The sequence below is a fragment of the Haloactinospora alba genome (assembly GCF_006717075.1).
GTDB lineage: Bacteria > Actinomycetota > Actinomycetes > Streptosporangiales > Streptosporangiaceae > Haloactinospora > Haloactinospora alba.
Genome location: NZ_VFQC01000001.1, coordinates 2,436,176 through 2,551,518 on the forward strand (window position 1 = coordinate 2,436,176; position 115,343 = coordinate 2,551,518).

The window sequence follows — 115,343 nt, forward strand, 5'->3', positions numbered from 1 at the left end:
ACCAGGGAGGAGACGGCCACCGCAGCGGTGGCCAGCACGATGACCTCCCCGAACGTGTCCAACGCCCGGAACTCCGCGAGGATCATGTTCACGAGGTTGTGGCCTCCGGCCTCCTTCGCCTGTTCGGCGAGCCCCCGGGACACGGGAGGGTCGGTACGCGCCGCGGTCATCAGCCACAGTAGGGCCGCGATGAGCGTTCCCACCGCAGCGCACAGCAGCACGGTGAGGCGTTTCATCCAGCCGTTGGGGCGGGTGCTGAACGTCGCGGGCAGCCGGCGCAGCACGAAGACCAGGATGATCGTGGTCAGCGTCTCCACGAGCAGCAGGGTCAGGGCGAGGTCGGGGGCGCCGTGCAGCACGAACAGTCCGGTGAGCGCGAACCCTGTCGCGCTGAGCAGGATGAGGGCGGGGAAACGCCGGTGCTCGCGTACCGTGGCCACGGCCGTGACGGCGATGACGACCGCGACGAGGCCCTCCAGCGGGCTGTCCCACAGCCGCAGGCCCTGGCCCGGCTCCGGAAGGTCCACGTCACCGTTCACCAGGGCCACCACCAGCCGTACTCCGGGGAGCGCGAGCAGCGTCGCCAGGATTATGCCGAGGTAGACCGGCAGCGAACCGCTCTGCGCACGCCGGGTGACCCCCAGCGCGAACGTGTACACCGCGTGGGTGAACATGTGGTAGGAGACCTCGGCGTTCGCACTCACCGCCATCGCCCGCTGCGCGCGCGCCACGGCCCGACGTTTCCAGAACAGCACCGCCCCGCCGGCGATGATGAGGGCGGATATACCCAGCGCGGGCGTCGCCCCGTGCCACAGGGCCAGGTGGTAGCTCCCCTCGCGGAACCCGGAGGCGTACCCCTGCGCGAGGGGGTCGGCCAGCAGCGCGGGAGACACGCCGCACACGATCCCCGCCGCGGCCAGTAGCAACGGTGGCAGGACGAACCCCCGGGACGGGGCCTCGGGGGCGCGGTCGCCGTCCCGGGCCTCCCCCGCGAACGCCCCCCAGAGGAACCGCGCACTGTAACCGAACGTCAGCACGGAAGCGCCCGCTATCCCGAGGAGAACCGCGACGGAGGCCCACCCGGGAAGTTGCGGGGTGTGCCCGGGGACGAACGCTTCCAGCGCCGCCTCCTTGCCGACGAACCCCAGCATCGGCGGCACCCCCGCCATCGACGCCGCGGCCGCGGCCGCTCCCGCCGCCAGGAGGGGCATCCTCCGCCCGAGCCCGGCGAGTTCCCCGATGGTGCGGGTTCCGGTCTGCTTGTCGATGACCCCCACCGTGAGGAAGAGCGCCCCCTTGAAGAAACCGTGCGCGAGAAGGGCGCCGACCGCGGCGATGGCTGCCAGCCGGGACCCCGTCCCGGCCAGCAGGGTGAGAAAACCGAGCTGGCTCACGGTCCCGTGGGCGAGGAGCAGTTTCAGGTCGCTCTGGCGCAGCGCTCTCCACCCGCCCAGAAGCATGGTGGCCAGCCCGATGGTGATGACCAGGACGCGCCACGGTTCCACGTCGGCGAACCCCGGGGCCAGGCGCGCCACCAGGTAGACCCCGCCCTTCACCATCGCCGCGGCGTGGAGGTAGGCACTCACCGGGGTCGGGGCGACCATCGCCCCCGGTAGCCAGAAGTGCAACGGCACCTGCGCGGACTTGGCGAACGCCCCGGCCAGGACGAGCACCACGGCCACCGGAAGCCAGGGATCGCCGGTGGGGGGAGCGCTCACCAGCTCGGAGATGCGGTACGTGCCGCCGATTTCGCCCAGCAGCACGAAGCCGACGAGCATGAGCAGGCCCGACCCGGACGTGACTATCAGCGCCTGGACGGCGGCGCGGCGCGCTCCCACGTTCCGGTCCTCGTTCCCGATCAGCAGGAAGGAGGTGACCGAGGTCAGTTCCCAGAAAACGAACAGGACGAAGAGGTTGTCCGTGGTGACGACGCCCAGCATCGCCCCCGCGAACAGCAGCAGTACGGCGCACAGTCGGCCGAGCGCCACCGCACCGGAACGGAAGTAGCTGGCGCTGTAGCAGAAGATGACAGCGCCGACTCCGCTCACCAGGAGCGTCATGGTCAGTGCGAGAGCGTCGATCCGGAAGGCGATCTCGATGCCCAGGGCGGGCACCCAGGCGAAGGAGGCCTCCACCGGGCTGCCCGCGAGGATGCCGGGGGCGTGGGAAAGCACCCACACCGCGGCGGCGGCCGGCGGCAGGCTCGCCGCGTAGAAGGCGCGGGATCCATGGGCACGCACCAGGCTCGGCAGAAGAACGGCGACAGCGAGGTGCAGGAGGAGGATCAGGAGCAGCGGCATGGGACCCATGGATGTCTGTCAGCGGCCAGTACGTGCGCTTGGTTCCCTAAGGTTAGCCCGTGTCCCACTCGTTACCTTGACTACGACGCGATCGGGTGTATCATCTGTCCCGTTTTTCCCGCGCCACACAGTGGACACTTTCCGTAACAGCCACTGTCACCAGGAAATACGCTTCCCTCTCCGCCGGCCGAGTTCCGCGTGTTCCCGCTGGCGGCGTGCCCTATCTCACGGTGCGCTGGCACACGTGGCGCCCGGCGCCGCCGGCGCGGCAACCACCCGGAACTCCCGTCCCTCCCGCCCCACTGTCCAGCCCTCCCATCTTCCGACGGCGGGGCCTGATTCGCACTGACGTGCGAACCGGGCCAGAATTGCCACCATGGCCAGTACTACGTCCGAACCAACCGAAGAACTCGCTGACAAGATCGTCGATATCGACGTCTCCGAGGAGATGCGTAGCAGTTTCCTGGAGTACGCCTACTCGGTGATCTACCAGCGGGCACTCCCCGACGCCCGCGACGGGATGAAACCCGTCCAGAGGCGCATCCTCTACCAGATGAACCAGATGGGGCTGCGCCCCGACCGGGCCCACGTCAAGTCCGCCCGTGTCGTCGGCGAGGTGATGGGTAAGCTCCACCCGCACGGCGACAGCCCGATCTACGACGCTCTGGTGCGCATGAGCCAGGGCTTCGCCATGCGGGTCCCGCTCGTGGACGGGCACGGGAACTTCGGGTCCCTGGGCGGCGACGACGCCCCGGCCGCGATGCGGTACACCGAGGCCCGGCTCGACCGCGCCTCGCAGCTGCTCGTGGACTCCATCGACGAGAACGTCGTCGACTTCCAGGCCAACTACGACGGCCAGGAGACCGAACCCGAGGTTCTTCCCGCCGCGTTCCCCAACCTGCTGGTGAACGGCGCCTCCGGGATCGCGGTGGGCATGGCGACGAACATGGCTCCGCACAACCTCGGGGAGGTCATCGCCGCGGCCCGGCACCTCGTCACCAACCCCGAGGCCGGGCTGGACGAGCTCATGGAGTTCGTTCCCGGCCCTGACCTGCCGACCGGTGGAACCATCGTCGGCCTCGACGGTGTCCGGGAGGCCTACCGCAGCGGGCGCGGCTCCTTCCGCACCCGCGCCACCGTCTCCATCGAGAAGGTCTCACCGCGCCGCACGGGGCTGATCGTCACCGAACTGCCGCACAGTGTCGGCCCGGAGAAGGTCATCAGCCGCATCAAGGACCTGGTGCAGTCCAAGAAGCTGCAGGGTATCGCGGACCTGAAGGACCTCACCGACCGCTCGCAGGGGCTGCGGCTGGTCATCGAGCTGAAGAACGGTTTCAACCCGGAGGCGGTGCTGGAGGAGCTCTACCGGCTCACGCCGATGGAGGAGTCCTTCGGCATCAACAACGTGGCCCTCGTCGACGGCCAGCCGCAGACGATGGGGCTGCGTGAACTGCTCCAGGTGTACGTGGACCACCGTCTGGACGTCGTGCGGCGGCGTTGCGAGTTCCGCCGCGGGAAGCGCGAGGAACGCCTGCACCTGGTGGCCGGACTCATCACCGCGCTGACCAGCATAGACGAGGTCATCGCGCTGATCCGCGACTCGGAGGACTCCGCCCAGGCACGGCGGCGGCTGATGGTCACGTTCGACCTGTCCGACACCCAGGCCCGCTACATCCTGGAGACCCCGCTGCGCCGGCTCACCAAGTACGACCGGCAGGAGCTGGAGAACGAGCGCGACCGCCTGAACTCCGAGATCGCGGAACTCACCGCCATCCTGGAGTCCGAAACCAGGCTGCGTTCCCTCGTCGCCGAGGAGATGGGCGAGATCGCCAGGGAGTACACCACTCCCCGGCGCACCCTCCTGATGGAGAGCTCGGGCGTCACCCGCAGCGCCGCCGTACCGCTGGAGCTGGGGGACGAACCGTGCCACGCGCTGCTGAGCACCAGCGGGATGGTGGGACGCAGCAGAACGGAGACCGCACCCCACATGTTCGAGGGTCTGCGTACGCGGCACGACGCGACGGCCGCCTCGGTCCCCACGAGCTCCCGTTCCGACGTCGGGCTGGTGACCAGCCTCGGCCGGGTGATCCGGGTGCCGGTGCTGGAACTACCGGAACTGCCGGACCAGGGGACGGAGGCTCCCCCCTTGGCGTCCGGTGTCCCCGTCAGCGACTTCGCCGAACTCACCGAGGGGGAGGAGGTCGTGTCGCTCGTGTCGCTCGGTAGCGACCCGCCCGACCTCGCCGTCGGAACCCGCTCGGGTGTGGTGAAACGGATCGCGGCGGACTATCCGCAGAACAAGGACGACTTCGAGATCATCAACCTCAGGGAGGCGGACCGGGTGATCGGCGCCGTCCAGCTCAGCAGCGGTTCGGAGGAGCTCGTGTTCGTCACGTCCGACGCCCGGCTGCTGCGTTTCTCCGCGGAGTCGGTCCGCGCGCAGGGTCGCGCGGCGTCCGGAGTCACCGGCATAAAGCTGGCCGAGGACGCGCATGCCGTGTGGTTCGGCGGCGTCGCCCAGCCGGAGGACTCGGTCCTGGTGACGGTCGCCGGGGATTCCACGGCCCTGCCCGACACCCAGACAGGGGCGGCGAAGGTCACCCCGTTCGACGCCTACCCCGCCAAGGGCCGCGCCACGGGCGGGGTGCGCTGCCACCGCTTCCTCAAGGGAGAGGACATGCTCCTGCTCGGATGGGCCGGCCGTGCCCCGGCACGCGCCAGCCGCGCTGACGGCGGTCCTATCCGGCTGCCCGACACCGACAGCCGCCGGGACGGCTCCGGAGAGGCGCTGCCGCGCGCTGTCGCCGCCGTCGGCAGCGGGCAGCACGCTCCGGCCGAAGCATAGGCTCCGGAGCACACGGTGGCGGCCCCTCGCCGGGCGCGCTCCCGACGGCGGTCGCGCTTTCCCGGGGCACTCCGCATCCGGGAATGCCACCCACAGCACCGCTGTTGTACCCCGCGGACGCAGGCACCGAAGGGAGGGTGTGTCCTTGACCGACGCGGCACCGGAAACAACGTTCAACGCGTTCACCCTCGCCCGCCACTGCTTCGAACTCGGCGATCCGATCGAGGCGGCCAACATCCTCGCTCCCGTGGCGGAACGGGAACCGTGGAGCCGTTCGATCCTGGAACTGCTGGGGCGCGCCTATTTCCACTCGGCCCAGCTGACCAGGGCGGAGCAGACATTCCGCCGGATCGTCGAACTCGACCCGTGCGACAGTTGGGCCCACATCGCACTCGCCCGGTCATTGGAACGGCAGAGCCGCGACTCCGAGGCCGCCCCGCACCGGAGGATGCACGCAGCCATGTCCGGAGGCTCCCTCGATTAGGCGCGGCCGGTACGACTAACCTACCGGCATGACCGTACCGTCCGAGAACTCCGGCCACGCCTGGGTGGACCGCACCTGTGCGCGTACCCGCTCCTGGGTGGACGAGGCCGTCCGACTCGTGACCGCTGACGCGAACCGGTCAGCGGACACGCACCTGCACACGTTCCCGTTGCCGGCGCAGTGGGGCATCGACCTGTACCTCAAGGACGAGTCGGTGCACCCCACGGGCAGTCTCAAGCACCGTCTCGCGCGTTCCCTGTTCCTCTACGGACTGGCCAACGGGTGGATCACCGAGGGGACGACCGTCGTCGAGGCGAGTTCCGGTTCCACCGCCGTCTCCGAGGCGTACTTCGCCCGACTCATCGGACTGGACTTCATCACCGTCGTCCCGCGTTCGACCAGTCCGGAGAAGATCGCGCTGATCGAGCGTTACGGCGGCCGGTGCCACTTCGTCGACGTTCCCGCGGAGATGTACAGCGAGGCGGCCCGGCTCGCCGCCGACACCAACGGCCACTACATGGACCAGTTCACCTACGCGGAGCGGGCGACCGACTGGCGCGGCAACAACAACATCGCCGAGTCCATCTTCGAGCAGCTCAGCCTGGAACGCTATCCGGTGCCGGAGTGGGTCGTGGTGGGCGCGGGTACCGGCGGGACCTCCGCCACCATCGGCCGCTACCTGCGCTACCGGCGCCACCACACCAGGCTCGCCGTGGTCGATCCGGAGAACTCCGCGTTCTTTCCGGGATGGGTGAGCGACGTTCCCGACTACGCGACCGGGATGCCCTCCCGGATCGAGGGAATCGGCCGGCCGCGGATAGAGCCGAGCTTCCTGCCCAACGTCATAGACCTGATGGTCCCCGTTCCCGACGCCGCCAGCATCGCCGCCATGCGCCACCTCAACGACGTCACCGGACTCCTGGCGGGCGGTTCCACCGGCACCAACCTGTGGGGCGTGTGGCAGCTCATCGCGCGGATGCTGCGCGAGGGACGCAGCGGAAGCGTGGTCACCCTGATCTGTGACGGTGGGGAACGCTACCGGCACAACTACTACGACGACGGCTGGGTGGCGGAGCAGGGCATGGACCTGGGGCCCTACACCGCGACGCTCGAACGCTTCATGGACACGGGCCAGTGGGTTCCGCCTCAGGGGAAGTGACGGTAACGGTGGTCTGACGCGCCGCCCGCAGGGGGCGGCGCCACCCGGACCACCAGGGTGCGGGCCGCCAGGTCCCCGACCCGCTGCCGCCGCTCGGTCGCCAGCATCACCAGGAGACCGGCCAGCCCGCCCGCGAACCCGTCGACGGCCAGCAACAGCCAGCGAAGGAACATCTGGCCGACCGTCGCCTCGCTACCGTCGTCCGTGATCACACGGACGCCGAACAGCCTCATCCCCGGCGTCTGGCCGCGGAAGAGGGCTGGGAGAACCGCCCAGTACCCCACGTACACCACGACGAAGACCGTCACGGCCAACGAACCGAGCGCCAGAGCGAGCCCGGGCTCGGGGATGGTGCCGTCCGGTTCGACCGGAACCAGTATGAGCAGGGCGAGGGAGCACCACGGCAGGACCGAGGACAGCGCGGCGTCGGTGAGGAACTGCGCGATCCGGCGGAGGACCACCCGCGTGTCGTCCGGGCGCTCCGGCCGCCCGCGCGCAGCGGTTCGGGAAAGCAGCTCCCCGTTCGGGGGGCGCTGATCGGTCATCACGCACCACCGGTCACGTACCGACCCTCCGCCGGAGAGTCACTCACCGCGAAAATCCAAACACTTTCGGTGATTAAACCATGGGGGCACTCACTTTCCGCGTTACCGCGCCGACGGTCGCCGACTCCTGACCGGTGCTCCCCGTGTCCGCCGTGAACAGCTCCCCCGGCACCGCGCGGCGGGCTCCGGCGAGGAGGGGAGGGAGCCGCCCCGAGGCCCCGGCGAGCGCAACGCCGGCGCGGCCGGGAGGAGTCCCGCACGAAGCAACGGAGCTCCCGGCCGGTTACGTGTCGATCCGGTTGACGTCGAGTTCCTGGGCCCCCTGCGCGATGAACTCCCGGCGGGGTGCCACCTCGTTGCCCATCAGCAGCCCGAACATGCTGGCCGCCTCCTCGGCGTGCTCCACCTTGATCCGGCGCAGGGTCCGGTGCCGCGGGTCCATCGTCGTCTCGGCGAGCTGGTCAGCGTCCATCTCGCCCAGTCCCTTGTACCGCTGGACCGGCTCCTTCCAGCTCAGTCCCTTCTTCTCCAGCTCCAGCAGGTTCCGCTGCAGTTCCGCGTCGGTGTAGGTGTAGATGTAACGGTCCTGGGGCTTGGCCCCCCGCTTCTTCTTGCCGACGTTGGTGAGCTCGATCCGGTGCAGCGGCGGAACCGCGGCGTACACCCGGCCGGCTTCCAGCATCGGCCGCATGTACCGGTAGATCAGGGTCAGCAGCAGGCACCGGATGTGCGCACCGTCGACATCGGCGTCCGCCATCAGGATGACCCGCCCGTACCGGGCGGAGTCCAGGTCGAACGACTTCCCGGAGCCGGCACCGATCACCTGCAGGATCGCCGCGCACTCCGCGTTCTTCAGCATGTCGGCGACGGAGGACTTCTGCACGTTGAGGATCTTGCCGCGGATCGGCAGCAGCGCCTGGAACTCCGAGTCGCGCGCGAGTTTGGCGGTGCCGAGCGCGGAGTCCCCCTCGACGATGAACAGCTCGCTGCGCTCAAACCCCTCGTTCCGGCAGTCCACCAGTTTGGACGGCAGCGCGGAGCTTTCCAGTGCGTTCTTCCGACGCTGGGTCTCCCGCTGCTGGCGGGCGGCCAACCGCGCCTTGGCGGCGTCCCGCACCTTCTCCAGGACGGTCCGGGCCTGCTGCTTCTCCCGGCGCTTGGTCGAGGTGAGGAACTCACGCAGCTCTTTGCTGACGACCTGGGAGACGATCCGGGAGACGGGGGACGTTCCCAGGATCTCCTTGGTCTGGCCCTCGAACTGCGGTTCGGCCAGGCGGACCGTGACGACGGCCGTGATCCCCTCGAGGACGTCCTCCTTGGTGACCGCATCGTCGTTGGCCTTCAGCAGCTTCGCGTTGCGTAGCTGTTCGTTGACCGTGCGCACGAGGGCCCGTTCGAAGCCGGTGATGTGCGTACCCCCCTTGGGGGTGGCGATCACGTTGACGAAGGAGCGCACTGTGGAGTCGTAGCCGTTCCCCCAGCGCAGGGCGATGTCCACGTCGAGCTGGCGTTCGACGTCGGTGGGCGTCATGTGCCCGTCCTCGTCGAGCACGGGCACGGTCTCGGTGAAGTTCCCCGCCCCCTGGATCCGCAGTACGTCGCTGACCGGCTCGTCCGAGGCGAGGTAGCCGCAGAACTCGCTGATGCCACCGTCGAAGCGGAACTCCTCCTCGTAGACCTCCTCGCTGTCCGAGCGTTCGTCCCGCACGGCGATGGTCAGGCCGGGAACCAGGAAGGCGGTCTGCCGGGCCCGGTCCAGCAGGGACTCCCGCGTGATGTCCGCTTCCTTCAGGAAGATCTCCCGGTCGGCCCAGAACCGGATCCGCGTTCCCGTCGCGTCGCCGCCGACCCGTCCGAGCCGCTCCACACCGGCCTGGGCGGTGAACTCCGCGTCCGGGCCCTCGGCGAGGAAACGGCCCGCGATCCCGCGCCGGAAGCTGATGGCGTGTGTGTAGCCCTGCCGGTCGACCTCCACGTCGAACCGGGAGGACAGGGCGTTGACGACGGAAGCGCCGACACCATGCAAGCCCCCGGAGGCGTTGTAGGACCCGGAACCGAACTTCCCGCCGGCGTGCAGCTTGGTCATGACCAGTTCGATACCGGACAGGCCCGACTTCGGTTCGATGTCGACCGGGATACCCCGACCGTTGTCCTGCACCTCGACCGACCCGTCGCTGTGGAGGACCACGTCGATCCGGGTGCAGTGCCCTCCCAGAGCCTCGTCCACCGCGTTGTCGATGATCTCCCACATGCAGTGGGTGAGCCCGCGACTGTCCGTCGACCCGACATACATACCGGGCCGTTTACGAACCGCCTCGAGTCCTTCCAGTACCGAAAGGTTGCGTGCGGAGTAGTCCTCCGGATCGTGAACGGCAGTGAGGGCGGTCACGTGGGCATCTCCTGCGTTGGTTGAACAGGGTGCGCACGCTCCGGGCGGAGTGTGCGCCGGACGCGTGTGGGCAGGGCCGACGCCGGGGGTACGGGTGTACGACTGACACACCACACGTAAAACGCGCGGCCGTCCAGCAGCCCCGCCGCACCCGTGTGGAACTCGCTTGACGGGAGGCAACGGGTAACCCGCTCCCAACGGGCCCAAACGTCTCTACCAGACAGACCCTAGCTGTATCGACATGCAGCCCCATTGTGGGGGTGACTGTTCGCGACGGTCAGTGGCGCGGAACCCGCAGCCGTGGCACGCCCCGCGCCCGTGCGGGTCCTTCCGCACCCGGAACCGGAGGTTCGGGCCCGGCCCAGCCGCTCAGTCGGCGCTTCCCACCCCACGGCCGTCTCCGGTTCCGCGATCCGGCCGGTCCAGGACTCCCACGGGCTGGTACGGCTTCCCACTCGCACCCGCGTGACTGTCGCGGGCGGGGCAGAATCTACCAGACGCCGGGAACAGGGGGCCGGGTGTGAACGGTGTGGGAAACACGCACCCGGGGTGTTCCGAGCGCTGGGCAGCCACGGGCTCCTCGACGGTGGTTCGCGCGGAACCGCTGCCACTGGTTCCCGGTTCTCCCGGGGAGCCTCCGCGTGCCCCGTGGCCCGCGAGCGGACGGCCCGGGCACCGGCCACCCGAACCTCTTCACTCGGGCGGGACCGTGGCCCGGCTTCCCCGGAGGACAGCGGCCTGCCGGAGGTCCGACCACCCCCGCGCCGCAGGTGGATTCCGCCGAACCGGGAGACGCACTTCCGGTCGTTGTCGATATCCTGGCGATCCGCCGGGTACAACCGCGACACGAGAACCCAACGGTCCGGAGGGGCTGAGCTGCACATCACGTCGATTCCGCTGTCAGCGTACACCGGGGTTGATTAGGAAGTTCCGCCTCCGGATAGATGTTGTCCCGAGTGACTGACGCCGAGCATTGAGGAAGGCGAAGTGACTGGAACGCTTGCCCCCACCCAGCCGTTGACGGCTGCTGACCGTTGCGACCGTTGCGGTGCGCAGGCCTACGTCCGAGTGGTTCTCAACTCTGGCGGCGAGCTGTTGTTCTGCGCACACCACATGCGTGAGCATGACGATTCGATCCGAAAGATCGCCGCTGAGATTCAGGACGAGACGAATCGACTCCACGAGGAGACACCAGGCGCAGCCGCTGACGATTGAGCGTTAAGTCCCATAGCGAACAGGCGTGAACAACACCAGCGGCAGCGGTCCGGTCGGACCGCTGCCGCTGGTTTCGGTTCGAGCCCCCAACCGGTACGACCCCAACTCACCAGCACGCGCGGCGGCCGCGACCGGCGAAACGCCCGGCCGGTACCGGTTGGTAGGCGACGAGCTCGTCACCGACGCCCGGGGCGGCTCCGCCATCTCCATGGAAGACTTCGCCGTCGCGCTGCTCGACGAGGCGCAACACCCCAGGCACCACCGCAGCCGCTTCACCGTCGGGTACTGACGTTTCCCCGAGCGTAGCGACGCGGCCGCGTGCCCGACCTCGGAGGCACTCCCGAGGCTCCGAGGGCATCCGGGTGACACGGAGGGCTCCGTCGCGGGAGGCCGGGAGCGCTTTCCACCCGGGCCGTGGAAGACCGGCCGGGCGGCGACCTCCCGTACGACGGGCGGATCCTCAGCCCGACACGCGCTTCGCGACGTGGGCGAACAGCTCCTCCTCGTCGGAGAGGAACGCGGGAAGCTTCACCTCGCTGCCGTTGGCCATGTGGAGATAGCGGTCCTCCCTGTCCTTACGCATCCTGTACACCTGCCCGAAGTGCACGGGGAAGGGACGGCCGGACTCGGTCTTCACCAGCCCGTGGGTGAAGAGGTGCACCGCTGTGCCGGTCCGGAAGAACGTCTTGAACATGTAGACGAACGCGTAGATCACCCCGAAGAACAGGATGCCGCCCACGACGTACACGCCAGCGAAGACGACCAGCGCGATCTCGATGAGGACCACGGCGGCGAGCGTTCCGAAGGCTGTCAGCACACCCGCGAGGGGCCCGGCGGGAACGTGGCTCCGCACGAAGCCACCGAGCTGGTACTGCGCGGCGAGCTGGGCCACGTCGGCCGGCGGCGTCCCGCCGTCGCCGTTGGAGGGTGGTTGCGGCGGAGCATGGCCCTGTGGGGGGTGGTTCTGCTGTTGCACGGGAGCGTAGCCGGGCTGCCCCCACTGCGGCTGCCCCTGCCACTGCCCCCATCCCGGAGCGGGCGGATGAGGGCCATGGTGCTGCGGAGGGCCGTAGTGCTGTGGAGGTCCAGCGGGCGGTTGCTGTGCGTAGGGAGGGTAGGACACGGGGGGGTACCCTCTCGTCGAACTGGACTGCGTCTCGCGCCACTGGCGGAATCCGCTGGCACGGCGAACCGGACGCGCGACGGCCCCGTCCTCGTGGACACGGAGGGGTGGCCGGCCCGCCCGCCTGGCTCGGCCGGCGGCCGAGCCCCGGGGCCAAGCGGAGTGCGGCGCTCCGGGACGGGAAACACGCACCGGCCCGGTTTCTGACGGGAGTGTACGTCGCGTTTCCCGCCGTGGGAAACGGAAACCGTGGCGCCGGAGAGCGCCAATCCCCACTCGAGCGTTCGGCACCGCTCTCCGGCGAATACGATTGGGGCCGTTCCCGTCCCCGAGCCAGGTGAGAACCATGCTCTTTCTGCTGCCGCCGTCGGAGGGTAAGGCAACCGCGGGGTCCGGTCCTCGGCTGGACCCCGCGGCGCTGAGTCTTCCGGAGACCGCGAGTGCCCGCGAGACAGTGTTGGAAGCGCTGGAGACCCTGTGTGCGGGACCGGAGGAGGACGCCCGGCAGGTGTTGGGCCTGTCGGCGGGGCAGGCCGCGAAGATAGCGCACAACCGGGAGCTCCGCACCGCCCCCACTCTGCGCGCCGCCGACCTGTACACCGGTGTGCTGTACGACAGGCTCGGCCTCGGTGACCTTCTCACCGGCGGGAACGCCGAACGCGTCCGCGGCTCCGTGCTGATCTTCTCGGGACTGTGGGGAGTGGTCGGTGTCACCGACCAGCTACCGCCCTACCGGCTCTCCATGGGGGTGAAGCTCCCGCCGCTGGGAGCTCTCGGTGCGTTCTGGCGCAAGCACCTCACCACTCCGCTTCTCGAACACGCCGGGGACCGGTTGCTGGTGGACTGCCGCTCCTCGGCCTACGCGGCCGCTTTCAAACCCTCGGGAGAGACGGCGGAGCGTACGGTGTCGGTGCGTGTACTGCGGGATACGGGAAGCGGGGAGCACGCACAACGGTCCGTGGTCAGCCACATGGCCAAAGCCACGCGGGGGGAGATCGCCCGGGACATGCTGGCCAAGGGCGAGGACGCGCGGACGCCGGCCGAGTTCGTCACGGCGCTCAACGACCTCGGCTACCCCACGGAGCTCACCGCCCCCTCCCGCAAGGGCCGCCCGTACACGGCGGACATCGTCCTGCGGGACGGGACCGCTCCTGTCAGCTCATCCTGAGGTCCACCAGCGCCTCGGCGAGTTCCTCCCGCTCGTCGCCCATGCAGTCCCACGGTGTACCCACGACGAGGTTCCCCACCTGTGCGAGGTGCCACCGGGCCGCGTCGGGAACGTCCGCCCGGTACATGGACCAACCGAACAGGTGGTGGCCCTCCAGGTCGTCGGGATGGGGCCGGGGGTCCGCCGCGCACCACTTGGCCGCGGCGGATTTGAGTTCCGCGACGAGTCCCGCCTCCCAGTAGTCCGTCTCCAACGTCGCGAACGCGAACGTCTTCCCCTGTTCGAGAACCATCTCGATGAACACGGCACTGAGATACTCGTAGTGCGCCATGGGCAGCATCGCACTCGCCGGATGCCCCGGAGGCAGAGCGTCCACCGTCTGCCGGGCGAACGCGAACATCTCCTCGTGCGACCCGCCCCACTTCAGGCACAGTGCCTGAAGCCGGAGCCAGTTCGCCCGGTAGAGGGAGCGGCACCGTCGGGCGACACTGTCCCAGACAGCGTCCTCCTGCTGCCGGTCGAGCTGCATGCCCATCGCATACGCCAACATTTCGGACCAGGGGACAGGATCGTCCGGGCGCCGTCGGGCAGCTTCCAGGAGAGGTTCCTCGGCCGCTCCCAGACTCGCGAAGAACAGCTTGTACCGGCCCTCGCCCACGGTATCGGCGAAGCCGCCTCCACGGATCTCCCACGCCTCCCGGACCAGGGTGGCGCCCACCCACAGCAGGACATCCGACGCTTCCTCGGCGGGCATGCCGTCGGTGAACAGGTCATAGATCTCGCCGCTGCGTCCGAGGGCGGAGTCGCTGAGAGCACCCAGCCGGTAGGAGCGCTGTTCGTAGTCGTAGCGCGACTCTCGCAGCAGCGCGAGGCCAGCCTGCAGGTACCCCTGCTCCACAGCGGATGCCCCCGCGTTGAGGGCCGGGTCGTGCCAGAGCTCACCGGTGGCCAGCGTCTGCGCCACCGAGGCGATTCTCGTCTGTCGTTTGCCGCGCCCGAACAGTCCCATAGCCACGGCACTTTAGCGCCCCTGCCGCGCCGCCGGAACAGCGCCTCACGGTTTCCGGGGCCCGAACGTGGGACCAACCGGACCGCGGCACGGTCCCTCGGTCTTTATCTCGCTCATACTCCGCGCACGCAACAATCGGGAGTATCGGATGCGAGATGCTGGTGAACGGCACGTCCGGGTGTGGGGCGGGGCGGTGACACCCCAACCACACCCGGACCATGCGTGGCGGACGCTTCCGCGGTTCCGGCCTCGGGCCCCATCCCGGTGAGCCGGAGCGAAAGGTCCGCAACGGTGGGTCAGTCCAGGTAGTCCCGCAGCACCTGGGAACGGGAGGGGTGGCGGAGTTTGGACATGGTCTTGCTCTCGATCTGCCGGATCCGCTCGCGGGTGACCCCGTAGACCTTGCCGATCTCGTCGAGGGTCTTGGGCTGGCCGTCAGTGAGACCGAACCGCATGGACACCACTCCGGCCTCACGCTCGGAGAGGGTGTCCAGCACCGAGTGCAGCTGCTCCTGCAGCAGGGTGAAGCTGACCGCCTCTCCCGGCTGGATCGCCTCGGAGTCCTCGATGAGGTCCCCGAACTCGCTGTCGCCGTCCTCCCCCAGCGGGGTGTGCAGCGAGATCGGCTCACGGCCGTACTTCTGCACCTCGACGACCTTCTCCGGGGTCATGTCGAGCTCCTTGGCGAGCTCCTCCGGGGTGGGCTCGCGGCCGAGGTCCTGCAGCATCTGGCGCTGGACCCGCGCGAGCTTGTTGATGACCTCCACCATGTGGACCGGGATACGGATCGTGCGCGCCTGGTCGGCCATCGCACGGGTGATCGCCTGCCGGATCCACCAGGTGGCGTAGGTGGAGAACTTGAAGCCCTTGGTGTAGTCGAACTTCTCCACGGCCCGGATCAGGCCGAGGTTCCCCTCCTGGATCAGGTCCAGGAACAGCATCCCCCGTCCGGTGTAGCGTTTCGCCAGCGAGACGACGAGCCGGAGGTTCGCCTCGAGAAGGTGTTTCTTCGCCCGGCCACCGTCGTCGGCGATCCACTCCAGTTCCTCACGGAACTCGGAGGAGAGGCTGTGCCGCTCCTCGGAGAGCTTCTCCTCCGCGAACAGGCCCGCCTCGATCCGTTTGGCGAGCTCCACCTCCTGCTCGGCGTTCAGCAGCGAGACGTTGCCGATCTGCTTGAGGTAGTCCTTGACCGGATCCGCCGTCGCCCCGGCCGCAGCCACCTGCGCGGCAGGAGCGTCGTCGTCGTCCTGGTAGAGGATGAAAGCCTCATCCTCGGAGGTGTTCGCTGCCGCCTTCTCAGGTATCCCGGCCACCTCGGGGGTGAGGCCGGAACCGGCCACCGGGCCGTCAGCGGGCTCGGACCTGTCCATCGGGTCCTCGACGAGCTCCAGCTCAACGCCGGTGTCCTCGAGTTCACCCGCCTCTTCGAGCTCGAAGTCCTGGTCCTCGGCGGGCTCCAGACCGCTCTCCTGCGTGGCGGCCTTGTCGCCCTGCTCCTCCTGCGGGGCGTCACCGGACTGCTCTGCGCTTCCGGACTTCTCGCTCTTGGCGGAGGAAGCGGCCTTCCCGGAGCTCTTCGACTTCTTCGCAGTGCTCTTCTTCGCCGAGCTCTTCGCCGAACCACCGCTGGCAGACGACTTCTCCTCGGACGCCTGTTCGGAGGCCTGCTCGGAGGCCGCCTCCTCGTCCGCGGAGGCCTTCGCCTGCGTATCGGCACCGGAATCGACGACCGCTGTCACGGTCTCGGACTGTTCCTGCGCCGCCGCGGCACGCTTGGACTTGCCGGAACTCTTCTGCTGGTTGTTCGAACTCTTCTGCTGGCTGGCCGACTGCTGGCTGGCCGACTTCCGGCGGGCAGACTTACGGCGCGTGGGTGCGGATTCCTCGGCCCCCACGACGAGAGTCACGCCTTCTTGGGTCAGACCGCGGAGAATGGTCTGGGCCTGCGACATCGGAATGTCGGCCTCCTCGAAGGCACGGCGCACGTCCTCGGGCTCAAGGTACCCCTGGGACCGCCCACGCTCGATCAGCTGCTGGATGACAGGCTCTTGCAGCGATTCTTGCTGTTTAGAGCGGGTCGAACTGGCAGGTGACACAAACACCTCTCGAACGGACGTGTGGCGAGATTGCTGGACCCGGCGGCCCAAAGAGCCGCGAGGGAGAGCGAGCACCCTCTCCTCGCTGTTGACCGGGATCCTCCCCCGCCGGGGACGGGGAAGCCGGTTTTTTTCAGCGTATGCGCCCTCTCTGGCGTTTGGGCACATCCGCCCAGTAGGATTTTTCTCCGCAACCGCGCGGATCGAATCCCACCGTCGGGTCCCCTACATCACCCCCCGCTTCAGCGGGGTTGACGGTTCCTCCACCTTAGGCAAAGTGTCGGACTTCTTCGTACGGTTCACTTATCAAGCTCCGGTTGGAGCACCGGGAGGTGCACGGCGAGCAGTGTGACGTCATCGTCCTGCTCATACCCTGTGAGCATGCCCTCAACAAGGTAGTTGAGTACTTCCTGTGGATCACCCACCACCCCCGGCGGCGCCTGGGACGCCATGCTGACAAGTTCGTCGAGACCGGCGGCGACGGAACGCTTCCGGTTCTCAACAAGTCCATCGGAGTAGAGCACGACAGTGTTACCGGGTTGTACGAAAAAATTGTGGTGCCCCCGTTGCGAACTCACTCCGAGTGGTGTTCCTGGTTCAGCGCGCAGCAACCAGGGCTCCGTGTTCTCCGCCACCACCAGCGGCGGCAGGTGCCCCGCGTTACTGAGATCGATCTGACCTGTTTCCGGGTCAAGCACGAAGTAAACCAACGTTGTCACTTGGTCCACTTCCTCGGTGGCGTCGAACATGCGGTCAAGCCCGGTCATCACCTCGGCGGGTTCGGGCATGCTGAACGCCAGGGCCCGCAACGCGTTCCGGACCCGGCTCATTCCGGTGGCGGCCTTGATCCCCTTGCCCATGACGTCGCCGAGCACCCCCGCGACCCGGCCGTCCGGCAGCGGGAACGCGTCGTACCAGTCCCCGCCCACCTGGACGTGCTGTGTCCCCGGACTGTACGAGGACTGCATCCGAACGCCCTTGACCTCGGGAAGCTCCTCCGGAAGCAGACTCTTCTGCAGCGCTTCGGCCGTGCGGTGCTCCCGCTCGAAGAGCGTCGCCCGCTCCAGCGCCAGAGCGCACTGCCCCGCCAGCGCTTCCAGGAAAACGCGCTCCTCCTCGGATATCTCACGCTGACTGGTGAACGCGAACCGCAGCGCTCCGATCGGCAGCCCGGCACTGACCAGCGGGAGCGCCACCCACGCCTGTTCGTCGGTACCGGCCAGGAACTCGGTGACCGAGGGGGCGTCGTGCAGGAGGGCACGCAACTCCAGCGGGTTTCCCGCGATGAACGGCTTCCGCTCCCGGGCCGCTTGCGACATGGTTCCCGGATACTCCAGCCCGGCCTCCTCCGGCTGGTCACCCGGGACGTCGTCCTCCCGCTGACTCAGTACCCGTAGCCGCAACCGCTCCCGGTCCAACTGCGCCACGGCGGTACGGTCCGCTCCCACCGCTGTCCAGCCGATCTCCGCGATCGCCCGCACAACCTGGTCCACGGTCAGCGCCTCGGCGAGATCGGACGTGGCCTTCTGCAGCCGGACGGTCCGCAACGCCGCCTCACCGAGCTGTTGGGTGAGGCGCTGGCGCATGTCGTCGGCCTCGTGTTGTGTCGTGACGTCGATGTTGGCACCGACCCACTCGATGACGGCGCCGCCGCGCATGATGGGGACCGCCCGGGAACGGAAGTTCCGGAAGTCGCCGGACTGCGAGCGCACCCGGAACGTCGTGTCGAAACCGGTGGAGTCGGCGACGGCCTCCTGCCAGAGGTGCTCCACCCGCTGACGGTCGTCGGGGTGGATCGTCTCCAGCCACCCCTGGCCGAGGTACTGTTCGACGCTCTGCCCGGTGATGGCCCGCCACTCCGGGCAGTCCTCGGCGATGTTGCCGTCGGGACGGGCGGACCACACGATCTGGTTCGTCGCTCTGAGCAGCGAACGGTACCGCTCCTCGCCCCGGCGCAGCGCCGCTTCCACCGCCTGCTCGTCGCTCAGGTCGAGCGTGATGAGCACGACGCCCGCTATCCCACCGTCCTGCTGGTGGGCGGGGAACCACGACATCGCCCACGGCTGCGCGTCGTGGTTGCCGGAACGCGGAGCGGAGAGTATCCGCTGGTCGCTGTAGACCGTCGGCTCCCCTGCAAGCACCGCAGCAAGCGCCCGCTCGTGCTCGGCCACGTCTCCCGCGCACTCCAGCACCTCCGCTGGTGTCCGCCCCTGGCAGTCCGCCGCGGACTTCCCGTAGACAGCAGCGAGGGTGCGGTTGACCCGCTGGAACCTGTACTGGGTGTCGAAGAAGGCGAAACCGAGCGGGGCTTCCTTGAGCAGGACCTCCAACAGCGCGGAGTCCAGCGTCCCAAGACTGGGCACGCGAGGGAGCGGAACGGACGTTTCGGTGCTCAACTATGACACCTCCAGGGCCCTTCCCAACTCGAGGCGCGCTTCCGACCACCGGAAGCGCGGCTCATACTCGGCAAGCGAGGCTACGCACCGTGCTCAGAGTGCGACGTCCCCGCGCCGCACCCGGCGTTACACCCGCTAACCGCTACCACTGCCTCAGCATAAGCGACGAACGCGCGGCCACGGTGGTGGAGGTGACATGGAAGACCGGTGGTGGCGACGGAAAGTGAATGCCGCACGGCAACCGCCACCCCACGGTCACGGCCCGCGCGCCCCGCCGCCGCGTGCTCCCGCACCGCCACGCACACGACCTCCCCGCCGCGGAGGACACCCACACACCCGGAAACACGCCGCCGCGGAATCCGCTGCGCACACCCCTTCCACGTGACAGACTGGCCCGGGAAGAGGTCACTGTTACGGACACCACCAGCGAGGGACGTGACCCGCTATGCTCCATACCCACCTGACAGGGGATTCACAGCAGGTAACCGTCAGACTCCACGACGAGTTCAACGCCCTGTCACGGCTGTGTATCGAACGCTGTGTCCACGACGCGTGGAGGTGCGCGGAACACCTCGGGTTCCGCGTCACCACGGGGCTCGTGGAGCGCCTCGCTCGGGAGCGCCTACACGCCGTGCTCAACTCCGAGCCCTCCCCGAGGGCACGCGTCGGCGCCTCCGCTTCCGCGGCCGCGGTACCGGAGTCCCGCCGGGAGTCCTCGCCCGGAGATTCCCGGAATCAGCCATGGAACGGACCATACGTGCAATAGGCTCGGAGGGGTGTCCGTACCGTCCCACTCTTCCCAGCCAGATTCCGGGCCAGTGCCCAGCGCCGTTTTCGCTGAGATGCTGCGTGCCGCGCACACCCTGCTGTCAGTGCGCGAGCCCCTCGACGCCGAGGTGGGTGTCAGCGAGATGCTCGGGGCATGGTGGGCGCGGAAGATGCCCGGCGTCGACGTGGAACGCCGGCTCGGCGAGGGACTGGTCGCCCACGCTGCCGACTCCGGCACACCCGCCGGGTTGGCACTGCTCAGCGGGATCTCGGTACTCGGCACCTCCCAGCGTCAGCGCCGGCTCGCCGCGGAATCCGCGCGGAGCCTGCGGGCCCAGGGGGTTTCCGGCCCGTCCTGGACAACGTCCGTGGGAGAGGTACTGCCGCAGAGCGCCTACATATCGGGCACGAGGTACGGCGACACGGACGAGGTCATCTGCGTCTTCCGTTACGCTCCCACAGCCGGTACCGACGCGGCGCACCACGCTCTGATCGCGGCGATCGACCACAACAGTGGCGGCGTGCTCCGCGACGCCTGGGTGACCGCCAAACCCCAGCAGCTGATCGAACGCTGCGAGGAGCAGAAGAACCGCGACCCCATGTCCGTGTTCGCCGCGACCCGGCCGGAGCGCGCCCGCACCCTGTTGGAGAACGCCATCCAGCGCACCGACCAGGTACTGGGCGGGAAACCGGAGAACCCCGTCCGCAGTGTGGGTATCAGCGAGCAGGACCTGGCCGGCGGCTCCCTCGCAGCCCACCACGCGCTGACCCGGGCACGGGTGCGCTCCCTGCCGCGCGAGGCCGAGCCTCCGGCAGAGCCGGTGTGGCGCCCCGACCACCGGGCCGTTCTCGCGGCGCGCTTCCTGGCGTCCGAGGAGGCGGCCGAGCTCTCCGACTCCTATGCCGCCAGCCGGTGCGTCGACCACATCATCGGTTACGGCTGCGACATCGACGCCGGGCGTCCCACGCGTGTCAGCCCGAGCAAGGTGGAAACGTTCCTGCTGAGCTGGCTACCGCGCCGTACGGTCCTGCTTCCCGAGGAGCAGGAGGCCATGCCGCACGTGCTGGCGGCATGGATCCGGTGGGCCGGAGCACGCAACGAGCTCCCGGAGTCCGCGGTCGGTGCCACACTCGACGCCCTGTGGAACTCCACCGCCGTCTTCACCAACACCTATCCGGACCCCGCCTCCTCGTTCGGCCTACGCCAGGAGGTGATCCGGCGGCTGCTCCCCGACGGGGACCTGGCGGCCCTCCCGCGGCGGATGTTCGCGTTCCCGCTGCTCACCAGTGACCTGCTCGCCGACTCGGCGCACGAGTTCGACCCGACCACGCGGGAGGGGCGCCGGGCGCTGCTGAAGCTGGACCATTTCGGCCACTACGAGTCCCCGACGGAACACCGGGGCAAACACTCGGCGGGAGGCCGGACACCCAGCAGCGGGGAGACCCCTTCGGAGGAGGACCTGGCAGCGCACGAACGGCTGGCCGAACGCTTGTGGCACGGCGATCCCCCCGCCCTGTGGAACGCTGCCCAGCGGCTGCTCGACCGGGGCTGCGGTCGCTCCGTGGTGCTGCAGGAACTGCTCGCGGTCCTCGCGGACACCGACGGTCACGACGAGGAGGAGCTGCGGGAGCGGTTGGAGAACTTATGACCGGGGTTCCAGCATGCGTTCCCGCAGCTCCCGCACGGTGCGTTGGGAGATTCCCAGACCGTCGCGGACGTAGGCGTCGAACGAGCCGTGCAGGCGGTCCGCCTCCGCGAACGCCGTCTCCAGGTACTCCCGGCGCACTTCCACCAGCGGGAGGAAGGCTTCCGGGGCGAAGCCATAGTTCCGGACCAGCAGGTGCGCCCAGTCCTCGAGCCCGCCCAGCCGCGCGTTGCTGGCGAGGTAGTCGGCGACGACCGTCTCCGTGGGGACGCCGAGCAGGCGCAGCAGGACCGCCGCCCCCCACCCGGTACGGTCCTTTCCCGCGCTGCAGTGGAACACGAGCGCCCCGGGCCCGGCCGCGGCCCGCTGGATGAGCTCCCGGTAACCGGAGCACGCCTCGTCGCTGGCGACGAGCATCCGGTTCACCCCGTGCATGAACCGCTCCGCCCCGTTGTCCGCCAGCAGTGCGTGGGCGCGCTCGGCGTCGGCGAGGAGGGTGACGAGGTCGGCGTTGGGGGAGGGAGCTTCCGGGGTGCCGCTGCTGCCCGGCGCGGGGGAACCGTGGGAGCGGGGCTCACGCTCTCCCGCCGGCGCGGACGGCGGGCTTTTGGTGGGCGTGACGTCCAGGGGCACGTACTCGGCTCCGTCCGGAATCCGGTCCGCCTCCCGCGCACGCTCCGTCTCCGTGCGGAGGTCGACCACCTGGCGCAGTCCCAGGGAACGCAGCGCCGCGAGGTCGGACTCCTCCAGCCTGTGCAGGGTACCCGCGCGGTAGAGCACCCCGCTACGCACACGCTCCCCGTTATGTGTGGCATAGCCCCCGACGTCGCGAAAGTTGGGGGCCGCGGCAAGTATGGGTGAATTGTTCGTCACGCCGGTGACAGTACACGCACTCCCCTACCGCGCGGGAGTCGCGTCCCCTCACGTTCCGCTCCGCAGGGCGGGGATCTGCTCGCTGGCCTCCTTGACGTCCTTGACCGTGTCGACCCCCCGCCAGAACGCGTTGATCCGGTACCCGAAGAGACGCCCCTCGGCCGCGAGATCCGGGAAGGTGGTGGCCTCGTGGTCTCCCTCCTCCGGAAGCAGCGCCAGGGCTTCCCGCTCGAAGACGTACACCCCCGCGTTGATCCAGAACGGCAGCAACGGGCTCTGCGTGAACCCCTCGATCGTGCCGTCCTCCGTCACGTCCACGATTCCCCAGTTCGTCCGGTACTGGGCGAGCGCCAACGTCGCCAGCCCGCCCTTCTCGCGGTGGTAGTCGGTGAACTCCTCCAGCGAGAACCACGTGAGAACGTCGCCGTTCAGGGCGTAGCAGGCTCCCTGGCCCTCCCGCAGACCGGAGGAGGCGTAACGCAGCGCCCCGCCGCGTCCCAACGGCTCCTCCTCGACCAGCAGTGTGATCTCGGGGCCACCGCGGCGGGTGTTGAGGTGCTCCCGCAGGACGTCGGCCTTGTACCCGCAGGAGACGACCACGTGTTCCACGCCGTACTCGGCGAGCCACTCCAGCTGGTAGTCGATGATCGGCCGGTCGGCCACCTCCACCATGGCTTTGGGGCGGGTGTCGGTGTAGGGACGCAGCCGGGTCGCCTGACCGCCGGCGAGGATGATGGCCTGGTTGATGGGAGTGGTGGATCGGTTCATGCCAGCGGAGGTTAACAGGACGTGCCGTCGTGTCACGCCCAGCTCCTTGTCCGGTGGACGCTGGCCGCCACGAGCGGCGCGCCCAGCACCGCGCCGACGGGCCGGTCGGGAATGCGCAGCGGATCCTCCGCCGGGAGGCCGGGAAACACCGCCGGGCCGCGCTGGGGCGCCGCGCACGCGTCCATCGGAGGGCTTACACAGGACCTACCCTTGGGTGACCTCGGCGTAAGCGTTGCGGACGTCCTCGCGGGTGACCACGGTGAGTTCCGCGGCGGTGGCGGAGTTCCCGTAGTCCTGGGAGACACGCAGGTCCCGGTGAGCGCACGCTTTCTCGAACAGCGAGCGGACGAACCGGCCGTTACCGAGTTCGTCGATCCAGCCGGCGGAACAGACGTAGTCGAAGATCCGCCGGAGGTCCGCGCGCGCCGCCTCCTCGAAAACGTCGCCGGCGCTCTCCGCCACACCGTCGGCGATCTCGGTCAGCTCGCCGGGAGTGTAGCTGGGGAAACCCACGCGGATGTTGAAGCGGGAGGAGAGGCCGGAGTTGCTCGCGAGGAACCGCTCCATCTCCGCGGGGTAGCCGGCGAGCACGACCACGAGTCTGGAACGGTCGTCCTCGGCGCGTTTCAGCAGGGTCTGCACCGCCTCGGCCCCGAACGCGTCGCCGCCGCTGTATCCGGGGTTGTCCAGGGAGTAGGCCTCGTCCACGAACAGCACGCCCCCCAGTGCCCGGTCGACGAGCTTCCCGGTCTTGATCGCGGTCGCTCCCAGGTGCTCGCCGACCAGGTCCAGACGCTGCGCCTCGACGACATCCGGGCGGCTGAGCAGTCCCAGGGCGGCGAAGACCCGTCCGAGGATGCGTGCCACCGAGGTCTTGCCGGTGCCGGGCGGTCCGGTGAAGACGAAGTGCCGCATCGGCGGCTGGTTCCGCAGCCCCTGCTCCTCGCGCAGCTTGGCCACCTGCAGCTGTGCCACGATCGAGCGGACCTGGCGTTTGACCGGTTCCAGACCGATCATGTCGTCCAGCTCGGCCAGTGCCTCCTCCACGTCCGGAGGCTCCGCGAAACCGGAGAGCCGTCCGGTCAGTTCGGTGAAAGCGCTCGTGATGTCCGTGGCGCGCACCGTGACCAGCTCTCCGGTGTCCGGTCGGTTCCTGCCCTGCTGCGCGGTGACGACGCGCACGTCGCGGGCCTCGGTCGCCTTCTCGACGAGCGAGCGGGCGAACCGTCCGTTGCCCAGTTCGTCGACGACCTCCCGTTGCTGGACCTGCTCGAACCTCCGTTGCAGCGCGGGCCGCGCCTCCTCCGCGATGGCCTCGCCGCGCTGTTCCAGCAGTGATTCCGCGATGCGCTGCAGCTCCGCCGCGGAGAAGCTGGGAAACGTGACACGGGTGTCGAACCGGGACGCCAGACCCGGGTTGGAGGCCAGGAAACGCTCCATCTCGTCCCGGTAGCCCGCCAGGATGATCACCAACCCGTTGCGGTCGTCCTCGGCGCGTTTCAGCAGGGTCTGCACCGCCTCGTTCCCGAAGCGGTCGGGTTGCCCGTCCCCGTCGTTCACCAGGGAGTACGCCTCGTCGACGAACAGCACCCCGCCCAGGGCACTGTCGATGAGCTGGTTGGTCTTGATCGCGGTCGCTCCCAGGTACTCCCCCACCAGGTCGGCGCGTTGCGCCTCGACGACGCGGGAGGAGGGCAGGAGTCCGAAGGCGTGGAAAACCCGCGCCAGTGTGCGCGCCACGCTGGTTTTCCCCGTTCCGGGAGGCCCGGAGAACACCAGGTGGCGTAACGGCCGTTCCACGCTGTAGCCCGCATCGGCACGCAGCCGGGCCGCTTCGATGGAGGCGGCGAGCGCGCGCACCTCCTGCTTCACCGGCTCGAGCCCGATCATGTTCTCGAGTTCGGCCAGGGCCTCGTCCGCCGAGACGGCCGGGGGATCGTCCCCGTCACCCGGCGCGTTCGCGGCGGACGGCCCGCTGGCACCGCGTGCCGGCACGGTCGAACCGGGGCGGAACCGGGGGCGCCGGTTGGCGTCGTCCGGTCGTCGGGTGGCGGTGCCGTCCCGGTTGTGCATGCCGCGGCGCAACCGGTAGGCGGCCACGAACCGCCATCCCAGCGCCGCGCCGGACGCCGCCGCCGTGAGGACGAGCCCCAGCGCTGGTGGGAACGCCGAGGTGAGCATCCCGGCCAGCGCCACCGCCAGTCCCACGATGAGCCCGACGAGCAGAGCGAGCAGGGTCGTGTGCCACACCGGGAACTCGGGGATCCGGGTGGCCACCACCGAAACCGACAGCGGTAACAGCGGTAACAGCAGCAGGACCGCCGAGTCGGCGGTGGGGATCGGGACCTGGAACAGCACGAAGGCGAGCCCCAGCCACACCAGGCTCACCGACGTCGTCGCCACGGCCTCCGTGGAGCGCATCAACGCCGCGAACACCAGGAGGGACGCGAGTGTCACACCGACGGCTGCCGGGACCGGGACTCCGAGGAGGAACGCCAGAACGGCGACAGCCACAATGACAGCAGCGCCCGCGAGCAGGCGGTTGCGTGGCGGATGCCGGTAGTAGCGGGCGCGGAGGCGTTCCACCGGGGACGTCTGTCGTGGCTCCCGACCCGTTCGGGAGTGGTCCGCACTCGGCATTCCCCTGACCCTCTCCCTCCTCGTCTCGTACTCGGTCGGTGCGGCGCTGCCGCCCCGTCCGCGTTCCCGGAAACCGGGTTACCTGCCGGTGGTGGGAGGCGGAGCCGTGCACCGGTTCAGAGCAGCGGAAGCTGGGCGCCACGGTTGGGCTTGGGTTTGCGCAGGTGTCGCCACCGCGGCAGCCGGTCCATGTACGACCAGCTCACCCGGTGGTGGGGAGTGGGCCCGTGCTCCCCCAGAGCCGCGCGGTGCACGGGTGAGGGGTAGCCGACGGCGGTGGCGAACCCGTAGCCCGGGTAGTGCCCGTCCAGGCCCGCCATGAACGTGTCGCGTTCCACCTTGGCCAGGACGGACGCCGCGGCGACCGACACGCAGGAGAGGTCGGCCGCCACTTCGGTACGTACCCGCCAGGGCGGCCCGAGGTAGTCGTGCCTGCCGTCCAGGAGGACCGTGTCGGGCCGCTCGCGCAGCCCTTCCAGCGCGCGGTTAGCTGCCACGCGCAGGGATTCGGTGAGCCCGAGCTCGTCGATCTCGGCCGGCTCCGCCCGCCCGAACGCGTAGTCTCCGACCCAGGTGCGGAGGAGGTCGTCGACCTCCGCGCGGCGTTTGGGGGTGAGCTTCTTGGAGTCGGTCAGCCCTGCGGGAGGCGCGGTTCCGTCGGTGACGGCGGCGCACACGAGCACCGGACCCGCCCAGGCTCCCCGTCCCACTTCGTCGACTCCGGCGATGACGCCGGCGCCGTTCTCGGACAGTTCGTGTTCCAACGCGTAACTGGGCGTTGGGTTCGAGGAGGTGTCGGCCACTTCGCCGAGGATAGTGGCAGCGTACCTGTTCCCAAAGCGCGGTCGGTGGCAGGTCCGGGATCCGTCGCGGCCGGGCGGGGTGGAACGCGCCGCTCGGACTCCGCGGCACGCTCCCTGACGGGATGTGCCGGTACCGACAACAGCTCCGGAAAATCGCGTTGGGCGCGGAAGAGCGGCCCCCGTTCCCCTATGCTGAGAACAGCCCGCACAGAGCCTGCTGGGCAGGGGAAGCCGACGCACTTAAGGAACAGCCGCATGTCCGCCGCCTCCAGTGACGAGGATTCGGTCGCCAAACTCATCGAGATCTCGCACCGGCCCACGGTCGGGCAACGACTCATCTCGTGGGCGTCCCGCCCACCCGGTCGTCTCTACATACCGGCCTGCGTCGTCGTGGCTCTCGTCCTGCTGCACGAGGACAGCGTTCCCGGCGGCCACCTGACCAGCTTCGTCCTGGGCATGGGCGGCGGTGCGTTCCTGGCGGGAATGGGCGCGCTACGGCTGGGTATCGCGTTGACGGTGGCCCGGCCGATGATCCGTTACTACTGGTTGCGCTGGATCTCCGCTCCGGCCATCGCTCTGCTCACCCTGGGTCTCTCCGTCGCCGACGTCCCCCTCACCTCACGGGTCGAGGCCTCCAGCGCGCAGCTCACCGAGGTGCGCGCTACGGCGGACTCCTCGACCACCCTTCCGATGGGCGGGGAGTGGGCCGGGTGGTACCCGCTGCGGGCGGTATCGGTCTCGGACGGGATCACCAGGTACACGATCCGGGGAGCGGGGCTCCTCCACACGTCGGGCCTGGCCTACAGCACCGAGGCGCTCCCGACCGGAACCTTCATAGACGGGCAGGACAGCGTGGTTTACGAACACGTCTCCGGCAACTGGTACTCCTGGACCGAATACTGAGTTCCCCGGATTCCGGGTGGCGTTTCTCACTACCAGACTTCACCCATCACAGGCGTATCTCTCACTTTCCTTTTATCCGGTATCGGTAATCCTGGGCGCAGCTTTTGATTCAGAGCCGAATCGAGGGGCGGATACGCCATGAACGAATTCATGATGACCCTGCATCTGCGCGTCTACGACGCTGTCATGGCACTGCGCCGCGCCCGCCTGCGGGGCGACGCGGAACTGTGCGAAGCCCAGGCCGGGGAGATCGAGGACCTCGTGGAGATCGCCGCCCGGCACGGGATCGACATCGACGGAGGCTACGACGCACTGGCCCACGCCGGAGTGTGACCCACCCCACCACTTCCGGTGCACCCTCGCCCGAGACCGCGGACCCACCGAACGGAGGGAAGGCCACTGTCGGGGCGGCCGGCCGGCCCCCTGGCAGTTCAATTCCACGCAATACCGCAGGAAATTGTCTCTTTCGGCAAGACAAACGGCCGGGGAATCCTGTATGGATTCTCCCGGCCGCGCTCGTTTCCACGGGAAAAGCACCACGGCTCTTCCCGCTCGTCTAATCCTGCTGGGACCCCGCGTTACGGCGTTCGGCCGCCGCCGCTACCGACCCCTGCACCTGTTGGAACGCGTCGGAACCCGAGCCCTCCTCCGCGGCGGATTTCCGCTTCTCCCCGGAGGGGCGTTTGGACGACCGCTCTCCGAGCTCGGGCAGCATCCTGGCCAACACCATCGTGGACAGCGTCGAGGCCTCACTGCTCTCGCCCTGCGTTCGCACCACCAACGGCTCCGGCGCGTGCTCCGCCAGAGTCGCGCCCACGTCGATCCGGCGCCGGGCGAGCTCGTACTGCAGCATGGCGCGGTTGTCCCGGTAGGAGGTGGCCAGCCGCCGCTGGGCTTTCGCCTCGTTCTGCGCCGCGACCAGATCCGCCCGGCCCCGGGTCTCGATCTCGTCCCGCACCCGCTGCGCTTCGGTCTCCTGCTCCTCCAACGTCTGGGCGACGTCCTTGCGGGCCTTGTTCACCGCCGCGTTGACCTCGACGATCTTGGCGTCCCGGGTCTTCTTGGAGCGTTCGATGTCCATCAGCAGCGTGTCGATCCGGCGCTTACGCGTGAGCTCCCACTCCTGCTCGTAGGCGGTGAGCTCCTTGGCCACCCGTTCCCGGGTCGCCAGGTGCTGCTGGTACTGGCTGGGGAGCTGCACGTCGGGGATGTTGCACCCCATGATCTGCACGCCGTAGCGGCTCAGCTGCCGGTTGAGCAGGTCCTGCATGTCGGCGACGTCGGAGCCGCGCAGGTCGTAGGCGCTCTCGGTGAGCACCCGCCGGCTGCGCTGGCGGATCGCGTCCTGCACCGCGTTGGACAGCACGAGGTCGAAGTTACTGGCCCCGATCGTCCGGACGAACGCCACCGCGTCGGTGATGCGGAACTTCAGGAAGAACTCGATCGACTTCAGCGGGACGTTCTCGTGCGTGGGGCACGCCAGGACCGGTGCGGTGTAGGGAACCTCGGTGGAGATGTCCACCACGAAGTCCACGCGCGACCACGGGTGCCACAGGTAGTGCCGCCCCGGGTCGAGCTGGCCCACCACGGCCCCGTATTTCGTCAGGATCCCGATCGTTCCCTGCTCGATCTCCACGACCGCGGAACGCCACCACCACAGCAGGCCCAGTGCCATGGCGATCAGCGCGACCACCGCCACGGGCGTCGCGGTCCAGCCCACGAACGCCTGGGCCCCGACCGTGAGCAGCATCAGGGTGGTCAGCAGCATGTACACCGCGAACCAGACCAGCATCGTCCACGTCAGTCCGCGGCTGTCCCGGGGGATCACGACCGGGACGAGCGCTCCCTGGTCTCCGCCGCGTAGCAGGCGGGCGATGTCGCCCCAGGAGGCGAGCGCCTCCTTGATGCTGGACCCGTTGTGCTTCGGCGGGGATGTCTCAGTGGCCTGGCTCATTCGGTGCCCTCCTGGTCCGGAGCGGTGCGCGGCACGCCGGTGGAGTCCGCACCCTCCGGCGGTGCGTCGGTGACCGCGCTCAGCTTCTCGTCGAGGTCCTCATCGGTCACGGAGTCGCGGATCTCCGCGACCTGGTCCTCACCGGTGTCGGAGTCGGCGCTGTCCTCCGCGTCCGGCACCACCGAACGCTCCTCGGCCTCCAGCAGCTCGTTGATCTCGGCCTCCCGTTCGGAGATCCGATCCGAGATCTCCGACAGCCGCTCCCGGATAGCTGCCATGTCCTCCTCGGAGAACAGGGAGGCGTCGGTCTCGCCGATGATGCTGCGCGCGATACTCAGGAAGTTCACGCTGTCGGTGTCGCCGTCCCCAATGTGCAGTACCTGCGGGAGGCTGTCAGCGACGGACTCCAGCTTGTCCAACAGCTCCTTCTGGTAGCGGTAGTCGAGGATCTCCGGTGCCTCGGCGGCGCTGACCGCGCGGATGTCCAGGGCCTGGGCCTCCAGCAGGGCCGCGTTGGCGTTAGCGGTGCTCTCCGCCTCGACGAAACGCTTCCGCGCCACGGCCCGGGCCCGGTTGGACTCGCGCTCCAGCGCCGTGTCCATCTGCGCCTGGTACTGGGCGATCTCGGCCTGGATGGAGGAGAGCCGCTCGTTGAGCGAGGCGAGTTCCTTGTTCAGGTCCCCCTCGTTCTGCTCCTTGCGGAGCTGCAGCTCGTACTCGTAGGTGTAGGCCTCCTTCTCCACCCGGACCATCTCCGGAGCGGCCAGGTCCATCCGGTACTCCTGGTTGGAGGGTTCGGCGTGGGTGATGTTGGCGTTGGTCAGCCGCACCGCCGGCAGGAACTGCTGGTTGAGCTGCTCCAGGAGGTCCGCGGTGTTCTCCCCGACCATGTCGTAGATCCCGGAGGCCTCCTGACCGTAGATCAGGCTCCGCGTGGTCTCGCTGACCGCGTTGTTCAGCTTCTCCTCGAACCCCTGGACCGCGCCGAGCACGAAGATGAACTGTTCCGGGTCCTCGATCCGGAACTGCACGAACAGGTCGATCGAGGCCTGGACCCCGCTCTTGGTCGGCGCCTCGCGTATCGGGGCGTTGAACGGGTACTCCCGTGTGGTGTTCACGATGTAGGAGACGCGTTTCCACGGGTTGAAGAGGGTGACGCGCCCCGGGCCGACGACCTCTTCGAGCTTGCCGAACTTCGTGATGAGCGCCTGGCAGCCGTCCGGCACCATGACCATCCCCCGACGCCACCACACGAACGCGGCGAACCCGATCAGGACGACCCAGTAGTGCACCCCGAACCAGGGGTTCAGCAGCGCCGGGACACCGATCACCAGGGTGAAGTAGGGGTAGGTGGCCAGCTGTCCGATCACCCCCGCCACCGCCAGGAGGATCACGGGCAGTAGGGCGGTGAAGGTCCGGCCACGCGGGATCACCATCGGGCAGATGACGTGCACCGACCCGTTGTTGTCCCGGTCGAAAGAACTGCGGTTGAGGGCCTCGCCCGCGTTGTCCAGCGAGGTGCTCTGCTGCTCGATCCTGGTGCCGACCGAGGCGCCCTGTTCTCGGGCGGCCAGGAAGTCTCCGGGATCGAGTCCGCTTCCCTCAGCTGCCTCGCCGACCGCGTTGGTGACCGCCTCCTTCGCGTCGCCGCCCTGGGCGATCGTGGTAGCGGCCCCACGCACATTCTCCGCGAAGGACATAGGTTCCGACTCCTTGCCAAGTTTCCGAATGGCGGATCCGACGCGGTCGCCGCCGACACGGTTCCGATACTCGTCGAACGGCGGACCGCGCTGTCGCGCCAGCAGGTAGGTCGCCCCTCCTCCCCGACTCTGGGCCGGGGGGTGGCGGGAACGGTTCCACCGGACGCTACCGTCGGTTCCGGAAGACACCGACGGCCCTGGTCACCAGCCAGCGCAACCGGACTGTGTGTTTCGACTGCTCCGGCGCCCTGCTGGTTCCAACCATGACGAGGAGATTTCGATGCGACGCGTTCCCGGGACGGTATTCAGCACGGTCGGACTCATCGGCGGCTACGCCGTCGCGCGCGGGACCCGCAGGCGCGCACTCGGTGGTGCGGTGATGGCCGCCTGCGGGGTGCCGGCGTTCGAGAGTTGGCGGCGCAGGAGTGGTGTGGCGGCAGCGGCAGCGGTCACGGGCGGCTACGTGGGCGCGGCGGCCGTCTCCCACCCGCTGGCGAAGAAGCTGGGAGCCTGGCCGTCCGTGTTCGCCGTGACCGCGCTGGTTGCCGCCACGGGGTCCGTGTTCGGGGACGGGTGTCGTCGTTCGGCGGAGACCTGACCCGCTACCGGTACGGGCGCATGGGGCTGCCTCCGCACGGTGGGGGGAGCCCTATCCCTGGGTGATGTAGGCCTCCAGTTGTTGACGGTCGCGTTCGAGCTGGCTGATACGGCTTTTCACCACATCACCGATGCTCACGATCCCGACGAGTACGCCGCGGGAGAGGACGGGAACATGGCGGACACGGTTCTCCGTCATCAGCACCGTGAGTTCGTCCACCGTGTCCTGTTTCGTGCAGGTGATGACGGCTGCGGTCATAATCGTTGACACGGGCTCGTGGAGCAGTTCCGCCCCCCGTTCGTCCAGACGGCGGACGACGTCGCGCTCGGAGGCGATACCCGCGAGACGCCCGCCCTCGGTCACCACCGCGGCGCCGATGTTGTGCCTGGCCAGTTCGGTCAGGAGACGGGCCACGGTGGTCTCCGGACCAACCGTCACCACGGTCGACCCTGTTGCGCGCAGTATCTCCGCGATCAGCATGGCGGCCACCTTTCGCTCGGTGACCGTTGGTTACCCGGTCCCGGCCCGCCCCTAACCGGAGGACAGTGCGGCGAACCGCCCGGAGCGCGGGAGCCGCGGCGGCAGCGGTGCTCCCGGGGAGAGCGTCCGGGATGCCGCGGCCACGGGGCCGGGAGGAGTACCGCCCCGGGCGCTCGTGGCGACCGGGGCCTGTTCGGTGGACGCTCGTCCCACTACGCGGCGCCGCCGGTGCCGCGCCGGCGCGGCACCGGCGGCGCGCGGGAGAAACACGCCCCGACCGGGGTCCGACCTACTGGCGCAGACCACTTATTCCGAACGTGCGGTATGCGCCGATACAGCTCCGGAGGAACGCGCCTTTTGGGCCGCGATGAAGCTCGTCCAATCCCGCCGGACCAGGTGGGTCCAACGAACCGCCGTGCTGATGTGGAGCCGAAGCAGGTCGGCAAGGACAGGAGCGGGAAGGTCCGCAGCGAGAGCGCACAGAGCCGAGTTGCGGGCTGTTCGCACCCTGATGCCGAGCTTCTGGTTCAGTTCAGCGGTCAGACGACCGTGGTCCATGTGGATCCCGGGCTGGAATCCGGGGAAGAGCCACTTGCCCTGGCTTGCGGCGTTTTCAACAATAGGGCGACGACTGAAGGAAGGGCTGTCGGCGAGTCGCGCAAGGAGTTCGGCAAGCCGGGGTGGGAGCAAAACCGGATGGGAGTCCAACAGTAGGTAGGTCCGTTCTTCCACCTGCGAAATGTCCTCGGTTGTCAGCCTGACGATCTGGGTTGGTATGAAGCCGTAGAGCAATAGCAGGGCAGCGGCGACACGCAGGTGAAGATCGATGCCTTCCTCGTCGAGGCAGCGCTTGAGCAGCGCCCAGCGCTGGTCCTCGTCGAGGAACTCGGTCGGGTCCTCGCCCCCGACCCAAGGAACCTCCAGCGGGTGTGTGGTGAGGCTGCGCGCGTTGGCCCAGTTGATGAATCCGCGCAACCGGTAGTGGTTGACGCTGCCGCTGTCGATCCAGGTGTCGAGTTCGTGCTGGGTGAGGGTCTCCAGGCTGAGCCCATTGGTGTCGAGCCACTTCAGGAAGCGGATAACCAACAGGATCCGGGAGCGGATGTACTTGCGGACGCTGCGGGTGGGGCTCCGCCTCCGGGCCCGGCTGCGTGCCTGGCGCAGCACCGACCACATCGCGTAGGGGCGGACGATCCTGACGGTCGTCTCGGGCAGGTCGGCCAGCACTTCGTTCAGCCATGGTGTGGTGCTGTCGACATGTTCGTCACGCTGTGGGAGCACGCCGGAATTGACCAGGACAGTCCGCAGGTACTGGACGTGTCGCCGCGGGGGCAGGGCGTCCAGGACGGTGTGGGTGATGTGGTCGTGCTCATCGGCGAGCCTGCCGAGCAGTTTGGCCCATTCCGCCCTGTACAGCCATGCCAGGATCGGGTAGGGGTCGGCCTCGGTCTCGGTGGCCAACAGAGAGCGTAAGGGGGCGAGCTGTGGGTGCGGCAGCCCGGACCGGGTAGAGAGCAGACGGTCGACGCGTTCGTGGACGACGCACGCCGCGCAGTTGCCGTCGGCGATGCGAAGCGCGACATTCTGGCACGTCCGGCAGCTCCAGTCACGGTCATTGTCCGTGCACGGTCCGCAGATGAGTCGCTGCTGGTCGTCTCGGCCGAGGAGAGGACGCCGCTGCCCGCAGTTGGCGCACTGGGCAGGTCGGCGGCCGATGTTGGTGTAGCAGGGGCTGCACACATTCCCCAGCGGAAGGCGACAATGGATGACCTTGTCCTTGTGGCAGCGGGCACAGGTCCTCCGAGGACGGGTCTTGCGGTAGCAGCTTGTGCACCGGGGCCATCGGCCTCGGGTACCTTGCCGACACGGCTTCTTCTCACCACAGACGGAGCAGTCGAGCATCGGTATGATCCAGCAGCGACCGCAGACGCGAGTCCCATCGGGATTAAAGCGACGGTCCGAGACTTCACGACCGCACTTCTCACAGGGACGGGCGTGTGCCTTCTGGTAGCAGATACCGCACTGGGGTACCTCATCGACCATAGCGTGAGCGGGGGCCTCGCGACCGCAGAAGCCGCATCGGTGGGTAGGGCGCGGCGCGCACACCTGGCACAACGGCTGTCCTGCGATTCGTGCTACGACTAGTTTGGGCTGATCGCAGAGGAAGCATGGCTCCCAGTTGGCCGGATCGGCACGCCAGCACCGGTCGCAGACGGGCCGTTCTCCCTTTTCTCGTGTGTAGGTGCGCCGTGTCTTTCCACACCGTCCGCACGGCTCGACGTTGCGTCGGGCGTAGCAGTTGACGCACCTCCGTCCGTCGGGGCTGCGGTGGCGCAGCGTCCGCTGCTGTCCGCAATCGGTGCAACGGGCACGCACCACCTGGGGGTGGTCGGCGGCCAAGGCATCGAGTAATCGCAGATGCGGCGCTGGCCCATCGCTGTCGCCGGAGGTGAGGGCATCGTCGTGGGTGGATAGGTAGTCGCGCAGCTCTCGGGCTTGTCCCAGGCGGCGAAGCTTCAGCGCTTCCACGGTCTGGGCCAGCGAGTCCGGTGCGGCTTGCGGAAGCAGGGCTTCCAGCCGGTCAGTGATCGCGGCCAGGATGAGGGCCATATTCTCTTTCCCGGGCATAGTCACAGCCCTTCGGGGCGGCGGATCGTGGTTCGCTGCGCCCCTGGTGCGGGGGGCCGTGCGCCTGTCGTTGCGTCCTTGCTGACCTGCTGGTTGACGGCTTCGACCTCGATGAGGTCGTTGGGGGTGCAGTCGAGGATGTCGCACAGGGCGGCGAGCACGTCCATCGAGAGCCGCTGCGGGGGCTGGGTGACCAGGCGGAAGACCTGCTCCCGGGAGAGGTTGATGCCGCGTTCGGCCAGCAGGGGGATCAGGTCGGTGGTCTGGAACATCTCCTTGGCGGCCATGAGCTGGCGCAGGTGCCAGCGGTATCCCATCTTCTTGTTCATATCGATGCTCCCCACAGCTCGCCGTGCCGCTCCTTGAGGGAGCGTTCCAGCAGGCGGTTGCGGTAGGCGTCGGAAACGCCGGTGTAGATCGCGGTCGTGCTGGCGTAGGAGTGTCCCACCTGCTCGGAGACGAACCTTTCGGGGTAGTCGAACTCGACCAGATGGGTCACGTAGCTGTGGCGCAGCGCGTGCAGATCGAGTTCACCGGGAAGGCCGGCCAGTTGCCGTGCGGTCTCGAAGGCATCGCTGGCCGAGCGGCGGGAGAGCCGGCTGCGGCGCTCGGTGACCCACAGGGCCGGGATCTTCCCCGGGCCGAACAGCGGGCGGACTTCGTGGACGTAGTGGTCCAGGACATCGACGATCCAGTCCATCTCGGGGACGGTGAGCACGGTCCGGCGTTTGGGGACCCCACCGCGGGAGGACTTGCCATAGCGGACATAGAGTCCGCCGAACTTCCCGTACTCCCGGCACTGGGGATTGGAGCGCAGGTCGGCCAGGTCCAGGCCGCGCGCCTCCTGGCGGCGCAGCCCGAAGGCGTAGACCACCTTGAGCAGGGCTGCATCGCGGATCGCCGCCAGACCGCCTTTGCGGCCGCGGGAGCGGATCTGCTCGGCCCTGCCGTCGGCCGCGTCGAACAGGGCTTGGACCTCGTCGTAGGTCAGCGGCCGCCGACCAGGGCGGCCTTCGTAGTCGCCGGTGTGGGCGATGGTGTTCCACTCGTGCAGGATCTGCTGCGGGCGGCGGCCGAACTTAGCCTCGCAGATGTCCGGCCAGCCGTAGCGCGGGTCGGTGATGTAGTCCATGAACAGCCGCAAGGAGTTCTCATAGCCGCGGGCCGTGGACACGGTAATCGGGTGCCGACGGCCGGGCGACCGCAGGTCCGCGATGAACTCCTCGACCTCGGCCGGGCCCCACTCCCAGGGGTACTGGCCGGAGAAGCGCTCCAGGCGCTGCACCGCCGCGGTCCGTGTCTCGACGGTGCTGTCCTTCAGGTACCGCGTGCGCTGCTGGCGGGCCCATCCGGCCAGCATCGCCTTGTAGACCGCCGGCGCAGGATCCAGGTGCACCACACCCTCGACCAGCTCCATGCGCGCCGAACCCGGCAGATCAGCCGATATCCCCACCAGAAACCCCCGTTGCATCTATTGCATCAATGTTGCAAGGGATTACGGAGGGCCGCAAGCGCTTTGGGAACAATGACGAAGGAGGATCCGACTGCAGTCGGATCCTCCTTCTGAGCTGCTATTACGCAGTCCCTCTGCTAGGACGAATGCTGCATTGAATGCAACTCTGCCTAGTTTCAGCTGCAGCCGCTGGTGGAGCCGCATCCCTCGCAGACGTAGCAGCTGCCCGACGGGCGCATCTTGGTGCCGCAGGTGACACACAGCGGGGCGTCGGCGACGAATCCCTGCTGGCGTTCCACGAACTCAGCGGTGCTGTGCGCCTCGGAGGGGCCGTCCTGCTTCTGCTGCACGGGGGCCGGCTTCTCCGTCTCCTCCTCACCCGTGGTGACCGGGGCCGACTGGGCGTAGGACTCCACCTGCGCCGCGACCTGGGAGGGGTCCTCCCCCGCTGCCTGGGCGCGCCGCTCCTCCGCCGAGAGCACTCCCAGCGCGGAGCGGTCCTCGTAGGGCAGGTGGTCCAGCGCCAGACGACGGAAGATGTAGTCCACCACCGACTGGGCCATGCGGATGTCCGGGTCGTCGGTCACCCCGGCGGGATCGAACCGCATGTTGGTGAACTTCTCCACGTAGGTCTCCAGCGGGACCCCGTACTGCAGCGCGATGGACACGGCGATCGAGAAGGCGTCCATCACGCCGGCCAGGGTGGAGCCCTGCTTCCCGAGCTTCATGAAGACCTCGCCGAGGCCGTCGTCCGGGTAGGATCCGGCGGTGATGTAGCCCTCGGCGCCACCCACCGTGAACGACACGGTCTCGCTGGGCCGCTTCTTCGGCAGCCGGCGCCGTACCGGCCGGTTCACCTCCACGACCTCGGGTTCGGCGCTCTCCGCTGTCTTCTCCGTGTCCTGGGTCCCGCCCGAGGACAGCGGCTGTCCCACCTTGCAGTTGTCCCGGTAGACGGCGAGTGCCTTCAGGCCGAGCTTCCACCCCTCGAAGTAGATCTGCTCGAAGTCCTCGACGGTGGCCGACTCCGGAACGTTCACGGTCTTGGAGATGGAACCGCTGAGGAACGGTTGGGTGGCGGCCATCATCCGCACGTGGCCCATGGGCTCGATGTAGCGCCGCCCCATGGCGCAGTCGAACACCTCGTAGTGTTCCGGGCGCAGCCCCGGAGCGTCGACCACGTGGCCGTGCTGGGAGATGTACTCGACGATCGCCTCGATCTGCTCCTGGGGGTAGCCGAGGCTCGCCAGGGCGCGCGGGATCGCCTGGTTGACGATCTGCATGGACCCGCCGCCGACCAGCTTCTTGAACTTCACCAGCGAGAAGTCCGGCTCGACCCCCGTAGTGTCGCAGTCCATCATGAAGCCGATGGTTCCCGTCGGGGCGAGCAGCGAGGCCTGCGCGTTACGCCACCCGTTCTTCTCCCCGATCTTCAGGCAGTCCTGCCATGCCTTGGTCGCCGCCGTGTGGATGGGCTTCTCCAGGTCGCCGACCAAGCGGAGGTCGTCGTTGGCCGCGGAGTGCTTGCGCATCACGCGTTTGTGCGACTCGGCGTTGCGGGCGTAGCCCTCGTAGGTCCCCACGATCCCGGCGAGTTCGGCGCTGCGCTTGTAGGCGGTACCGGTCATCAACGACGTGATACTCGCGGCCACGGCACGTCCCCCGTCGGAGTCGTAGGCGTGGCCGGTCGCCATGAGCAGCGCGCCGAGGTTGGCGTAGCCGATGCCGAGCTGCCGGTAGGCGCGGGTGGTCTCGCCGATCTTCTCCGTCGGGAAGTCGGCGAACGTGATGGAGATGTCCATCGCGGTGATGACCAGCTCGGTGAGCTTGGCGAACCTCTCCGTGTCGAAGGAGTTGTCGTCCCGGAGGAACTTCAGCAGGTTCAGCGACGCCAGGTTGCAGGAGGAGTCGTCCAGTGACATGTACTCACTGCAGGGGTTGCTCGCACTGATCCGGCCCGTCTCCGGGTTGGTGTGCCAGTCCTGGATCGTCCCGTCGTACTGCAGGCCCGGGTCGGCGCACTCCCAGGCGGCCTGGGCCATACCGCGGAACAGTTCGCGGGCGTCCACCGTGGTCAGCACCTCGCCGGTGGTACGCGAGGTCAGGCCGAAGTCCGACCCGGTCTCGACCGCGCGCATGAACGCGTCCGACACCCGGACCGAGTTGTTGGCGTTCTGGTACTGCACGCTGACGATGTCCGAGCCGCCCAGGTCGACGTCGAAGCCGGCGTCGCGGAGGGCGCGGATCTTGTGCTCCTCACGCGACTTGGTGTGGACGAACTCGCTGATGTCGGGGTGGTCGACGTCCAGCACCACCATCTTGGCCGCGCGCCGGGTGGCGCCACCGGACTTGATGGTTCCGGCGGAGGCGTCGGCGCCGCGCATGAAGGAGACGGGGCCGGAGGCGGTACCGCCGGAGGACAGCAGCTCGCTGCTGGAACGGATCCGGGAGAGGTTCACTCCGGCTCCGGAACCACCCTTGAAGATGGTTCCCTCCTCCTTGTACCAGTCGAGGATCGACTCCATGGTGTCGTCCACCGACAGGATGAAGCACGCTGACACCTGCTGCTTCGAGGTGGTGCCGACGTTGAACCAGACGGGAGAGTTGAAGCTGAACAGCTGGTGGACCAGGGCGTACTTGAGCTCGTGGTCGAACGCCTCGGCGTCCTCCTCGGAGGCGAAGTACCCGTTGTCCCGGCCGGTCTCGGTGTACACACCGGCGACACGGTCCACCAGCTGTTTGAGGCTCCACTCACGTTCCGGACTGCCGACAGCGCCACGGAAGTACTTGCTGGCCACGATCTGGGTGGCGTTCATCGACCACTCGGCCGGGAACTCCACGCCACGCTGTTCGAAGTTGATCGAGCCGTCCCGCCAGTTCGTCATCACAACGTCGCGGCGCTCCCACTCGACCTCGTCGTAGGGGTGCACACCCGGTGTGGTGAAGACGCGCTCCACCTTCAGTCCTTTGCGCTTGCCTTTACCGCCGCGTCCCGCTGTGCCGCTGGTGGTTTCCGTCATCGTCTCCGCTCCCCCTGCAAAATCACCCGTACACGCCACCCGGCGGCCGGGCGGCGCGGTGTCAGCTTCTGGACCGCTCGTCAGGAGTGCTCGCCCGGATCGTCCCGGTCACCGCGTAGTTTGGCGATCTCCTCCTCGAAGTCCGCGACCGACTCGAAGCCCCGGTAGACCGAGGCGAAGTGGAGGTACACCACCTCGTCGAGCTCGCGCAACGGTTCGAGGATCGCCAGACCGATCTCCTGGGCCGGAACCTCGGCGACACCCTTGTCTCTGATCTCCTCCTCGACCTGCTGGCCGAGTTTCGCCAGGGCATCCTCTGTCACGGGCCGGCCCTGGCAGGCCCGCCGGACACCAGCGATGATCTTGTTCCGCGAAAACGGCTCGGTGACCCCCGAGCGCTTGACGACCATGAGCAGCACGGCCTCCTGCGTCGTGAAGCGGCGTTCACACTCCGGGCAGGCCCGCCGCCGCCGTATCGCGGAGCCGTCCTCGGTTGAGCGGCTGTCAATCACCCGGGTGTCAGGATGCCGGCAGAACGGACAGTGCATGCCGGTACGCCTCCCCTGGGGTGGATCAGAGTCTCCACACGCCAACTAACTGGAACAACACAATTCTTGGACGCTTGCTTCCAAGATCATCACTAGATGTTGTGGTTAACTTATGACCACAGGCCGATGTTCGCAACTCCTGACACCGGCGATGCGCGAGGAGAGCTTGCCCACCATGGCAGCGCGGCCCCGTCTTCCGGCGGGCTCCCGGAACATCGGTCTCCACCGCGCCGACCGCGGCGCGGGAGCGGAGGGGGTCGGCGCTACCGGGGGCTCTCCGCGGTGGGGAGGACGAGGGTCTGGCCGGGAACCAGCGTGGAGTCGGAGAGGTCGTTGAGCTCCACGATCTCGTGCACCGTGCGGCGCGGATCCTCACCCGGGCGGATCTGCTCGGCGATCCCCCACAGCGTATCGCCGTCCCGCACGGTGATCGTGGTCGTCGCCGAGCCCGGGAGCATCGCGTTCGGGGTAGGCCCGGACGCGGACGCCCCGGCTGCCACGGCGGTCATGACCACCATCGCCACCCCGACCGTGGCCGCGAAGCACAGCACCGAGACAAGAGCCACACGGCCGCGCCGCGTGAGCCGCATGCCACGACCGCCCACCGCCGCGGCGCGGAGGTCCGTCAACCCCGCGACGGGACTCGTCCCGCAGCTGTCCTGGCGATCCTCAGTGTCCGCCCGCCACTCGGGGATCTCCACCGTCCAGTCGAAAAGAGCCGGTTCAGACATGGTTCCCACCTGAGAACGCAATTCGTTAGAACTAACGTTCGATTAAAACTGTATATCGGCGCGGTTTCATCGCCGATTCGAACCTTTGTTTGATATCCTTTATCGCAGGAATCAGCGCTAGACACGTTCCGCTGCGGTACCCGCGCCGCTCACTGACGCGCACCGGATACCGTCGCCAGACGGCCGACCGTGAGATTCCGCCGATAGCCCTTACACCGACCGCCGAGGAGGCCGGCTGTGCCGGAGGAAAACCACCCGACGCAGGAACCTCGTCCGGACGGGGTCTCCATCACTGCGTTCCGGCCTGCGGTTTCGGGTAGCGACAGCGGCCGGAACTCCTCCGCCCAGCCGAGCAGCGCACCCAGCCTCACAACCCGGCAGCAGAGCGTCCTGAACTGCATACACCGCTACGTGCGGCAGCGCGGATACCCGCCGTCCATCCGGGAGATCGGCGACACGGTCGGGCTGTCGAGTCCGTCCAGTGTCGCGCATCAACTGAAGGTCTTGCAACGTAAGGGCTATCTCTACCGTGATCAGAATCGCCCACGTGCGGTAGAGATTCGCATTCCGGGACAGCCTCCGGTCCGTTCGTGGGAGCACGCGGCGGAGGACCCGGCCTCCGACAGCGCGAGTTCCACCGACGTCCCGGTCGTGGGGCGGATCGCCGCGGGTGGCCCCATCCTGGCCGAGGAGTCGGTCGAGAACACTCTCACCCTCCCCAAACAGCTCGTCGGCGAAGGCCGGCTGTTCATCCTCACCGTGATCGGAGAATCCATGGTGGACGCCGCGATCACCGACGGGGACCTCGTCGTGGTACGGCAGCAGCCCGACGCCGACAACGGTGACATCGTGGCCGCGCTGCTCGACGAGGAGGCCACCGTCAAAGAGCTGAAACGGGAGAAGGGGCACGTGTGGCTCATGCCGCGCAACGCGTCCTTCGAGCCCATCAACGGCGACGAGGCGACGATCCTGGGCAAGGTCGTCGCGGTCATGCGCCGGGTCTGAGCCGAACGCTCCCCTGGGCGCGCCGCACCGTCCGCTCCCCCGCGCCGGCGAACGGGTCTCAGGCACCGTCCGCGGCACGCCGTACCGCGGCCTCGGCCAGTTCCTCAGCCTCGGACAGGACTTCCTCATCGGGGATGGACGAGCTGGCCTGGAAGTCGACCGACGCCGTGTAGCACGTCGCGGTGTACAGGTTGGACACCTGCACCCCCACGCACCCCCATGTGAAACCCGAGTCGAATTCGTACCAGGAGCGGGCCTCGTCCCCGATCCCCGAGAGCTCCTCCGGTGCGTGCTCCTCGGACTCGGCCCGGAGCATCTCGGCCGCGTCCGCGCTACCGTCGTCGCTCCAACCGCCGGTACTGCTCACCATCACCAGCCGCGCGGCGGCGGGGACGACGGAACCGTCCTCGGAGGTGGTCCACTTGCACTGCCGGCCGTCCCGACGCTGGCCCAGTCCGGATATCGGCTCGGCCGTCTCGGTGTCGTAGTCGGCCACCAGCCGTTCCAGGACCTCGCCCTCGGCGACGGTGCATTCCGGAGCGCCGCCGAACTCGCTCCTGGTGGTGGTGAGGGTGACGATCGCCCACACGCCTCCCGCCACCAGCAGCAACGCCAGCACGGCCAGGACGGCGACCATGGCCACCGCGCACCCCCGGCTCCGCTTGGAGGCCAACGTCGCGGCGGAAGACGCTCCCGCCGCGGACTGGCTCTCCGGTGCCGAACCCGCATGGGGGTGAGCCGGCCGCTGCGGCAGCGGCCCGGGCCTCTGGTCGGGACCGCCGGAAGGTGGCTGGCCCATGGGGCGCCTCCCCTTCGTGGAACGTCTCCGAATGTCCTCGTGCTCCGCCGCTGTGCCGGACCACGCCCGCACCAACTATGCCAGGAGCCCCGGCGGGGCTCCGCCCTCCCCGGAGCACCTCGCGGCGTCCCGCCTCCGCCGGACGGGCCAGGCGTGCGGTCGCGGACACACGCGCTTCCCGCCGCGGCCGTGCAGGAACGTGGAAGCTACAGGGCGGAGGCGATCCGGTCGGCGACCGAGGAGACGCCATCCCGCGCCTCGCCGTAGGAGAGCGCGTCCCCGCCGTCGGCCTCCTCGCCGCTGTAGAAGACGCGTACCACCAGGTTGTCGCGTCGGAACGCCACCTCGGCCGAACCCGCCCCCGGTGTACTCGACCAGACCACCGCCTCCGGGCCCACTGACGGTACGGGTTCACTCCTGTCGATCCCGGTGGTGGAGGTGAGACGGGCGAGTTCCTCGCGCGCCGCGTCCGCCCCGCTGACGCCCCCGGCCTTGTCCGTGAAGTGGGCCTCGTAGTCGACGTGCAGGACCCGCGCGGGCGCCTGTGCGGAGTCCACGGAGGTCCACTCGCACGTGGCGCTGTCCGACCCCGCCAACAGCCCGTGCTCGTTGGTCTCCAGCAGCGCCCGCGGCACCACGGACTCCACGGTGTCCGAAGCGAGGGCACCGCAGGCCGGGGCGCTCGCGTACGCGTCGTCGGGGCTGGCCTGGGTCGCCGGTTCCTGACGCTGCCAGACCAGCCCCACGGCGGTCGCGAGCGCGGCGATGACGACCGCCGCCGCGCCCGCCCACAGCCAGTGTCGGGGCCGGGGCCGCTCCACCATCCGCCGCGTCTCCCGGAACAGCGGGGAGAGCCACGTACGGCGGGCGTTGTCGAGCCGCTGCCTCATCGGGAGTCAGCCGACCACGATATTGACGAGCTTCGGAGGGCGTACCACGATCTTGCGAATCTCCCGGTCTCCGACGAAACCCTGCACCTTCGGGGAAGCCAGCGCGCGCCGCTCCAACTCCTCCTCGGAGACGTCGGGGGCGACCTCCAGCTTGTCCCGGACCTTGTTGGCCACCTGTACCACACAGGTGACGGATTCCTGAACCAGCAGCTCCGGCTCGGCGGTACGCCAGTTTCCGATGGCGACCGATCCGGTGTGGCCCAGCCGTTCCCAGCCCTCCTCCGAGACGTAGGGAGCGACGAGGGACAGGGTGACGGCGATGACCTCGGCCGCCTCCCGCACCGCGGGGTCGGCCGCCCCGCAGCCGGTGTCGATGGCTTTGCGGGTCGCCGTGACCAGTTCCATGACCCGGGCGATGGCGACGTTGAAACGCTGCATCTCGACCGAGCTGGTGACCTTGTCGATGATCTGGTGCGTGGTCCTGCGCAGCTCGGTGTCACCGCCCGCGGGATCCGTTCCCGGTGCCGACGCGGCTCCGGCCTCGGTCATGACCCGCAGCGCCCGGTTCAGGAACCGCAGGGAGGCGGCCGGGGAGACGTCGGCCCAGTCGACGTCGTCCTCGGGCGGACTGGCGAAGACCATGGTCAGACGGACCGCGTCCACACCGTAGTTGTCGATCTCCTCCCCGAGGTCGATCCCGTTTCCCAGGGACTTGGACATCGCGCGGCCGCCGTTGATCACCTGCCCCTGGTTCAGCAGCCGGGTGAACGGCTCGACGAAGCCGACCATGCCCATGTCGTGGAGCACCTTGGTGAAGAACCGGGCGTACAGCAGGTGCAGGGTCGCGTGCTCGACCCCTCCCACGTACTGGTCGACCGGCCCCCACTTCGCCACGCTCTCCGGGTCGAAGGGGGCGGTGTCCAGGTTCGGTGAGCAGTACCGCAGCGGGTACCACGAGGAGTCCACGAACGTGTCCATGGTGTCCGTGTCGCGCTGCGCGGCCCCGCCGCACTGCGGGCAGGCAACGTTCACCCAGTCGGTGGCGGCCGCCAGCGGGGACACACCCTTCGGGTCCAGGTCCGAGCCCCGCAGGTCGTCCGGGAGCTTCACCGGGAGCTCCTCGTCGGGGACGGGGACCTCACCGCAGTCCGGGCAGTGGATGATCGGAATGGGGGTTCCCCAGAACCGCTGCCGGGACAGCAGCCAGTCGCGCAGCCGGTAGTTCACCGCGCCCCTGCCGGTGCCCTGTTCCTCGAGGATGCCGACCATGCGCCGGATGGCCTCCTCCTTGGCCAACCCGTCCAGCGGACCGGAGTTGACCATCGTGCCCTCGCCCGTCGTGGCGACACCCGTCTCGGCCGGGTTCCCCTCCCCGGTGTCCAGGACTTCCCGCACGGGGAGGCCGAGCTGGAAGGCGAAGTCGAGGTCGCGCTGGTCGTGGGCGGGCACCGCCATGATCGCGCCGTGCCCGTACTCCGCGAGCACGTAGTCGGCCGCCCACACGGGAATGCGCTCCTGGCTCGCGGGATTGACCGCGTACCGGCCCAGGAACACGCCGGTCTTGGTCCGTTCGGTCGACTGCCGCTGGATGTCGGTGAGCTTCGCGGCCTGCTCCCGGTAGGCCTCGAACTCGGCCCGCTGTTCGGGGGAGCACAGCTCGTCCGCGAGGGCGGCGTCGGCGGCGACCACGAAGAACGTGGACCCGTACAGGGTGTCCGGCCGGGTGGTGTACACCGTGACGGGCTCGTCCCGACCCTCGATGGTGAAGTCGATGTCGGCGCCGTAGGACCGGCCGATCCAGTTGCGCTGCATGGTGAGTACGCGTTCCGGCCAGCCCTCTTCCAGCTGGGACATGTCGTCCAGCAGCCGGTCAGCGTAGTCGGTGATGCGGAAGTACCACTGGTTGAGGCTGCGGCGCACCACCTCGCTGTGGCAGCGTTCGCAACGCCCCTGGACCACCTGCTCGTTGGCGAGCACGGTCTGGTCCTGCGGACACCAGTTGACCAGGCCCTCCTTCCGGTAGGCGAGGTCGCGCTCGTAGAAGCGCAGGAAGAACCACTGGTTCCACTGGTAGTACTCCGGGTCGCTGGTGTGCAGACGGCGTGTCCAGTCGAAGGAGACACCGTACTGCCGGAAGGACTCGGCCTGCTTCTCGATGTTGGCGTAGGTCCACTCCGCGGGGTGCGTGCCGTTCTTGATCGCGGCGTTCTCCGCCGGGAGGCCGAACGAGTCCCAGCCGATCGGATGCAGGACGTTCTCGCCGCGCTGGAAACGGTAGCGCGCCACGACGTCGCCCATGGCGAACGCTTCGGCATGCCCCATGTGGAGGTCGCCGGAGGGGTAGGGAAACATGTCGAGGACATAGCTGCGCGGCCGTTCGTCGGCCGGATCCTCGTTGGCCTCGAAGGGGTTCTCCTTGGCCCACCGTTCCTGCCACTTCTCCTGCAAGGCACGGGCGTCGTAGGAGTCGCTCGCTGCCTTGTCTCCGTTAGCCGCTGTCATTGCTGATCGTCCTCTACGGGTCGCGCTAGGGGCACATCGCTCTGGGGAGGTTTCCGCTCGTCCCGCAATCGCAGCCCCACGGCCGAGCCTGCGGTGATGTCTCCACCAGTCGATTGACTGTTCCTCAAGGTTAGCGCGAGACCGGCCACCCCTTCGACGAAGCGGCGCGTGGGGGACGCGGGGACAGGGAGACCGTCCGGCTGGCGGGATGACGCCCGCGACCGCAACCACCCGGTCTCGTCCGGTCGGCCGCGGTCGGGGAGGGAGAGCGCGGAGGCGGCGGGAGGGGTGCGGGCTCGGGGAGGACGGGACGCGTCCGCCCCGGACACCACAACTATTGTTACTGTACAGTAAAAAGTGTGGTCCGGAACACGTGAACCGTTGGAGACGCGATGCTCAACCTGTCGGTACTGCTGGAAGACGGCGCCCGGAAGAACCCGGAACGGGACTGCCTCGTCTTCGGTGACCTCCGGCTGAATTACACCACGGTCGACACCATCACCAACCAGGTGGCCAACCTCCTGGTCTCCCGCGGCGTCCGCCCCGGTGACCGGGTGGCGCTGGTGTGCCCGAACGCCCCCTACTTCCCGTTCGTCTATTTCGGTGCGCTCAAAGCGGGGGCGGTCGTGGTACCGCTCAACATCCTGCTCACCAGCCGGGAGATCGCCTTCCACCTGGAGGACTCGGGTGCCTCGGCCCTGTTCGCCTTCACCGGAACCGAGGACCTGCCGACCGGGGAACGGGCGTTCGCCGCCTACAACGAGGTCGACACGTGCACGACCTACATCGACCTGCCTCCCACCCCGGGCGCCACCGAGTCCACCGTGGACGGCGCGGAAACCCTCTGGGCGGCCCTGGCACAACAACCGGGGCACTTCGAGGCGGTCCAGACCGGCGCTGAGGACACCGCCGTACTCATCTACACCAGCGGCACGACGGGCCAGCCCAAGGGGGCCAAGCTCAGCCACGGCAACCTGCTGTTCAACGCCGTGGCCTCGGACGCCCTGTTCGAGGGCGCGGACAACGGCCACGACGTCTTCCTCAGCGTGCTTCCGCTGTTCCACATCTTCGGCCAGACGACGATGATGAACTGCCCGCTGTACCGGCACGGAACGATGGTCCTACAGGCGCGTTTCGACGGTGACGAGGCGCTGTCCCTGATGGAACGGGAGGGCGTGACCATATTCGCCGGTGTTCCCACCATGTACTGGGGGCTGCTCGGCGCCACCGGCGAGCACGACATGGAGCGGATCACCAGCACCCTGCGCACCGCGGTCTCCGGCGGCGCCGCCCTTCCCTCCGAGGTCGTCAAGAACGCCAAGGAGAAACTGGGCGTGGAGATCCTGGAGGGCTACGGTCTCTCCGAGACGTCACCGGTCGTGTCCTTCAACAACCCCAAGGTCAAGGCCAAACCCGGGTCGATCGGCCGACCGATCTGGGGTGTGGAGATGAAGCTGGTCGACTCGGAGTTCAACGACGTCGAGGGCGAGGGGCCGGGCGAGATCGCGGTCCGCGGCCACTGCGTCATGCAGGGCTACCACAACCGGCCGGACGCCACCGCCCAGGTGATGCACAACGGATGGTTCCGTACCGGAGACATCGCCCGCAGGGACGACGAGGGCTTCTACTTCATCGTCGACCGGTCCAAGGACATGATCATCCGGGGCGGGTACAACGTGTACCCGCGCGAACTGGAAGAGGTCCTCATGGCCCACCCCGGGGTCAGCCTCGCCGCGGTCGTGGGCGTCCCGCACGAGACCCACGGCGAGGAGATCAAGGCCTACATCATCCCCGAGGAGGGCACCGACATCTCGGAGCAGGGCCTGATCGACTGGGCCAAGGACCAGTTGGCCAGCTACAAGTACCCGCGACTGGTGGAGTTCCGGGACACGCTCCCCATGACCGCCACCGGCAAGATCCTGAAACGCGAGCTCCGCTGAACGGCGCCGTGGCGGTCGTTCAGGAGAGCGGCCGCCACACGGAGTCGCACACGGTGCACCGGAACTCGATCCGGACACCGCACGTGGCGCAGTGCGGTCCCGGGTTGTAGTCCTCGGTGTGTTCCACGTGCCGGTCGGCGAAGAACCGCAGCTCCCCGCACGTGTTACAGCGGATCCGCACGTTGGTCGGACTCTTGGGCCAGGGTTGGTCGGGTTCGACCGGGTGCCCGTCCAGATGCGCGTTCATCGGGGCCGGGGCCGTTGGCCGGAGACGACAGCCCCTGTCCTCCTTTCCTCACCGGACTCTCAGCCCGCGCACCCGCTGCGTGGTGGCGGACAGCGGCCTACTCCTCCAGTCCCGCCGCGATACGCAGTGTGGACACCAGCTCGGCCTCCTTGTACACCGCGAGTCCGATCGCGGAGGAGAAAGCGGCGAGCATGTGCATGTAGATCGTGGGATCACCGTTGGTGAAACGTTCGGCCGTCTCCTCCTCTCCCACGGAGTAGGCCTCCCACGCCGTCACCACGGCGAACTCCACCTCCGGGGGCAGCATGTCCGCGACCGCCCCCGCCACGGCCTCCCGGGAGTCCGCGGGTTTGAACACGACCCCCGTCTCCTGGACCCGCCGGGTGAGCAGGGAGGCGAAGACCTTGAGCTCGGAGGTGACGTCAGCGACGTCGTCCGCGGCTCCCGCAGCCGCCTGTTGCAGCCCTTCACGGTCCTTACGCGTGTAGCAGTCGATAAGCGTTATGGCGAGTCGTTTGGTCCGTTCGGTGCTGGCACCGGATCCGTCGTTGTCTGGCATGTCTCCATGATGCCCGTCCTGCCCCGCGCGTCGGGGCAGGACGGGCCCGATCCGGCCATTCTCCGGCCTACACGAAATTCGGCCGCAGCGGCATGTTCGCGTCCGTTCCCGCCAGTTTGACCCCGAGTATCTGGTGGAGCTGGACCACGTTGCGTTCGAACCCGAGGATGCAGCCGGCCATGTAGAGCCGCCACACCCGGGCGGTGCCCTCACCGACCTCCTTCACCGCGGTTTCCCAGTTGCGGTCGAGGTTGGCGCACCACTGGCGCAGCGTCAGCGCGTAGTGCTCGCGCAGGTTCTCCTGGTGCCGGATCTCGAACCCGGTGTCGTTCATCATGGTCTGCAGCTCGCCCGGACCCTCGAGCTCCCCGTCCGGGAAGACGTACCGGTTGATCACCCCGTCGGGCTTCATCGCCGGCTGGTCGTTACGCGGGCGGGTGATGCAGTGGTTGAGCAGCCTGCCGCCCGGTTTGAGCTTGGTGTACAGCCCGGCGAAGTAGTCGGGGACGTTCCCCTTCCCGATGTGTTCGGTGAGGCCGATGGAGCTGATCCGGTCGTAGATGCCGTCCGGCACGTCCCGGTAGTCCATGTGGCGCACCTGCGCGAGGTGGGACAGCCCTTCCTCCTCGATCCGCGCGCTGGCCCAGTCCGCCTGTTCCTTGGACAGGGTCACTCCCAGGCCGTGCACGCCGTACTCCCGGGCGGCGTGCATGACCATACCGCCCCATCCGCAGCCGACGTCCAGCAGCCGCATACCCGGCTGGAGGTCGAGCTTGCGCGCGACCAGGTCGTGTTTGCGGAACTGGGCGCTCTCCAGCGAGGCCTCCGGGGAGTCGAACACGGCGCAGGTGTAGGTCATCGACGGACCCAGTACCAGCTCGTAGAACGCGTTGGAGACGTCGTAGTGGTGCTGGATCACCTCGGCGTCCCGCCCCTTGGAATGCCGGGTCCCCCTGCCGAAGAGGCGGGAGGTGCGCACCTCCTGCGGAGGCGGCGGGACCCGGTTGACGAACTTCACCCACCCGATACTCGTGGCGATCCTCGCCAGCTCCAGCGCGGAGGGCTTGTTCCCGTCCTCCAGGACGACGTCGGACATGCGCCGCATCGCGGTGTACATGTCGCCCTCGACGTCGATGTGCCCTGCCACGTAGGCACGGGTCAGTCCCAGGGCCCCCGGGGCCTGGACCAGGTAGTTCAGCGCCACCGGGGTCCGGATGACGAGCGCGACCTCGCTGTCCGGATCGCCCGACACGCTGCCGTCGTAGGCGCGGAAGCGTATCGGCGCCTCCGGACCGACGACACGTTCGAAGATCTCGGCAAGCCGCATGGGCGTTTCCTCCTCACCACACGCCACCGTCTCGCGGAGGGCGCGTTCACTTGTTGCCGACACACTTGGCGTACAGATCGAGGAGCCGGCCGTGCGGGTCGTAGGTGTCCTTGAGCTTTTGGTACCCGTCGCCGTTGTACGAGCGCCAGAACTCCTCCTCGGAGTAGAAGGCGTCGGAGTACAGCGACTTGTGCCCGCCGAGCCGGGACACCTCCTCCTCAACCCGTCGGTTGTGGTGGGCTCTGCGCTGCCCCGGCCGCATGGGAACCATGCCCCAGAACCCGAAGTTCACGTACAGCCGGTCCCGCTCCAGGGGGTACAGCGGCCACACGTGGGAGTCCCCGGTGACCTCCGCGTCCCGCTCCCGCAGCCGGATGGGGCACATCCAGACGGGGCTCATCCCGATCTCGGAGTGGAAGAAGTCGAGGAACTCGGCCCCACGGTCGGCGGCGACCTCGATGTCCTGGATCAGAGGCTCCTGCTGCGGACGGCCGCGGTAGTGGTTCCACAACCGGCTGGCGTCGGTGCGCCGGTCCAGTGCCACCAGTCTGCGGTAGACGTCGGAGCGCTTCAGTGCCCGCGGCCAGAACCGCCGTACGGCCGGGTGCTGCACGCCGAACGCGCGTGAGCACCAGAACCAGTCGGTGTCCCAGCGCCAGAGGTAGTCGTGGGTGGTCAGATAGTCGCCCAGGGCGGAGTCCGCGTAGCGCGGGATGGACGTGTAGTAGATGTCGGTCCCGGTGTAGTCGCTGGTCCAGGGCGCGGTGTCCACGAAGGAGGCCAGGGTCAGGTACAGCTCGTCGGGCGCGAAGGAGACCCCGTCGACGAAGTCCACCCGTTCCCCCGCGTGTTCGGCGTCGGCGCAGATCCGGGTGAACGCCTCCATCGCGGAGTCGGCGTCACCGAAACGCAGGTGGCGCAGGTGCACGTACGGTTTGACCGGCTCCAGTTCGATACGCAGCCGCAGGCTGTAGCCGAGTGTGCCGTAGGAGTTCGGGAAGCCGTAGAACAGGTCGCGGTGTTCGTTGTCCCGCCGCGCCACCACCGTGTCACCCGAGCCGGTCAGGATCTCGATCTCCTGCACCGACTCGTGCGGCAGCCCGTTCCGGAACGAGGACGCCTCGATCCCCAGTCCGGTGACGGCCCCGCCCAGCGTGATCGTGCGCAGCTGCGGCACGACGAGCGGCATCAGCCCGTAGGGCAGGGTGGCGGCGACCAGGTCCTCGTAGGTGGTCATACCGCCCACCTCGGCGACCCGTTCCCGGGGGTCGACGGACAGCACCGAGGTGAACGCGCTGACGTCCAGGGGACGCGCGGCCGAGGAGTCGCGGAACCGGAACAGGTTAGAGGTCGGTTTGGCCAGCCGCACTGGCGCGTCCTCGGGAAGCTGGGCGAAGTCACGCCGTAGCTGCTGCACGGCTGCGATGTGGTCGGCGAAGTTTCGCTGCGGTGGAGTCACGGGCACCTGCTTCTTCCGGCGCTACAGCGCCATCGGCGTTGCCGGCCAGCGCGCCGGAGCGCGCCTGGGGCCATCAGACACTCTATTCCTACCTTCTGGTAATGCTGGCAGCCGCCGCCTATTCCCCACATCACTCTTCTCGGCCTGCCTCCGGAATCGCCGGGCCGCTGCGGGGAGCCAGCGCCGCGTCGCGGGACCGTTCCCGCCGCTCCGCCGCACCCCTACTGTGTGTCCGCTCGCACCGACCGGCGGTAGAGGTGGCAACGTTCCGGGTAACACGGCGGACGTCGTATGCTCGAGCTGTGCGCATCGCTCTCGTTGACTCCGGGCTCGGGATGCTGTCGACCGCTGCCGCGTTACGCGCCGCACGCCCCGACGCCGACCTCGTGCTGTCCATGGACCCCGATCACATGCCGTGGGGACCGCGCTCCCCCGAGGACGTGATCGGACGCGCACTGGCGGGAGCGCGAGCGGCGATGGATCCGCCTCCCGCCGCCGGCAGCGACGGCTCTCCGGCCCCGCGCCCCGATGCGGTGGTCGTGCCCTGCAACACCGCGTCGGTACACGGACTGTCCGCGCTGCGCGCCGAGTTCGAACCCGACATTCCCGTCGTCGGCACTGTTCCACCGATCAAACCCGCCGCCGAGGCGGGTTCCCCCATCGCCGTGTGGGCTACCGCAGCAACCACGCACAGCCGCTACCAGAACAGCCTGATAGCGTCCTTCGCCCCGGACACGGCGGTAGCCCAGGTGGCGTGCGTGGGGCTCGCCGAGGCCGTCGAGAGCGCGGACCGGCGCGCGGTGGCCGGGGCGGTACGGCGGGCCGCCGAACGCACTCCCGGCGACACCACCAGTGTCGTCCTCGGCTGTACCCACTACGACCTGGTGAGCGCCAGTATCTCCGCCGCGCTGGGGCCTGACGTTCCCCTGTTCACCGCCGCCGACGCGGTCGCGGCACAGACGCTGCGCAGGATCGGAACATTCCCCGACCGGGACGCGTCGCCCACGGGAAGCACCGTGGTCCTCGCCAGCGGGAGGCGCGCCGGGCTTCCCACCGCGGCTCTCCGGTACTCGGCGGGAGCTTCCCTGCTCCGCTCGGGAGGGGCCGTGTCCTCCTGACCCGTCACCCGCCTCAGCGGGTGGGCTCGGGAGAGGCAGCGGCCTCGGTCAGCGTCCGCACCAGCGTACGCACGCCGGCCATGTCGTTGTCGCGGAGCAACGTCTCCAGGAGGGACAGCGCCGCCTTCTGGTCGCCCGGCGCCTGGTGCACGTGCCGCCAGTGCGGCTCCGCCGCCGCGTCGGTCAGCATCAGCGTCCTTCCCACCTGACCGAGCGCGTTGAGCAGGGAACTGTCGTCCGGACGCTGGGCCAGCGCGGCCACCACGACGTCGGCCTGCCGTTCCGGGTCCCGGTGCTGCGAGGCTTGTTGGCGCAGGTGGTCGAGCGCGTCCCCGGCGGGAACCGGCAGCTCGACCGGGGGGATGCGGTCGACCTCCTCCCGGGCTTCGGACAGGTCGGCCGCCATGTCATCGCTGCGGCGCACCGCCGCCAGGGCCCGCCGGGCGCGCTGAAGGGCGCCCTGGGCGGTCCAGCGCGCTCCGCGGGCCGCCGCCAGCCGGGCGGCCGCCAGGGAAAGCTCCAGGCACGGGCGGTACGCGCCCACCCGCTCGCAGTAGCGCGACCACGTCGTGATCCGCACCCCGAGCTGCCAGTCGTTGTCGAGCGCACCCACCGCCACGAGGTGCTCAGCCGCCTCCGCCCATCCGGGACGCAACCGGGGGTGCTGTTCCGCCTCCCCGACGTCGGGAAGCGCCTCCCGGGCCTCCTGCGGGGAACACTGTCCGGTCCGGGCGAGCCAGGCCACCAGCCGCGACCGTTCGAGGCGAAGCCGGCGGTGGGCGTCGGCGTTGGCCGCGCCGCGGGGCCACGTGCTGAGCGCGGCGAGATGGTCCAGGATCTGCAGCGCTTCCGTGTACCGGTCCTGGTGACGCAGCGCACGAAGGTAGCCGAAACCGTAGGCCGGGCTCACGTCGGTACCAGCGGCCCGGGCTTCCTCCGCCCGCACGTCCAGGTTCCGCACGGCCTCGTCGGGCCGCTCGTCGTCAACCAGCATGTCGCAGTGGGCCAGTACCAGCGACTCCCAGGCGGGCTCCCCGGGACGGGTGTGCGCCATCGCCTCGGCCAACAGCGCGGCCCGGTCCGCCGCGTACCCCGGACCGTCGATGTTGGACTGGCAGACCAGTACGTTCTCCGCGGCGCACACGGCCGGGGGGCACCCCTCGTTCCTTTCCGGGGCGTGGGCCGCGCGCACCCGGGACTGCGTTTCCTCCAGCACCGAGGTGCCCTCTCCCCGGTCCCCCACGCGCGCCGCGAGCGGCCAGTGCTCCAGATAGCTCTCCACCCACTCGTGTCCGGCGAGGGAGCGCGCGGAGCGCAGGGCAACCGGCAGCTCGGCGTTGATCTGGGACACGTCGCCCGCCGCGGCGAGCTGCGGCATCCGTTCCACTGCCTCGGCCAGAGCCGTGTTCCCGTGCGCGCGCAGCTCCTGCGCGGCGTTGTCCACCCACGTCCACAGTGTCATCGAACGGTTGGCGCGGAGTTCCCCACCGTCAGGTGGAGGAGGACGCGCCGTCCTCCTTTCTGGTGTAGGCATAGCCGCCCGTACGCGGCAGCGCACGGGTGTGTCCCGTTGGCGAGTGCTCCGGCCCGTGCCGCGGGTGGCGGTGGCGAGCGCCCACCCGCGGCAGCGCGGGCGGGCGGCTGGGAGGGCCGCGCCACGGCGTCCGCCGGCCGAGGGCTGCGGCACGGGTCCCGGAGGGGTCCCGCCGGCCACGCACAGCCCGATGGGCCCGCTGCCCCACGAACGTGGCCACCCGGTCACCTCCCTCCGCGGCGGCTGGTGCCGACGGCGCCGGGCCCCACCGGCAGGGCCGGGGTTTTCCGTATTCCGGCCGGGGGACCCGTTGCCTCCCCCTCCTCAGCACGGGATACGACCGAATGTAGCAGCGCAGTCACACAAAAGCAGGAGATCCGCGAAAACTCCGTATGGTACGACGGATAGAATCGACTCCAGCAGGTTCGAGGCGATCACGAGATACCGAGACGTACCAGCACTGCGGTACCGACGGGAGCGCGACGACCATGGGATGGCGAGACCGGTTCAGGCTGCGCAAGGCGAGACGGCAGAGCAAAGCCCGGTTCGACCGTGCCGCCGAGGACTCCGACATCAAGGCGCTCAAGGAGTTCGCCACGAGCAGGGTGGGCGTGGAGTTCTTCGTCGAGCCCGAGACGTTCGCTACGAGCACCACCGCTGTCGCGGTCGCCACCGACGGGGAGTGGACGCGGCGCCGCGTGGGATCGCCGGAGGTCATTCGGCGGGTCGCGCACGAACTCGCCCTTCCGGTGTACGACGTGCAGGTGGTCGGCTACCCGAACCGGATGCGGGAGTGGACCGCACGCAACAAACGCAACCCCTGAGTACCACGGGGCAACGCCGCGGGGTGCGCCCGAAATGCGCACAACGACCGCGGGCAGCTCATAGCCTCGAGCCATGACTTCCCCGAACAAGGGCGGGATGCCCGCGTGGTTACCGCGGGCCATGATCCTGGCGGTGGGTATCGTCCTCGCCGTCGGTGTGGCCGGCTGGTTGTTCCTGCAGCTTCAGGGGCTCCTGGTCCTCCTGCTGATCTCGCTGTTCCTCGCGCTCGCCCTGGAACCGGCGGTGAACTGGCTGAACCAGCACCGGTGGCCACGAGGGCTGGCGACCGGTGCGGTGATGCTCGTGGCCTTCGGCATCATCTTCTCGTTCTTCACCGTCCTGGGCGCGATGCTGATCGGCCAGATACTGGACTTCGCCGACACGCTGCCCGCGATGACCCGAGAGCTGCTGGCGTGGGTCAACGACACGTTCAACACCGACTTCGCCCCGGACACCCTGTTGCGGGAGGTCGCGGACGCCAGCGGGCGGCTCGACGAGTACGCGTCCAGCCTGGCCGGGAACGCGTGGGGGGCCGGCACCCAGCTCCTCGTCCTGCTGTTCAACGGGCTCACCATCGCGCTGTTCACCTTCTACCTCACCGCGGACGGCCCGCGATTCCGGCGCGCGCTGTGCTCGGTGCTTCCGCCGCGCAGCCAGCGGGAGGTGCTGCGCGCCTGGGAGATCGCGATCAGCAAGACCGGCGGCTACATCTACTCGCGGGCGCTGCTGGCGCTGATCTCCATGGCAGCGCACTATGTCGCCCTGCTGGTCCTCGACGTCCACTACGCGTTCGCGCTGGCGCTGTGGGTGGGGGTGCTGTCGCAGTTCATCCCCACGGTCGGCACGTACATCGGCGGGGCGGTACCGGTCCTGGTCGCGCTGCTCCAGGGGCCGTGGCCGGCACTGTGGATGCTGGTCTTCATCACCCTCTACCAGCAGCTGGAGAACTATCTCCTGCAGCCACGTATCACCGCCAGGACCCTGGACATGCACCCGGCGGTAGCTTTCGGGACGGTTCTCGCCGGAGCCGCGGTCCTCGGAGCGCCGGGGGCGCTGCTGGCGCTTCCCGCGGGGGCGAGCCTGCAGGCTTTCGTGGGCCTGTACATCAAGCGCTACGCGGTCGCCGAGCACCCGTTGCTCACCACTTCCGGTGAGGAGGACAGCGGTACGGACAGGTCCGGGAGGAAGGCGGGCACCGCCGGCACCGCCGCGGCGAAGGAACCCCCCGACGAGGACTCCGGAACCTCCCCTCCCCGGCGGGGCGACGGGCCGGAGAGGGAGTGAGCGTCCCCGGGGATCGCCCACCCGCGTCGGACAGGCAGCACGGCACGACAGGTATACCGAAGTTTGGGGCATCGATACCGACACTTTGCCGGGGCTCCGGGAGAGACCCGGTTCCCTAACGAGGGGGTCGCATCGCATACTCACCGGGGAGGGGAGTTACGGATGAAGCAGGATCTCACAGCTCTGTGCTGCGAATGCGGGGCCAGCCGCCAGGTCAGTTCCTACCGCGGTATCGGGGAGGCCCAGTCCGCCTACGGACTCGCCCGGTGCGTCGTTTGGCGGATGTGCGCCGCCTGCGGGTACCGCACCTACCACGCCTACCTGCGCAACGACGAGGACCGGGACGAGCTGGAGGACGCGCTCCGACTCGACGAGGAGCTCGCCACGGAAGCCCTCGACGAGGAGGTCGAACAGCTCCGGCTGTGCGGCGTCGACATCGGCCACGCCCCCGTTCCCGCGATCTGGGACGGGCAGTCGGTGGGAATGGTCACCCAGCGGTTGACCGACCACTCCTACGCCATCGTGCTCGATCCGCACTCCTCCGTGGCGGCACGGCTCAAACTCGTCGACATGCTGTGGAACGAGCTCACCATCGGTGACCATGAGGACCGCTGGTACATACAACCCTCCGACGACGAGACACCGGGCTATGCCGTACGGCTCTTCGGCTACCGGCTGCGTCGTTGACCGCGAGCCGGCCCGCGCGTCGGACTACCCGACAGCCGTCCGCTCGGCGAGGCGGCGCAGTGCTCCCCGCGGAACCTCCGGGTCGGTTGTCGCCCAGTACGGCGGCAGGGAGGAGCGCAGGAACCCGGAATAGCGGGCGGTGGCCAACCGCGGGTCCAGGACGGCGACCACTCCCCGATCCTCGGCCGACCGCAGCAGTCTGCCGGTGCCCTGGGCCAGCAACAGTGCCGCGTGGGTCGCCGCCACCGCCATGAACCCGTTGCCGCCGCTGGCCGCCACGGCCCGCTGGCGGGCCGAGGCGAGCGGGTCGTCGGGGCGCGGGAAGGGGATACGGTCCACGATCACCAACTGCAACGACGGCCCGGGAACGTCGACCCCCTGCCACAGGGACAGCGTCCCGAACAGGCAGGATTGCTCGTCCTCCGCGAACTTCTCGACCAGCTGACCGGTGGAGTCCTCTCCCTGACACAGGACCGGCACGGACAACCGCTCCCGCAGCTCCTCCGCGGCCTGGTTCGCGCCGCGCGTGGAGGAGAACAACCCGAGGGTGCGCCCGCCGGCCGCCTCGATCAGCTCGGCGATCTCGGTCACGTATCCCGGGTCGAGTCCGTCCCGTCCGGGTTGCGGCAGGTGTTTGGCCACGTAGAGGATCCCGCTGCGGGCGTGGTCGAACGGCGAGCCGACGTCCAGCCCTCGCCAACGGTGCCCGCCGGAGCCGCCCGTGTCCTCACCGGAACCACCGGTATCGCCCTCACCCTCGCCGCTCGCCGGGGCGGCTTCCTGCCGCCCCTCCTGGTCGAGCCCCCACTGTGCCGCCAACGGAGCGAACGACCCGCCGAGGGCCAGCGTGGCCGAGGTCAGTACGGTGGTGCGTTCGTCGAACAGTTTCTCCCGCAGTAGTCCACCCACGCGCAACGGCGCCACGTGCAGGGCCGGGGCGCGCTTCGGCCCCTTGTCGAGCCACACGACGTCGGTGCGCTCCGGCAGCGGCGGCTCCACGGAGGAGAGGATCCGCGCGGCGGCGTCGTGCACCTCCTCGAGCGCCGACAGGGCGAGTCTGCGCTCCTGGGCGGTGTCCGCCTCGTACTCGCTCGCCGGGCCGATGTCGGTGATGCAGCCGTGCGCGGTGTCCCGGACGCGGCTCACCGCCCCGGCGAGCCCCTCGGTGATATGGTCGAGCCTTCCCGCGTCGACCTCGCCGAACATCAGTGCCAGCCCCTCGCCGGCCTCGGTGAGCCGCTCCACGGCTTCGGCGTCGCACAACCGCGCTGCCCGTTTGGCGGCGGCGTTCACCGCGCGTTCCCCCAATACCCCCGTGGCCACCGAGGTCACCCGGTCCACCAGCTCGTGCGCCTCGTCGATCATCAGGACCTGGTGGTCGGGCAGGAGCTGGTATCCCTGCATCGCAGCGATGGCGAGTATCGCGTGGTTGGTGACGACGATGTCGGCGCCGGAGGCGTCAGCGCGCGCTTGTTCGGCGAAGCACTCCTGGCCGAACGGGCACGTGTTCGCGCCCACGCACTCGGCCGAGGAGACGGACACCTGTCGCCACGCCAGGTCGCTGACGCCCGGCACGATCTCGTCCCGGTCACCGGTGACGGTCTCCTCCGCCCACTCGCGCAGCCGCTTGACCTGCCGCCCCAGGGAGGAGAGCTGTTGCGCGTCGAACAGTTCCGCACCGTCGGGGTCAGCCTCACCGGCCGTCTGCAGCCGGCTGCGGCACAGGTAGTTCCCGCGGCCCTTGAGGATGGCGAACGTGGGTTCGCGGTCCAGCAACGGCGTCAACGCCGCGGCGACCCTGGGCAGGTCGCGTTCGACGAGTTGGCGCTGCAGCGCGATGGTAGCGGTCGAGACCACCACGGTGGTCTCCTGCGCCATCGCGAAACGGATCGCGGGAACCAGGTAGGCCAGGGATTTCCCCGTTCCGGTCCCCGCCTGCACCACGAGGTGCTCCTCTTCCGAGATCGCGGTGTCCACCGCGTCCGCCATGGCCACCTGGCCGTCTCGGCGCGTTCCGCCCACAGCGCGCACGGCGGTGTCCAGCATCGTGTCGACGTCGGGAAGTTCAGCCACACACGCGACGTTACCGTGCCACGGCCGACTCCGCGCCGGCGTCCCCGAACCGTCCCGGTCCGACGGGTCACTGCCGCTGTTCGGTGATGCTCAGCCCGTCGTGCAGGAAGCAGAAGTGGTCCCGCACGTCCTGCCCGTCCTTCAACGGGTCCGAGTAGCACCACGCGACGTCGGCGAGCTCGTCGTGTCCGACGCGCAGGTTCCAGTACGAAGCGGGACCCTTGTACGGGCAGTACCGTTTCGTGCGGCTGGGTTCCAGGAACTCCCGCCGAACGTCGCCGGGAGGCAGGTAGTAGCGGTTGGGCAGCCCCGTCTCGGAGAGCACCATCGGGTTCGCGCTCAGCGCGATCACCTCGTCCCCGTAGGCGACGCGCACCAGGGTGGTCGACGGCCGGGCGTCGACACGGTGGAACGGGTCCCGCAGGTGCCCGTGCACCCGTTCCCCCTCGTCGAACCACGCGTCGGCGGCTCCCCAGTACAGGGAACGCAGGCCACGCAGCCACGCGGCTTCGGGGGTCGGGGACGGGTAGGCCCAGACCGCGTTCCGGACGGAACGCCCGCCGGACGTCATGTGCCAGTAGACGGCGTCCCCCTTGTACGGGCAGTGCGTGGTGTGCTCGCTGGCGGTGAGGACGGACGGGTCGATGTCCCCCTCGGGGACGTACAGCACCGGCAGCAGACCGGTCTCGTGCAGCAGCACGCCGTTGCGGGAGTCGAGCACGGTACGCCCGCCCAACTCCGCTCGTACCCGGCGCGGGAAGGTGTTCGCGTAGAGCGCCCGGCCGGGTGAGGTGATCGTGTAGTTGGCGGTGCCGGGACTGTCGTCGGCCAGCGGCCCGCCACCGAGCGTCAGAGACATGGAGCTTCCTTCGGGACGGCGAAAAACCACGGTCGGCGGTGTTATGCCCTGGTACACGCGTTCTCACCGTCGCGCGACGGGACAGGAAACGGCTCGGCCCCGGAACAGCCCTCCCGTGGCCCGTACGCGCACGGTGGGTCCAACGAAAAAAGGGGAACAGCCTGCCGACTGTTCCCCTCACGGGTGGAGCTATGGGGATTCGAACCCCAGACCTCCTCCATGCCATGGAGGCGCGCTACCAACTGCGCCATAGCCCCTGGATACCGGTCTCATCCTACCCTATTCCCAGGACTCTGCGAACCGGCCTCCGGATGCCCCCTCTGGAACCACCACCGACCGCCGATCGCAGCTCGGGATGTCCGCTCCGACCGCGAGCGAACGCCCTGTGGAGCTATGGGGATTCGAACCCCAGACCTCCTCCATGCCATGGAGGCGCGCTACCAACTGCGCCATAGCCCCGTGTCGGCGGGACGACTGCTCCCCGCCAACACTCAGTACAATAACGGAGCACACCGGATTCGTCGAACCAGCCGCCGCAAGCCGAGCTACCGGTCGTCTCCCAGAACCCGTTCCTCGGGCAGGCTGGCGGCGTTGTGCTCCAGCAGCCGCCAGCCTCCCGAGTGCAACGGCCCGAGCAGGGACCAGCAGCAGTTGCCCAACGGCCCGAGGACCTCGCGCTGCTCCGGCGCCAGTCCCAACAGCCGGTTGATGGCGGCCCGCAGGGACGCACCGTGGCTGACAACGGCCAGCAGCCCGCCGTCCGGAACCGTCTCCAGTCCGCGTTCGATCGCGTCGCGCATACGCTCGCCGACCGTTTCCAGGTCCTCGCCCCCGGGGATGGCCATCCGCGTGTACTCCTCCGGCCAGGAGGCGCGGATCTCCGACATCGTCAGCCCTTCCCACGGGCCGCCGTTGCGTTCCCGCAGCCTCTTGTCACGTTCGACCGGTGTCCCCAGCTGCTCGGCGAGCCTCTCCGCCGTGTCCGCCGCGCGCCGCAGGTCCGAGGAGATGATCGCGTCCGGCCTGAGGCGCGCGAGCAGCCGTGCCGCGTGCGCGGCCTGCGCCTGCCCTCGCCCGTCCAACGGGATGTCGGTCTGGCCCTGGAAACGCTTCTCCGCGTTCCAGCTCGTCTGACCGTGCCGCCAGCAGATGATGCGCCGGGTCTCGGACACAGGGGGCCTCCCTCGGGTGCGGACGAATGAAGAGTGACCGGGTAACTGCCGAAAGCGGGAGGCGCCCGTTACGCGTCCTCGGTGTCGGTATCCGTACGCGGCCGCCCCTCGGAACCCTCGGGCAGGGGGATGGTGGGGCAATCCTTCCACAGCCGTTCCAGGCCGTAGCGGCCGCGTTCCTCCTCATGCTGGATGTGTACGACGATCTCGGCGTAGTCCAGCAGTATCCAGCGGCCGTCGCGTTCGCCCTCGCGGCGCACTGGTTTGGCGTCCGTCCGGCGTCGCAGGCGGTCCTCGATCTCGTCGACGACGGAGCGCACCTGGCGGTCGTTGGGGGCAGAGCACAGCAAGAACGCGTCAGTGATGACCAGCTGGTCACTGACGTCGTAAGCGACGATCTCCTGCGCGAGTTTCTCGGCCGCGGCCTCAGCGGCGATATGCACCAGCTCGACGGCCCTGTCCGTGGCGGTCACGATGTAGCAGCAGCCTCCCTGGGACACTACCTCGCGTTCTGCGCGTCGAGGTAGAGTCCGGTCTTGTTGACGTAGCGGACGATACCATCGGGAACCAGGTACCAGATGGGTTCGCCCTTCCGGACGCGTTCCCGGCACTCGGTCGAGGATATGGCCAACGCGGGGATCTCCACGAGGCTGACCTTGCCGTTCGGCAGGTCCGTGTCGCTGAGCCGGTGTCCGGGACGGTTACAGCCTACGAAATGTGCGAGCTCGAACAGTTCGTCAACGTTTTGCCAGCTCAGAATGGAACCCAGCGCGTCGGCGCCGGTGATGAAGAACAGGTCCACGTCCGCGCCGTACATCCGGCGCATTTCGCGCAGGGTGTCGATGGTGTAGGTGGGCCCGTCGCGGTCGACCTCGATCCGGCTCACCCTGAACTGCGGGTTCTCCGCTGTCGCGATCACCGTCATCAGGTAACGGTCCTCTGCCGCGGCCACCTTCGAGAGATCCTTCTGGTACGGCTGACCGGTGGGGACGAAGACGACCTCGTCCAGCCGGTACAAGTGCGCGACCTCACTCGCCGCTACGAGGTGCCCGTGATGGATCGGGTCGAACGTCCCGCCCATGATCCCCACCCGGCGCGGACCCGACTGCCGTACTGGAGCCCCACCCGGAGTGTTCGCTGCGTCGTTCGCCACCGTCGCGCTCCGTTTCGTTCCGGATATCCGGATTCCTTGACCGGTGCCGAGGCTAGTGCACCACCACACGCGTCTCTTCCAGCACCTACCCGACACGCGCGCGGAAATCGCGTCATATCTTGAATCCGGAAACCATGGCGTGCGGCTGTCCACGAGGCATAACATGCGAGCATGTCCACCAACACTCCAGACCGCACCCGGGTACGACTCTCCGACATCAGCTCCCGCGCCTACGAGCATCCGGCCGACCGGGGGGCACTGGTGGCCCTGCGCTCCCTGCGCGGGTTCGACGAGGTGTTCAAGCGACTCTCCGGCCTGTTCAACGAGCGCGCCCTGCGCCTGCTCTTCCTCGCCGGAGCGGTACGGGTCAGCGAACGCCAGTTCTCCGACGTCCACGACTACGTCCGGGACGCCGCCTACGTCCTCGACCTGGACGAGGTGCCCGAGCTCTACATCCAGCAGGACCCCAAACCCAACGCCATGGCCATCGGCAGCCAGAAACCGTTCATGGTCATGACCACGGGTCTGTTCGACCTGCTCGACGCCGAGGAGCAGCGGTTCGTCGTCGGCCACGAGGTCGGCCACATCCTCTCCGGGCACGCCGTCTACCGGACCATGCTGCTCGCGCTCATCCGTCTGGCCTCACGCGTCGCCTGGATCCCGCTGGGGTATATCGGGCTCCGGGCGATCGTCACCGCTCTGGAGGAGTGGCACCGCAAGTCCGAGCTCTCCTGCGACCGTGCGGGGCTGCTCGCCGCGCAGAACCCGGAGTCCGCCAAACGCGCCCTCATGAAGATGGCGGGCGGCTCGCGCCTGGCGGAGATGAACCCGGACGCCTTCCTGGAGCAGGCAGCGGAGTACGACCGCGGAGGCGACGCCCGGGACAGTGTCATCAAGCTGCTCAGCCTGATGGGTCAGACGCACCCGTTCGCCGTCATCCGGATGGCCGAACTCGACCGCTGGATCTCCGACGGTTCCTACGAACAGGTGCTCCAGGGCAACTACCCGCGCCGCGACACCGACCGGGACGCTTCCATCGGTGAGGAGGCCCGCAACGCCGCCAACTCCTACAAGGAGTCCTGGAACCGTTCCGAGGACCCGCTGCTGGGCACCCTGAAGGACGTCGCGGGCAGCGCCGCCAACGCGGGCGGCAGGATCTTCGACACGGTGGCCGAACGGTGGAAGGGCTCCGGCCGCCGCGACGACAGTGACCGCGGCGGCGACGGAGACTCCTCCGCGCGCTAGCTCCCGTCGGGCGCCGGCCCGCTTCAGCGCCCGTGGGAGTCCGGACGGTGGTGGACGTACTCGAGGACGGTCCCGTCGGGGTGGCGCGCGTTGAACGCCCTCCCCGTCGGAACCTCCCGGGGACCGAACAGGATCTCGGCTCCCTCCGCTACGAGCCGCTCGTAGTAGGGGCGGATGTCGGCGACAAGCAGCGTTGCCGACGTCGTTCTGAACGGGCGCAGGTCCCGGGCGCTCCCCGCGATGACCAGGAAGGAACCGACGGCGGCCAGCCGCAGCCCCATCTCCGGGAACGGAAAGCGCATGTCGGCCGTTGTCTCCTGCAACCGTTCGTAGTACCGGACGGTCTCCTCCAGATCGCCGGCGTCGACGAAGACCCGGACCAGCACGCGCGGTTCGGTGAGTTCCGACGAGTCGGCGGCTCGGCGCCACACGCGTTCGTTCGCTTCGTTTCTTCCCATGCCGGACATGCTGGTGCGCCGCGCGCGGCGCACCAGGCAGGGAAACCTACTGTTAGTCCGCCTCATAGGATCGTGCGGCATGGACAACGCCCAGAGTCACGCTCTCGGAGCCTTCCTGCGCGCACCGGGAACGGGTCCCTCCGAAGGAGGCGGGCGTGAACGTCGGCGCCAGGCGGCGCACCCCCGGACTGCGGCGTGAGGAGGTCGCCGCTCTCTCCGGGGTGAGCCTGGCCTGGTACACCTGGTTGGAACAGGGCAGGGTCGCGACCTCGCGCCAGGTGATCGACGCGGTGGCACGCGCGCTGCGCCTGGAGGCGGCACAGCACCGCCACGCGCTGGAACTCGCGGGTTTCCACGCGCACGGCCGGGACGAGACCACCGCGGGGGCCGGCTCCCGCCTCGCCCGCCTCATCGACGGTTGGAACGACGTGCCGGCCGTGCTCCTCGACTGGCGCATGGACATCCTGCACAGCAACCCGGCGTACCGGGAACAGTGGCCCGAGCCCGAGGCGGTTCCCCCGCCCGGCGCAACCTGCTGCTGGCGCTGACGGGCGAGCCCTGGCGGCTGCAGCGCAGTGCCCCTGGGCGTGACTTTGTGGGCGGCCTGTTCGGGCGGTTCCGCGCCGGTTACGACCGCGCCCCGCACGACGGGCGGGCCGCCGAGATCGTCGCGCTTCTCACCGAGGAGCGTCCCTCTCTCACCGGGCAGTGGCGGTGTCGGGCCGTGGGCGAGCCCGCCCCGTGCGTCGTGGAGACCGACGGTGGCGGGCGGCGCCCCCGCACGGTGGCATGCGCGCTCCTCCGGCCCGACGGTACGGACGGCACCGCCGTCCTGACGGTGAGCGGCGCGGCCCCCTCCCCACCGGTGCCGTGGGACGGGTGAGGGCACTCCCCGGCAACACCGTGGGACGGAACCGCCGCTTCCGCCCCACGGCTCGTTCGGAGGGCCCCGCCAGAGCCGGGCCCGGTTGGCGGAGGCCGGTCGCCGAGTGGCTCCTAGGGTTTGCGGCCAACGCCGCCGGTCATGAACCGCGCCGCTACCGACGTGCTGTCGCGCACGATCCCGTCGGGGCGCCACAGCGGCAGCGGAACCAGCCCGGGCAGGAGGATCTCCAGGCCGTCGAAGAACCGTTCCAGCTCCTCCTGGGTGCGGACCCGGCCGCTGCCGAGCTGCTCCAGGAGGACGCGTTCCAGTTCCTGGCTCTCCGGGGCGTCGCCGAGCCGGGTGAAGTTGGTGATGAAGAAGAACGACCCGGACGGCACGGCCGCACGCAGGGTGTCGACGATACCGCCCGGGTCCTCCTCGTCGAGGATGTGGTGCAGTATCCCGCACAGCATCACGCACACCGGCTGTTCGAGGTCGATCAGCGAACGCACGTCGGGATGGTCCAGGACCTCCCGGGGTTCGCGGATGTCGGCGGTGACGACCCTCGTGTTCGGGTTGTCCTCCAGGAGGGCGTGGCCGTGGACCAGCACCAGCGGGTCGTCGTCGACGTAGACCACCCTGGCCTCGGGGTTCGCCTCCTGGGCGACCTCGTGGGTGTTGCGCACCGTCGGCAGGCCCGAGCCCAGGTCGAGGAACTGGGTTATGCCCTCTTCCCTGGCCAGGTACCGGACCACCCGGTCCAGCATGGCGCGGTTGTGCAGCGCGATGTCCTTCAGCTCCGGCATCACGTCCAGGCTGGCCTGGGCTACCTGCCGGTCTACGGCGTAGTTGTCCTTGCCGTTGAGCATCACGTCGTAGACGCGTGCCGCGGTGGGAACACCGAAGTCGTAGTCGTTCCCGCTGCCGCCCGAGGGCGCGGTGGACACGCCGCTGGTGGCGGGAGGCTCCGGTCCGGAGTCAGTCATGGGGGGCTCCTTGTTGTCCGAAAACGCCGCGAACACGGGCATCGTAGCGGTTTCCGCATCAATGCTGCATAAGAAACGACTTCCTGGTTACCGGATTGATGGACGTACCGTTATCCGAGCATTACCGCACGTGCCCGTCCCCGGTGACGACGTACTTCGTGGATGTCATCTCCGGAAGCCCCATCGGGCCGCGGGCGTGCAGCTTCTGGTTCGAGATCCCGATCTCCGCGCCGAAACCGAACTCGCCGCCGTCGGTGAACCGGGTGGAGGCGTTGACCATGACCGCGGCCGCGTCCACCCGGGAGGTGAAGTGGCGCGCCGCCGCCTGCGAGTCGGTCACGATCGCCTCCGTGTGCCGGGTGGAATGGGTGCGGATGTGTCCGAGGGCCTCGTCCATCGAGTCCACCACCCGCACGGCGAGGTCCGCGGACAGGTACTCGGTGGCCCAGTCCTCCTCGGTGGCCGCGACCACCGTCTCGTCCCACTCCTGGACCCGTTCGTCGCCGTGTACGGTGACGTCCAGCTCCCGCAGGGAACGCAGCACCCGGGGTAGGACGCGTTCGGCGATCCCGGCGTGCACCAGCAGCGTCTCCGCGGTGTTGCACGTGGAGTAGCGCTGCGTCTTGGCGTTCACCGCCACCGCCACGGCCTTCTCCGGATCAGCGGCCTCGTCGACGTACACGTGGCAGTTGCCCTCCCCAGTCTCGACCACCGGAACGGCGGACTCCCGCACCACGGTCCGGATCAGGGAGGCGCCCCCGCGCGGGATGAGCACGTCCACCAGACCGCGCTCCCGCATGAGCGCCTGCGCCGACTCCCGGCCGCTTCCCGGTACGAGCTGCACCGCGTCCGCGGGAACCGCCGTTTTCTCCACGGCGCCGCGCAGCACCTCGACGATACGGCTGTTGGACGCGTACGCCGAGGACGATCCGCGGAGCAGCGCCGCGTTCCCGCTCTTCAGGCACAACGCCGCGGCGTCGGCGGTGACGTTGGGCCGCCCCTCGTAGATGATGCCGATCACGCCGAGCGGAACACGGATCTGGCGCAGCTCCAGCCCGTTGGGAAGAACGTTGCCGCGCAGCACCTCGCCCACCGGGTCCGGGAGATCGGCTATGGCACGTACCGCCTCGGCGATACCGCCGACCCGTTCCCGGGAGAGAGCGAGCCGGTCGATAACGGCCTCCGTCTCCCCCGCCTCACGTGCGCGGGAGATGTCCTGGGCGTTGGCGGACACGATCGACTCGGCGTTGTCCACCAGAGCGTCGGCCATGGCGGACAACGCCTCGTCCTTCGCCGCCCGGGTGAGCGGGGCGAGCTCCGCCGCCGCCTCCTGGGAACGCTGGGCTGCGGCATGGACCGCGCGCTCGGTGTCGGTCATTCCCTCGTTCGCCCTTCCGGATTCTCTGGCTGGTGGTCCGACCGTCAGCCTAGTGCCTGTCCGACGGCCCCCGCCCGTCGGACGGGACGCTGCCCCTCGCCGCCTCGGGACCGGGCCGACGCTCGTCTCGTTCCCGCACAGCGGGGTTCTTAGTGTTTTTCCGGACAGCGGATAAACAACGGCGGTACCTTGTCCCCGTTCCGGGAGGCACGTTGCGAGGAGGGGAACCATTGTCGGTGTGCCCCAACGGTGGCGAGCACGATTGGGTGCTGCACAGCGACCGGAGGTTCCGTTGCGCCAAGTGCGGTGCGGAGAGCGCCCGCCGGGTGTGAGCACCGCCCTTCCTCGGGGGCTCCCGGTTCCGGTAGCGCACGACCCTCGCTGGTCAAGCGGGGTGTTCCGTGCCCTCCTGGACGGTGGTGCCGTCGTAGGCGGCCCGCCAGGTGACGGGCGCGTTGAGATAGCGGGCCAGGTGGCGTGCCCAGCCCCGCAACGGGGCGAACGTGTCCGCTCCCGGTGCCAGCACCGTGCGCCCCTGGTAGAGCACACCGTCCAGCTCAAGCACCGCCCCGTCCCGCAGCAGCTCGGTGTCGTACTCGTAGGTGGTGGGCAGCATGGGCGCAGCCTAAACCGCGCGGTTCCCGCACACCACCTCCCCTCCCGCGGTTCCGCGGCGGTACAGCGGCGCGGCGCGCCCCGGGTGCGGTGAGTGGCGTCCCTCATCGCGCCGCCGGGAATCCCGGACCGTCGGCCGCGGTTGCATGTTGTCGCGAGCACGCGGCGCCCTGCCGACGACCGGGTCCCGACTGGCGGAACGGGGCCTCCCTCGACCGACGGGAACATCGCCGGCGCGGTGCCGACCGTGCCGCACAGCAGGACAGGCGTCCATCGGACGGGACCCTAGTGGAAGGCGCAACCATGTACCCCCTGTGGAGCAGTGACCGGTTCGACCTCGAGTCCTACCTGGCGTTCATCGGCTACGACGGTGGACGCGCACCGGACCTGGCCACCCTGCGGGCGCTGCACCGCGCGCACGTGCTGTCGGTGCCGTTCGAGAACCTCGAGGTGATCCTCGGGCGCGGCGTTTCCCTGGACCTCGCCGCGATCCAGGACAAAGTGCTCCCGGGCCGACGCGGCGGGTACTGCTACGAGCACGTCACCCTGTTCGCCGCCGCCCTGGAACGCCTCGGGTTCGGCGTCACCGGTCTCGTCGGGCGCGCCCGCATGGGGCAGGACAGGCTCACCCCCGCCACACACGCGCTACTGCGGGTCGAGACGGCCGAAACCCCAGAGACCGGACAGGTGTGGATCAGCGACGTCGGATTCGGCGCCAGCCCGCTGACCCCCATCGAACTGGCCGACGGCGCGGAGGCCGGGGCCGGGGACTGGCGGTACCGTCTCGAACGCGGTCCCGTCGCCCCCGGAACCGAGGGCTGGATACTGTACGAGTGGCGGTCCAGCGGGTGGTTCGACCGGCACGGGTTCGGACTCACGCCCCAGTTCCCCGTCGACTACACCGTGGGCAACCACTACATCGCCACCCACCCTCGTTCCCCTTTCGCGCAGCGCCCCTTCCTGCAGCGCGTCTTCGACGACCGGCTGCACGTACTGGACGGCCGGACCCTGACCACGGCGCTTCCGGGGCAGGACGCGTCGCGGCAGGAGACGCGGGAGTTGGAGGCCGGCGAGGTTCCCGCCGCTCTGACGGACCTATTCGGAGTCGAGCTTCAGCGCGCGGACGCCGAGGCGCTCGTCTCCCGGCTCACGGGCTGATCCCCGGCCCCGGCCGGGGATCCGGGGTCGTCTCCGGCCTCCCCGGCGAGGAGCAGGACCAGGTCGTCCCGGTGCACGATCTCGCGGTGGTACTCCGGCCCGTGTTCACGTACCAGCCAGCGGGTGGAACGCCCCATCAGCTCGGGGATCTCCGCGGAGCCGTAGTTCACCAGCCCACGCGCCACGATCCTGCCGTCCTCGTCCCGCAGGTCCACCGGGTCGCCCGCCGCGAACTCCCCGTCGACGCTCACCACGCCCGCGGGCAGGAGCGAGGCGTTCTCCCGCACCACGGCGCGCACCGCTCCGGGGTCGAGGACGACACTCCCCCGGCCCGCTGTCGCGTGCGCGAGCCAGAGCCGCCGGACCGACGGGCGCCGCTGGTCGACAGCCGAGAACAGGGTCCCCACCGGCTCCCCCGCGAGCACGGCGCGAAGGTTGGTCGCCGAGGTCAGCACCGTGGGGACTCCGGCTTCCGTGGCGATACGGGCCGACTCCACCTTGGTCGCCATACCGCCGGTTCCCACACCGCGTTTCCCCACACTCCCGATGTCCACGCCCTCCAGGTCCCGGGGGCCCCTCACCTCGGCGATCCGTCGCGTTCCGGGACGGGAGGGGTTCCCGTCGTAGAGGGCGTCCACGTCGGAGAGCAGCAGCAGGGCGTCGGCGTGGATGAGGTGCGCGACCAGCGCGGCGAGCCTGTCGTTGTCCCCGAAACGGATCTCGTGCGTGGCGACCGTGTCGTTCTCGTTGATGATCGGCACCGACCCCATGTCCAGCAGACGACGCAGTGTGCGTCGCGCGTTGAGGTGCTGCACGCGCCGCATGAGGTCCTCCACCGTAAGGAGGACCTGTCCGGCGGTGAGGTCGTGCCGGGACAGCTCGGCCGTGTAGTGCGCCACCAGCAGCCCCTGTCCGACGCTCGCGGCGGCCTGTTGGGTAGCCAGGTCGCGTGGGCGTGCCGCCAGCCCCAGGGGAGTCATGCCGGCGGCCACCGCGCCCGAGGAGACGAGCACCAGCTCGGTCCCGCCGGACCGGCGTTCGGCCAGGACCTCGACCAGTTCGCTGATGCGTTCCCGGTCGATGCGGCCGGCGGGTGTGGTCAGCGACGAGGAGCCCACCTTCACCACGATCCGCTGGGCCCGGGCGATCCTCGACAGCTTTCCCGTTGTTTCGCCTTCTTCCGACTGTTGGTCGTGCACGACCGTTCCTCCCGTCGCAGTGCCGTGACAGGCTGGAAAGAGGACTCCCGCGCGGTGTCAGCCTAGCCGGGGATCACTACCGCGCGGGCCTGCCGGTGACTGGCCCGGCGTCGCGCTCGGGTCCCAGTCGAAGACGACGGAGTCGTCCTCGTCACCGATGTAGACCTCAGCTCCGTCAGCGGCGCCCGCCTCGGCCAGGGCTTCCTCGATACCCAACCGGTTGAGGCGGTCCGAGAGGTAGCCGACAGCCTCGTCGTTGGTGAAGTCGGTCTGGCGCACCCAGCGCGCCGGCTTGTCCCCGCGGATCCGGAAGGTGTTGTCCCCGAGCGGCACCACCTCGAACGGTGTCTCGCCCATCCGGGGCGGGCGCAGCACTGTGCGGCTGGGTTCCGGTTCCGGAGCGGCCGCGCGGGCGGCTTCGACGTGTTCGGCCATGGCGTAGGAAAGCTCACGCAGCCCGGTATGGGTCGCGGCGGACACGCGGATCACGCGCAACCCCCGCTCGTGCAGCATCGGGGTGACGATGTCGGCGAGTTCCTGCGCGTCGGGAACGTCCACCTTGTTGAGTACGACGATCCGCGGACGGTCGGTGAGGTCGATTCCGGTCTGCTCGCCGTAGGCGGCCAGCTCCTCCTCGATCGCGTCCATGTCGCTCACCGGGTCGCGTCCCGGCTCGTAGGTGGCGCAGTCCAGGACGTGGACCAGGGTCGAGCACCGTTCCACGTGCCGCAGGAAGTTCAGCCCGAGCCCCCGTCCGGAGCTCGCCCCCGGGATGAGACCGGGAACGTCGGCTACCACGTACTGCGAGGCGTCGGTTTCGACGACGCCGAGGTTCGGGATCAGGGTGGTGAACGGGTAGTCGGCGATCTTGGGACGGGCCGCGGAGAGCGCGGCGACCAGCGAGGACTTCCCACCACTGGGGAAACCGATGAGTCCGACGTCCGCGATGGTCTTGAGCTCCAGCCGGACGTCGAACTGTTCGCCCGGCTCGCCTTTCAGCGCGAAACCGGGGGCCTTGCGTTTCGGCGACGCCAGTGCGGCGTTTCCCAGGCCGCCGGTTCCGCCCTTGGCCAGAACGAGCTGCGTGCCGTGTCCTACGAGGTCGGCGACCACGTCGCCGTCGCTGCCCCGCACGACCGTCCCGTCGGGAACGGAGAGGACCAGCTTCTCCCCGTTGGCGCCGTGCCGGTTCGCCCCCTGCCCGGGGGTGCCGTTGCGGGCTTTGCGGTGCGGACGGCGCTGGTACTCGAGAAGCGTGGCGGTGTTGCGGTCGACCTCCAGGACGATGTCACCGCCCTTGCCGCCGTTGCCGCCGTCCGGGCCACCGAAAGCCTTGAACTTCTCCCGATGCACAGAGGCACAGCCGTGCCCGCCGTCCCCGGCCTTGACATGCAAGGCCGCCTCGTCGACGAAATCGGGCATGTGTCCCCTCCCCTGCCCTGCTCCGCCGGGTTCACCACGGTCGTACCGCAGCTGCCGGCCCGGAACGGGCCCTGTGTGATCGGAATACGTGTGGGGCGGGCCAACACCCGTGTTGGCCCGCCCCACACGCCACTACGTCGCCGTGCCGCCGGCCTATTCCCGGGCCTCGGCCGGAACGATGCTCACTGCCTTCTCGCGGCCGCGCCAGCTGCCGAACTGCACCTCGCCGGCGACGAGCGCGAACAGCGTGTCGTCGCCGCCCCGGCTCACGTTCTTCCCGGGGTGGAAGCGGGTTCCCCGCTGCCGCACGAGGATCTCGCCAGCCTTCACCTGCTGACCGCCGAAACGCTTCACACCAAGCCGCTTCGCAACGGAATCGCGACCGTTGCGAGTGTTGGAAGCACCCTTCTTGGTCGACATGTCGAGTTCCTCCCCTACTTCGCCCCGATACCGGTGACGCGCACCTGGGTGTATGTCTGCCGATGCCCCTGGCGCTTCATGTAACCGGTCTTGTTCTTGAATTTGACGATGTTGATCTTTGGCCCTTTGACCTCGCGGAGGACCTCGGCCGTGACCTTGTACCCGCCCAGTTCGGTGGAGTCGCTGACAACCTTGCCGTCATCGACGACAAGCAGCGGATCCCATGTCACCGTTGAACCGGCATCGTCGGGAACTCTGTCGATGTCCAGAACGTCATCGACGGACACCTTCTCCTGTCGGCCGCCCGCTCGCACGATCGCGTACACCGGGGAACTCTCTTCCTGCTCGTTCTTCCTAGAATGCGCTCTTAACTGACCGCGGTCTCAACCCACCGGTCTCCCGTCCGGAGGGTGGGGTGGAAAGGTAGGTCTCGGGCGCGCGAACGAAGGGGCGCGCCGACGCACCATCCCTCAGATTACCACCTACCACCCGGCAACCTGCACGCCACGGTTCGGCACCGCAGCTCCGGCACGGATCAGCCCGCTTCCACCACCGTCGGGTCGGATGACGCGTTGGTGTTCTTGGAGCGCCGTGTGCGCCGCCGGCGGGACCGGTCGGAGCCTCCGGAGGCCTCACCGGTCTCCCCGTCGGCCGCGGACGCTTCGGCGTCATCACCGGTGGAGGTGCCCTCCCCGGTGTTCTCGCTGCCGCCGGAGCCGGTGTCCTGCCCGTCAGTGTTCTTTTTGCTCTTGCGCGAACTCCGCTTCGCGGACGCCTGTTTCGCGGCCGAACCGTCGGACCCCGCACCGGAGTCACTCTTCTTGCCCTTGCGCGAGTTCCCCTTGGCGGAGCTCTTCTGCGTCTTCTCCGTCTCCACCGCCGAGGGATCGGCTTCGCCAGGCGTCTCCTCCGCATCGTTGCGGGAGGAGGACTCCTCCTCTCTGGCGTCCTGCTGGTCCGCCTTGTCCGAGCCGGCCTTGCCCTTCTTCTTCCGGCCGCTGCCGTTGCCCTGGCCCTTGCTCTGAGCGGCGGGTTCGGCCGAGAACGTGAGACCGCGTCCGTTGCAATGCTCGCACGTGTGCGAGAAAGCTTCGAGCAGCCCCTGGCCAACCCGCTTACGCGTCATCTGCACCAGTCCCAGGGAGGTGACCTCGGCCACCTGGTGCTTGGTGCGGTCCCGGGAGAGGCACTCCAGCATCCGCCGCAACACCAGTTCCCGGTTGCTTTCCAGCACCATGTCGATGAAATCGATCACGATGATGCCGCCGATGTCGCGCAACCGGAGCTGGCGCACGATCTCCTCGGCCGCTTCCAGGTTGTTCTTGGTCACCGTCTCCTCGAGGTTACCCCCCTGGCCGGTGAACTTCCCCGTGTTCACGTCGACGACCGTCATCGCCTCGGTGCGGTCGAAGACCAGCGATCCCCCGCTGGGCAGCCACACCTTGCGCTCCAGCGCCTTGCTGATCTGCTCCTCGACCCGGTAGGCCTCGAAGATGTCCCGGTCCCCCTCCCAGCGGGACAGCCGCTCGGACAGGTGCGGGGCGACGTAGTCGACGTACTCCTCGACGGTGTTCCACGCCTCCTCGCCCGAGACGACGAGGCTCGAGAAGTCCTCGTTGAACACGTCACGGACCACCCGGACCGTGAGGTCCGGTTCGCTGCTGAGCAGGGACGGTGCCGTGGAGGACTTCGACTTGCGGGTGATCGAGTTCCACTGGTTGGCCAGCCGCGATATGTCGCGCTCCAGCTCCTCCTCGCTGGCGCCCTCCGCGGCGGTACGCACGATGACGCCGGCGTTCTCCGGCATCACCTTCTTCAGGATCTGCTTGAGCCGCTGCCGCTCCTTGTCCGGGAGCTTACGGCTGATCCCGGTCATCGTCCCGTCGGGGACGTACACCAGGTAACGGCCGGGAAGACTCACCTGACTGGTCAACCGCGCGCCCTTGTGCCCCATCGGGTCCTTGGTCACCTGCACCAGTACCGACTGGCCCGACTTCAGGGCGGACTCGATCCGCCGCGGTTGGCCCTCCATGCCGATGGCGTCCCAGTTCACCTCACCGGCGTAGAGCACCGCGTTGCGGCCCTTGCCGATGTCGACGAAGGCCGCCTCCATCGAGGGGAGGACGTTCTGCACCCGCCCCAGATAGACGTTGCCGACATAGGTCTTGTGCGCCGCACGGTCAACGTAGTGCTCGACCAGGACGTCGTCCTCCAGCACGGCGATCTGGGTCCGCTCCCCCGAACGCCGGATGACCAGGTCGCGCTTGACCATCTCACGGCGGGCCAGGAACTCCGACTCGGTGATGATGGGGGCCCGGCGGCGGCCCTGTTCCCGCCCCTCGCGGCGACGCTGCTTCTTCGCCTCCAGTCGGGTCGACCCCTTGACCGCCTGGACCTCTTCCTGGGCGGGTTTCTCAGCGCGGGGCTCCCGCACCCGGACCACCGTGTTGGGAGGGTCGTCCTGGGGCTCGGCTGCGCTGTTGTCACTGCTGTCGCTGTTGTCACTCGCGGAACGGCGCCTCCGACGCCGGCGACGCCTCCCGCTGGCGGACGTCTCCTCGGACTCCGCCCCCTGCGCGGCGTCCCCGGACTCCGCCTGGTCCGCGCTCCCGACCGGAGAGGAGTCCTGCTCCCGGTGCTGGGCGTCGCTCGCCCCAGCCTCGGAGTCGGACTCTCCAGCGGGGTTCTCCTCGTCGCCCTGGACCGACTCGGTCGACTCCGCGGTCGAGCGTGCCCTCCCGCGACCACGGCCGCCGCGCCGGCGCCGGCGCCGCGAGGGGCGTTCCTCCCCGCTCTCCTCGGTCGAGACGCTCTCGTCGCTCCCGTCCTCCGCGGTGTCGTCCTCGGAGACCTCCGCTTCCTGGGTGCCGGAGTCCCCGTTACCGCTGGTGGAATTGCCTGTCCCCCCGGCAGTCGGGGGCTGGAACACCACCATCGGTGGTTGGAAGGTGGTGGAGGACTCGGCTCCGGCCGCGCGCGTGTGCGTGCCACCGTCGGGTTCCTCCCGCGGCTCTTCCGGGGTAACGGGAGCCACGGACGGGCTACTGGCGCGCGCTGGCCGGGACTCCTCCTCCCTCTGGTCGCCCCCTCCCGAGTTGACGGTCACTTCCGGGACGCCTGTCCCGGCGAGAGTCGTCATCGGCCCGGCACCACCGGTGTCGATCGGTGCCGGATCCGGAGGCGGACCGGGAGGACGCACGGCTCCGCTGAGTTCACCCGGCAGGTCCACCTTGACCTCGGTGTCCTGTGGTGGCGCGGATGTCGTGGTCCGGCCTGACTCTGGTGTTTCAGTTGTACCCACGGTGTCGTCAGCACCGCTGTTGGGCTCGTTGTCGAGCATCCGGGCGGTCTCCCGTCAGGGCCCTCGGGCGCGGCTCGCGGTCCCTTGCCGCTGCGCGCGAGGACCGTCGTCGCTATGTTGGCGCCGGCAGTGCTGTTACCACTACCAAGGCGAAGTCCTTGAAAGTCGCCCACGCCCCTCGAGTGAGATCACTCATGGTGTGAACTCCGCGCGAGCTGGGCCGGTCGGTGCGGGTCCCCGGCCGTGTCCACCTCTGCCGTGTCCCTGCCGGGAGCGGCCTCTTCCCGTCCAGTACCCTGGGCGGCCGCGTTCTCCGCAGCGAACGGATCGGTGACCACGGCCGACGCGTCGTCGAGTGGCCCCTGCGCCAGCCTGGTCATACGCGGTGATGACAGCGGCGCGAGGCCGGCCACGTGACGAAGACCGGTCACCACATCATTCGGCCGAACGGCGGGTGTTGTGTGCCGTACGACCATTCGGAGTATTGCACATGTTTTCTGTTGGTCCGTTGTGGCGCGCCTGTCCACCTCCAGATGGACGACGGCCGCACGGGTGTCGAAGCGGCGGCGGCCCTTCTTGGTGAGCCGCTCCACTTCCACGGTGTCAGCCGCGCGGAACGCGGCTACCGCCTCCGTGGCGCCCTCGAGGGTGACGCCCGGCATTTCCACCGTCCATACCGAGGCCTGCAGCCGGTCAGCGAGATTCTCCGCTCCCGCCTGCGCGGCCTCCACCGCGTCCACCCCCTCGGGAAGGGCGCTGTCCAACAGGACGCGCACGTACTGCGGATCGCGGTACTCAGTGAGGCTGAGATCGAAGTACTCCGCCTCGCTGGCCACCCCTGTCGGGGCGGCGCCGTTGTAGGAGATCCTCGGGTGCGGCGTGAACCCCGCTGAGAACGCCACAGGCAGCTCCGCACGGCGGAGCGCCCGTTCCAGCGCCCGGGCGATGTCGCGATGGCTCGCGAACCGCATCCGGTCGCGTTTGGCGTAACGGACGCGCAGCCGTTGGACCGGCTCTCCGGTGGAAGGCGCGATGTTGCCCTCAGATGCGGGGGGCAGCGCAACTCCTTTCTTTGGTAACTCCCTACGCCGGGGTGCCAATTCCCGTTCGGCACCCCACCTGGGAAATCCATCTCTCATTCAGCCTACGGTGCCTGTCGGCGGGCGTGTACCACTACCCCAGGGTAAAAACCGCTATGTGGCTTATAGCAGATACGTCGCCGCATAGCGGAACGCCGTGTGCCGGAGCGCACTCGTGAGTGCTGTTCCCATCACGGTCACTGTTGAAAAGCGTTCCCGGCCCGGGACGTACCGGACGGTCCGGACAGCCGGGTACCCCTGCCATGCGCTGCGGCTCAGCGGAGCACCGGATTTTTTCGACTGATTTTGCCTCGGATGCAAACCCGCGCCCCCCGGTAGCCGTCCAACCGGGTGTGTGGCCCGGCGTGAGCGGGGCGCCGGGCCGCACGTCACAGCACCGTCAGCGGCAGCGACCTGGAAGGGTCCGACGGGCCGATCTGGATCTCCGTCCCCATGGTCGGGCACACTCCGCAGTCGTAGCAGGGACTCCAGCGGCAGTCGTCCACCTCCACCGCGTCCTGGCCATGCAGCGAGTCCTGCCAGTCCTGCCAGAGCCACTCCCGGTCCAGCCCCGCGTCGAGATGGTCCCACGGCAGCACCTCCTCCCGGTCGCGCTCCCGAACCGTGAACCAGTCCATGTCCACCGGTTCCTCGGCGAACTCGGCCGCGGCGCAGTCCCGCCACCGTTCGTAGGAGAAGTGTTCGCTCCAACCGTCGAAGCGGGCACCGTTCCGCCACACGCGTTCGATCACCCGGCCGACACGGCGGTCGCCGCGGGAGAGCAGCCCCTCGATGATGGAGGGGCGCCCCTCGTGGTAGCGCAGTCCCACCGCCTTGGCGTAGCGGCGGTCGCCGCGCAGCGTCTCCTTGAGCTTGTGCAGCCGGGAGTCAACCTCCTCGTGGGGGGTCTGTCCGGCCCACTGGAACGGGGTCTGCGGCTTGGGGACGAAACCGCCGATGGAGACGGTGCAGCGGATGTCCTTCCGGCCGGTGGTCTCGCGTCCCACCCGGATGACCTCGGTGGCGAGGTCGGCGATGGCCAGGACGTCCTCGTCCCTCTCCGTGGGCAGCCCGCACATGAAGTAGAGCTTGACCTGGCGCCACCCGGACGCGTACGCGTCGGTGACGGTACGGATGAGGTCCTGCTCGGTGACCATCTTGTTGATCAGTTTGCGCATCCGCTCGCTTCCCCCCTCGGGAGCGAACGTCAGCCCGGACCTGCGCCCGTTCCTGGTGAGCTCGTTGGCCAGGTCGACGTTGAAGGCGTCCACCCGGGTGGAGGGCAGGGAAAGGCCGGTGTTGGTGCCCTCGTAGCGGTCAGCGAGCCCCTTCGTCATATCACCGATCTCGCTGTGGTCCGCGCTGGAGAGGGACAGCAGCCCGACCTCCTGGAACCCCGAGGAGGCCACCCCCTGTTCCACCATGCGGGTCACGGTCTCCTTGCTCCGTTCCCGGACCGGACGGGTGATCATCCCCGCCTGGCAGAAGCGGCACCCGCGCGTGCAACCGCGAAAGATCTCCACGCTGTAGCGCTCGTGCACCGACTCGGCGATCGGCACCAGCGGGTTCTTCGGGTACGGCCACTGGTCCAGGTCCATCACCGTGTGCTTCTGCACGGTCCGCGGCACACCCGGACGGTTGGGGGTGTACCCGGCGATGCGCCCGTCCTCCAGGTAGGTGACGTCGTAGAAGCGGGGCACGTACACGCCGCCGGTACTGGCCAGACGCAGCAGCAGCCCCTCCCTGCCGTCCGGTTCTCCCTCCTGCTTCCACTCCCGGACGATCTCGGTCATGGCCAACGCGATCTGTTCACCGTCGCCGAGGACGACCGCGTCCAGGAAGTCGGCGAGGGGCTCCGGGTTGAACATGGCGTGGCCGCCTCCCACCACCAGTGGGTGGCTCCCGTCGCGCTCGGCGCTGTGCAGCGGGATCCCGGCCAGGTCCAACGCGGTGAGTGTGTTGGTGTAGCCCATCTCACTGGCGAAACTGATGCCGAGTATGTCGAAGGCGCCCACCGGCCGGTGCGCGTCCACGGTGAACTGGGGGATCCCGTGCTCACGCATGAGCCCCTCCATGTCCGACCACACCGCGTAGGTCCGTTCCGCCAGCACACCGGTGCGCTCGTTCAGCACCTCGTACAGGATCTGCACGCCCTGGTTGGGGACGCCGACCTCGTAGGCGTCCGGGTACATCAGGGCCCAGCGGACCTGTGCCTCGTCCCAGTCCCGGACGACGGAGTTGAGTTCGCCTCCCACGTACTGGACTGGCTTCTGCACCTCGGGCAGCAGCTCCTCCAACCGTGGGTACACGGATTCAACGGGCATCGGACGTGCCTTTCGCTTGGACGGGATACGGATGTCCGGCCTCCGACACCGGACCGGACTCTCCACCCCAGCCTAAGGTCGCTCCCGACCGGGGAATGTACGCAGTCACGGTCCGGGGCACGGGGCGTCCACTCCTCGTGTCCCCCGCGCGTTCGGGGCCGCGGCGGTGGTGTTCCACACCGGGTGGTCACTCGAAACCACGGTGGCGCGCGTTGATACCCAGCACCAGACCCACCGCGAGCAGTTGGGACACGGTCGCCGTCCCCCCGTAGGACACGAACGGCAGCGGCAGACCCGTGATGGGCATGATGCCCAGCGTCATTCCGACGTTGATGAACACCTGGGTGAACAGCCACACGGCGATTCCCACGCAGACAAGCCGCGCGTAGGGCTGCTGGCAGTTCGCCGCTATCCGCAGCACCCGCCACACGACCAGGGCGAACAGGACGATGATGGTCGCGCTCCCGATGAAACCGAACTCCTCGCCGGCGACGGTGAAGATGAAGTCGGTGTGCTGCTCGGGAACGAAACGCCCGCTGGTCTGCTCTCCCTGCAGGTACCCCGTGCCGTTGAGACCCCCCGACCCCACGGAGATCATCGCCTGGGTGGCGTTGTAACCGGTGCCCCGCGGGTCGGCCTGGGGATCCATGAAGCTCGTGAAACGAGCGACCTGGTAGCTCTCCAACAGCCCGAACCACCACACGGCCGCCACGGAGAGCACTCCGCACCCCAGGAGACCCACGATCCAGCGGACGGGTGCTCCCGACATCGTCAGCATTCCCAGGTAGATGGCGCCCAGCACTATCGCCGTGCCGAGGTCGGGTTGCGCGAGGACCAGCCCCAGGGGGGCGGCCAGCGCCGCCAGACTGAACAGCACGTCGCGGCTGGTGGGCGCGGTCTCCCCGTCCCGGGGTTCGCCCAACAGCATCGCGATCGCGACGACGAGCGCGATCTTGGCGAGTTCCGCCGGCTGCATCTGCACCCCGGCGACGACGATCCAGGAACGTGACCCGTTGATGACCTCGCCGAGGGGGGTCAGCACCAGCACCAGGCCGAGGGCGGCGACGACGAATACCACCGGCGCGTACGCCCGCGGGATCCGGTAGTCGAGGGCAGCGGCCACCACGCAGGCGACGGCCCCGCACACGAGGTGCAGCGCGTGGCGTTCCAGGAAGTTCCACGCTCCCTGCGCGTCACCGGGGTTGTACGTGGCCGCGTAGACCAGCAGCATCCCGATCCCGGACAGCGCCGCCACGGCGGCGAGAAGCGTCCAGTCGACCCGTCCCGGTGGCAGGGCCGTAGCGAGCCGCCCCACGGTGCGAGGCCACCAGCGGGATGCTCGCGAGGTGAGCTGGGACGCCATGCGCTCCCCTTTCCTCGGGACGCCTCGTCAGTCGGACTCGGATGCCGCGGGAGAACCCGCCTCGACATCGGGCAGCTTCTCGGGAGGCTCCCCGTCGGGCAGGGCGGGCTCTCCCCCTCCGCCGCCGTCGTCCTCGTCGCCCTCGGAGCCGTCCGGTGCCCCGAACCCGTAGATACCGTCGTAGATCTCCCGGGCGACCGGGGCGGCGTTCGTTCCGCCGGTTCCGCCCTGCGAGATCAGGGCCACGACAGCGAACCTGGGGTCGTCCGAGGGCGCGTAGGAGGCGAACCAGGCCGACTCCTCCTTGTTCCTCCCGGTCGCGGTCCCGGTCTTCCCGGAGATCGAAACCTTGCCCTGGGGGAAGTCACCGAAGGTCCCCCGCGCGGTTCCCTCCTTGGGAACATCCTTCAGGGCACCCTGGATGTACTCGAGGGTCTCCTCCGAGAGCGGCAGTTCACCCGCCTTCTCGGGCTCGATCCTCCTGGTCTGTTCCCCGCCGGGAGAGACGAGGGCCTTTCCGACGCGCGGCTCGTACAGTGTTCCCCCGTTGCCGATCGCCGCGTAGGCGCGTGCGAGCTGCAACGGCGTGACCAGTACGTCCCCCTGGCCGATGGAGAAGTTGACCGCGTCCCCGGCCCGCCACTTGTACCCGGCGGCGCACTGCTCCTTGGCGACCCGTTTCAGGTACGACGCCTGCTGCGGGTCCTCCTCGCGCACCTCGGGGTAGCCCTTCTCGGCGTGCTCGCAGACCTCCTCCCGGTTGGCCTCCCAGCGTTCCCGCTTCCACTCGCGGTCGGGGACGCGTCCGGAGCTCTCGTGGGGCAGGTCGACCCCCGTGGGTTTACCGAACCCGAAGTCGTGGGCCATGGTGCTCATCGCGTCCGTGGGATTGTCGTCGGGTGTGGTTCCCCCGTCCGAGCGCCACATGTCGTGGGCGATCTGGTAGAATACGGTGTTGCAGGAGACCACGATCGCCTCGTGCAGGCTCAACGTGCCGTGTGAGCTGCCCTCGTAGTTCTGGAAGGAGCGGCCTCCCACGGTGATCGCGCTGGGGCACCCGAAGCTGCGGTCCAGCGGGACACCGTTCTCCGCCGCCGCCGCGAGCGAGTTCACCTTGAACGTCGACGCCGGGGGGTACTGGCCCTGGACGGCACGTGAGGTCAGCGGGTCCTTGGCGTTGTCGCTGAGAAGTTCCTCGTAGGCCTCCGCGTCGATACCGCCCTTCCAGAGCTCGGGGTCGTAGCTGGGTTTGCTGGCGAGTGCGATCACCCGACCGTTCGTGGCGTCCAGCACGACGGCGGCACCGGAGTCGGCCGGGTTCCCGTCGGAGCGGGACCGCTCGATCCCGTTGCTCAGCGCCTTCTCCGTGATGGCCTGCACCTTCCTGTCGATGCTGGTCACCAGGTGCTTGCCCGGATCGGGCCGTTCCTCCTTGAGCTTGCCCGTGACCTTGCCGTGGTTGTCGACCGTGAGGCGCTCCACCCCGGAGGTCCCGCGTAGCTGCTGGTCGTAGGCGGCCTCCAGTCCCCCTCGGCCGACCCGGTCCACCCCGCTGAACCGAGTACGCAGCTCGTCACGTTCCTCCAGTTCCTCCTGGGTGACGGGTTGCAGATAGCCCAGGGTCTGGGCGGCGTCCTTACCGCCGGGGTAGTCGCGGATGGCGTGCTGCTGCGCCGTGACCCCGGGGAAGTCCTCCTGGCGCTCCCGGATCTGCAGCGCCTCCCTGGGCTCGACGTCCTCCGCCAGGATGATGGGCTGGTAAGGGGATCCGGGCCAGCACGGCTGGCTCACCTCGGGCCCGCACAACCGGGAGCGCTGGCGGACCTCCTGGTAGGGCTCGCCGATGAGGTCGGCCACCCTGCGCAGTACCCGCTCGCCCCCGTCCTCCTGGCGCTGCAGCGCGTGGTAGTCGGCCATCACCACGAGTTCCGTGCGGTTGCGCACGAGCGCCCGCCCGGAGGAGTCCACGATCTTCCCCCGGGTGGCGGGAATGACCACCTCCTCGCTGTGCGTGGCCAGGGCGCGCTGCTGGTAGTGCTCGTTCATCGGGATCTGCAGGTACCACAGCCGCGCGAGGAGGGCGGCGAACAGCACGAGCACCACGACCTGCGCCAGCACCAGCAACGCTCTGCCGGGCACGTTCCGCGCAGTTCCGTCCGGTTGGTTCCCCAGGCTCAGTCTCATCCCCGTATCCCCCCAACGCGCGGGGAGACGGCCACGTTCAGCACGTCATCGGTGGTGAAGTGGTTCCGGAGCTTCAGCGCCGGAAGCAGCACGAGCGGACTCACCAGCATCGTCGTTCCCGTGGTAAGCGCGACGGTGACAACGGCCGAGGAGAGGGTCGCTCTGGGGTCACCCACCAGCACCGAGATGAGAACCCAGCCGAGCGCTACCCCGAACACCGTGCCGGCGGCCACGATGAAGGGCCATGCCGCTCCCCGGTTCCGGGACTGGCGCAGCGACCCCACCGCGTACCCTGCCACCGACAGCAGCAGCGCGTAGCGTCCGAGCTCGTGGTCGGCCGGCGGCAGAACGTCCACCGCCAGTCCCGCGGCGAACCCGCTGAGAGCCCCCGTCACCGGTGTCGTTCCCAAGGCGACCGCCGTCAGTACGAGCACCACCACATCCGGCGGCACGCCCCACGGCAGTGGCAGGCGGTTCACCACCGCCACCTGCAGTACCACCGCTCCCGCGACGAGGAGGGCGGCAACCAACCGATTCAATGCTCCCCACCTCCGGTCTCGCCCGTCGGGTGCCGCGCGGCGTCGGCCTCGTCCTCGTCCCGGGGGTCGGGAGGCAGCACCGAGTCCCGCGGGTCCTCCTCCGGGCCCGCGACGACGACCCCCACCACGTCGAGGGTGCTCAGGTCCGCTGCGGGAGCGACCCGAGCGGTGCGCTGCAGCGCGTCCGAGGTCTCCTCGACCTCGGCTATCGTCCCGATGGGAACCCCCGGAACGTAGGGTCTGTTCTCGTGGGACCCCAGGGTCACTATCCGGTCCCCCTCGTGCATACGCGCCTTGGTGTCCATCAGCGTGAAGGTCAGCGCGCCGGACCCGTCGACCGCGCGCGCCTGACCGTCGATCGCCCCGATCTCGGAGGAGTCCTCCATCCGGGCTCCCACGGCCGAGGATCCGTCCGTCACGAGCATCACGGTCGACGTGTGCGCCTGCGCCCGGCTCACCCGCCCCACCAGGCCGTCGCCGTTGACGACCGTCATGTCCGCACGCACACCGTCGCGTTTCCCGACGTCGAGGGTGACCACCTCGGCCTCCCCCGACGAGGACATCCGGGTCACCGTGTGGGCGGGTACGATCTCGTAACCTCCCATGCCCGAGAGGCGCAGCAGCTCGTCCAGTTCTCCGGCCTGCTCGTCGTCACGGTCGCGCGCCTCGAGCCGGGAACGCAGCTTCTTGTTCTCCCGTTCGAGTTCGTCGATCCGCTCGCTGGCCGCCGGTGCCGCCCGCAACGCCCGGTAGGAGTCGTCGATCGGCGCCGCGACAGCGGAAACCCCCGCGGAGATTGGGTGGAAAGCCATGTCACCGGCGGCACGGGCACCGCTGGTGACCGGGTCGTTCCCCTCGCGGGAGTCGAGCACCAGCAAAGCGACGGAAACCGCGAGCAGGACCCCGAGGACGAGTCGCCGACGGGAGGCGCCACCCCGCATGTCACCCCCTCCTCATGGTCGATCCGTTCGGCTCGCGCACGGTCACCGGCGTTGTTCCGGCACCAGGACCTGGTTGAGGCGTTCGTAGTTCTCCACGCACGTGCCGGATCCGATCGCCACCGAGTCCAACGCGTTGTCCGCGACGTGGATGGGCATGCCCGTCTCGTGCCGCAACCGTTCCTCCAGCCCGTTGAGCAGCGCGCCACCGCCCGTAACCGCGACCCCCCGGTCCATCACGTCCCCGGAGAGCTCGGGCGGGCACTTGTCCAGGCTGGCGCGCACCGCGTCGATGATGGAGTTCACCGGTTCCTCGATGGCCTGGCGCACTTCGGCCGTCGACACCACGACGGTTTTGGGCAGCCCGCTGATGAGGTCGCGGCCGCGCACCTCGGCGTGGGGTTCCTCGGAACCGAGGGGGTACGCCGATCCGATGGCGACCTTGAGTTCCTCCGCGGTGCGCTCCCCGATCATCAGGGAGTACTGCTTCTTCGCGTAGGCGATGATCGCCTGGTCCAGCTCGTCCCCTCCGACGCGGATCGACTCCGAGGCCACGATGCCGCCCATGGAGATGACCGCCACCTCGGTGGTTCCGCCCCCGACGTCGACCACCATGTTCCCGGTGGGGTCGTAGACGGGGAGCCCCGCACCGATGGCCGCCGCCATCGGCTCCTCGACGATGTAGACCCGACGCGCCCCCGCCTGGTACCCGGACTCCTTGACGGCACGGTGCTCCACGGAGGTGATACCGCTGGGCACGGCGACGATTACCCGGGGCTTGGCGAAGTGCCGTCTGCGGTGGATCTTGCGGATGAAGTAGCGCAGCATCCGTTCGGTGATGTCGAAGTCCGCGATGACCCCGTCCTTCAGCGGGCGGACAGCGGTGATGTTGTTCGGTGTGCGCCCGATCATCTGCTTGGCCTCGGCCCCGACGGCGACGATCTTGGCCGTGGAGGTGTTCAGCGCCACGACGGAGGGTTCGTTCAGCACGATCCCCCGGCCGCGGACGTACACCAGCGTGTTCGCAGTGCCGAGGTCGACCGCCATGTCACGGCCGAGGACGGCGAGATTCTTGACCATGGGGCTCCCTCAACGACAACTCAGCGAATGCGGCATCTCGGACAGGGCACGGCCCACCCGACTGGGATCTAACCCAGCACACGCATAGTAACTCTCAGAAGTCACCTAGTTACATAAACACACCGAATTGCTGCGTTCCCTGGACACGAAAAAAGCGCCGGGAAGCTCCCGGCGCTTGCTCGCGTTGCCCCTGCGGCCAGGGTCCGACGGACGCTCGTCCCGCTACGCGGCACCCCAGTGCCGCTCGGGACGCGCAGCGTCCAAAGAACAGAACCTAGACCGCGAGGTCACCGAAGAACAGCTTGATCTCCCGCTCGGCCGAGTACGTGGAGTCCGAGCCGTGCACGATGTTCTCCTGGACCTCCAGGGCGTAGTCGCCCCGGATGGTTCCCGGCGCGGCCGACACCGGGTCGGTGGCGCCGGCCAGAGCGCGCACCGCCTCGACCGCGCGCTCCCCCTCGACGACCATCGCCACGAGCGGGCCGCCGGTGATGAACTCCACCAGGGAGTTGTAGAACGGGCGTGCGGCGTGCTCCTCGTAGTGCGTCTTCGCCGTCTCGGTGTCCAGGGTCCGCAGGTCCATCGCGATGATGTCCAGCCCCCTGCGCTCGATCCGGGAGATGACCTCACCCACGAGGTTGCGCCGCACGCCGTCAGGCTTGATCAGTACCAGGGTGCGCTCCACGTCGCTCCTTTCTCGATTGTTCACGATGATGACCGGATGCTGCGACGCGACGCGCGAGCGCCATCCCGGCCGCAGGCAACCCTACCGTTCCCGGTGTGGGCCGGGCCCCGTTCCGGCTGGTCGGCCGTCAGGCGGCGGCACCGGCGTCCGCACGGCGTCCCAGCAGCACACCGGTGCACCACAGACCGGCGAAGACGATACCGAGCAACGCCACGCTCGGCACCAGGGCTCCGCTGGCCAGGACGGCCGCCTGCAGCAGCCCCCCGGTGTAGAAGGCCCAGCTGTGCCGCTGCAGCCCTGCCAGTACGAGCGCGGCGGCAGCGAGACCACCCCACAGGCCACCGGCGAACGAGGGTGAGTACTCCCCGAGCTGGATGGCCACCGGAATCGCGAGCCCGAGGACGATCGCCTCGAACACGAGGACGACGGCACAGAGTTTACGCACTGTCGCCGCCCTTCACGAGGTGGCTGGCGTCGCCCGCAGTCACCACCGAACCGGTGATCAGCACGCCCGCCCCGCCCAGTTCGCCGCTCTCGTCGGCTCGCGCGACCGCCTCGTCGATGGCGTCGTCCAGCCGGTCGGCGACACGCACACGCTCCGCCCCGAAGATCGGCCGGGCGAGGTCGGCCAGCTCTTCGGGACCCAACGAACGCGGCGAGGAGTTCCTGGTCACCACGATCTCGCTCAGCACCGGCTCCAGGGGGTCGAGAATGCCCTCGACGTCCTTGTCCGCCATGATCGCCACGACGCCGATGAGACGGGTGAAGGTGAACGCCTCCTGGACCCCCTCCACCGCGGCCGTCATCCCGGCCGGGTTGTGGGCGGCGTCCACGAGCACGGTGGGGCTGGAACGGAGCACCTCCAGCCGTCCGGGTGAGGCGATCTCCGCCAGAGCGTCGGTCACCACCTCGGACTCGAGCGGCTCCTCACTCTCGACCGGGGCGCCGAAGGCCTCCACCGCGGCGAGCGCCACCGCGGCGTTGCCGGCCTGGTGCGCGCCGAACAGGGAGAGGAAAACGTCCTCGTAGGATCCGCGCAGCCCCTGGAACGAAACCTGCTGTCCGCCGACGGCGATATCGCGGTGGGTCACCCCGAATTCCAGGCCCTCACGGGCCACCCGGGCACCCGTCTCGGACACGTGCCGCATCAGGGTCTCCGCGGCGGCCAGCGGCTGTTGGGCCAGGATCGCGATCGAGTTGGGCTTGATGATGCCGGACTTCTCCTCGGCGATCCCCTCGACCGTGTCGGGCAGGTACTCGGTGTGGTCCACAGCGATCGGTGTGACCACCGCGATGTCGGCGTCGACAACGTTGGTGGCGTCCCAGTTACCGCCCATGCCGACCTCGACGACCGCCACGTCCACCGGAGCGTCGGCGAAGGCGGTGAACGCCATGCCGGTGAGTACCTCGAAGAAGGACAACCGCGTCTCGTGGGCGGCGTCGACCATGTCCACGAACGGCCGGATCTCCTCGTAGACCTCGACGAACGTCTCCTCGGACACGGGTTCGCCGTCGATGACGATCCGTTCGCGCATGGTCCGCAGGTGCGGGCTGGTGTAACGCCCCACCCGCAGTCGCCGCTCCCGCATGAGGGCGTCGATCATCCGGGCCGTGGAGGACTTCCCGTTCGTCCCGGTCAGGTGGATGGTCGGGTAGTTGCGTTGCGGATCGGAGAGCAGGTCCATGAGTGCGCTGATCCGGTCGGTCGTCGGGTCGATGTCGGATTCGACACGGCGGGAACCGATCTCGGCCACGACCTCGGTGTAGCGTTCATGGACGCCTGACGCGCTCACAGCGAAGAATGGGTTCGGGTGCACACACGTCCAGCGTACTCGTGCTGCGGGCGGTCCGTGTCCGCCACCGCTGGTGTGGTGCTGTACTACTGGGGGCATGCCGAGTCTCGACGTGTTCTTCCAGGAATGGCACGCGTACAAAACCAGCGGGCAGCGCTCCCTCTCCCGCGCTCAGGCGCTCATGGATGAGCTGGAACTCACACCACAGCGGCCCCCGGTCCTGGGAGTCGTGGGCTCCAAGGGCAAGGGGACCACCGCGACGTACGCCTCAGCCCACCTCGCGGCCGCGGGGTTGCGGGTGGTCACGGTCACCGGCCCCAGTTTCCGCAGCTACCGGGAGCGCATCCGCCTCGACGGGACGGCGGTGGACGAGCGGGAGCTGTCCGGCGTCGCCGCCGAGCTCGCGCGAGCGCAGCAGAGGCTGCCCGAGTCGGACGGTTCCTACCTCGCGCCCAACGGCCTGTTCCTCCTCGGTGGCCTGCTGCACGCGCGCAACAGCGGTGCCGACGTGTGCGTCCTGGAAGCGGGGATGGGCGGCCACGGGGACGAGCTGCGTCTGATCGGGCCGAGCCTGGTGGCGGCCTCGGCCGTGTTCGCCGAACACGTCGGAAAGCTGGGAGACACCGTGGCCGAGATCGCGGCGGAGAAAGCGGCCGTGGCCGGGCCGGCCACACGGGCGGTCGTACGCCTCCCCCAGACCGCCGACGCCGCCGAGAGCTTCGACCGCACGGTGGACGAGGTGAGCGGGGGTCGCGTCAGACCGGAGGTCGTACCCGGGGCTGAGGACGCGGACGTACCGCCGCGGCGCTTCCTTCCGCCGGGGCTGTCCGCGGACTCGGCGCGGCTCGGCTGGCACGGCGCGGGCAGGATGCTGGAGCTGCTCGACCGTCCGGCGGTCTCTCCTTCCCGCCGGGATGAGGTGGCCTCGACGGTGCGCCTGCCGGCGCGGCTCTCCCGGCACCGGTGGCAAGCGACCGAGGTGATGGTGGACTCGGCGATCAACCGGACCGGGGTGCGTACGGCGCTGGAACACGCTCGCGCCCTGTGGCCGCGGATCGACCGGGTGGTGGTCTGCCTCCCGGACCACAAGGACCTCGACGGTGCCGTCCGGGAACTGGGAGAGCTGCCGGCGACGGCCGCCGTACTGCCCGAGTCCCACCTGCGGTTCGAGCGCCCGCTCCCCCAGCACTGGGACCGAGTGCCGGCCGAGGCTCTCACCGCCGACGCGCTGGCTGCTATGGGGGAGTACGTGCTGGTGCTGGGCACGGTCTACTTCACCGGCCGGGTACTGGACGCGATCGGGGCGGACACCGACCGGCTCTTCTCCGCGTGACACGTACCGGTCCGGTCGCGGTGTCGCGACCGGACCGGGTGCTGCTGTCGGATTCGCCCGCCGTTACCGGTTACCGGGCTTGTACCGCGGCTGGCTCTGCGGGTTGAACTCGTCGTAGGTGACCTTCTCCGCGCCCTTGAGGCGCTTGTCGTCCAGTTCCAGGACGTCGAGGCCCTTCACCATGCCGGAGGAGTAGACGTGGCCGTTGTAGTAGTAGGCGGACCAGCTTCCCCCGGTGATCTTCTGCTCCTCGGAGAGGGGACCGCGTTCGAAGTAACCGATCTCCTCGGGGTTGGCGGGGTCGTTGAAGTCGATGACCGAGACGCCGCCCTGGTACCAGGACTGCACGAAGTAGTCCTTGCCCGGGACGGGTATCAGTGACCCGTTGTGCGCGACGCAGTTCTCCGTGTCGGCCTGGTGGCGGGGGTTCTTGAAGTAGCTCTCGAACTCCAGCGTCGGGTCCTTCTTGCCCTTCATGCTGTAGACGGCGTCGGCCCCCCGCTTGGGCCCGACCTCCTCGTTGCAGGTCGCCGCGACTCCGCCGCCGAGTTCGTCGGTGAACAGGACGCCCTTGGCCTTGTTCGTGAACGTCGCCGAGTGCCAGAACGCGAAGTTGTCGTCCTGTACCCGTTCGGTCACCGTCGGATCCACCGGATCGCTGATGTCCATGATGATGCCGTCGCCCATACAGGCGCCCGCGGCGACGTCGCGCTCCGGGTAGGCGGTGATGTCGTGGCAGCCCTCCGTGGGGCGCGCCATTCCGCCGTCGCCCTCGTTCCCGCCCTCGGGGAAGAGCACGGGTTCGGCGGTGACGTCGGCCGCCGCCGGGTCGTCCAGCGGGACCTCGACGATGGAGATCTTGTCGTGCGGGGGCTGGCAGTTGGGGAACTGCTCCGCGGGAGCGTAGGACGACACGTAGATGTAGTCCTTCTTCCCGTCCTTCCCGGGAACGAGCGTGTTGGTGTGCGAACCGCAGTCGGTCGGCACGGCGGACACGTACTCCGGCTGTGTCATGTCGGAGATGTCGAAGATCCGCATCCCTTCGAACGCGTCCGGATCCTCGGGGGAGCTCGCCGGCGCTCCGCACTCCTGCCCTTCGCGGGGGTAGTCGACGGAGAGGTAGAGCAGGTCCCCGCTGACCGTGACGTCGCCCTGTCCTCCCTCACAGAGCACTTGGCTGACGATCCGGGGCTCGGCGGGCTGGGAGATGTCGTAGATGACGAACCCGTTGTAGTTGCCGTCTATCGCGTAGTCACCGGTGAACGCGAGGTCGGTCCCGGTGGAGTCCATGTTGTCGAACGGCGGGGCTTTGGGGACGTTCGCCAGGTGGTTCACATTGTCGCTCGTGACGACTTCGCCCACGTCGGGGATGTCCTCGGTCCCGGCCGCCGCCGGGGCGGACGTCAGCCCCGCCACGAGAGCGGTCGCGCCGAGCAGGGTAAGGCCGAGGTAGGCGGGCCGGTTACGGGGTCGCCGCCGCCGGCTGGGGGATTTCAACATCTCGGGGCTCCTCATTCCGGTACAACCCGAAAACACCAAAAAAGTACATAGGTGACCCCATTGGTGTACAGGCGTTGAATCGGGAAAACGAGCATGCGCAGGGGGAAACGCAAATATTGTCACTTGGGGGAAAGGTGGCTCGCACCCACCAGACACTGGACAAAATCCCCGCGGAACAGTAAAAACCTCGCAAAACGACCCACGGGTCAGCGGCCCCACGGCAGAGGGAGCACATCGTGCAGCGTTGGATACTGGCAGCTACAGCGACCGTACTGCTCGCCGGAACCTCGGCCTGCGCCCAGTCGGACTCCGCTGCCGACCCACCGGTCCTCGACCCCGGCTCCCCCGGGGACTCTCCCTCCTCCGCCTCCGAGGAGCGGCTCGCCGACGCCGAGCGGGACACGGGCCACAACACGGCCGACGTGGACTATCTCCTCATGATGATCGAACACCATTCCCAGGCCGTGGAGATGACCGACCTGGCCGAGGAACGCGGCGCCGACCCGGAACTCGACAGGACCGCGGAACGGATCGCCGACGCCCAGGACGCCGAGATCACCATGATGGAGGAGTGGCTGGAGACCAACGTGTACACGCCCGTACGGGAGGGGTCCAGCGAGCAGGACTACTGTTCGGCCGACGGGGACGGCGAGGTGTCCTGCCCCACTGACCTGGGCCACTCCGACATGCCGGGGATGGCCTCCCCCGAGGAGCTCACCGAGTTGGAGAACAGCGACGGCCAGGAGTTCGACAGGCTCTTCGTGGAGCTCATGTCCACCCACCACGAGGGCGGGATCGACATGGCCGAGGAGGAGGTCACCAACGGCCAGAGCACCAGGGTCACCACCATGGCCAACGACGTCATCGCCGAACAGCGCGCCGACATCGCCCGGATGGAGGACGCCCTGTCATAACCGGGCGGGCGCCCGACGGCGCCGGGACCGCCGGACCCGTCAGGCGCTCTTCTCCCCGTGCCCCGGACCGAGCTGGGTACGCGGGACGATGGTCGGGTTCATGTGCTCCAGCACCGACTCCCGCGTGATGATCACCTGTCCGACGTCCTCCCGGCTGGGCACCTCGTACATCACCGAGAGCAGGATCTCCTCGATGATGGCGCGCAGCCCGCGCGCCCCCGTCCCCCGGACGATGCCCTGTTCGGCGATGGCGTCCAGCGCGTCGTCGCTGAACTCCAGCTGGACGTTGTCCAGTTCGAACAGCCGCTGGTACTGCTTGACCAGGGCATTGCGGGGCTCGGTCAGGATCTGGATCAGCGCGGCGCGGTCCAGGTTGTGCACGCTGGTGACGACGGGCAGCCGCCCCACGAACTCCGGTATCAGACCGAACTTCAACAGGTCCTGGGGCATGACCTCGGAAAGGTGGTTCGAGGACTCCTCGGAGTCCTTCGAGCGCAGCGCGGCGTTGAACCCCATACCCTGCTGACCCGACCGGGACTCCACGATCTGTTCCAGGCCCGCGAAGGCGCCGCCGCAGATGAACAGCACGTTCGTCGTGTCGATCTGGATGAACTCCTGGTGCGGGTGCTTGCGTCCACCCTGCGGAGGGACGCTCGCCGTGGTCCCCTCCATGATCTTCAGCAGGGCCTGCTGCACGCCCTCGCCGGAGACGTCGCGCGTGATCGAGGGGTTCTCGCTCTTGCGCGTGACCTTGTCGACCTCGTCGATGTAGATGATGCCGGTCTCGGCCTTCTTGACGTCGTAGTCAGCGGCCTGGATCAGCTTGAGCAGGATGTTCTCGACATCCTCGCCCACGTAGCCGGCTTCGGTGAGTGCGGTGGCATCGGCGATGGCGAAGGGAACGTTGAGGATCTTGGCCAGAGTCTGGGCGAGCAACGTCTTTCCCGAGCCGGTCGGCCCGAGCAACAGGATGTTGGACTTGGCGATCTCCACGTTCTCGTCGCGCTGACGCTCCCCCTCGGACTGGACCCTCTTGTAGTGGTTGTAGACCGCTACCGAGAGCGCCTTCTTCGCCTGCTCCTGGCCGATGACGTACGAGTCGAGGAACTCGTAGATCTCCCGCGGCTTGGGAAGACTGTCCCACTTGACCTCGGTGGTCTCCGTGAGTTCCTCTTCGATGATCTCGTTGCACAGGTCGATGCACTCGTCACAGATGTAGACACCGGGGCCGGCAATAAGCTTCTTCACCTGCTTCTGGCTCTTGCCGCAGAACGAGCACTTCAGCAGGTCTCCACCGTCGCCGATGCGTGCCACCCAGCTACTCCTTAAAACGTAGGCCACTCCGTTGTCGACCCCCACCGTGGTGGGAACGCTCGCGGCCGCGATGGACGGAGCGATCTGTGCGTCGTTCTTCCGAGCCTAAGCGACGAGGCGGGCCGGCTTCACCACACGGTTGTGAACGGCGTGTGATCCACCAACCCGCCTCAAACCCCGGAATCAGCAGATAAAACTCGCTTACTTCAAGGATTGCTTACGGTACGGAAGCACATAATCAGCGATTCCGTACTCAACGGTTTCCTCCGCGGTGAGGATCTTGTCCCGCTCGATATCCTGCGAGACCTTTTCCTTCGTCTGCCCGGTGTGCTTGGACAGCGTCGACTCGAGCTGCTCACGGATACGCATGATCTCGTTCGCGTGGATCTCGATGTCACTGGCCTGGCCGTACGAGCCCTCCGTGGCGGGCTGGTGGATCATCACCCGCGCGTTGGGCAGGCAGGCCCGCTTGCCCTTGGAGCCGCCCGCCAGCAGCACGGCGGCCGCCGAGGCGGCCTGGCCGACGCAGACCGTCTCGATCTCCGGTCGGATGTACTGCATCGTGTCGTAGATCGCCATCAGCGACGTGAACGAACCGCCGGGCGAGTTGATCATCACCTGGATGCTGCGGTCGGCGTCCAGCTGCTCCAGGGTGAAGAACTGCGAGATCAGGTCGTTGGCGGTGACGTCGTCGATCACCGACCCGACGAAGATGATCCGCTCCTCGAAGAGCTTGTTGTAGGGGTTCATCTCCTTGACGCCGTAGGAGGTGCGCTCCACGTACGACGGGAGGATGTAACGGCCCTGCGGGCTCATCGGCGCCATACCGCCGCCGTAGGGATTGGGGTTGTACTCGGTCATGTTCGGGCCTTCCACACTGCGCCTATCCGCACGGACGGGGGTCGTCGATCAGCTCGGTTCACCGGTCACGTCGAGGGTTCCCTCCAGCACCTCGTCGATGAAGCCGTAGTCCTTGGCTTCCTGCGCCATGAACCACCGGTCCCGGTCGGAGTCCTTCTCGATCTGTTCGACCGTCTGGCCCGTGTGCACCGAGATGCGCTCCAGGAACATCTTCTTTACGTAGAGGAGCTGGTCGGCCAGGATCCGGATGTCGGAGGCGGTACCTCCGATGCCACCCGTCGGCTGGTGCATCATGACGCGGGCGTTCGGCAGCGCGAAGCGCTTGCCCTGCGTACCCGCGCACAGCAGCATCTGCCCCATGGAGGCGGCGAGCCCCATGCCCACGGTGCGGATGTTGTTCGGGATGTACTGCATGACGTCGTAGATCGCCATGCCCGCGGTCACTGACCCGCCCGGCGAGTTGATGTAGAGGGTGATGTCCCGCTGCCGGTCCTCGGCGGACAGCAGCAGCAGTTCTCCCACGATGCGGTTGGCGATCTCGTCGTCCACCTGCTGGCCGAGGAAGATGATGCGCTGGCGCAGCAGGCGTTGAGACGTCTGCTCATACGCCGAGGGCATCGGCGGCTCGGCCGTACGGGCGTCGGTTCCCATGGACTCATTCGTAGTCGGCGGCACTCTCGTCACCTGCTCCGGGTTCGAAACGGTTGCGATGCTTGCGACACTAACGCCCGCAGCTGGGCCGGGCGCACGCTTCGCAGGGATGTTCGCTTTGAGCGCAGGTCCTGTACCTGCGGAATAGGCCCCGCAACACGACTACGGGCCCCGAACCGACTCTCCGGCCGGTTCGGGGCCCGTAGCGGCGTGTCCTGCGGGCGACTCAGGAAGCGGGTTCCTCGTCCTGGTCGCGCTGCTCCGCCGCGGGCTCGCTCGTGCCCTCGGAAGCGTTCTCGGACTCGGCGGCCTCCTCCTGCTCGCCGGTCTCCTCGGCGCTCTTCTGCTCGACCACGTTGCCCGACTCGTCGGTGATGACGGCCTTCTCCAGCACGAGGTCCATGGCCTTGGAACGCACGACCTCGGTGTAGACGACCTGGATCTGCTCGGACTGGACGAGGTGCTGGGCAAGCTGGTCGGGAGAGACGCCCATCCGCTGGGCCTGCTCCACGACGTACTGGCTGAGCTCGTTGTTGTCGGCCGAGAGCTCTTCCTGCATCGCGAGCTGGTCAAGGATGAAGCCGGCCTTCACCGCGGAGCGCGCACCCTTGGTGAGCTCCTCCTCGAACTCCTCCTCGGTCTGCTCCTGGGACTCGAGGTAGGCCTCCTTCGTCAGCCCGCTCTGCTCGAGCTGCTGTTCCAGGCTCTGCTGACGACGGCTGATCTCCTCGTCGACCGCCGAGTCCGGCAGGGACAGCTCGATCGAGTCGACCAGCTTCTCCAGCGCACGGTCCCGGCCCTGCGAAAGCTGCTGGAGACGCCGGGACTCCTCCAACCGGGACCGGGTGTCGGCCCGCAGCTCCTCGATCGTGTCGAACTCGCTCGCCATCTGGGCGAACTCGTCGTCCAGCGCGGGAAGCTCCTTGACCTTGACACTGTGCACCGTGACGGTGACGTCGGCCTCCTGGCCCTGGTACTCACCGCCGACGAGGGTGGTGGAGAAGGTGGCGCTCTCGCCCTCGGACATGCCCTCCAGCGTCTCGTCCAGGCCCTCCAGCACCGTGTTGGTGCCGACCTCGTAGGACAGGCCACTGGTCTGCACGTCCTCCAGCGGTTCGCCGTCCACCGCCGCGGACAGGTCGATGGAGGTGTGGTCGCCGCTCTGGACGGGCCGGTTCGCCCCCACCAGTGTGGAGAAACGCTCCCGCAGGTTGGCGATCTGGTCCTCGACCTGCTCGTCGGTGACCTCGGCATCGTCCACTGTGACCTCGAGGCCCTCGTAGCCGGTCACCTCGAACCTGGGACGGATGTCCACCTCGGCGGTGAACGCGAGCTCCTCGTTGTCCTCGAGCTTGGTGACCTCCACGTCGGGCTGTCCGAGCGTGTAGATCTCCTCTTGCTGCACGGCCTGGTTGTAGAGCTCAGGGACGGCGTGGTTCACCGCTTCGCTGATCACCGCCCCGCGCCCGACGTAGCGGTCGATCAGCCGAGCCGGCGCCTTACCGGGGCGGAAGCCCTTGATTCGGACCTGCTTGGCGAGCGACTTGTATGTCTCGTCGAAGGCGTGCTCGAGTTCCTCGAACGGAACCTCGATGGTCAGCTTGACCCGGGTCGGGCTGAGCTCCTCGACATCGGTCTTCACGGGGCGGTACTCCTAGATTTCCGGCTGTTTTCCGGGACGACCCGGTACAGAGGCACATTCACGGTAACGATACTCACAAGCACCGGCCGCAACGGACTGTGACACCGAGTGCGGAACCTGACGCACGGTGATCGTGGTCTTGTGCTGATCCTGCCAAGTCTAGGGCAGGTGCACCGGGGCTCGTGGCGACCGGGATGCTGGCCGACCTGCCACAAGCCATTTCGTCGGGGAGGCGGGACTCGAACCCGCGGCCTCATGCTCCCAAAGCATGCGCGCTGACCAAGCTGCGCTACTCCCCGTGGATTTCGCGAGATGCACCCGGGACGGTGCACAACTCACTCCGTGAAGACTGTAGTGTTGTCCCCGTCGGCACAGACGAGTCTAGAGGAAACTCAGACGGCTTCGTGCCACGCGGGCGTAGTTCAATGGCAGAACTCCAGCCTTCCAAGCTGGCCATGCGGGTTCGATTCCCGTCGCCCGCTCTACGGAGAAAATCCGTTTCCCCTGGACACACGCCAGGCCCGGCCTCTGCGGGGGAACACACACGTGGAGGGAGCCCGAAGGGTTCCGTGCCACGCGGGCGTAGTTCAATGGCAGAACTCCAGCCTTCCAAGCTGGCCATGCGGGTTCGATTCCCGTCGCCCGCTCTACGGAGAAAATCCGTTTCCCCTGGACACACGCCAGATCCGGCCTCTGCGGGGGAACACACACGCGCTCACGCGCGCGTGGGCCCGTCCCGGACAGGGGCGGAATCTCCCCTCGGCGAGTGCTGTGGGACCGGTCGGATACTGCCGGATATCTTGGCAGTGCGGGCCTTCGCCCCGCGGTGGTCCGCGACCCCGCATCCCTGTGTAAGGCTAAGGTCGATGACGAGTCCCGATCCGCTGGACATAACCACTCCCGCACTGGGTTTCCAGTGGCTTTTCCCACCGGAGTCACACGCGAGTCCGGCTGTCGCCACCGGCGTGTTCGACGTCCTGCACGTGGGCCATGTGCGTTTTCTCTCCGCCGTCCGCGAGGCTGGCCACCCCCTCGTCGTCGGTGTGGAGGACGACGAGCGTGTGACCGCGTGGAAGGGGGAGGGCCGGCCGGTCAATCCCGCCGCAGAACGCGCTGAGATGCTCAGTGCGCTTCGCTGCGTCGACGGGGTGTTGTGCATATCCGGCCCCGCTGACGTCGCCGACTGGAAAGCCTACACAGAGCTGTTGCGCCCACTGGCCCCCGCGGCTCTGGCGTTCACCGAGGGCGACCCGCACGCGGACGCCAAACGGCGCGGTGCCGAGGCGCTGCAGGCCGAGGTGTGGGAGTTCCCACTCACCCAGGGGCGTTCCACCACCGGGGCCCTGGGCAGGCTCACCCGTTCCTCCTGAGTCACGGATCCCGTCCGCCCCCGGCCGTCCCGGAACTGTCCGATTCGCACTCCGCGTCCGGGAACAACGGGAAGCGCCGGACGGCTGCCACTGTTACCCCTCCGATGCGGCGGTAACAGCCCAAGACGAAACGGAGAACGTTCCATGATGACCGGCGGGCCACCCGTGTACCGGGCTCTGGTCAACGACGGCAGCGCCAAGGGGGCGAGCCTCTCCCCCGGCATACTGCGCCGCATCAGCGGATACGCCCGACCCTACTGGCGGGCGATCGCGCTGTTCCTCCTGGCGACATCCGTCAGTTCCGCGATCGTCGTCGCCAGCCCCCTCCTGCTGAAGTCCATCATCGACCGCGGTGTCGCCCAGGAGAACACCACGCTGGTGACGTGGTTGGCGCTGGGGGTGGGAGTGCTCGCGCTCCTGGAGGCCGCGCTGGGCCTGACGAGCCGCTGGCTGTCGGCGCGCATCGGTGAGGGGGTCATCTACCTGCTGCGCACCGAGGTCTTCCGCCACGTGCAACGCATGCCGCTGGCGTTCTTCACCCGCACCCAGACCGGTTCGCTCACCAGCCGGCTGAACACCGACGTCGTCGGTGCGCAGCGAGCGGTCACCTCGGTACTGCAGTCGGTGGTCTCCAACGTCATCAGCGCCGTCGCCGTCATCATCACCATGCTGGCGCTGTCCTGGAAGATCACCCTGCTCGCGCTGCTGCTGATCCCGATCTTCATCCTCCCCGCCAAGCTCATCGGCCGTAAGGTCGCCAGGATCTCGCGTACCGGAATGAACATGGACGCCGAGATGAGCTCGCTCATGACCGAACGGTTCAACGTCGGCGGCGCGACGCTGGTGAAGCTCTACGGTCGCCCCGAGGAGGAGGCGCAGCGGTTCTCCGAACGCGCGGCCCGGGTGCGGGACATCGGTGTGGCGCAGGCGGTGTTCGGCGGTCTGCTGTTCACCCTCATCGGGCTCATCACCTCCCTGGCGACGGCCGTGGTCTACGGGGTCGGCGGCCATCTCGTCATCGGCGGGGCGTTCCAGCTCGGCACCCTGGTGGCGCTGACGACCCTGTTGGCGCGTCTCTACGGCCCGATCACCGCCCTGTCCAACGTGCACGTGGAGATCATGACCGCGCTGGTCAGCTTCGACCGGGTGTTCGAGGTCCTGGACCTCAAGCCGATGATCGAGGAGCGCCCCGACGCGCGGGACGTCCCCGAGGGGCCGCTGGGTGTGGAGTTCGACGGCGTCTCGTTCCGTTACCCCACCGCCGGTGAGTCCTCGCTGGCGTCGCTGGAGCTGACCCCGGACGCCGAGGGAACCGCGGACAGCGACGTCCTCCGCGGGATCTCGCTCACCGCCGCCCCCGGACAGCTCGTGGCGCTGGTGGGACCGTCCGGGGCGGGGAAGACGACCCTGACCCACCTCGTGTCGCGGCTGTACGACCCGACCGAGGGAACGGTGCGTATCGGCGGGTTGGACCTACGGGAGGCCCGGACGCAGTCGTTGCGCGACACGGTCGGGGTCGTCACCCAGGACCCGCACCTGTTCCACGACACCGTGGGCGAGAACCTCCGCTACGCCCGCCCCGAAGCCACGGACGCCGAACTGCTCGAGGCCATGCGGGCCGCCCAGCTCGAACCGCTCCTGGAAAGCCTGCCGGACGGGTTACAGACGATGGTGGGAGACCGCGGCTACCGGTTGTCCGGCGGGGAAAAGCAACGGCTCGCGATCGCCCGGCTGCTGCTGAAGTCCCCCTCGGTGGTGGTTCTGGACGAGGCCACCGCGCACCTGGACTCGGAGTCCGAGGCGGCCGTACAGGAGGCGCTGCGCACCGCGCTCAGCGGACGGACCTCGCTGGTGATCGCCCACCGGTTGGCGACCGTGCGCGAGGCCGACCGGATCCTCGTGCTGGAGGAGGGGCGCATCGTGGAACGCGGCACCCACGAGGAGCTGTTGGGGCAGGGCGGCCTGTACACGGCCCTGTACCGCACACAGTTCGCCGCCCAGGAGGAGCCCAGCGCCTGAGGCTCACGCAGAACAGAAACTTGCAGTGGACGCAAATATTCTCCTTGCGCATTTTTTCATGAACTGCAACAATAATGCGGGAGGTGAGATCGTTGGGTCTTCGGGAGCGCAAGAAGCTCGCCACACGCAAGACGCTGCAGCGCGAGACCGTGCGGCTCGTGGTCGAGCACGGACTCGACCACGTGACGGTCGAGGACGTCGCCGCCGCCGCCGACGTATCCGAGCGGACCTTCTTCAACTACTTCTCCTCCAAGGAGGAGGCCCTCGTCGGCGACGGACCCCCTCGCCCCCTGGAGGAGGCACGGGAGACCTTCGTGGGGGGCGGCCCGACCGGTGAACTCACCGAGGACCTCAAACGGCTCCTCATCTCGCCTCTGGAGGACGAGTCCGACATCGGCCCGTTCTTCGAGGACCTACGGCTGCGCATGCGGCTCATCGAGTTGGAACCGCAGCTGGTACCGAAGCTCAAGGCCGCCTTCGCCGCGGGAGAGCAGGAAATCTCGGAGACGCTCGCCGAGCGCCTCGGGGACGACCCGGGTGACATCCGGCCGCAGATCCTGGCGGAAGTGGGGATGACCGCGATGCGCTTCTCCATCCGCCGCTTCGGCGGGCCAACGCCCGAAACGCCAGTGAGCGTCCAGCAGATCCACGCGACGTTCGACCACGCCTTCGCGGTGCTGCGCTCCGCTTTCGGACCGCAGCACTGACGGGGCGCCACCCCGCGCCGCGTCGCCCCGCAGAGATGGTGCCGCCATCCCCCGCAACCGTACGGCACCACGCAAGCACGCACCGAACACGCAGCTCCGCGTCCGCACCGCGCGGAAAGCGGAAAACGGGAAGTGAGCATTCCGCTATGGCATCCACCCACACCGACGCCGAGTTACCCGACCCGCCGCCCGCGCAGGAGCAGCCGTCCGGTCCGCTGACCCGCAGGCAGGTCAACTGGGTGTTCCTCGGCGTCATGCTGACCATGCTGCTCGGGGCGCTGGACCAGACCATCGTCTCCACCGCCCTGCCCACGATCGTCGGCGAGCTCAACGGCCTGGAGAACCTCTCCTGGGTCGTCACCGCCTACATACTCGCCGCGACCGTGGGCATGCCGATCTACGGGAAGGCCGGCGACCTTTTCGGCCGTAAGGTCGTGTTCCAGTTCTCCATCGTCGTTTTCCTGATCGGTTCCATACTGTCCGGAATCGCCCAGGACATGCCCCAGCTCATCGGTTTCCGGGCCTTGCAGGGCATAGGCGGCGGAGGGCTCATGATCGGGGCCCAGGCGATCATCGGCGAGGTCGTCTCCGCTCGCGAACGCGGCAAGTACATGGGCTTCATGGGGGCCGTGTTCGGCATCGCCTCCGTGGCCGGCCCTCTCCTCGGCGGCCTGTTCACCGACCACCTGAACTGGCGCTGGATCTTCTACATCAACCTTCCCCTGGGTGCTCTGGCCCTCACCGTCACGGCGCTCGTCCTCAAACTGCCGAAACCCGCCAACAACAAACCCAAACTGGACTATCTCGGGACGCTGCTCCTCGCCACCGCCAGCGTCTGCATCGTCCTGTTCACGAGTTGGGGCGGCGGCGAGTACGCCTGGGACAGCCCGGTCATCATCGGGCTCGGGGCCGGTGTGCTGGTGGCCGGCGCGCTGTTCGTCCTGGCCGAGTCCCGTGCGCAGGACCCCATCATCCCGCTGCGCCTCTTCCGTGACCGCGACTTCGTGCTGACCTCCCTCATCGGGGTCACCATCGGAATCGCGATGTTCTCCACGGTCGCCTACCTGCCCACGTTCCTGCAGATGGTGAACGGCGTCAGCGCCACCGAGTCGGGGCTCAGGATGCTTCCCATGGTCGCCGGCATGCTCACCGCCACCGTCACCACCGGCCGAATCATCGCCGCCACCGGCCGGTACAAGATATGGCCGATCCTGGGAACCGGCACCGTGATGGTGGGACTGACGCTGCTCTCCCTGATGGACGCCGAGTCCTCCTACGCCTACAACGCCAGCGGGATGCTGGTGCTCGGCCTGGGGGTCGGCATGGTCATGCAGAACCTGGTGCTGATCGTGCAGAACACGGCACCGTACCGGGACCTGGGCACCGCCACCTCGGCCAACAACTACTTCCGGCAGATCGGGGCGTCGTTCGGTATCTCGGTGTTCGGTTCGATATTCGTGTCCCGGTTGAACGACGAGATGTCCCAGCTCCCGCCGGAGATGGCCGGACGGCTGGACGTCCAGGGGGGCGAGGCCGGCATCAGCTCGATGACGCCGGACATGCTGCGGGCCTTCCCCGAACCGGTGCGCGACTTCATCGTGCACGCCTTCGCCGGCGCGCTACCGCCGGTTTTCCGCTACGCGGTGCCGATCGTCCTCGTCGGTTTCGTCCTCTCCTTCTTCCTCCGGGAGAAACCCCTGTCGACCAGCGTCGGCGCGACGGAAGGCTCCCGGGACGCGGACGGGGAGACCGCGGAGCACCCGGCCCCCGTCACGGCGAACGACTGACGCACGCGAGCGCTGTGCGCGGTGGGGCGGCCACCGCACACAGCCGGCACCGACGGACCCGCTCCCGGGATAGGATGCTGTTTCACTCGCCACCCGAGCCGTCCGGGAGGAAGTCCTTGAGCGCACACGGCACCGACCAGGGTTCCCCCGTCATCGAGGCCGCGGACGTGGACCTCGTCCGCTCCGGAAAGCGGATCCTGGACACGGTGAACGTCGCCGTACGCCCCGGCGAGCACTGGGCACTGCTGGGACCCAACGGAGCGGGGAAGAGCACCCTGCTCGGCCTGCTGGGCGCGCAGCAGCACCCCACCCGGGGTTCCGTCACCGTGCTGGGCCACCGGTTGGGGCGCGTGGACGTGCGCGAGCTGCGCGGCCACATCGGCCACGTGACACCCCACCACGACCTCCGTTCCCCCCTGAGCGGGAGGAACGTGGTCCTGACCGGGGCGAGTGGCAGCATCGAGCTTCCGCCGCGCTGGTCCCCGACGCCCGAACAGGAGCGGCGGGCCGACAGCCTCATGGAGTCGCTCGGGATCGCCTCCCTGCGGGAGGCCCCCTGGACGACGCTCTCGCACGGGGAACGCGGTCGGGTGCTCATCGCGCGGGCGCTCATGCCCACTCCCCGGCTACTGCTGTTGGACGAGCCGGCCGCCGGCCTGGACGTCGCCGCCCGGGAGCAACTGCTCTCCAGCCTCGACCGGCTCACCCACGAGCGCCCCGAGCTGGCGACCGTTCTGGTGACCCACCACCTCGAGGAGCTGCCCGCCAGTACCACCCACGCGGCGCTGCTGCGCGGCGGGCAGGTCGTGGCCGCCGGGGAGAGCGGTGACGTCCTCACGTCGAAGCTGGTGACGACCTGCTTCGACCATCCGATCGCGATCGAACACCGCGACGGCCGGTGGAACGCCCGCGCCGGCACGGCCGGTCCGCGCTAGGTGCTGTTCTCGAGCGCTGTTCGTCGCGAGCGGCGTCTCCGGTGCCGCCCGGCACGGGCCCGAGGCGGGATGCGGAGCGGAGCCTCTGTCGACCGACGAGAACGCCGCCGGGCGGTGCGCCGGGGCGACGCACAGCAGGACAAGCGTCCGGGAAACAGGCCCTAGGACCGCCCGCCGGACCCCTGGCTGTCCCCGCCCTCGTCGTCCTGCTTGGGCAGGTAGCCTTCCGCGGTTCTCTTCGCCTTGTCGATCTTGTCGTCGTACTTGCCGCCGGTTTTCTGCTTGGCGGTCTCCGCGGCCTTGCGCACGCCCTCGGCGATCCTGTTGCTGTTCTCGCTCGCCGCCTGCTTGGCCTTGTCGAACAACCTAGCCATGGCCGTTTCCTTTCGACGCAGCGGTTGTTCAGCTCTCACCCGGGACCGTACCCCGTACTCTCGGCCTCAAATACCGAGGATGACCCGGGCGATGGAGAAGTAGATCAGCAAGCCGGTCGCGTCGACCAGCGTCGACACCAGGGGGGCGGAGACGACAGCCGGGTCCACCCCCACCCTGCGGGCCAGTAGCGGCATGGTGCTGCCGATCACGGCCGCCCACGTGCAGATCGCGATCACCGTGACCCCCACGACGACGGCGATGTCGGACCCCACGAGCGCGGTGCCGATGACGAGGGCGATACAGGCGAGCATGATGCCCAGTACGAAGCCGACCCGGCACTCCTTCCACGCCACACCGGGGAGATCCCGGATACGGACCTCACCGACGGCCAGCGCCCGCACCACGGCCGTGGCGGACTGCGAGCCCACGTTCCCCCCGGTGCCGGTCAGCATCGGGACGAACATGGCCAGGGCCGTGACCTCCTCCAGCGTCGACTCGAACGCCTGCATGACGTTGACCGTGAGGGTGGCTGCCACGATCAGCAGCAGCAGCCACACGGAGCGGGCCCGCGCCAACCGGATGATGCTCGCGGCGACGTAGTTCCCCGCGACCGGGCTGGCACCGGACTGGCGGGCGATGTCCTCCGAGTCGGCCGCCTCGATCAGTTCCAGGGCGTCGTCGAACGTCAGCATGCCCACGAGCCGCTCTTCGGAGTCCACGACCGGCAGGGCGATGAGGTTGGCCTGCTGCATCAGGCGGGCGGCGTCCTCCGCGGGATCGGTCGCGCTCACCCGCGGCACCAGGATGTCCACCAGATCCTTGATCAGGACGCTGTCGTCGCTGACCACGAGCTCACTGAGCTCGACCGTCCCGGCGAGTCGGCGCCCGTCGTCGACGACGGGGAGGATGTACACCGTCTCGGTGTCGGCTCCCTTGGCCCGTACGACCTCCAGGGCGCGGCCGACGGTGATGTCGCGGTGCAGGATGACCGTTTCCGGGGTCATGTACCGGCCGACCGAGCCCTCGGGGTAACCGAGCAGCGCTGCGGTCATCTTGCGCTGGCTGGGGCTCAGGCCGGCGAGCGCGCGGGTGGCGACCTTGGCCGGGACCTCGCCGATGAGGCGGGCGCGGTCGTCCGGGTCCATCTCCTCCAGCAGCTCGTGGAAGGCCGTGTCGCGCAGCCCCAACAGGATCTCCTGCTGGTGGACCGGGTCGAGCTCCTCGAAAACCTCCAGCTCGCGGTCCTTGTCCAACAGCCGGAACGGGATGATCGCCAGGTGGCTGTCCATGCGTTCCAGCTCGTCGGCGATCTCGTAGGGGGGATGTTCGGCGAGCCAAAGCCGGATTCCGGTCAGGTCGTTGGTTTCGACCAGCTCGGTCAGTTCCGCACTGGACCCGTCGTTGGTCAAGCTGAGCACCCCCTCGTCATCCCGCGCCCGCGGCTTTCCGCCGGACCGTTCCGTTGGACCGGACCCCCGCGACCCGCAGCGAACCCGTTCGGTGGCCGGAACGCGACACACGGCGCACGGAAAGCAACCACGTGATCGCGCACACCAGAGGGGGACGGGTACGCCGGCACCACGGCCCCGCCCGGAAGCGTGTCACCACGCACAGGGCGACGGCAGGATGCCACTCGGCGGCCCGGGGATCACCCTGACACTACCCGCCATCGCCGCGGATGCCGCCATCCGCCGGGGATCAGGAGCGCCAGATGACGACGAGAGCGGTGTCGTCATTCTTCCCCCTGCTCAACGTGTCCACCATCTGGGAGGCGCCCTCCGCGAACCCGGCGGCGGGCAACCTCCCGGCGGTGACGAGGAGCCGTTCCACCCCGGCGTCCATGTCCTCGCCCGGTGTCTCGATGAGCCCGTCGGTGTAGAGCATGATCGCGTCACCGCGACGCAGACGCCCGCTGACCGGAGCGTAGGTCATGTCGGGAAGGATGCCCAGCACCACGCCCTTGGCGTCGGCCGTGCTCCAGGTGGCCGTCCGGCTGTCGAACTGTACGGCGGGGGGATGGCCGGCCGAGGTCAGCAGGTACTCGCCGGTGTCCAGGTCGATACTGAGGTGCACGGCGGTGACGAACCCCTCCCCGAGGGCGGTACGCAGCAGGTACTCGTTGCAGTGCGCGAGGAAGTCCCCACTGGGGACCGAACCGATGAGCCCCCCGAAGGCCCCGGACACCAGCAGGGCGCGCGTTCCCGCGTCCACGCCCTTCCCGGAGACGTCCACCACCGCCAGTTCCAGGCGGTTCCCGCGACGGGTGGAGACGAGGAAGTCCCCGCCGAAGGACGACCCGCCCGCCTGCCGCAGCACCGTCTGGCTTCCCCACCCCTCGGGGAGCTCGGGAAGCTTCCCCTGGGAAAACAGCCGGTCGCGGAGTTCGAGCAGCATCCGCTCCCCGCTGAGCCCCTGGACGCCGAGCCGTTCCCGAACGCCGGAAAGCAGGTAGGCCAACACGGCGGTGACACCGATCGTCACCAGCAGGCCGGGGCCGACCCGGCCCACGTCCAGGGCGAAGGCGGTGAACAGCAGCACCGCTGCGACGACGGCGAGCAGGAACGCCAGGCTCTTGCGTTTCAGCAGCAGGCCCCCGGCCAGCACGTTGAGGATGACGGCGCTGGGCGGGAACCATCCGGTGGGCCCCCACACCGCGCCGGCACCGATGGCCACGGCCAACATCACCAGCGTGATGAGTACCAGCCGGTAGCGGAACAGCACTTTACGCTTCAGCGCCGCGGTGACGCGTTGTCCCAGGGACCGCGTTCGGCGCAGGAGTCTGGCGGCAGGGGAGGCGTTCATGTTGCCAGAACTGTAGCGCCCACCCCGGCGGTGGGCACGCGGATGTGCCACAACCAGCGGGTATGCGGCCGACCGATATTCCGGGTCGGCGCCGCCCACGGGGAACGCCGCGACACCTCTCCCCCATCGGAACGCGGCTCCCGCTTCCGCCTCCCGGCCGCGCACCCAGCGAACCTGACGCGTCCCCGCGCTGCGGGCGAAAATCCAGTGGCGCGGCGGAACAGCTGCTGCTAGGTACGCAACCATGACTTTTTCGCACGCTCCACAAGAACCGGTCACCACGACCGCCCCGGATTCGTGGACGGTCCGGACGATCGACGAGGCGGAGATCCCGGCGTTCCGCCAGGTGGCGAGCGAGGCCCTGAACATCCCGCTCGCCCGCCAGCGGATCCCCCTGAGCCAGGAACTGATCGACTCCGGCCGCGCCCTCGCTGCCGACCTCGACGGCCACATCGTCGGCACCACGGTCGCGCACCCGTTCACCATGACACTGCCGGGCGGCCCCCGGCCGGTGGCGGGCGTCTCCGCCGTGGGCGTCTCCCCCACCCACCGCCGCCGGGGAGCTCTCAGCGCCCTCATGCGCCGCCAGCTCGCCGACCTCCGGTCGGGGAACGAGGCGGTCGCGGCGCTGTTCGCCAGCGAGGGCGGGATATACCGGAGGTTCGGCTACGGTCCGGCCTCGCGGGCGGGGCGAGTCGTCGTCCGTGTCCGCGAGGCCGCGTTGCGCCGGGACGTGCCGCGCGACCCCGGTCTGCGGATCCGGCTGTGCGACCCCGAGGACGTCCGCGAGCAACTGGGGAGTGTGCACCGGGCGGCGGCGCTGGAACGGGTGGGCGAGTTCCAGCGCGACGGTCACTGGTGGGACAAGGTGCTGTCCGACTCCCAGGACCAGCAGGACGGTTGCACCGGTCTGAGGTGCGCGCTCGTCGAGGGGGACCAGGGGCCGCAGGGCTACGCGCTGTACCGGGTGAAGCAGCAGTGGGACGAACACTGGGTGGCCGACTCCCGCCTGTGGCTACGCGAGGTGTACGCCACCACCCCGGCCGCACGGGCCCTCCTGTGGGAGCACGTGCTCACGCGTGACCTGGTCTCCACGGTCACGGCCGACTCCCTCGCGCGCGACGACGCGCTGTACTGGCTGCTCTCCGACCCGCACCAGGCGCGGACGACGGTCAGCCACGGCCTGTGGGTCCGGTTGGTGGACGTGCGACGCGCGCTGGAGCAGCGCTCCTACGCCGCGCCGGTCGACATGACCCTGGAGGTCACCGACGCCACCTGTCCGGAGAACGCAGGGCGCTGGCACCTGTCAGCCGGTCCGGATGGGGCGCACTGCGCCAGCACCGACCGCGGTGCGGACCTGAGCGTGGACGTCGCCGAACTCGGCGCGGCCTACCTGGGCGACGTCCGGCTGGGTTCCCACCGGGCGGCCGGTCTGCTCACCGAGCACACCGATGGCGCCGTGGAACGGCTGGACACCGCGCTGTCCCGCTCCGCCGACGCGCACTGCAGGCTGGTCTTCTGACCCCGGGCCGGAACAACCGGCACGGGTTCTCCGGCTGGACACGTCTTTTCACCGGGCGCGCGGCGTATTATCGTCATGCCAGGCGTGGAAGGTGTGACCGTTGTCACTCGGCGCACCGGACACGCGCGACCCGGCCCGGTCGCGGACAACCGCGAGCGCGGCGGTTCCACGCGTCAGCAGGGCAGCGTCGCGGATCACCGAGCCAGGTGCGCCCCCGCAGTGCCCGACCGGGCCGGACCTCGCAACACGGGCTTCAGGGCAGGGGCGGAAGCTCGCCCGTGCGCTCGTAGTCGTTGAGCATCTCGATCCGCCGGGTGTGCCGCTTCTCACCGCTGTAGGGAGTGGACAGGAACACCTCGGCGAAACGCAGCGACTCCTCCGTGCTGTGCATCCGGCCACCGATGCTGAGCACGTTGGCGTCATTGTGCTCACGGGCCAGACGCGCCGTCTCCTCGCTCCACGCCAGAGCGGCACGGACACCCGCCACTTTGTTCGCCGCCATCTGCTCACCGTTACCGGAGCCGCCGATGACGATCCCCAGGGAACCGGGGTCGGCGACGACGCCCTCCGCGGCGCGCAGGACGAACGGCGGGTAGTCGTCCTCCCCGTCGTAAACGGCGGGGCCGATGTCGACGACCTCGTGGTCGGAGTCGGCGAGGTGGGAGGCCAGGCGCTGTTTCAGTTCGTAACCGGCATGGTCGGATCCAAGGTATACACGCACGGGAACAGTGTGGCAGGTCGGCGGGGGTGCCCGCGCACCGCCCGACGCCCGCTCCGGACGCTACGGCCCGGAACGAGCGCGACGGTTCACACGCTGAGGATCATCGACTCCCCGGTAGCGGCGGAAACGATACTCAGCCCCAGAGCCGCGAAAGCCAGCAGCGACACCAGCGCGATGACGTTCGTCAGCACGATCGCCTTCACGTCACGACCCAGCGGGCTGGCCTTCGACTCCGTTGCTTTGCTCATACCGCACCTCGAATGCTGGTTCTCCGGACATTCCCGACAAGAAATTCTGCCATGGCCACCACGGTGAACCGACCCCGCCCGAGGGTCGCCCCGGTCCGGGATGACCTGGCGGGACACGTCCGGAAAAACCGCTAGAGCTGGATGCCCTTGAGCTCGCAGAACTCGTCCAGGCCGAAGACACCCCACTCGCGCCCGACCCCGGACTGCTTGTACCCGCCGAACGGGATGCGCGGGTTGAAGTCGCCCCCGTTCACCTCGACCTGGCCGGCGCGCAGTTTGCGGGCCACCTCCAGCCCGCGCTCCCGGTCCTCGGCCCACACTGACGCGGCGAGCCCGTAGGCCGTGTCGTTGGCGATCTCGACGGCCTCCTCCTCGGTGTCGTAGGGAATCAGGACCAGGACCGGCCCGAAGATCTCCTCCCGGGCGATACGCATGTCGTTGCTGACGTCAGCGAAGACCGTCGGCCGGACGTAGTAGCCGCTCTTGCTGCCCTCCGGGGGCTCCGCGCCGCCGGTGACCAGACGGGCGCCCTCCCCCACGCCGGTGGCGATGTAGTCCCGGACCCGGTCGAGCTGGGGCTGGGAGATCAACGGGCCCATCCGGGTGCCCTCGGCGAAGGGGTCTCCGGGAGCGTGCTTCTCCGCGGCCGCCACGGCCTTGTCCACCACCTCGTCGTAGCGGGAGCGGGGGACGATCATCCTGGTGAGCGCGTTGCAACTCTGGCCCGTGTTGTGCATCACGTTGGCTACGCCCCGGGAGACGGCCTGGTCGATGTCGGCCTCCGGGAGGATCACATTGGGGGACTTCCCGCCGAGTTCCAGCGCGACCTTCTTCACGGTCTCCGACGCGACCTCGCTGACACGTTTCCCGGCCCTGCCGGAACCCGTGAAGGAGACCATGGCGATGTCGGGATGGGCGGCGATCGCCTCGCCGACCTCCGGACCGGTCCCCGAGACCATGTTGAACACTCCCGCCGGGAGTCCGGCCTCGTGCAGGATCTCCGCCAGCAGGTAGCCGCCGAACGGTGCGACCTCGGTGGGTTTGAGCACGACCGTGTTCCCGGCCGCCAGCGCGGGGATGACCTTGAGCACGATCTGGTGCAGGGGGTAGTTCCACGGCGTGATGGCGCCGACGACACCGAACGGTTCGCGTACCACCAGGGAGCTGCCGACCTGCTCACCCTCGAAGTACCGCTCGCCGACCTCCTCCAGGACCTCGAGGAAGGTGCGGAACATGAGCAGCGGCACTCCGGTCTGCACCTGTTTGGCGAACTTCAGCGGGGCGCCCATGTCGGTCGCCAGGGTGGAGGCGACCTCCTCGGAGCGGTTGTGGAACACCTCCAACGCGCGGGACAGGTAAGCGCCGCGCTGCGCCGCGGTCAGCGCCGACCAGGCGGGGAAGGCGGCCTTGGCGGCAGCGACGGCCCGGTCGACGTCCTCCCGCCCACCGGCCGGAACGGAGTCGATGGTTTCCTCGGTCGCCGGATTGATGACGTCGATGCTCTCGGCCGCGGTGGAGTCGGCCCATGTGCCGTTGAGATATAGGGAACGCATGCGTCCCATTTTCCCAGAACGGTGTTCGGTTACGCGCGTCCGCCGCCCCTCTCCCCTCGCCGGAGAGCAACCGACCTCGGACACACGAGCGGCGGGCCCGGCCAAGGGTCCGGACCCGCCGCCACTGCCTCGTCAGGTCCTCAGCCCCAGTGCGGCGGACGGTCCCTGAGAAGACGGTCGATCTCGTTGTCGGCCACGGACTCTCCCCACCCCTCGGCACGCTCGTCCCGGGTGACGTCGGGAAGGATCTCCAGGTCGTCGTCGGACAGGTCGACTGTCCGCTCACCATCCGGTGCGCTCATGGCAAACCCTCCACGCCGATGTGGTCGGCGACTCTCACTCGAAGATGGGATCGCGGTTCCGGCTGCGCTTGAGTTCGAAGAAACCGTCGGTTCCCGCGACCAGCAAGACGCCGTCCCACAGTTTCCCGGCATCCTCGCCCCGTGGGGTGGGCGAAACGACGGGGCCGAAGAAGGACACACCACTGACCGAGATCACCGGAGTGCCCACCTCGTAACCGACCCGGTCCATGCCGTCCTGGTGGGACCCGCGTAGGGCCTCATCGTAGTCAGAGGAGGCGGCCGCGTCCGCCAATTCCACCGGAAGGTCCGCCTCGGCCAACGCGTCCTGGACCGTCTGCCGCGCCACCGGCTCCCCCCGATTGTGGAACCGGGTTCCCAACGCCGTGTAGAGCGGGCCGAGCGCGTCCCCACCGAAACGCTGTTCCGCGGCGATCGCGACACGCACCGGCCCCCACGCGTCGTCGAGGAGTTGGCGGTACTCCGCGGAAAGATCCTTGTCCTCGTTGAGCACCGCAAGGCTCATCACGTGCCAGCGCGGCCGGATCGCGCGCACGCCCTGGGCCTCCAGCAACCACCGGGACGTGAGCCACGCCCACGGGCACAACGGGTCGAACCAGAAATCGACCGGGGTCGGCTCCTCAGCCACGTTGCTCTCCTCACTGTTGTGCGCACGTTCGCCAGCCGGTGTCACCCGGGGCGATTTCTCTCCTTTTCAGCAGAACGAACCATCACGTCTGGTTCCGCATTCCACTGGGAGACATGGCAGTATCGGAAGCGGACGATACCTCCGCACGACGCCGCCCGCTGCGGCGTCGTGCCAGGGGGTGAGCAGCCGAACCGGCCGACGATGGCGACGGCCGTGAAGGGAGTGGACGTGGCGGGCAACCTGACACGCGACGAGGCGCAGGAGCGCGCTCGGATTCTGGACGTCGCGTCCTACAACGTCGAGCTCGACCTCACCGACAGCGACCGGACCTTCCGCTCCACGACGGTCGTCAGGTTCGACTGCGCAGAACCCGGCGGTAGTACGTTCATCGACCTCGTCGCTCCCACGGTGCACCGGGTCGTGCTCAACGACGAGGAACTGGACACCGCGAAGGTCGTCAGCGAGGGGCGTATCACCCTCCCCGCCCTGCAGGCCACCAACGAGCTGCACGTGGAGGCGGACGCCGCCTACATGCGCACGGGCGAGGGACTCCACCGCTTCGTCGACCCGGTGGACGGCGGCGTCTACCTCTACACCCAGTTCGAGACCTCCGACGCCCACCGGATGTACGCCTGCTTCGACCAGCCCGACCTCAAGGCGACGTTCGAGCTGACGGTGTTCGCTCCCGCGGACTTCACGGTCGTCTCCAACACCCAGCCCGACGTCACCGGCGCCCCGGTGGAGGGCGCGGCAGCGCCCGCCGCCCGTTGGCACTTCCCCGCATCCCCGCCGATGTCCACCTACATCACGGCGCTCATCGCCGGGCCGTACCACGTGGTACGCGACGAGCACGACGGCATTCCGCTGGGAGTGTACTGCCGCGCCTCACTCGCCCCCTACCTGGACGCCGAGGCGATCCTCGACGTCACCAAGCGGGGCTTCGACTTCTACCACAAGCTGTTCGGGCTGCGTTACCCCTTCGGCAAGTACGACCAGCTGTTCGTCCCGGAGTTCAACGCCGGCGCCATGGAGAACGCCGGCGCTGTCACCTACCTGGAGGACTACGTCTTCCGCTCCCGCGTCACGGACGCGCGCTACGAGCGCCGGGCGGAGACGATCCTGCACGAGATGGCCCACATGTGGTTCGGCGACCTGGTCACCATGCGCTGGTGGGACGACCTGTGGCTGAACGAGTCGTTCGCCACGTTCGCGAGCGTGTACTGCCAGGCCGAGGCCACCCAGTGGAAGGACGCCTGGACGACGTTCGCCAACGTCGAGAAGGCGTGGGCGCTGCGCCAGGACCAGCTTCCCTCCACCCACCCGATCGCCGCGGACATCCCGGACATGCAGGCGGTCGAGGTGAACTTCGACGGGATCACCTACGCGAAGGGCGCCTCGGTACTGAAGCAGCTCGTGGCCTACGTGGGCGTGGACGCGTTCTTCGCCGGGGTCCGCACCTACTTCGCCGAGCACGCCTGGGGCAACACCCGGTTGGCTGACCTGCTGGGCCACCTGGAGCGCGCCTCCGGCCGGGACCTGGCGTCGTGGTCCCAGGAATGGCTGGAGACCGCGGGCGTCAACACGATGCGCCCGGAGTTCGAGGTGGACGAGGAAGGACGGTTCACCTCGTTCACCGTGGTTCAGGAGGCCTCCGCGGAACACCCCACGCTGCGTTCGCACCGGCTCGCCGTCGGGCTGTACGACTGGACGGAGGCGGGGATCCTCCGGCGCGAACGGGTGGAACTGGACGTGACGGGGGAACGCACCCCCGTCGACGAGCTGGTCGGTCTCCTCCAGCCGGACCTGGTCCTGGTCAACGACGACGACCTCACGTTCACCAAGATCCGGCTGGACGAACGTTCCCTGCGCACCGTCATCGACGGGGTCGGGGAGATCGCCGAGTCGCTCCCCCGCGCGCTGTGCTTCAGCGCGGCCTGGGACATGACGCGCGACGCGGAGATGGCCGCCCGCGACTACGTCGACCTGGTCATCTCCGGCATCGGCGGGGTCTCGGACGTCTCCGTGGCCCAGATGCTGCTGCGGCAGGCCACCGCGGCGCTGCACAGCTACGCGGCGCCGGAGTGGCGCGACACCGGCTTCTCCCTGCTCGCCTCCCGGCTGCGCGACCTGCTGACGGGAGCCGAGCCGGGCAGTGACCTGCAGCTGGCCTACGCGCACGCCTTCGCCGAAGCCGCGGCGGACAACGAGCACCTGTCCCTGCTCCAGGGGCTGCTCGACGGCGCCATCACGGTCGAGGGGCTGACTGTCGACACCGACGTGCGGTGGGCGCTGCTGCGCCGCCTGGTGGTGCACGGCAAGGCCGGGGAGAAGGAGATCGCCGCCGAGCTGGAGGCCGACCCCACCGCCACCGGAGAGCGGCACGCCGCCGGCTGCCGCGCGGCGATCCCCACGGCCGACGCCAAGGCCCAGGCGTGGGAGCGGATCCGTTCCGCCACGGACATGGCCAACACCGAGTTCCGGGCCACGCTGGTGGGATTCGCCGACCCCGCGCACCGGGAACTGTACCGTCCCTACGTCGGGAAGTACTTCGACCTGCTGGACGAGGCCTGGCGGAACTGGACCGGCGAGTTCGCCCAGTCGTTCGTGGAGATCGCCTACCCGAGCCACATCGTCGAGGAGGACACGGTGCGCCGCACCGACGCCTACATCAGCGAGCAGGACCCGCCGCCCGCGCTGCGCCGCCTGCTGGTCGAGGGCAAGGCCGGTGTGGAACGCGCCCTGCGCGCCCAGCGCAAGGACGCCCAGAGCGCGGACTGACCGCCGTTCCCGTGGGGTGCGAGCGCGCCCGCACCCCACGGGCCCCACCGGACGGAGCCTAGGAGGCGCGGAACCCGTTGAGTGGCCAGAGGGTGTTGCGCGCGGCGGTCGCGAGGTAGGGATCGGCCATGAGTTCGTCCAGGAGGATGGGTTCCCCCTCGGCGTTGGTCAGCGGGATCCGCCAGTTGGGGTACTCGTCGCTGGTGCCGGGCTGGTTCTGCATCCGCCGGTCCCCCACCACGTCCGTGAGGGCGATGCCGACCATGCGCGCCGGCGTTCGTACCAGGTAGCTGTGCAGCGCCGCTGTCACACGCGAGGGTTCCGAGACCGGGTCGGCCTCCGGGTCCAGCAGGCCCAGTTCGACGAGGAGCGCGCGCCAGGCCGCCACTTGCCGTTCCACCTCGGCGCGCTCCTCGGCCGCGGGACGGCTCAGCAGCCCGAGCCGGTCGCGCAGTTCGACGTGTTCGGCCGAGAGGTAGGAGGCCACCGGCGGCAGGTCGTGGGTGGCGACGGTGGCCAGGCAGTCGCTGCGCCACTCCTCCGGACGGCGCGGGGTTCCGTCGGCACCGCGCTCGAACCACAGCACCGAGGTTCCCAGGACGCCCCTCTCCTCCAGGTGGGTGCGCACCCACGGTTCCACCGTTCCCAGGTCCTCCCCCACCACGGCGGTGTCGGTCTCCCGGGCGGTCAACGCCAGCGCTCCGACCGTCCCCTCGTGGTCGTAGCGGACGTAGGTGCCCTCCCACGGTTCCGCCCCCTCGGGTATCCACCACAACCGGAACATTCCCATGACGTGGTCCACGCGCAGGCCTCCGGCGTGGCGCATGGTCTGGCGCAGGATCTGGCGGAGCGGGGCGTAGGCGCGCTCCGCCAGGCGGGTCGGGTGCCACGGGGGTTGTCCCCAGTCCTGCCCGCGCTGGTTGAACTCGTCCGGAGGCGCTCCCACGCTGACGCCGCCGGCGAGCACGTCACTGTACATCCACGCGTCGGCGCCGCCCGGCTGCGCACCGAGTGCCAGGTCGTGCACGATCCCCACCGGCATCCCGGCCAGGCGCGCGCGCTCCTGCACGTCCGCGAGCTGCTCGTCGAGTATCCACTGCATCCAGCGGTGGAACTCGACCTCGGGCCACCGTCGCAGCGCCTCGGCGGCGACCTGGTTCCCGTGCGCGTCGTGCAGTCCCGCCGGCCAGCGGCGGTAGTCGGATCCGTGGGCTTCCGCGAGTGCGCACCACGTCGCGTACTCCACGAGCGGGGCGCCCTCGCGCTGGAGGTAGGACTCGAAGGCGGCCTGCCGGGCCGGGGTACGGGGCACGTCGAACAGCACTGCCAGGGCCGAGCGCTTCGCCTCCCACACGGGGTCACGTTCCAGCAGGTCGGCGGTGCGGCCCTGCTCTCGCAGGGGACGCGCGAGACGCTGGATTCCCTCCCGTTGCATCGGTTCCAGGCGGGCGTACTCGGGAACGTCCTCGATCCGGATGTACAGCGGACTGGCGTAGCGCCTGCTCACCGGGAGGTAGGGCGAGGGTTCCAGCGGGGTGGAGGGTTCGCTCGCGTGCAGGGGGTTGACGAGGGTGAACCCCGACCCGAGGTCCCGTGCGCTCCACGCGGCGAGGTCGGACAGGTCCCGCAGGTCGCCCACACCCCACGAGGCGCGGGAGCGCAGCGAGTACAGCTGGCACATCAGGCCCCACACCTGCCTCTCCCGCAGCGCCTCGGGGAGGGGCAGCCGGTCGGGTACCACGAGCAGGGGAGCCTGTTCCCGTTGGTTCCCGTTGCGGGCGTACAGCAGGTGCCCCCCGAGCGGAAGCCTGTCGCCGAGTTCGGAGGTCCCGCCGTCGTCCCGTTCCACCCACGCCCGGCTTCCGGCCGGCAGCGTCACCGGTGGTACACCGCCGTGGCGCGCGACCACGGCGGGAGGAAGCAGCCGGGAGGCGACACGCCGCCGGTGCTCGGCCAGCGCCGCCCCGGGATCATGGGCGTCCACGCCCAGGGAGCTCAGGACGTGCCGGAGCGTATCGGCGGATACCTCGACGCGCTGTCCCCGCCAGTCGTGGTAGGCCGTCGCGACACCGTTCTCCTCGGCCAGCTGGGCTAGGTCCGCATCGCTCACAGACACCGATGATGCCCTACGCGGCCCCGCTGGGAGGGTACGCCATGCCAGGCGGTTCCCAGAGATCGGGACGGTCCGGCCGCACGCCCCGGTTCTCCGGCGTGTCGGTTCCGCCGGGGGTTTCCCGGTTCTGGCCCGGTCCGATTTCCTGGTTGCGGAAAACCCGGATCGGAAGAGCCCAGGGGACGGGCTGGGACGCAACGTTGCTCCCGGGACATCCGTGGCTGCGGTTGTCCCGCATTCCGTTGTTCCAGAGATGAGGAAGAAGTATTTCCACCTCTGCGATAAATGAAACGTAAGATTCCCACACTTCTCGGGGAAGAAAACTGTGAGATTGAGCGTACTGGGACACGCCCACCTTCCCCACTAACCTTTCCCTCGTGGAATCGACAACCAGTGTCACCGAAGGCAAGAGCCACGAGACCACCCGCACCTCCCCGTTCGTGACCCGGCGGGACGACGGCGCACAGCACTCCGACGGCCAGGCCCGTCCCACGTACCGGGCGTTACTCACCTCCGACGGGGGGCAGTGGGTCCTGCGCT

96 protein-coding genes and 5 tRNA genes (2 of these 101 running past the window's edge) are annotated in these 115,343 nt (G+C 68.8%); 32 read left to right on the forward strand and 69 right to left on the reverse strand.

What is annotated here, in order from left to right; genetic code table 11:
• Nucleotides 1-2,300: the 5' portion of a hydrogen gas-evolving membrane-bound hydrogenase subunit E gene (gene mbhE, locus FHX37_RS10965; protein ID WP_141923805.1), read on the reverse strand. Its footprint begins 67 nt before the window's first position; the window shows 2,300 of its 2,367 coding nt (coding positions 1-2,300); its start codon is at nucleotides 2,298-2,300; its stop codon lies beyond the left edge, outside the window.
• Between the two features lie 376 nt (nucleotides 2,301-2,676).
• Here mbhE and FHX37_RS10970 point away from each other — a divergent pair, with 376 nt between their 5' ends.
• From FHX37_RS10970 to FHX37_RS10980, 3 genes are all read left to right on the forward strand, one after another.
• A complete protein-coding gene (locus tag FHX37_RS10970) occupies nucleotides 2,677-5,145 on the forward strand; it encodes a DNA gyrase/topoisomerase IV subunit A (protein WP_141923806.1) in 2,469 nt (822 codons plus the stop codon).
• Nucleotides 5,146-5,284: 139 nt separating this feature from the next.
• On the forward strand, nucleotides 5,285-5,629 hold the full coding sequence (locus FHX37_RS10975) for a tetratricopeptide repeat protein (RefSeq protein ID WP_394344491.1): 345 nt from the start codon (nucleotides 5,285-5,287) through the stop codon (nucleotides 5,627-5,629).
• Nucleotides 5,630-5,657: 28 nt separating this feature from the next.
• Complete coding sequence (locus FHX37_RS10980; protein WP_141923807.1) at nucleotides 5,658-6,788, forward strand: L-cysteine desulfhydrase Cds1; 1,131 nt, start codon at nucleotides 5,658-5,660, stop codon at nucleotides 6,786-6,788.
• Here FHX37_RS10980 and FHX37_RS10985 read toward each other — a convergent pair.
• Entirely contained in the window at nucleotides 6,776-7,333 is a 558-nt protein-coding gene (locus FHX37_RS10985; protein WP_141923808.1) for an RDD family protein, read from the reverse strand. The genes FHX37_RS10980 and FHX37_RS10985 overlap by 13 nt on opposite strands.
• A 283-nt stretch (nucleotides 7,334-7,616) precedes the next feature.
• On the reverse strand, nucleotides 7,617-9,722 hold the full coding sequence (locus FHX37_RS10990) for a DNA gyrase/topoisomerase IV subunit B (RefSeq protein ID WP_141923809.1): 2,106 nt from the start codon (nucleotides 9,720-9,722) through the stop codon (nucleotides 7,617-7,619).
• A 987-nt stretch (nucleotides 9,723-10,709) separates the two neighbouring features.
• Here FHX37_RS10990 and FHX37_RS23570 point away from each other — a divergent pair.
• Both FHX37_RS23570 and FHX37_RS23230 read left to right on the forward strand, forming a co-directional pair.
• On the forward strand, nucleotides 10,710-10,937 hold the full coding sequence (locus FHX37_RS23570; RefSeq protein WP_141923810.1) for a DUF7455 domain-containing protein: 228 nt from the start codon (nucleotides 10,710-10,712) through the stop codon (nucleotides 10,935-10,937).
• A 25-nt stretch (nucleotides 10,938-10,962) separates the two neighbouring features.
• Nucleotides 10,963-11,226, forward strand: a complete 264-nt coding sequence (locus FHX37_RS23230) for an NAD(P)-dependent oxidoreductase (RefSeq protein WP_211351806.1) — start codon at nucleotides 10,963-10,965, stop codon at nucleotides 11,224-11,226.
• Between the two features lie 171 nt (nucleotides 11,227-11,397).
• On the opposite strand, the gene FHX37_RS11005 is transcribed toward FHX37_RS23230, so the two are convergent.
• Nucleotides 11,398-12,060: a hypothetical protein gene (locus tag FHX37_RS11005; RefSeq protein WP_141923811.1), complete on the reverse strand. Its 663-nt coding sequence runs from the start codon at nucleotides 12,058-12,060 to the stop codon at nucleotides 11,398-11,400.
• A 346-nt stretch (nucleotides 12,061-12,406) separates the two neighbouring features.
• Between FHX37_RS11005 and yaaA the strand changes: the two genes are divergently transcribed.
• The gene (gene yaaA / locus FHX37_RS11010) at nucleotides 12,407-13,228 is read left to right on the forward strand and encodes a peroxide stress protein YaaA (protein WP_141923812.1); all 822 of its coding nucleotides are present in this window, start codon (nucleotides 12,407-12,409) and stop codon (nucleotides 13,226-13,228) included.
• On the opposite strand, the gene FHX37_RS11015 is transcribed toward yaaA, so the two are convergent.
• The 3 genes from FHX37_RS11015 to FHX37_RS11025 all read right to left on the reverse strand — a co-directional run bounded on the left by FHX37_RS11015 (nucleotide 13,215) and on the right by FHX37_RS11025 (nucleotide 18,699).
• Nucleotides 13,215-14,192 (reverse strand): hypothetical protein, encoded by a 978-nt coding sequence (locus FHX37_RS11015; RefSeq protein ID WP_141923813.1) that lies wholly within the window; start codon nucleotides 14,190-14,192, stop codon nucleotides 13,215-13,217. The two genes, yaaA and FHX37_RS11015, sit on opposite strands and share 14 nt — an antisense overlap.
• A 341-nt stretch (nucleotides 14,193-14,533) precedes the next feature.
• Complete coding sequence (locus FHX37_RS11020) at nucleotides 14,534-16,279, reverse strand: RNA polymerase sigma factor (RefSeq protein WP_394344515.1); 1,746 nt, start codon at nucleotides 16,277-16,279, stop codon at nucleotides 14,534-14,536.
• A gap of 356 nt (nucleotides 16,280-16,635) precedes the next feature.
• Nucleotides 16,636-18,699, reverse strand: a complete 2,064-nt coding sequence (locus FHX37_RS11025) for a SpoIIE family protein phosphatase (protein ID WP_246062241.1) — start codon at nucleotides 18,697-18,699, stop codon at nucleotides 16,636-16,638.
• An 875-nt stretch (nucleotides 18,700-19,574) separates the two neighbouring features.
• On the opposite strand from FHX37_RS11025, the gene FHX37_RS11035 reads away from it, so the two are divergent.
• Nucleotides 19,575-21,149 (forward strand): hypothetical protein, encoded by a 1,575-nt coding sequence (locus FHX37_RS11035; RefSeq protein WP_141925195.1) that lies wholly within the window; start codon nucleotides 19,575-19,577, stop codon nucleotides 21,147-21,149.
• Here FHX37_RS11035 and FHX37_RS11040 read toward each other — a convergent pair.
• From FHX37_RS11040 to FHX37_RS11055, 4 genes are all read right to left on the reverse strand, one after another.
• Nucleotides 21,144-22,019, reverse strand: coding sequence for a tyrosine-protein phosphatase (locus FHX37_RS11040; RefSeq protein ID WP_141923816.1), 876 nt, complete (start codon nucleotides 22,017-22,019; stop codon nucleotides 21,144-21,146). The genes FHX37_RS11035 and FHX37_RS11040 overlap by 6 nt on opposite strands.
• A gap of 48 nt (nucleotides 22,020-22,067) precedes the next feature.
• Nucleotides 22,068-22,787 (reverse strand): nucleotidyltransferase family protein, encoded by a 720-nt coding sequence (locus tag FHX37_RS11045; protein WP_141923817.1) that lies wholly within the window; start codon nucleotides 22,785-22,787, stop codon nucleotides 22,068-22,070.
• A 204-nt stretch (nucleotides 22,788-22,991) separates the two neighbouring features.
• On the reverse strand, nucleotides 22,992-25,427 hold the full coding sequence (locus FHX37_RS11050; protein ID WP_141923818.1) for an AAA family ATPase: 2,436 nt from the start codon (nucleotides 25,425-25,427) through the stop codon (nucleotides 22,992-22,994).
• A 116-nt stretch (nucleotides 25,428-25,543) separates the two neighbouring features.
• Nucleotides 25,544-26,230 carry a ribonuclease HII gene (locus FHX37_RS11055; protein WP_246062243.1) on the reverse strand — a complete coding sequence of 229 codons (687 nt, stop codon included), beginning with the start codon at nucleotides 26,228-26,230 and terminating at the stop codon, nucleotides 25,544-25,546.
• Nucleotides 26,231-26,485: 255 nt separating this feature from the next.
• Here FHX37_RS11055 and FHX37_RS11060 point away from each other — a divergent pair, with 255 nt between their 5' ends.
• On the forward strand, nucleotides 26,486-27,133 hold the full coding sequence (locus FHX37_RS11060; RefSeq protein ID WP_141923819.1) for a hypothetical protein: 648 nt from the start codon (nucleotides 26,486-26,488) through the stop codon (nucleotides 27,131-27,133).
• A gap of 138 nt (nucleotides 27,134-27,271) precedes the next feature.
• Entirely contained in the window at nucleotides 27,272-27,466 is a 195-nt protein-coding gene (locus FHX37_RS11065; RefSeq protein WP_141923820.1) for a hypothetical protein, read from the forward strand.
• Between the two features lie 223 nt (nucleotides 27,467-27,689).
• Here FHX37_RS11065 and FHX37_RS11070 read toward each other — a convergent pair whose 3' ends face one another.
• Both FHX37_RS11070 and FHX37_RS11075 read right to left on the reverse strand, forming a co-directional pair.
• On the reverse strand, nucleotides 27,690-29,087 hold the full coding sequence (locus FHX37_RS11070; RefSeq protein ID WP_141923821.1) for an SPFH domain-containing protein: 1,398 nt from the start codon (nucleotides 29,085-29,087) through the stop codon (nucleotides 27,690-27,692).
• Nucleotides 29,084-30,787 carry an SPFH domain-containing protein gene (locus FHX37_RS11075; RefSeq protein ID WP_141923822.1) on the reverse strand — a complete coding sequence of 568 codons (1,704 nt, stop codon included), beginning with the start codon at nucleotides 30,785-30,787 and terminating at the stop codon, nucleotides 29,084-29,086. The genes FHX37_RS11070 and FHX37_RS11075 overlap by 4 nt, the downstream gene beginning before the upstream one ends.
• Before the next feature lie 280 nt (nucleotides 30,788-31,067).
• On the opposite strand from FHX37_RS11075, the gene FHX37_RS11080 reads away from it, so the two are divergent.
• Nucleotides 31,068-31,385: a hypothetical protein gene (locus FHX37_RS11080; protein WP_141923823.1), complete on the forward strand. Its 318-nt coding sequence runs from the start codon at nucleotides 31,068-31,070 to the stop codon at nucleotides 31,383-31,385.
• A gap of 51 nt (nucleotides 31,386-31,436) precedes the next feature.
• Here the strand turns inward: FHX37_RS11080 and FHX37_RS11085 are convergent, their stop codons facing one another.
• The 7 genes from FHX37_RS11085 to FHX37_RS11115 form a co-directional block, all read right to left on the reverse strand.
• Complete coding sequence (locus FHX37_RS11085; RefSeq protein ID WP_141923824.1) at nucleotides 31,437-31,865, reverse strand: CBS domain-containing protein; 429 nt, start codon at nucleotides 31,863-31,865, stop codon at nucleotides 31,437-31,439.
• 306 nt (nucleotides 31,866-32,171) lie between these two features.
• Nucleotides 32,172-33,326, reverse strand: coding sequence for a hypothetical protein (locus FHX37_RS11090; RefSeq protein ID WP_141923825.1), 1,155 nt, complete (start codon nucleotides 33,324-33,326; stop codon nucleotides 32,172-32,174).
• 1,169 nt (nucleotides 33,327-34,495) lie between these two features.
• On the reverse strand, nucleotides 34,496-34,822 hold the full coding sequence (locus FHX37_RS11095; RefSeq protein ID WP_141923826.1) for a helix-turn-helix domain-containing protein: 327 nt from the start codon (nucleotides 34,820-34,822) through the stop codon (nucleotides 34,496-34,498).
• Complete coding sequence (locus tag FHX37_RS11100) at nucleotides 34,819-35,964, reverse strand: tyrosine-type recombinase/integrase (RefSeq protein WP_141923827.1); 1,146 nt, start codon at nucleotides 35,962-35,964, stop codon at nucleotides 34,819-34,821. The genes FHX37_RS11095 and FHX37_RS11100 overlap by 4 nt, the downstream gene beginning before the upstream one ends.
• A 158-nt stretch (nucleotides 35,965-36,122) precedes the next feature.
• Nucleotides 36,123-38,966, reverse strand: coding sequence for a vitamin B12-dependent ribonucleotide reductase (locus FHX37_RS11105; RefSeq protein ID WP_141923828.1), 2,844 nt, complete (start codon nucleotides 38,964-38,966; stop codon nucleotides 36,123-36,125).
• 80 nt (nucleotides 38,967-39,046) lie between these two features.
• Entirely contained in the window at nucleotides 39,047-39,514 is a 468-nt protein-coding gene (nrdR, locus tag FHX37_RS11110; RefSeq protein WP_141923829.1) for a transcriptional regulator NrdR, read from the reverse strand.
• 263 nt (nucleotides 39,515-39,777) lie between these two features.
• A complete protein-coding gene (locus FHX37_RS11115; RefSeq protein ID WP_141923830.1) occupies nucleotides 39,778-40,245 on the reverse strand; it encodes a LysM peptidoglycan-binding domain-containing protein in 468 nt (155 codons plus the stop codon).
• A 237-nt stretch (nucleotides 40,246-40,482) separates the two neighbouring features.
• Here FHX37_RS11115 and lexA point away from each other — a divergent pair, with 237 nt between their 5' ends.
• Nucleotides 40,483-41,250 carry a transcriptional repressor LexA gene (gene lexA / locus FHX37_RS11120; RefSeq protein WP_141923831.1) on the forward strand — a complete coding sequence of 256 codons (768 nt, stop codon included), beginning with the start codon at nucleotides 40,483-40,485 and terminating at the stop codon, nucleotides 41,248-41,250.
• A gap of 58 nt (nucleotides 41,251-41,308) precedes the next feature.
• Here lexA and FHX37_RS11125 read toward each other — a convergent pair whose 3' ends face one another.
• From FHX37_RS11125 to leuS, 3 genes are all read right to left on the reverse strand, one after another.
• Nucleotides 41,309-42,049 carry a hypothetical protein gene (locus FHX37_RS11125; RefSeq protein WP_141923832.1) on the reverse strand — a complete coding sequence of 247 codons (741 nt, stop codon included), beginning with the start codon at nucleotides 42,047-42,049 and terminating at the stop codon, nucleotides 41,309-41,311.
• Nucleotides 42,050-42,255: 206 nt separating this feature from the next.
• On the reverse strand, nucleotides 42,256-42,939 hold the full coding sequence (locus FHX37_RS11130) for a hypothetical protein (RefSeq protein WP_141923833.1): 684 nt from the start codon (nucleotides 42,937-42,939) through the stop codon (nucleotides 42,256-42,258).
• Nucleotides 42,940-42,945: 6 nt separating this feature from the next.
• A complete protein-coding gene (gene leuS / locus FHX37_RS11135; protein WP_141923834.1) occupies nucleotides 42,946-45,441 on the reverse strand; it encodes a leucine--tRNA ligase in 2,496 nt (831 codons plus the stop codon).
• Nucleotides 45,442-45,833: 392 nt separating this feature from the next.
• Between leuS and FHX37_RS11140 the strand changes: the two genes are divergently transcribed.
• Entirely contained in the window at nucleotides 45,834-47,381 is a 1,548-nt protein-coding gene (locus FHX37_RS11140; protein ID WP_141923835.1) for a long-chain-fatty-acid--CoA ligase, read from the forward strand.
• 19 nt (nucleotides 47,382-47,400) lie between these two features.
• On the opposite strand, the gene FHX37_RS11145 is transcribed toward FHX37_RS11140, so the two are convergent.
• The 4 genes from FHX37_RS11145 to FHX37_RS11160 all read right to left on the reverse strand — a co-directional run bounded on the left by FHX37_RS11145 (nucleotide 47,401) and on the right by FHX37_RS11160 (nucleotide 50,973).
• Nucleotides 47,401-47,628 (reverse strand): hypothetical protein, encoded by a 228-nt coding sequence (locus tag FHX37_RS11145; protein ID WP_141923836.1) that lies wholly within the window; start codon nucleotides 47,626-47,628, stop codon nucleotides 47,401-47,403.
• Nucleotides 47,629-47,725: 97 nt separating this feature from the next.
• A complete protein-coding gene (locus tag FHX37_RS11150; protein WP_141923837.1) occupies nucleotides 47,726-48,187 on the reverse strand; it encodes a hypothetical protein in 462 nt (153 codons plus the stop codon).
• Between the two features lie 67 nt (nucleotides 48,188-48,254).
• Nucleotides 48,255-49,514: a class I SAM-dependent methyltransferase gene (locus FHX37_RS11155; RefSeq protein ID WP_141923838.1), complete on the reverse strand. Its 1,260-nt coding sequence runs from the start codon at nucleotides 49,512-49,514 to the stop codon at nucleotides 48,255-48,257.
• 46 nt (nucleotides 49,515-49,560) lie between these two features.
• Nucleotides 49,561-50,973 carry an FAD-binding oxidoreductase gene (locus FHX37_RS11160; RefSeq protein ID WP_246062244.1) on the reverse strand — a complete coding sequence of 471 codons (1,413 nt, stop codon included), beginning with the start codon at nucleotides 50,971-50,973 and terminating at the stop codon, nucleotides 49,561-49,563.
• Between the two features lie 302 nt (nucleotides 50,974-51,275).
• Between FHX37_RS11160 and FHX37_RS11165 the strand changes: the two genes are divergently transcribed.
• Complete coding sequence (locus FHX37_RS11165; protein WP_141923840.1) at nucleotides 51,276-52,091, forward strand: glutamate racemase; 816 nt, start codon at nucleotides 51,276-51,278, stop codon at nucleotides 52,089-52,091.
• Nucleotides 52,092-52,104: 13 nt separating this feature from the next.
• On the opposite strand, the gene FHX37_RS11170 is transcribed toward FHX37_RS11165, so the two are convergent.
• Complete coding sequence (locus tag FHX37_RS11170; protein ID WP_141923841.1) at nucleotides 52,105-53,553, reverse strand: hypothetical protein; 1,449 nt, start codon at nucleotides 53,551-53,553, stop codon at nucleotides 52,105-52,107.
• Between the two features lie 560 nt (nucleotides 53,554-54,113).
• Between FHX37_RS11170 and FHX37_RS11175 the strand changes: the two genes are divergently transcribed.
• The 3 genes from FHX37_RS11175 (at nucleotide 54,114) to FHX37_RS11185 (ending at nucleotide 56,421) form a co-directional block, all read left to right on the forward strand.
• Nucleotides 54,114-54,449: a hypothetical protein gene (locus FHX37_RS11175; RefSeq protein ID WP_141923842.1), complete on the forward strand. Its 336-nt coding sequence runs from the start codon at nucleotides 54,114-54,116 to the stop codon at nucleotides 54,447-54,449.
• A gap of 73 nt (nucleotides 54,450-54,522) precedes the next feature.
• Nucleotides 54,523-55,734 (forward strand): AI-2E family transporter, encoded by a 1,212-nt coding sequence (locus FHX37_RS11180; RefSeq protein ID WP_141923843.1) that lies wholly within the window; start codon nucleotides 54,523-54,525, stop codon nucleotides 55,732-55,734.
• Nucleotides 55,735-55,896: 162 nt separating this feature from the next.
• Complete coding sequence (locus FHX37_RS11185; RefSeq protein WP_141923844.1) at nucleotides 55,897-56,421, forward strand: DUF6315 family protein; 525 nt, start codon at nucleotides 55,897-55,899, stop codon at nucleotides 56,419-56,421.
• Between the two features lie 24 nt (nucleotides 56,422-56,445).
• Here the strand turns inward: FHX37_RS11185 and FHX37_RS11190 are convergent, their stop codons facing one another.
• The 7 genes from FHX37_RS11190 to nadD all read right to left on the reverse strand — a co-directional run bounded on the left by FHX37_RS11190 (nucleotide 56,446) and on the right by nadD (nucleotide 61,678).
• Nucleotides 56,446-58,494, reverse strand: a complete 2,049-nt coding sequence (locus FHX37_RS11190; protein ID WP_141923845.1) for an ATP-dependent DNA helicase — start codon at nucleotides 58,492-58,494, stop codon at nucleotides 56,446-56,448.
• Nucleotides 58,495-58,561: 67 nt separating this feature from the next.
• On the reverse strand, nucleotides 58,562-59,353 hold the full coding sequence (locus FHX37_RS11195; protein ID WP_141923846.1) for a DUF427 domain-containing protein: 792 nt from the start codon (nucleotides 59,351-59,353) through the stop codon (nucleotides 58,562-58,564).
• A 184-nt stretch (nucleotides 59,354-59,537) separates the two neighbouring features.
• Nucleotides 59,538-59,610: transfer RNA gene (locus FHX37_RS11200), tRNA-Ala, on the reverse strand.
• A gap of 129 nt (nucleotides 59,611-59,739) precedes the next feature.
• Nucleotides 59,740-59,812 (reverse strand) — tRNA-Ala (locus FHX37_RS11205).
• Between the two features lie 86 nt (nucleotides 59,813-59,898).
• Complete coding sequence (locus FHX37_RS11210) at nucleotides 59,899-60,525, reverse strand: histidine phosphatase family protein (RefSeq protein WP_141923847.1); 627 nt, start codon at nucleotides 60,523-60,525, stop codon at nucleotides 59,899-59,901.
• Nucleotides 60,526-60,593: 68 nt separating this feature from the next.
• On the reverse strand, nucleotides 60,594-60,998 hold the full coding sequence (rsfS, locus tag FHX37_RS11215) for a ribosome silencing factor (protein WP_141923848.1): 405 nt from the start codon (nucleotides 60,996-60,998) through the stop codon (nucleotides 60,594-60,596).
• A gap of 26 nt (nucleotides 60,999-61,024) precedes the next feature.
• On the reverse strand, nucleotides 61,025-61,678 hold the full coding sequence (gene nadD, locus FHX37_RS11220; RefSeq protein WP_141923849.1) for a nicotinate-nucleotide adenylyltransferase: 654 nt from the start codon (nucleotides 61,676-61,678) through the stop codon (nucleotides 61,025-61,027).
• Between the two features lie 171 nt (nucleotides 61,679-61,849).
• On the opposite strand from nadD, the gene FHX37_RS11225 reads away from it, so the two are divergent.
• Complete coding sequence (locus FHX37_RS11225) at nucleotides 61,850-62,923, forward strand: M48 family metallopeptidase (RefSeq protein WP_141923850.1); 1,074 nt, start codon at nucleotides 61,850-61,852, stop codon at nucleotides 62,921-62,923.
• Between the two features lie 23 nt (nucleotides 62,924-62,946).
• Here FHX37_RS11225 and FHX37_RS11230 read toward each other — a convergent pair whose 3' ends face one another.
• Nucleotides 62,947-63,381, reverse strand: a complete 435-nt coding sequence (locus FHX37_RS11230; protein ID WP_141923851.1) for a VOC family protein — start codon at nucleotides 63,379-63,381, stop codon at nucleotides 62,947-62,949.
• Nucleotides 63,382-63,536: 155 nt separating this feature from the next.
• Here FHX37_RS11230 and FHX37_RS11235 point away from each other — a divergent pair, with 155 nt between their 5' ends.
• Together FHX37_RS11235 and FHX37_RS11240 are read left to right on the forward strand one after the other, a co-directional pair.
• Complete coding sequence (locus FHX37_RS11235) at nucleotides 63,537-63,929, forward strand: helix-turn-helix domain-containing protein (RefSeq protein ID WP_141923852.1); 393 nt, start codon at nucleotides 63,537-63,539, stop codon at nucleotides 63,927-63,929.
• Nucleotides 63,875-64,264: a hypothetical protein gene (locus FHX37_RS11240; protein WP_141923853.1), complete on the forward strand. Its 390-nt coding sequence runs from the start codon at nucleotides 63,875-63,877 to the stop codon at nucleotides 64,262-64,264. Before FHX37_RS11235 ends, FHX37_RS11240 begins: the two co-directional genes overlap by 55 nt.
• A gap of 113 nt (nucleotides 64,265-64,377) precedes the next feature.
• Here FHX37_RS11240 and FHX37_RS11245 read toward each other — a convergent pair whose 3' ends face one another.
• From FHX37_RS11245 to FHX37_RS11255, 3 genes are all read right to left on the reverse strand, one after another.
• The gene (locus FHX37_RS11245) at nucleotides 64,378-65,232 is read right to left on the reverse strand and encodes an SAM-dependent methyltransferase (RefSeq protein WP_141923854.1); all 855 of its coding nucleotides are present in this window, start codon (nucleotides 65,230-65,232) and stop codon (nucleotides 64,378-64,380) included.
• Between the two features lie 121 nt (nucleotides 65,233-65,353).
• Complete coding sequence (locus FHX37_RS11250; protein ID WP_141923855.1) at nucleotides 65,354-66,610, reverse strand: glutamate-5-semialdehyde dehydrogenase; 1,257 nt, start codon at nucleotides 66,608-66,610, stop codon at nucleotides 65,354-65,356.
• A gap of 385 nt (nucleotides 66,611-66,995) precedes the next feature.
• Entirely contained in the window at nucleotides 66,996-67,226 is a 231-nt protein-coding gene (locus FHX37_RS11255) for a hypothetical protein (protein ID WP_141923856.1), read from the reverse strand.
• Nucleotides 67,227-67,528: 302 nt separating this feature from the next.
• On the opposite strand from FHX37_RS11255, the gene FHX37_RS11260 reads away from it, so the two are divergent.
• Nucleotides 67,529-68,383 (forward strand): arylamine N-acetyltransferase family protein, encoded by an 855-nt coding sequence (locus FHX37_RS11260; protein ID WP_141923857.1) that lies wholly within the window; start codon nucleotides 67,529-67,531, stop codon nucleotides 68,381-68,383.
• On the opposite strand, the gene proB is transcribed toward FHX37_RS11260, so the two are convergent.
• From proB to FHX37_RS11335, 15 genes are all read right to left on the reverse strand, one after another.
• Entirely contained in the window at nucleotides 68,338-69,582 is a 1,245-nt protein-coding gene (gene proB, locus FHX37_RS11265; protein ID WP_141923858.1) for a glutamate 5-kinase, read from the reverse strand. The two genes, FHX37_RS11260 and proB, sit on opposite strands and share 46 nt — an antisense overlap.
• A 57-nt stretch (nucleotides 69,583-69,639) precedes the next feature.
• Nucleotides 69,640-71,004, reverse strand: a complete 1,365-nt coding sequence (gene obgE, locus FHX37_RS11270; RefSeq protein WP_141923859.1) for a GTPase ObgE — start codon at nucleotides 71,002-71,004, stop codon at nucleotides 69,640-69,642.
• 153 nt (nucleotides 71,005-71,157) lie between these two features.
• Nucleotides 71,158-71,424: a 50S ribosomal protein L27 gene (gene rpmA, locus FHX37_RS11275; protein WP_141923860.1), complete on the reverse strand. Its 267-nt coding sequence runs from the start codon at nucleotides 71,422-71,424 to the stop codon at nucleotides 71,158-71,160.
• Nucleotides 71,425-71,438: 14 nt separating this feature from the next.
• A complete protein-coding gene (rplU, locus tag FHX37_RS11280; RefSeq protein ID WP_141923861.1) occupies nucleotides 71,439-71,750 on the reverse strand; it encodes a 50S ribosomal protein L21 in 312 nt (103 codons plus the stop codon).
• Between the two features lie 209 nt (nucleotides 71,751-71,959).
• Nucleotides 71,960-74,764 carry a ribonuclease E/G gene (locus tag FHX37_RS11285; protein WP_141923862.1) on the reverse strand — a complete coding sequence of 935 codons (2,805 nt, stop codon included), beginning with the start codon at nucleotides 74,762-74,764 and terminating at the stop codon, nucleotides 71,960-71,962.
• Between the two features lie 149 nt (nucleotides 74,765-74,913).
• Nucleotides 74,914-75,696: a TIGR03936 family radical SAM-associated protein gene (locus tag FHX37_RS11290; RefSeq protein WP_246062245.1), complete on the reverse strand. Its 783-nt coding sequence runs from the start codon at nucleotides 75,694-75,696 to the stop codon at nucleotides 74,914-74,916.
• Between the two features lie 497 nt (nucleotides 75,697-76,193).
• Nucleotides 76,194-78,128, reverse strand: coding sequence for a TIGR03960 family B12-binding radical SAM protein (locus tag FHX37_RS11295; protein WP_141923864.1), 1,935 nt, complete (start codon nucleotides 78,126-78,128; stop codon nucleotides 76,194-76,196).
• Between the two features lie 187 nt (nucleotides 78,129-78,315).
• Nucleotides 78,316-79,491, reverse strand: coding sequence for a rod shape-determining protein RodA (rodA, locus tag FHX37_RS11300; protein WP_141923865.1), 1,176 nt, complete (start codon nucleotides 79,489-79,491; stop codon nucleotides 78,316-78,318).
• A 27-nt stretch (nucleotides 79,492-79,518) separates the two neighbouring features.
• The gene (mrdA, locus tag FHX37_RS11305; RefSeq protein WP_141923866.1) at nucleotides 79,519-81,675 is read right to left on the reverse strand and encodes a penicillin-binding protein 2; all 2,157 of its coding nucleotides are present in this window, start codon (nucleotides 81,673-81,675) and stop codon (nucleotides 79,519-79,521) included.
• Nucleotides 81,672-82,214, reverse strand: coding sequence for a rod shape-determining protein MreD (gene mreD / locus FHX37_RS11310; RefSeq protein WP_141923867.1), 543 nt, complete (start codon nucleotides 82,212-82,214; stop codon nucleotides 81,672-81,674). Before mreD ends, mrdA begins: the two co-directional genes overlap by 4 nt.
• Nucleotides 82,211-83,155, reverse strand: a complete 945-nt coding sequence (gene mreC / locus FHX37_RS11315) for a rod shape-determining protein MreC (RefSeq protein WP_141923868.1) — start codon at nucleotides 83,153-83,155, stop codon at nucleotides 82,211-82,213. Before mreC ends, mreD begins: the two co-directional genes overlap by 4 nt.
• Before the next feature lie 42 nt (nucleotides 83,156-83,197).
• Nucleotides 83,198-84,232, reverse strand: a complete 1,035-nt coding sequence (mreB, locus tag FHX37_RS11320) for a rod shape-determining protein (RefSeq protein ID WP_141923869.1) — start codon at nucleotides 84,230-84,232, stop codon at nucleotides 83,198-83,200.
• Nucleotides 84,233-84,506: 274 nt separating this feature from the next.
• A complete protein-coding gene (gene ndk, locus FHX37_RS11325; protein WP_141925197.1) occupies nucleotides 84,507-84,917 on the reverse strand; it encodes a nucleoside-diphosphate kinase in 411 nt (136 codons plus the stop codon).
• 127 nt (nucleotides 84,918-85,044) lie between these two features.
• Nucleotides 85,045-85,362, reverse strand: coding sequence for a DUF4233 domain-containing protein (locus FHX37_RS11330; RefSeq protein ID WP_141923870.1), 318 nt, complete (start codon nucleotides 85,360-85,362; stop codon nucleotides 85,045-85,047).
• Complete coding sequence (locus FHX37_RS11335; protein ID WP_246062246.1) at nucleotides 85,355-86,710, reverse strand: bifunctional folylpolyglutamate synthase/dihydrofolate synthase; 1,356 nt, start codon at nucleotides 86,708-86,710, stop codon at nucleotides 85,355-85,357. The genes FHX37_RS11330 and FHX37_RS11335 overlap by 8 nt, the downstream gene beginning before the upstream one ends.
• A gap of 97 nt (nucleotides 86,711-86,807) precedes the next feature.
• Here FHX37_RS11335 and FHX37_RS11340 point away from each other — a divergent pair, with 97 nt between their 5' ends.
• Nucleotides 86,808-88,043, forward strand: a complete 1,236-nt coding sequence (locus tag FHX37_RS11340; protein ID WP_141923872.1) for a folylpolyglutamate synthase/dihydrofolate synthase family protein — start codon at nucleotides 86,808-86,810, stop codon at nucleotides 88,041-88,043.
• Between the two features lie 63 nt (nucleotides 88,044-88,106).
• Here FHX37_RS11340 and FHX37_RS11345 read toward each other — a convergent pair whose 3' ends face one another.
• Nucleotides 88,107-89,543 (reverse strand): LVIVD repeat-containing protein, encoded by a 1,437-nt coding sequence (locus tag FHX37_RS11345; RefSeq protein ID WP_141923873.1) that lies wholly within the window; start codon nucleotides 89,541-89,543, stop codon nucleotides 88,107-88,109.
• A gap of 236 nt (nucleotides 89,544-89,779) precedes the next feature.
• On the opposite strand from FHX37_RS11345, the gene FHX37_RS11350 reads away from it, so the two are divergent.
• The gene (locus FHX37_RS11350) at nucleotides 89,780-90,457 is read left to right on the forward strand and encodes a DUF305 domain-containing protein (protein ID WP_141923874.1); all 678 of its coding nucleotides are present in this window, start codon (nucleotides 89,780-89,782) and stop codon (nucleotides 90,455-90,457) included.
• A gap of 39 nt (nucleotides 90,458-90,496) precedes the next feature.
• Here the strand turns inward: FHX37_RS11350 and clpX are convergent, their stop codons facing one another.
• From clpX to FHX37_RS11375, 5 genes are all read right to left on the reverse strand, one after another.
• Entirely contained in the window at nucleotides 90,497-91,771 is a 1,275-nt protein-coding gene (gene clpX / locus FHX37_RS11355; RefSeq protein ID WP_141923875.1) for an ATP-dependent Clp protease ATP-binding subunit ClpX, read from the reverse strand.
• Between the two features lie 201 nt (nucleotides 91,772-91,972).
• Nucleotides 91,973-92,632, reverse strand: coding sequence for an ATP-dependent Clp protease proteolytic subunit (locus FHX37_RS11360; RefSeq protein ID WP_141923876.1), 660 nt, complete (start codon nucleotides 92,630-92,632; stop codon nucleotides 91,973-91,975).
• Nucleotides 92,633-92,680: 48 nt separating this feature from the next.
• Nucleotides 92,681-93,250 carry an ATP-dependent Clp protease proteolytic subunit gene (locus tag FHX37_RS11365; protein ID WP_141925198.1) on the reverse strand — a complete coding sequence of 190 codons (570 nt, stop codon included), beginning with the start codon at nucleotides 93,248-93,250 and terminating at the stop codon, nucleotides 92,681-92,683.
• A gap of 259 nt (nucleotides 93,251-93,509) precedes the next feature.
• Nucleotides 93,510-94,925 carry a trigger factor gene (tig, locus tag FHX37_RS11370; protein ID WP_141923877.1) on the reverse strand — a complete coding sequence of 472 codons (1,416 nt, stop codon included), beginning with the start codon at nucleotides 94,923-94,925 and terminating at the stop codon, nucleotides 93,510-93,512.
• Nucleotides 94,926-95,149: 224 nt separating this feature from the next.
• Nucleotides 95,150-95,224: transfer RNA gene (locus tag FHX37_RS11375), tRNA-Pro, on the reverse strand.
• 112 nt (nucleotides 95,225-95,336) lie between these two features.
• On the opposite strand from FHX37_RS11375, the gene FHX37_RS11380 reads away from it, so the two are divergent.
• The 7 genes from FHX37_RS11380 (at nucleotide 95,337) to FHX37_RS11410 (ending at nucleotide 101,743) form a co-directional block, all read left to right on the forward strand.
• Nucleotides 95,337-95,407, forward strand: a tRNA-Gly gene (locus FHX37_RS11380).
• Nucleotides 95,408-95,501: 94 nt separating this feature from the next.
• Nucleotides 95,502-95,572, forward strand: a tRNA-Gly gene (locus tag FHX37_RS11385).
• Between the two features lie 219 nt (nucleotides 95,573-95,791).
• A complete protein-coding gene (locus FHX37_RS11390; RefSeq protein WP_141923878.1) occupies nucleotides 95,792-96,295 on the forward strand; it encodes an adenylyltransferase/cytidyltransferase family protein in 504 nt (167 codons plus the stop codon).
• 147 nt (nucleotides 96,296-96,442) lie between these two features.
• Nucleotides 96,443-98,314 (forward strand): ABC transporter ATP-binding protein, encoded by a 1,872-nt coding sequence (locus FHX37_RS11395; protein WP_141925199.1) that lies wholly within the window; start codon nucleotides 96,443-96,445, stop codon nucleotides 98,312-98,314.
• Between the two features lie 83 nt (nucleotides 98,315-98,397).
• The gene (locus tag FHX37_RS11400; RefSeq protein WP_246062247.1) at nucleotides 98,398-99,021 is read left to right on the forward strand and encodes a TetR/AcrR family transcriptional regulator; all 624 of its coding nucleotides are present in this window, start codon (nucleotides 98,398-98,400) and stop codon (nucleotides 99,019-99,021) included.
• A gap of 146 nt (nucleotides 99,022-99,167) precedes the next feature.
• Complete coding sequence (locus tag FHX37_RS11405; protein ID WP_141923879.1) at nucleotides 99,168-100,808, forward strand: MDR family MFS transporter; 1,641 nt, start codon at nucleotides 99,168-99,170, stop codon at nucleotides 100,806-100,808.
• A gap of 116 nt (nucleotides 100,809-100,924) precedes the next feature.
• Nucleotides 100,925-101,743, forward strand: coding sequence for an ABC transporter ATP-binding protein (locus FHX37_RS11410; RefSeq protein WP_246062248.1), 819 nt, complete (start codon nucleotides 100,925-100,927; stop codon nucleotides 101,741-101,743).
• A 161-nt stretch (nucleotides 101,744-101,904) separates the two neighbouring features.
• On the opposite strand, the gene FHX37_RS11415 is transcribed toward FHX37_RS11410, so the two are convergent.
• From FHX37_RS11415 to FHX37_RS11425, 3 genes are all read right to left on the reverse strand, one after another.
• Nucleotides 101,905-102,117: an antitoxin gene (locus tag FHX37_RS11415; protein WP_141923881.1), complete on the reverse strand. Its 213-nt coding sequence runs from the start codon at nucleotides 102,115-102,117 to the stop codon at nucleotides 101,905-101,907.
• Between the two features lie 66 nt (nucleotides 102,118-102,183).
• Nucleotides 102,184-103,527 (reverse strand): magnesium transporter, encoded by a 1,344-nt coding sequence (gene mgtE / locus FHX37_RS11420; protein ID WP_394344492.1) that lies wholly within the window; start codon nucleotides 103,525-103,527, stop codon nucleotides 102,184-102,186.
• A 289-nt stretch (nucleotides 103,528-103,816) separates the two neighbouring features.
• A complete protein-coding gene (locus FHX37_RS11425; RefSeq protein WP_141923883.1) occupies nucleotides 103,817-104,920 on the reverse strand; it encodes a PP2C family protein-serine/threonine phosphatase in 1,104 nt (367 codons plus the stop codon).
• Between the two features lie 244 nt (nucleotides 104,921-105,164).
• Between FHX37_RS11425 and FHX37_RS11430 the strand changes: the two genes are divergently transcribed.
• Nucleotides 105,165-106,442: a GNAT family N-acetyltransferase gene (locus FHX37_RS11430; protein WP_141923884.1), complete on the forward strand. Its 1,278-nt coding sequence runs from the start codon at nucleotides 105,165-105,167 to the stop codon at nucleotides 106,440-106,442.
• Nucleotides 106,443-106,695: 253 nt separating this feature from the next.
• Here the strand turns inward: FHX37_RS11430 and FHX37_RS11435 are convergent, their stop codons facing one another.
• From FHX37_RS11435 to FHX37_RS11445, 5 genes are all read right to left on the reverse strand, one after another.
• On the reverse strand, nucleotides 106,696-107,163 hold the full coding sequence (locus FHX37_RS11435) for a ribose-5-phosphate isomerase (RefSeq protein ID WP_141923885.1): 468 nt from the start codon (nucleotides 107,161-107,163) through the stop codon (nucleotides 106,696-106,698).
• Between the two features lie 86 nt (nucleotides 107,164-107,249).
• A complete protein-coding gene (locus tag FHX37_RS22845; RefSeq protein WP_170181559.1) occupies nucleotides 107,250-107,411 on the reverse strand; it encodes a hypothetical protein in 162 nt (53 codons plus the stop codon).
• Nucleotides 107,412-107,542: 131 nt separating this feature from the next.
• On the reverse strand, nucleotides 107,543-108,964 hold the full coding sequence (locus FHX37_RS11440) for an aldehyde dehydrogenase family protein (RefSeq protein WP_141923886.1): 1,422 nt from the start codon (nucleotides 108,962-108,964) through the stop codon (nucleotides 107,543-107,545).
• Between the two features lie 140 nt (nucleotides 108,965-109,104).
• Nucleotides 109,105-109,266 carry a hypothetical protein gene (locus FHX37_RS22850; RefSeq protein WP_170181560.1) on the reverse strand — a complete coding sequence of 54 codons (162 nt, stop codon included), beginning with the start codon at nucleotides 109,264-109,266 and terminating at the stop codon, nucleotides 109,105-109,107.
• A 34-nt stretch (nucleotides 109,267-109,300) separates the two neighbouring features.
• The gene (locus tag FHX37_RS11445) at nucleotides 109,301-109,912 is read right to left on the reverse strand and encodes a mycothiol-dependent nitroreductase Rv2466c family protein (RefSeq protein ID WP_141925201.1); all 612 of its coding nucleotides are present in this window, start codon (nucleotides 109,910-109,912) and stop codon (nucleotides 109,301-109,303) included.
• Between the two features lie 228 nt (nucleotides 109,913-110,140).
• Here FHX37_RS11445 and pepN point away from each other — a divergent pair, with 228 nt between their 5' ends.
• Complete coding sequence (pepN, locus tag FHX37_RS11450) at nucleotides 110,141-112,690, forward strand: aminopeptidase N (RefSeq protein WP_141925202.1); 2,550 nt, start codon at nucleotides 110,141-110,143, stop codon at nucleotides 112,688-112,690.
• 58 nt (nucleotides 112,691-112,748) lie between these two features.
• On the opposite strand, the gene malQ is transcribed toward pepN, so the two are convergent.
• Nucleotides 112,749-114,800 (reverse strand): 4-alpha-glucanotransferase, encoded by a 2,052-nt coding sequence (malQ, locus tag FHX37_RS11455; protein WP_141923887.1) that lies wholly within the window; start codon nucleotides 114,798-114,800, stop codon nucleotides 112,749-112,751.
• 380 nt (nucleotides 114,801-115,180) lie between these two features.
• Here malQ and FHX37_RS11460 point away from each other — a divergent pair, with 380 nt between their 5' ends.
• On the forward strand, nucleotides 115,181-115,343 hold the 5' portion of the coding sequence (locus tag FHX37_RS11460; RefSeq protein ID WP_394344493.1) for a nuclease-related domain-containing protein. It continues 629 nt past the right edge of the window; 163 of the gene's 792 nt are visible here — the first part of the coding sequence; it begins with the start codon at nucleotides 115,181-115,183; its stop codon lies beyond the right edge, outside the window.

What these genes read in the sequence shown, in the direction of transcription:
- FHX37_RS11185 (WP_141923844.1), top strand. Translation starts at nt 55,897, where the DNA reads ATGAAGCAGGATCTCACAGCTCTGTGCTGCGAATGCGGGGCCAGCCGC.
- FHX37_RS11100 (WP_141923827.1), bottom strand. Translation starts at nt 35,964, where the DNA reads ATGCAACGGGGGTTTCTGGTGGGGATATCGGCTGATCTGCCGGGTTCG.
- leuS (WP_141923834.1), bottom strand. Translation starts at nt 45,441, where the DNA reads ATGACAGCGGCTAACGGAGACAAGGCAGCGAGCGACTCCTACGACGCC.
- FHX37_RS11035 (WP_141925195.1), top strand. Translation starts at nt 19,575, where the DNA reads ATGCTGCGTGCCGCGCACACCCTGCTGTCAGTGCGCGAGCCCCTCGAC.
- FHX37_RS11340 (WP_141923872.1), top strand. Translation starts at nt 86,808, where the DNA reads ATGCCGAGTCTCGACGTGTTCTTCCAGGAATGGCACGCGTACAAAACC.
- FHX37_RS11255 (WP_141923856.1), bottom strand. Translation starts at nt 67,226, where the DNA reads ATGCTGCCCACCACCTACGAGTACGACACCGAGCTGCTGCGGGACGGG.
- FHX37_RS11295 (WP_141923864.1), bottom strand. Translation starts at nt 78,128, where the DNA reads ATGCCCGTTGAATCCGTGTACCCACGGTTGGAGGAGCTGCTGCCCGAG.
- FHX37_RS11440 (WP_141923886.1), bottom strand. Translation starts at nt 108,964, where the DNA reads ATGCGTTCCCTATATCTCAACGGCACATGGGCCGACTCCACCGCGGCC.
- FHX37_RS11125 (WP_141923832.1), bottom strand. Translation starts at nt 42,049, where the DNA reads ATGGGCCAGCCACCTTCCGGCGGTCCCGACCAGAGGCCCGGGCCGCTG.
- FHX37_RS11080 (WP_141923823.1), top strand. Translation starts at nt 31,068, where the DNA reads ATGCGACGCGTTCCCGGGACGGTATTCAGCACGGTCGGACTCATCGGC.
- FHX37_RS11230 (WP_141923851.1), bottom strand. Translation starts at nt 63,381, where the DNA reads ATGGGAAGAAACGAAGCGAACGAACGCGTGTGGCGCCGAGCCGCCGAC.
- FHX37_RS11085 (WP_141923824.1), bottom strand. Translation starts at nt 31,865, where the DNA reads ATGCTGATCGCGGAGATACTGCGCGCAACAGGGTCGACCGTGGTGACG.
- rodA (WP_141923865.1), bottom strand. Translation starts at nt 79,491, where the DNA reads ATGGCGTCCCAGCTCACCTCGCGAGCATCCCGCTGGTGGCCTCGCACC.
- FHX37_RS11075 (WP_141923822.1), bottom strand. Translation starts at nt 30,787, where the DNA reads ATGTCCTTCGCGGAGAATGTGCGTGGGGCCGCTACCACGATCGCCCAG.
- FHX37_RS11365 (WP_141925198.1), bottom strand. Translation starts at nt 93,250, where the DNA reads ATGCCCTCGGCGTATGAGCAGACGTCTCAACGCCTGCTGCGCCAGCGC.
- FHX37_RS11260 (WP_141923857.1), top strand. Translation starts at nt 67,529, where the DNA reads ATGTACCCCCTGTGGAGCAGTGACCGGTTCGACCTCGAGTCCTACCTG.
- FHX37_RS11115 (WP_141923830.1), bottom strand. Translation starts at nt 40,245, where the DNA reads ATGTCTGAACCGGCTCTTTTCGACTGGACGGTGGAGATCCCCGAGTGG.
- FHX37_RS11390 (WP_141923878.1), top strand. Translation starts at nt 95,792, where the DNA reads ATGACGAGTCCCGATCCGCTGGACATAACCACTCCCGCACTGGGTTTC.
- FHX37_RS11095 (WP_141923826.1), bottom strand. Translation starts at nt 34,822, where the DNA reads ATGAACAAGAAGATGGGATACCGCTGGCACCTGCGCCAGCTCATGGCC.
- FHX37_RS11395 (WP_141925199.1), top strand. Translation starts at nt 96,443, where the DNA reads ATGACCGGCGGGCCACCCGTGTACCGGGCTCTGGTCAACGACGGCAGC.
- FHX37_RS10970 (WP_141923806.1), top strand. Translation starts at nt 2,677, where the DNA reads ATGGCCAGTACTACGTCCGAACCAACCGAAGAACTCGCTGACAAGATC.
- FHX37_RS22845 (WP_170181559.1), bottom strand. Translation starts at nt 107,411, where the DNA reads ATGAGCAAAGCAACGGAGTCGAAGGCCAGCCCGCTGGGTCGTGACGTG.
- FHX37_RS11405 (WP_141923879.1), top strand. Translation starts at nt 99,168, where the DNA reads ATGGCATCCACCCACACCGACGCCGAGTTACCCGACCCGCCGCCCGCG.
- FHX37_RS11285 (WP_141923862.1), bottom strand. Translation starts at nt 74,764, where the DNA reads ATGCTCGACAACGAGCCCAACAGCGGTGCTGACGACACCGTGGGTACA.
- FHX37_RS11290 (WP_246062245.1), bottom strand. Translation starts at nt 75,696, where the DNA reads ATGCGGTTCGCGAGCCATCGCGACATCGCCCGGGCGCTGGAACGGGCG.
- FHX37_RS11150 (WP_141923837.1), bottom strand. Translation starts at nt 48,187, where the DNA reads ATGCCAGACAACGACGGATCCGGTGCCAGCACCGAACGGACCAAACGA.
- FHX37_RS11225 (WP_141923850.1), top strand. Translation starts at nt 61,850, where the DNA reads ATGTCCACCAACACTCCAGACCGCACCCGGGTACGACTCTCCGACATC.
- yaaA (WP_141923812.1), top strand. Translation starts at nt 12,407, where the DNA reads ATGCTCTTTCTGCTGCCGCCGTCGGAGGGTAAGGCAACCGCGGGGTCC.
- FHX37_RS11250 (WP_141923855.1), bottom strand. Translation starts at nt 66,610, where the DNA reads ATGACCGACACCGAGCGCGCGGTCCATGCCGCAGCCCAGCGTTCCCAG.
- FHX37_RS11140 (WP_141923835.1), top strand. Translation starts at nt 45,834, where the DNA reads ATGCTCAACCTGTCGGTACTGCTGGAAGACGGCGCCCGGAAGAACCCG.
- FHX37_RS11130 (WP_141923833.1), bottom strand. Translation starts at nt 42,939, where the DNA reads ATGAGGCAGCGGCTCGACAACGCCCGCCGTACGTGGCTCTCCCCGCTG.
- FHX37_RS11105 (WP_141923828.1), bottom strand. Translation starts at nt 38,966, where the DNA reads ATGACGGAAACCACCAGCGGCACAGCGGGACGCGGCGGTAAAGGCAAG.
- nrdR (WP_141923829.1), bottom strand. Translation starts at nt 39,514, where the DNA reads ATGCACTGTCCGTTCTGCCGGCATCCTGACACCCGGGTGATTGACAGC.
- rpmA (WP_141923860.1), bottom strand. Translation starts at nt 71,424, where the DNA reads ATGTCGACCAAGAAGGGTGCTTCCAACACTCGCAACGGTCGCGATTCC.
- FHX37_RS10980 (WP_141923807.1), top strand. Translation starts at nt 5,658, where the DNA reads ATGACCGTACCGTCCGAGAACTCCGGCCACGCCTGGGTGGACCGCACC.
- FHX37_RS11060 (WP_141923819.1), top strand. Translation starts at nt 26,486, where the DNA reads ATGTCCGCCGCCTCCAGTGACGAGGATTCGGTCGCCAAACTCATCGAG.
- FHX37_RS11245 (WP_141923854.1), bottom strand. Translation starts at nt 65,232, where the DNA reads ATGACTGACTCCGGACCGGAGCCTCCCGCCACCAGCGGCGTGTCCACC.
- FHX37_RS11065 (WP_141923820.1), top strand. Translation starts at nt 27,272, where the DNA reads ATGAACGAATTCATGATGACCCTGCATCTGCGCGTCTACGACGCTGTC.
- FHX37_RS11425 (WP_141923883.1), bottom strand. Translation starts at nt 104,920, where the DNA reads ATGAACGCCTCCCCTGCCGCCAGACTCCTGCGCCGAACGCGGTCCCTG.
- FHX37_RS11415 (WP_141923881.1), bottom strand. Translation starts at nt 102,117, where the DNA reads ATGGCTAGGTTGTTCGACAAGGCCAAGCAGGCGGCGAGCGAGAACAGC.
- FHX37_RS11430 (WP_141923884.1), top strand. Translation starts at nt 105,165, where the DNA reads ATGACTTTTTCGCACGCTCCACAAGAACCGGTCACCACGACCGCCCCG.
- mrdA (WP_141923866.1), bottom strand. Translation starts at nt 81,675, where the DNA reads ATGAGACTGAGCCTGGGGAACCAACCGGACGGAACTGCGCGGAACGTG.
- obgE (WP_141923859.1), bottom strand. Translation starts at nt 71,004, where the DNA reads ATGCCCGATTTCGTCGACGAGGCGGCCTTGCATGTCAAGGCCGGGGAC.
- FHX37_RS11360 (WP_141923876.1), bottom strand. Translation starts at nt 92,632, where the DNA reads ATGACCGAGTACAACCCCAATCCCTACGGCGGCGGTATGGCGCCGATG.
- FHX37_RS11180 (WP_141923843.1), top strand. Translation starts at nt 54,523, where the DNA reads ATGACTTCCCCGAACAAGGGCGGGATGCCCGCGTGGTTACCGCGGGCC.
- FHX37_RS11170 (WP_141923841.1), bottom strand. Translation starts at nt 53,553, where the DNA reads ATGACACTGTGGACGTGGGTGGACAACGCCGCGCAGGAGCTGCGCGCG.
- FHX37_RS11070 (WP_141923821.1), bottom strand. Translation starts at nt 29,087, where the DNA reads ATGAGCCAGGCCACTGAGACATCCCCGCCGAAGCACAACGGGTCCAGC.
- FHX37_RS11155 (WP_141923838.1), bottom strand. Translation starts at nt 49,514, where the DNA reads ATGCGGCTTGCCGAGATCTTCGAACGTGTCGTCGGTCCGGAGGCGCCG.
- FHX37_RS11345 (WP_141923873.1), bottom strand. Translation starts at nt 89,543, where the DNA reads ATGTTGAAATCCCCCAGCCGGCGGCGGCGACCCCGTAACCGGCCCGCC.
- FHX37_RS11045 (WP_141923817.1), bottom strand. Translation starts at nt 22,787, where the DNA reads ATGAACCGATCCACCACTCCCATCAACCAGGCCATCATCCTCGCCGGC.
- FHX37_RS11050 (WP_141923818.1), bottom strand. Translation starts at nt 25,427, where the DNA reads ATGCCGAGTGCGGACCACTCCCGAACGGGTCGGGAGCCACGACAGACG.
- FHX37_RS11145 (WP_141923836.1), bottom strand. Translation starts at nt 47,628, where the DNA reads ATGAACGCGCATCTGGACGGGCACCCGGTCGAACCCGACCAACCCTGG.
- FHX37_RS10985 (WP_141923808.1), bottom strand. Translation starts at nt 7,333, where the DNA reads ATGACCGATCAGCGCCCCCCGAACGGGGAGCTGCTTTCCCGAACCGCT.
- mreC (WP_141923868.1), bottom strand. Translation starts at nt 83,155, where the DNA reads ATGCGGGGTGGCGCCTCCCGTCGGCGACTCGTCCTCGGGGTCCTGCTC.
- mreB (WP_141923869.1), bottom strand. Translation starts at nt 84,232, where the DNA reads ATGGTCAAGAATCTCGCCGTCCTCGGCCGTGACATGGCGGTCGACCTC.
- FHX37_RS11195 (WP_141923846.1), bottom strand. Translation starts at nt 59,353, where the DNA reads ATGTCTCTGACGCTCGGTGGCGGGCCGCTGGCCGACGACAGTCCCGGC.
- FHX37_RS11175 (WP_141923842.1), top strand. Translation starts at nt 54,114, where the DNA reads ATGGGATGGCGAGACCGGTTCAGGCTGCGCAAGGCGAGACGGCAGAGC.
- FHX37_RS22850 (WP_170181560.1), bottom strand. Translation starts at nt 109,266, where the DNA reads ATGAGCGCACCGGATGGTGAGCGGACAGTCGACCTGTCCGACGACGAC.